The sequence below is a fragment of the Microbulbifer maximicatervae (SeqCode) genome (assembly GCF_052467225.1).
In genome coordinates, this window is the sequence record NZ_CP174303.1 from 1,979,836 (window position 1) to 2,095,178 (window position 115,343).

At 47.7% G+C, this 115,343-nt stretch carries 95 protein-coding genes (1 of these 95 running past the window's edge); 47 read left to right on the forward strand and 48 right to left on the reverse strand.

Annotation, left to right across the window (positions count from 1 at the left end; genetic code table 11):
* The first annotated feature begins 669 nt into the window (after positions 1-669).
* On the forward strand, positions 670-1,554 hold the full coding sequence (locus ACJJIZ_RS08640; protein ID WP_444915853.1) for a hypothetical protein: 885 nt from the start codon (positions 670-672) through the stop codon (positions 1,552-1,554).
* Between the two features lie 91 nt (positions 1,555-1,645).
* Here ACJJIZ_RS08640 and ACJJIZ_RS08645 read toward each other — a convergent pair whose 3' ends face one another.
* Complete coding sequence (locus tag ACJJIZ_RS08645) at positions 1,646-3,727, reverse strand: TonB-dependent receptor (protein WP_444915854.1); 2,082 nt, start codon at positions 3,725-3,727, stop codon at positions 1,646-1,648.
* Between the two features lie 437 nt (positions 3,728-4,164).
* Here ACJJIZ_RS08645 and ACJJIZ_RS08650 point away from each other — a divergent pair, with 437 nt between their 5' ends.
* The 8 genes from ACJJIZ_RS08650 to ACJJIZ_RS08685 all read left to right on the forward strand — a co-directional run bounded on the left by ACJJIZ_RS08650 (position 4,165) and on the right by ACJJIZ_RS08685 (position 14,358).
* Positions 4,165-4,536, forward strand: a complete 372-nt coding sequence (locus ACJJIZ_RS08650; RefSeq protein ID WP_444915855.1) for a hypothetical protein — start codon at positions 4,165-4,167, stop codon at positions 4,534-4,536.
* Between the two features lie 4 nt (positions 4,537-4,540).
* Positions 4,541-6,175, forward strand: coding sequence for a PepSY-associated TM helix domain-containing protein (locus tag ACJJIZ_RS08655; RefSeq protein ID WP_444915856.1), 1,635 nt, complete (start codon positions 4,541-4,543; stop codon positions 6,173-6,175).
* Between the two features lie 487 nt (positions 6,176-6,662).
* A complete protein-coding gene (locus ACJJIZ_RS08660) occupies positions 6,663-7,457 on the forward strand; it encodes a right-handed parallel beta-helix repeat-containing protein (RefSeq protein ID WP_444915857.1) in 795 nt (264 codons plus the stop codon).
* Between the two features lie 387 nt (positions 7,458-7,844).
* Positions 7,845-8,933: a hypothetical protein gene (locus ACJJIZ_RS08665; RefSeq protein ID WP_444915858.1), complete on the forward strand. Its 1,089-nt coding sequence runs from the start codon at positions 7,845-7,847 to the stop codon at positions 8,931-8,933.
* A 103-nt stretch (positions 8,934-9,036) separates the two neighbouring features.
* Positions 9,037-10,059: a hypothetical protein gene (locus ACJJIZ_RS08670; protein WP_444915859.1), complete on the forward strand. Its 1,023-nt coding sequence runs from the start codon at positions 9,037-9,039 to the stop codon at positions 10,057-10,059.
* A 111-nt stretch (positions 10,060-10,170) separates the two neighbouring features.
* The gene (locus ACJJIZ_RS08675) at positions 10,171-11,196 is read left to right on the forward strand and encodes a hypothetical protein (RefSeq protein ID WP_444915860.1); all 1,026 of its coding nucleotides are present in this window, start codon (positions 10,171-10,173) and stop codon (positions 11,194-11,196) included.
* A gap of 33 nt (positions 11,197-11,229) precedes the next feature.
* Positions 11,230-12,255: a hypothetical protein gene (locus tag ACJJIZ_RS08680; protein ID WP_444915861.1), complete on the forward strand. Its 1,026-nt coding sequence runs from the start codon at positions 11,230-11,232 to the stop codon at positions 12,253-12,255.
* A 585-nt stretch (positions 12,256-12,840) separates the two neighbouring features.
* Positions 12,841-14,358: an MFS transporter gene (locus ACJJIZ_RS08685; protein ID WP_444915862.1), complete on the forward strand. Its 1,518-nt coding sequence runs from the start codon at positions 12,841-12,843 to the stop codon at positions 14,356-14,358.
* A 462-nt stretch (positions 14,359-14,820) separates the two neighbouring features.
* Here the strand turns inward: ACJJIZ_RS08685 and ACJJIZ_RS08690 are convergent, their stop codons facing one another.
* From ACJJIZ_RS08690 to ACJJIZ_RS08715, 6 genes are all read right to left on the reverse strand, one after another.
* Positions 14,821-17,865 (reverse strand): thrombospondin type 3 repeat-containing protein, encoded by a 3,045-nt coding sequence (locus ACJJIZ_RS08690; protein ID WP_444915863.1) that lies wholly within the window; start codon positions 17,863-17,865, stop codon positions 14,821-14,823.
* A 706-nt stretch (positions 17,866-18,571) separates the two neighbouring features.
* Positions 18,572-19,522, reverse strand: coding sequence for an IS5 family transposase (locus ACJJIZ_RS08695; protein WP_444915864.1), 951 nt, complete (start codon positions 19,520-19,522; stop codon positions 18,572-18,574).
* A 55-nt stretch (positions 19,523-19,577) separates the two neighbouring features.
* Positions 19,578-20,036: a GNAT family N-acetyltransferase gene (locus ACJJIZ_RS08700; protein ID WP_444915865.1), complete on the reverse strand. Its 459-nt coding sequence runs from the start codon at positions 20,034-20,036 to the stop codon at positions 19,578-19,580.
* 224 nt (positions 20,037-20,260) lie between these two features.
* Positions 20,261-21,322 carry a HupE/UreJ family protein gene (locus tag ACJJIZ_RS08705; protein WP_444915866.1) on the reverse strand — a complete coding sequence of 354 codons (1,062 nt, stop codon included), beginning with the start codon at positions 21,320-21,322 and terminating at the stop codon, positions 20,261-20,263.
* A 265-nt stretch (positions 21,323-21,587) separates the two neighbouring features.
* Positions 21,588-22,226, reverse strand: a complete 639-nt coding sequence (locus ACJJIZ_RS08710) for a hypothetical protein (RefSeq protein ID WP_444915867.1) — start codon at positions 22,224-22,226, stop codon at positions 21,588-21,590.
* 105 nt (positions 22,227-22,331) lie between these two features.
* The gene (locus tag ACJJIZ_RS08715) at positions 22,332-24,248 is read right to left on the reverse strand and encodes a DUF3604 domain-containing protein (protein ID WP_444915868.1); all 1,917 of its coding nucleotides are present in this window, start codon (positions 24,246-24,248) and stop codon (positions 22,332-22,334) included.
* Positions 24,249-24,426: 178 nt separating this feature from the next.
* Here ACJJIZ_RS08715 and ACJJIZ_RS08720 point away from each other — a divergent pair, with 178 nt between their 5' ends.
* The gene (locus tag ACJJIZ_RS08720) at positions 24,427-25,470 is read left to right on the forward strand and encodes an AraC family transcriptional regulator (RefSeq protein ID WP_444915869.1); all 1,044 of its coding nucleotides are present in this window, start codon (positions 24,427-24,429) and stop codon (positions 25,468-25,470) included.
* A gap of 151 nt (positions 25,471-25,621) precedes the next feature.
* Here ACJJIZ_RS08720 and ACJJIZ_RS08725 read toward each other — a convergent pair whose 3' ends face one another.
* A complete protein-coding gene (locus ACJJIZ_RS08725; RefSeq protein WP_444906030.1) occupies positions 25,622-25,921 on the reverse strand; it encodes a hypothetical protein in 300 nt (99 codons plus the stop codon).
* Between the two features lie 241 nt (positions 25,922-26,162).
* On the reverse strand, positions 26,163-26,546 hold the full coding sequence (locus ACJJIZ_RS08730; protein WP_444915870.1) for a VOC family protein: 384 nt from the start codon (positions 26,544-26,546) through the stop codon (positions 26,163-26,165).
* Between the two features lie 992 nt (positions 26,547-27,538).
* Here ACJJIZ_RS08730 and csrA point away from each other — a divergent pair.
* Complete coding sequence (gene csrA, locus ACJJIZ_RS08735; protein ID WP_444915871.1) at positions 27,539-27,727, forward strand: carbon storage regulator CsrA; 189 nt, start codon at positions 27,539-27,541, stop codon at positions 27,725-27,727.
* Between the two features lie 979 nt (positions 27,728-28,706).
* Here csrA and ACJJIZ_RS08740 read toward each other — a convergent pair.
* From ACJJIZ_RS08740 to ACJJIZ_RS08840, 21 genes are all read right to left on the reverse strand, one after another.
* Positions 28,707-29,126, reverse strand: a complete 420-nt coding sequence (locus ACJJIZ_RS08740; protein ID WP_444915872.1) for a hypothetical protein — start codon at positions 29,124-29,126, stop codon at positions 28,707-28,709.
* Positions 29,127-29,201: 75 nt separating this feature from the next.
* Entirely contained in the window at positions 29,202-30,035 is an 834-nt protein-coding gene (gene lepB, locus ACJJIZ_RS08745) for a signal peptidase I (protein ID WP_444915873.1), read from the reverse strand.
* Positions 30,036-31,135: 1,100 nt separating this feature from the next.
* Entirely contained in the window at positions 31,136-31,906 is a 771-nt protein-coding gene (locus ACJJIZ_RS08750; RefSeq protein ID WP_444915874.1) for an alpha/beta hydrolase, read from the reverse strand.
* A complete protein-coding gene (locus tag ACJJIZ_RS08755) occupies positions 31,903-32,076 on the reverse strand; it encodes a hypothetical protein (RefSeq protein ID WP_444915875.1) in 174 nt (57 codons plus the stop codon). The genes ACJJIZ_RS08750 and ACJJIZ_RS08755 overlap by 4 nt, the downstream gene beginning before the upstream one ends.
* A gap of 639 nt (positions 32,077-32,715) precedes the next feature.
* A complete protein-coding gene (locus tag ACJJIZ_RS08760) occupies positions 32,716-33,021 on the reverse strand; it encodes a hypothetical protein (RefSeq protein WP_282931756.1) in 306 nt (101 codons plus the stop codon).
* Complete coding sequence (locus tag ACJJIZ_RS08765; RefSeq protein ID WP_282931757.1) at positions 33,018-33,482, reverse strand: hypothetical protein; 465 nt, start codon at positions 33,480-33,482, stop codon at positions 33,018-33,020. Before ACJJIZ_RS08765 ends, ACJJIZ_RS08760 begins: the two co-directional genes overlap by 4 nt.
* Positions 33,483-34,022: 540 nt before the next feature.
* Positions 34,023-34,268: a VF530 family protein gene (locus ACJJIZ_RS08770; RefSeq protein ID WP_444915876.1), complete on the reverse strand. Its 246-nt coding sequence runs from the start codon at positions 34,266-34,268 to the stop codon at positions 34,023-34,025.
* A gap of 127 nt (positions 34,269-34,395) precedes the next feature.
* A complete protein-coding gene (locus ACJJIZ_RS08775) occupies positions 34,396-34,722 on the reverse strand; it encodes a hypothetical protein (protein ID WP_444915877.1) in 327 nt (108 codons plus the stop codon).
* Positions 34,723-34,845: 123 nt separating this feature from the next.
* The gene (locus ACJJIZ_RS08780) at positions 34,846-35,181 is read right to left on the reverse strand and encodes a hypothetical protein (RefSeq protein ID WP_444915878.1); all 336 of its coding nucleotides are present in this window, start codon (positions 35,179-35,181) and stop codon (positions 34,846-34,848) included.
* A gap of 93 nt (positions 35,182-35,274) precedes the next feature.
* A complete protein-coding gene (locus ACJJIZ_RS08785) occupies positions 35,275-35,655 on the reverse strand; it encodes a hypothetical protein (protein ID WP_444915879.1) in 381 nt (126 codons plus the stop codon).
* 88 nt (positions 35,656-35,743) lie between these two features.
* Positions 35,744-36,175 carry an MAPEG family protein gene (locus ACJJIZ_RS08790; protein WP_444915880.1) on the reverse strand — a complete coding sequence of 144 codons (432 nt, stop codon included), beginning with the start codon at positions 36,173-36,175 and terminating at the stop codon, positions 35,744-35,746.
* Positions 36,176-36,292: 117 nt separating this feature from the next.
* Complete coding sequence (locus tag ACJJIZ_RS08795; RefSeq protein WP_444915881.1) at positions 36,293-36,706, reverse strand: hypothetical protein; 414 nt, start codon at positions 36,704-36,706, stop codon at positions 36,293-36,295.
* 99 nt (positions 36,707-36,805) lie between these two features.
* On the reverse strand, positions 36,806-37,177 hold the full coding sequence (locus ACJJIZ_RS08800) for a VOC family protein (protein WP_444915882.1): 372 nt from the start codon (positions 37,175-37,177) through the stop codon (positions 36,806-36,808).
* Between the two features lie 151 nt (positions 37,178-37,328).
* Positions 37,329-37,769 carry a hypothetical protein gene (locus ACJJIZ_RS08805; protein WP_444915883.1) on the reverse strand — a complete coding sequence of 147 codons (441 nt, stop codon included), beginning with the start codon at positions 37,767-37,769 and terminating at the stop codon, positions 37,329-37,331.
* Between the two features lie 388 nt (positions 37,770-38,157).
* Entirely contained in the window at positions 38,158-38,472 is a 315-nt protein-coding gene (locus ACJJIZ_RS08810; RefSeq protein ID WP_444915884.1) for a hypothetical protein, read from the reverse strand.
* Positions 38,473-38,573: 101 nt separating this feature from the next.
* A complete protein-coding gene (locus tag ACJJIZ_RS08815; RefSeq protein WP_444915885.1) occupies positions 38,574-38,873 on the reverse strand; it encodes a hypothetical protein in 300 nt (99 codons plus the stop codon).
* A 103-nt stretch (positions 38,874-38,976) separates the two neighbouring features.
* Positions 38,977-39,354 (reverse strand): hypothetical protein, encoded by a 378-nt coding sequence (locus tag ACJJIZ_RS08820; RefSeq protein ID WP_444915886.1) that lies wholly within the window; start codon positions 39,352-39,354, stop codon positions 38,977-38,979.
* Positions 39,355-39,883: 529 nt separating this feature from the next.
* Positions 39,884-40,438, reverse strand: a complete 555-nt coding sequence (locus ACJJIZ_RS08825; RefSeq protein ID WP_444915887.1) for a hypothetical protein — start codon at positions 40,436-40,438, stop codon at positions 39,884-39,886.
* 72 nt (positions 40,439-40,510) lie between these two features.
* Positions 40,511-41,299: a hypothetical protein gene (locus ACJJIZ_RS08830; RefSeq protein WP_444915888.1), complete on the reverse strand. Its 789-nt coding sequence runs from the start codon at positions 41,297-41,299 to the stop codon at positions 40,511-40,513.
* Positions 41,300-41,406: 107 nt separating this feature from the next.
* Complete coding sequence (locus tag ACJJIZ_RS08835) at positions 41,407-41,808, reverse strand: hypothetical protein (protein ID WP_444915889.1); 402 nt, start codon at positions 41,806-41,808, stop codon at positions 41,407-41,409.
* A gap of 16 nt (positions 41,809-41,824) precedes the next feature.
* A complete protein-coding gene (locus ACJJIZ_RS08840) occupies positions 41,825-42,439 on the reverse strand; it encodes a DUF6680 family protein (RefSeq protein WP_444915890.1) in 615 nt (204 codons plus the stop codon).
* Between the two features lie 1,000 nt (positions 42,440-43,439).
* Between ACJJIZ_RS08840 and ACJJIZ_RS08845 the strand changes: the two genes are divergently transcribed.
* The 7 genes from ACJJIZ_RS08845 to ACJJIZ_RS08875 all read left to right on the forward strand — a co-directional run bounded on the left by ACJJIZ_RS08845 (position 43,440) and on the right by ACJJIZ_RS08875 (position 52,711).
* Entirely contained in the window at positions 43,440-44,906 is a 1,467-nt protein-coding gene (locus ACJJIZ_RS08845; RefSeq protein ID WP_444915891.1) for an AlkA N-terminal domain-containing protein, read from the forward strand.
* Positions 44,903-45,424, forward strand: a complete 522-nt coding sequence (locus ACJJIZ_RS08850) for a methylated-DNA--[protein]-cysteine S-methyltransferase (RefSeq protein ID WP_444915892.1) — start codon at positions 44,903-44,905, stop codon at positions 45,422-45,424. The genes ACJJIZ_RS08845 and ACJJIZ_RS08850 overlap by 4 nt, the downstream gene beginning before the upstream one ends.
* A 98-nt stretch (positions 45,425-45,522) precedes the next feature.
* The gene (locus ACJJIZ_RS08855) at positions 45,523-46,059 is read left to right on the forward strand and encodes a gamma carbonic anhydrase family protein (protein ID WP_444915893.1); all 537 of its coding nucleotides are present in this window, start codon (positions 45,523-45,525) and stop codon (positions 46,057-46,059) included.
* Positions 46,049-46,267 carry a DUF1289 domain-containing protein gene (locus tag ACJJIZ_RS08860; protein ID WP_444915894.1) on the forward strand — a complete coding sequence of 73 codons (219 nt, stop codon included), beginning with the start codon at positions 46,049-46,051 and terminating at the stop codon, positions 46,265-46,267. Before ACJJIZ_RS08855 ends, ACJJIZ_RS08860 begins: the two co-directional genes overlap by 11 nt.
* Before the next feature lie 58 nt (positions 46,268-46,325).
* Positions 46,326-49,844, forward strand: a complete 3,519-nt coding sequence (gene dnaE, locus ACJJIZ_RS08865) for a DNA polymerase III subunit alpha (protein WP_444906003.1) — start codon at positions 46,326-46,328, stop codon at positions 49,842-49,844.
* Between the two features lie 93 nt (positions 49,845-49,937).
* Complete coding sequence (locus tag ACJJIZ_RS08870; RefSeq protein ID WP_282931792.1) at positions 49,938-50,894, forward strand: acetyl-CoA carboxylase carboxyltransferase subunit alpha; 957 nt, start codon at positions 49,938-49,940, stop codon at positions 50,892-50,894.
* Positions 50,895-51,448: 554 nt separating this feature from the next.
* The gene (locus ACJJIZ_RS08875) at positions 51,449-52,711 is read left to right on the forward strand and encodes a sugar MFS transporter (RefSeq protein ID WP_413664876.1); all 1,263 of its coding nucleotides are present in this window, start codon (positions 51,449-51,451) and stop codon (positions 52,709-52,711) included.
* Positions 52,712-52,852: 141 nt separating this feature from the next.
* Here the strand turns inward: ACJJIZ_RS08875 and ACJJIZ_RS08880 are convergent, their stop codons facing one another.
* Together ACJJIZ_RS08880 and ACJJIZ_RS08885 are read right to left on the reverse strand one after the other, a co-directional pair.
* On the reverse strand, positions 52,853-53,695 hold the full coding sequence (locus tag ACJJIZ_RS08880) for a LytR/AlgR family response regulator transcription factor (RefSeq protein ID WP_444898154.1): 843 nt from the start codon (positions 53,693-53,695) through the stop codon (positions 52,853-52,855).
* Positions 53,692-54,864, reverse strand: a complete 1,173-nt coding sequence (locus tag ACJJIZ_RS08885; protein WP_444915895.1) for a sensor histidine kinase — start codon at positions 54,862-54,864, stop codon at positions 53,692-53,694. Before ACJJIZ_RS08885 ends, ACJJIZ_RS08880 begins: the two co-directional genes overlap by 4 nt.
* Positions 54,865-55,388: 524 nt before the next feature.
* On the opposite strand from ACJJIZ_RS08885, the gene ACJJIZ_RS08890 reads away from it, so the two are divergent.
* The 15 genes from ACJJIZ_RS08890 (at position 55,389) to rpoS (ending at position 73,736) form a co-directional block, all read left to right on the forward strand.
* Positions 55,389-56,720, forward strand: coding sequence for a sugar MFS transporter (locus ACJJIZ_RS08890; RefSeq protein WP_413664879.1), 1,332 nt, complete (start codon positions 55,389-55,391; stop codon positions 56,718-56,720).
* 385 nt (positions 56,721-57,105) lie between these two features.
* Positions 57,106-59,697, forward strand: a complete 2,592-nt coding sequence (locus tag ACJJIZ_RS08895) for a glycoside hydrolase family 3 protein (protein WP_444915896.1) — start codon at positions 57,106-57,108, stop codon at positions 59,695-59,697.
* Positions 59,698-60,502: 805 nt separating this feature from the next.
* Positions 60,503-61,252 carry an alpha/beta fold hydrolase gene (locus ACJJIZ_RS08900; protein ID WP_444915897.1) on the forward strand — a complete coding sequence of 250 codons (750 nt, stop codon included), beginning with the start codon at positions 60,503-60,505 and terminating at the stop codon, positions 61,250-61,252.
* 661 nt (positions 61,253-61,913) lie between these two features.
* Complete coding sequence (gene tilS, locus ACJJIZ_RS08905) at positions 61,914-63,224, forward strand: tRNA lysidine(34) synthetase TilS (protein ID WP_444915898.1); 1,311 nt, start codon at positions 61,914-61,916, stop codon at positions 63,222-63,224.
* 125 nt (positions 63,225-63,349) lie between these two features.
* Positions 63,350-64,984, forward strand: coding sequence for a CTP synthase (pyrG, locus tag ACJJIZ_RS08910; protein WP_252085084.1), 1,635 nt, complete (start codon positions 63,350-63,352; stop codon positions 64,982-64,984).
* A 55-nt stretch (positions 64,985-65,039) separates the two neighbouring features.
* Positions 65,040-65,885, forward strand: a complete 846-nt coding sequence (gene kdsA / locus ACJJIZ_RS08915) for a 3-deoxy-8-phosphooctulonate synthase (RefSeq protein WP_444912445.1) — start codon at positions 65,040-65,042, stop codon at positions 65,883-65,885.
* A gap of 143 nt (positions 65,886-66,028) precedes the next feature.
* On the forward strand, positions 66,029-67,315 hold the full coding sequence (gene eno, locus ACJJIZ_RS08920; RefSeq protein ID WP_444915899.1) for a phosphopyruvate hydratase: 1,287 nt from the start codon (positions 66,029-66,031) through the stop codon (positions 67,313-67,315).
* A gap of 95 nt (positions 67,316-67,410) precedes the next feature.
* Positions 67,411-67,698 carry a septum formation initiator family protein gene (locus tag ACJJIZ_RS08925; protein WP_444915900.1) on the forward strand — a complete coding sequence of 96 codons (288 nt, stop codon included), beginning with the start codon at positions 67,411-67,413 and terminating at the stop codon, positions 67,696-67,698.
* On the forward strand, positions 67,695-68,414 hold the full coding sequence (ispD, locus tag ACJJIZ_RS08930) for a 2-C-methyl-D-erythritol 4-phosphate cytidylyltransferase (RefSeq protein WP_444915901.1): 720 nt from the start codon (positions 67,695-67,697) through the stop codon (positions 68,412-68,414). The genes ACJJIZ_RS08925 and ispD overlap by 4 nt, the downstream gene beginning before the upstream one ends.
* Positions 68,414-68,899, forward strand: coding sequence for a 2-C-methyl-D-erythritol 2,4-cyclodiphosphate synthase (ispF, locus tag ACJJIZ_RS08935; protein ID WP_444915902.1), 486 nt, complete (start codon positions 68,414-68,416; stop codon positions 68,897-68,899). The genes ispD and ispF overlap by 1 nt, the downstream gene beginning before the upstream one ends.
* Complete coding sequence (truD, locus tag ACJJIZ_RS08940; protein ID WP_444915903.1) at positions 68,892-69,854, forward strand: tRNA pseudouridine(13) synthase TruD; 963 nt, start codon at positions 68,892-68,894, stop codon at positions 69,852-69,854. The genes ispF and truD overlap by 8 nt, the downstream gene beginning before the upstream one ends.
* 49 nt (positions 69,855-69,903) lie before the next feature.
* Positions 69,904-70,575, forward strand: a complete 672-nt coding sequence (locus tag ACJJIZ_RS08945; RefSeq protein WP_444915904.1) for a protein-L-isoaspartate(D-aspartate) O-methyltransferase — start codon at positions 69,904-69,906, stop codon at positions 70,573-70,575.
* On the forward strand, positions 70,572-71,534 hold the full coding sequence (locus ACJJIZ_RS08950) for a DUF368 domain-containing protein (RefSeq protein ID WP_444915905.1): 963 nt from the start codon (positions 70,572-70,574) through the stop codon (positions 71,532-71,534). The genes ACJJIZ_RS08945 and ACJJIZ_RS08950 overlap by 4 nt, the downstream gene beginning before the upstream one ends.
* Before the next feature lie 194 nt (positions 71,535-71,728).
* Positions 71,729-72,490, forward strand: a complete 762-nt coding sequence (locus tag ACJJIZ_RS08955; protein WP_444915906.1) for a peptidoglycan DD-metalloendopeptidase family protein — start codon at positions 71,729-71,731, stop codon at positions 72,488-72,490.
* A gap of 199 nt (positions 72,491-72,689) precedes the next feature.
* Positions 72,690-73,736, forward strand: coding sequence for an RNA polymerase sigma factor RpoS (gene rpoS / locus ACJJIZ_RS08960; protein ID WP_444894557.1), 1,047 nt, complete (start codon positions 72,690-72,692; stop codon positions 73,734-73,736).
* Positions 73,737-73,828: 92 nt separating this feature from the next.
* Here rpoS and ACJJIZ_RS08965 read toward each other — a convergent pair whose 3' ends face one another.
* The 3 genes from ACJJIZ_RS08965 to ACJJIZ_RS08975 form a co-directional block, all read right to left on the reverse strand.
* A complete protein-coding gene (locus ACJJIZ_RS08965; protein ID WP_282931814.1) occupies positions 73,829-74,155 on the reverse strand; it encodes a YdbL family probable chaperone protein in 327 nt (108 codons plus the stop codon).
* A gap of 10 nt (positions 74,156-74,165) precedes the next feature.
* Positions 74,166-74,360, reverse strand: coding sequence for a YnbE family lipoprotein (locus ACJJIZ_RS08970; protein WP_282931815.1), 195 nt, complete (start codon positions 74,358-74,360; stop codon positions 74,166-74,168).
* Between the two features lie 181 nt (positions 74,361-74,541).
* On the reverse strand, positions 74,542-77,532 hold the full coding sequence (locus ACJJIZ_RS08975) for an intermembrane phospholipid transport protein YdbH family protein (protein ID WP_444915907.1): 2,991 nt from the start codon (positions 77,530-77,532) through the stop codon (positions 74,542-74,544).
* Positions 77,533-78,029: 497 nt separating this feature from the next.
* Here ACJJIZ_RS08975 and pepN point away from each other — a divergent pair, with 497 nt between their 5' ends.
* Positions 78,030-80,681 (forward strand): aminopeptidase N, encoded by a 2,652-nt coding sequence (gene pepN / locus ACJJIZ_RS08980; protein WP_444915908.1) that lies wholly within the window; start codon positions 78,030-78,032, stop codon positions 80,679-80,681.
* Between the two features lie 42 nt (positions 80,682-80,723).
* On the opposite strand, the gene ACJJIZ_RS08985 is transcribed toward pepN, so the two are convergent.
* Positions 80,724-81,272: a histidine phosphatase family protein gene (locus ACJJIZ_RS08985; protein WP_444915909.1), complete on the reverse strand. Its 549-nt coding sequence runs from the start codon at positions 81,270-81,272 to the stop codon at positions 80,724-80,726.
* A 10-nt stretch (positions 81,273-81,282) separates the two neighbouring features.
* A complete protein-coding gene (locus ACJJIZ_RS08990; protein WP_444915910.1) occupies positions 81,283-82,842 on the reverse strand; it encodes a carboxylesterase/lipase family protein in 1,560 nt (519 codons plus the stop codon).
* Positions 82,843-83,117: 275 nt separating this feature from the next.
* On the opposite strand from ACJJIZ_RS08990, the gene ACJJIZ_RS08995 reads away from it, so the two are divergent.
* From ACJJIZ_RS08995 to ACJJIZ_RS09015, 5 genes are all read left to right on the forward strand, one after another.
* On the forward strand, positions 83,118-86,777 hold the full coding sequence (locus ACJJIZ_RS08995; RefSeq protein WP_444915911.1) for a BapA/Bap/LapF family prefix-like domain-containing protein: 3,660 nt from the start codon (positions 83,118-83,120) through the stop codon (positions 86,775-86,777).
* A 146-nt stretch (positions 86,778-86,923) separates the two neighbouring features.
* The gene (locus tag ACJJIZ_RS09000) at positions 86,924-88,354 is read left to right on the forward strand and encodes a TolC family outer membrane protein (RefSeq protein WP_444915912.1); all 1,431 of its coding nucleotides are present in this window, start codon (positions 86,924-86,926) and stop codon (positions 88,352-88,354) included.
* Positions 88,351-90,555: a type I secretion system permease/ATPase gene (locus ACJJIZ_RS09005; RefSeq protein ID WP_444915913.1), complete on the forward strand. Its 2,205-nt coding sequence runs from the start codon at positions 88,351-88,353 to the stop codon at positions 90,553-90,555. Before ACJJIZ_RS09000 ends, ACJJIZ_RS09005 begins: the two co-directional genes overlap by 4 nt.
* 21 nt (positions 90,556-90,576) lie before the next feature.
* Positions 90,577-91,833, forward strand: a complete 1,257-nt coding sequence (locus ACJJIZ_RS09010; protein WP_444915914.1) for an HlyD family type I secretion periplasmic adaptor subunit — start codon at positions 90,577-90,579, stop codon at positions 91,831-91,833.
* Between the two features lie 12 nt (positions 91,834-91,845).
* Positions 91,846-92,757: a transglutaminase-like domain-containing protein gene (locus ACJJIZ_RS09015; protein ID WP_444915915.1), complete on the forward strand. Its 912-nt coding sequence runs from the start codon at positions 91,846-91,848 to the stop codon at positions 92,755-92,757.
* Positions 92,758-92,793: 36 nt separating this feature from the next.
* Here ACJJIZ_RS09015 and ACJJIZ_RS09020 read toward each other — a convergent pair whose 3' ends face one another.
* On the reverse strand, positions 92,794-97,563 hold the full coding sequence (locus tag ACJJIZ_RS09020) for a CapA family protein (RefSeq protein WP_444915916.1): 4,770 nt from the start codon (positions 97,561-97,563) through the stop codon (positions 92,794-92,796).
* 636 nt (positions 97,564-98,199) lie between these two features.
* Between ACJJIZ_RS09020 and ACJJIZ_RS09025 the strand changes: the two genes are divergently transcribed.
* Entirely contained in the window at positions 98,200-99,465 is a 1,266-nt protein-coding gene (locus tag ACJJIZ_RS09025) for an MFS transporter (RefSeq protein WP_444915917.1), read from the forward strand.
* 84 nt (positions 99,466-99,549) lie between these two features.
* Here the strand turns inward: ACJJIZ_RS09025 and ACJJIZ_RS09030 are convergent, their stop codons facing one another.
* Entirely contained in the window at positions 99,550-101,586 is a 2,037-nt protein-coding gene (locus tag ACJJIZ_RS09030; protein ID WP_413664906.1) for an oxidoreductase, read from the reverse strand.
* Positions 101,587-101,811: 225 nt separating this feature from the next.
* Positions 101,812-102,705 (reverse strand): LysR family transcriptional regulator, encoded by an 894-nt coding sequence (locus tag ACJJIZ_RS09035; RefSeq protein WP_444915918.1) that lies wholly within the window; start codon positions 102,703-102,705, stop codon positions 101,812-101,814.
* 108 nt (positions 102,706-102,813) lie between these two features.
* Between ACJJIZ_RS09035 and ACJJIZ_RS09040 the strand changes: the two genes are divergently transcribed.
* Genes ACJJIZ_RS09040 through ACJJIZ_RS09065 form a run of 6 tightly spaced genes read left to right on the forward strand, consistent with a single transcriptional unit; the run spans position 102,814 to position 107,868 of the window.
* On the forward strand, positions 102,814-103,488 hold the full coding sequence (locus ACJJIZ_RS09040) for a histidine phosphatase family protein (protein WP_444915919.1): 675 nt from the start codon (positions 102,814-102,816) through the stop codon (positions 103,486-103,488).
* A 14-nt stretch (positions 103,489-103,502) separates the two neighbouring features.
* On the forward strand, positions 103,503-104,735 hold the full coding sequence (locus ACJJIZ_RS09045) for an acyl-CoA dehydrogenase family protein (RefSeq protein ID WP_444915920.1): 1,233 nt from the start codon (positions 103,503-103,505) through the stop codon (positions 104,733-104,735).
* On the forward strand, positions 104,728-105,780 hold the full coding sequence (locus tag ACJJIZ_RS09050) for a phosphotransferase (RefSeq protein ID WP_444915921.1): 1,053 nt from the start codon (positions 104,728-104,730) through the stop codon (positions 105,778-105,780). The genes ACJJIZ_RS09045 and ACJJIZ_RS09050 overlap by 8 nt, the downstream gene beginning before the upstream one ends.
* A gap of 24 nt (positions 105,781-105,804) precedes the next feature.
* Positions 105,805-106,581: an SDR family oxidoreductase gene (locus tag ACJJIZ_RS09055; RefSeq protein WP_108732333.1), complete on the forward strand. Its 777-nt coding sequence runs from the start codon at positions 105,805-105,807 to the stop codon at positions 106,579-106,581.
* A gap of 2 nt (positions 106,582-106,583) precedes the next feature.
* A complete protein-coding gene (locus ACJJIZ_RS09060; RefSeq protein WP_413664910.1) occupies positions 106,584-107,360 on the forward strand; it encodes an SDR family NAD(P)-dependent oxidoreductase in 777 nt (258 codons plus the stop codon).
* Between the two features lie 49 nt (positions 107,361-107,409).
* Positions 107,410-107,868 (forward strand): MaoC family dehydratase, encoded by a 459-nt coding sequence (locus ACJJIZ_RS09065; protein WP_444915922.1) that lies wholly within the window; start codon positions 107,410-107,412, stop codon positions 107,866-107,868.
* A gap of 89 nt (positions 107,869-107,957) precedes the next feature.
* On the opposite strand, the gene ACJJIZ_RS09070 is transcribed toward ACJJIZ_RS09065, so the two are convergent.
* The 4 genes from ACJJIZ_RS09070 to dinB form a co-directional block, all read right to left on the reverse strand.
* The gene (locus ACJJIZ_RS09070; protein ID WP_444915923.1) at positions 107,958-108,485 is read right to left on the reverse strand and encodes a hypothetical protein; all 528 of its coding nucleotides are present in this window, start codon (positions 108,483-108,485) and stop codon (positions 107,958-107,960) included.
* 75 nt (positions 108,486-108,560) lie between these two features.
* Positions 108,561-109,025 (reverse strand): hypothetical protein, encoded by a 465-nt coding sequence (locus ACJJIZ_RS09075; RefSeq protein WP_413664913.1) that lies wholly within the window; start codon positions 109,023-109,025, stop codon positions 108,561-108,563.
* 13 nt (positions 109,026-109,038) lie between these two features.
* Positions 109,039-109,566, reverse strand: coding sequence for an RNA polymerase sigma factor (locus ACJJIZ_RS09080; RefSeq protein WP_444915924.1), 528 nt, complete (start codon positions 109,564-109,566; stop codon positions 109,039-109,041).
* A gap of 273 nt (positions 109,567-109,839) precedes the next feature.
* Positions 109,840-110,916 (reverse strand): DNA polymerase IV, encoded by a 1,077-nt coding sequence (dinB, locus tag ACJJIZ_RS09085; RefSeq protein ID WP_444915925.1) that lies wholly within the window; start codon positions 110,914-110,916, stop codon positions 109,840-109,842.
* An 82-nt stretch (positions 110,917-110,998) separates the two neighbouring features.
* Here dinB and ACJJIZ_RS09090 point away from each other — a divergent pair, with 82 nt between their 5' ends.
* Positions 110,999-111,541, forward strand: a complete 543-nt coding sequence (locus ACJJIZ_RS09090) for a carboxymuconolactone decarboxylase family protein (protein ID WP_444898118.1) — start codon at positions 110,999-111,001, stop codon at positions 111,539-111,541.
* Positions 111,542-111,566: 25 nt separating this feature from the next.
* Here the strand turns inward: ACJJIZ_RS09090 and ACJJIZ_RS09095 are convergent, their stop codons facing one another.
* The 4 genes from ACJJIZ_RS09095 to mutS all read right to left on the reverse strand — a co-directional run.
* Positions 111,567-111,725: a DUF1328 domain-containing protein gene (locus ACJJIZ_RS09095; protein WP_282931841.1), complete on the reverse strand. Its 159-nt coding sequence runs from the start codon at positions 111,723-111,725 to the stop codon at positions 111,567-111,569.
* A 45-nt stretch (positions 111,726-111,770) separates the two neighbouring features.
* Positions 111,771-112,466: a polysaccharide deacetylase family protein gene (locus ACJJIZ_RS09100; protein WP_444915926.1), complete on the reverse strand. Its 696-nt coding sequence runs from the start codon at positions 112,464-112,466 to the stop codon at positions 111,771-111,773.
* 63 nt (positions 112,467-112,529) lie between these two features.
* Entirely contained in the window at positions 112,530-112,853 is a 324-nt protein-coding gene (gene fdxA / locus ACJJIZ_RS09105; protein ID WP_108732342.1) for a ferredoxin FdxA, read from the reverse strand.
* Between the two features lie 139 nt (positions 112,854-112,992).
* Positions 112,993-115,343, reverse strand: the 3' portion of a protein-coding gene (mutS, locus tag ACJJIZ_RS09110) for a DNA mismatch repair protein MutS (RefSeq protein WP_444915927.1). Its footprint extends 301 nt past the window's final position; 2,351 of the gene's 2,652 nt are visible here — the last part of the coding sequence; the start codon falls outside the window, past its right edge — the gene reads right to left on this strand; the stop codon is at positions 112,993-112,995.

Here is a 115,343-nt window from a genome sequence, read left to right on the forward strand (position 1 = left end):
GGGTGTAAATATCTCGAATTTTGGTCTTTGTTTGGTTGATGACAATAGGAAGTTGTTCTCATATTTATGGAGAATAATTCCTATTGATTAACTATGTTGATGGGATATGTGCTGGAGGAGTTGGATTTTTATTATTTGGTGTTTTATAGATGAGTTTAAAGGTTGGCTTTTCGGTTCAAATATGCGTAGTGTTTCCATAATTGTTCTTTGGTGGCGTGTCAATTAGTGAGGGCGTGATTTTCTAGAGTGGTTTGTGGCCTGGTTGATATTAAGAGAGGGTGTGTTTGAGAGGTTTCGTTGTATGTGTGTAGTGATGGCGTTAAAAATAATGGATTCGCCTACAGTATGGCTGTTTTCCTAAATAGGGGGGGGAACTTTCTTCCTATATTTTCCGCACTATTCTCCTATTGCTGAAAGTGCCATCGGAGATAAGACTCAACACAGCATCAAGCATAGATTCCTGAAGGAAGCTGGGGATTGAGTCCTTGAGAAGCAAGAGTTTATAAGCATAAATGCTGAAGTTCCGGTATTTGTTTTAGCAAAATTAAGCGCAGCTGATCGTAAATTGCTTTCTCTTAATGTTGTTGCATATGGTGCTAATTAATTTTGTGTGTTGATGCAGTATAAGAATCTTAATTTAGCGACATTTCATATTCTAAGGAGATAAATATGAAAAGGTGTGCCCCGTTGGCGGCTGCGGTCCTGCTTGCTGTTGCAAGTCAGGGTGTTTTTGCTTCCAACAATGTTGCGGTTCAGAACCAAAATGGAGTAGGTAATAACGCGACAGCAGATCAAAGTGATCCAACCGTTACATTTAACTTTATCAGCCAAACCCAGACTGGAGACACTAATACAGCCACTGCCACTCAGGTAAACGGAAATACCGGAAGCACAGTTAATCAGATACAAACAGGGAATTTAAATACTTCCACTGTTGCTCAAAATTCATCTGATACTGTGGCTGCCGTTATTACTCAAAATGGGAATACTAATATTGGCGTAATTAATCAGGTGGCATCTACAACCAGTGTTGCAACTATAAATCAGTTCAATCTGGTTAACTTTGCCACTGTTACACAGTCGAGTAGTACTACTGATACAGCAGTTATTAATCAAGTGGGTGACAACAACACCGGTACGGTTGTTCAAACCAACAGCACGACGAACTCGGCGGTAACTGCCCAGCAAGGGAATTTGAATGTGGCTACCGTGTCGCAATTTGTATCCGACACTAACACTTCCACATTAAGTCAGTTGGGAAATAGTAATAATGCTACTGTGAATCAAACAGATAATAATAATACCAGTGCCATTAGTCAGCAAAATGAATTTAACACTATTATCCACGCTCAATCTGGCAGCTTTAATTTGGCAAGTACTACTCAGATTGGTTTGAACAATACGGGTTCTACGATCCAAAGCGGAACTTTTGGTGTTGCTACGGCATTACAGCAGGGTAACTTAAATATGTTTACCGTTAGCCAGGTTAACGATTTTCAAAATGCTAATGTTTCCCAGATTGGAAACAGCAATATGGTAATAATTGTGCAGTAGGGCGAGGCTTAGGACGATATCGGAATTCCGGTCCCTGTGTGAGATAAACTCAACTAGGGGCCGGATTTTTAGCTGTTGGTAAAGGAGCTAATTAGAAGTGGTAGGTAGCAGAAACACCAATATTGCGAGGCTCAACAATGGCTGCGTAGCCGTCTGGATAACGTGCACTGACAGGTTCAACGGTTAAGTAACCTTCTTCATCCAGGGCATTATTAATATAAGCTGAAACAGTCCAGTCCTGGCCTTCATAGTTCGCATTCAGTCGTGCCAAAACGTAATCCCCAGCAACTCTCTCATCGGTGTTGCTAAAGTCACCGTAGTACTCACCTACATAATTTGCGGAAATACCTACGTTGAACGCATCGGTAACCCAGAATTTCGTACCTAGATTTGCAGTGACGTTGGGCGCAGAGTTGAGCTCATTGCCATTCGCATCGGCGTAGTCAACACCGGCGTCAGTGATTTCGGTTTCCAACAAGCCCAGGCCGGCACGCAATTCCCATTGCGGGGTCAGCATAGCTACGGCTTCAAGTTCAAGACCATAAGTCTCAACTTCATCCATGTTGACGATAACACGGGAAGAGCTTAGAGCTTGGTAGCCGGAGTACTCATTAAAGAATAGGTTACCGCTCAGGTTGATAGTACCGTTTGCCAGGGAGCTGCGAACGGCCAGCTCGTAGGTATTAACGGTTTCTTCATCGTAGTAGTAATAATTATAGCTGGTGTTACCTTCTGTATCGCGAACCAAACTAAGGGCTCCGCCGGCTGAATTGTAACCTTTGCGAGCGCTGGCAGAGACGATGGTGTCCTCTGTTAGATCGTATTGCAGAGCAATTTTTGGGAGAATGATGGTTTCATCAGTATTAAGAGGGTCGCTGGTGGGTTCTCCGTAGGAAGTAAAATGAAAGTAACGGTCTTGCTCTTCTTTTTCCACACGCAAACCGCTAATTAGATTCAGTCGGTTTGTCAGTGCGTAAGTTACTTCACCATAAAGTGCAGTAGAGGTACTTTCGTCATCACCGAAATAGGTGGTCGAACCAGTGCTGTCAAAGTCTTGCTCTCTTTCGAAGTGTGCAAAGCCGATAAAGCCGTGCAGGGTGTCACTGGTGAGACCAAAGTTTAACTTTGCATCGATGGTGGTGTTCTGTTCGTCCATACGAACATACTGTTGACTGCTGGCTTCCTCTTCGTAGGAATCAAAGCCCCACTGGTAATCCATATAAGCTGCCAGCACTTCAATAGAGATATCATCGTTGATCTGGTAATCCACTTTAACGCTGGTAGTTGTGGATTCAGTGTCCATATCGCGATAGAAGTATGTTTCGTAGTCATCAACACCGGTTAGGGTGTAGTACATACGCCCGGTATTTCCCTCTTCACTGTTAGTGGACACAGTAAATAATGCCTCTAACTTTTCAGTGGGTGTCCACAGAAGCTTGCCTTTCAGTCGCTGGGTTTCCAGAGTGTTCAGGTCGAAGTTAGCGGGGTTGTTCTCATACTCTTGGGCATTACTGATAGTGTCGCCGGTGAGTTGCTGGGCCGTCAGGCGGAAGGCGAGGGTATCATCGACAATTGGACCGGAAATCATGCCAGAAGTATCGATATAGCCGTCCTGGTCGCGGTAACCTACGCGAGCTGCACCTTCCCAGTCGAAGCTGGGATCTTTGGTTTTGATAAATACAGAGCCGGCAATGCTATTACGGCCATTGCTGGTGGACTGGGGTCCACGAAATACTTCAATTTGTTCTACATCCCAAATACCGGAATCACCCGTGAGGTCTGCGACAAATGGCTCGGCGACACCATCAATTAACGTGGAGACACGGGCTTTGGCACCACCCGTAAAGGAGTTAAAGCCGGTGGCTGAACCATTACCGGACACACCGCGAATATCTGGAGTAGCGCCGGAAAGTACTACCACGTTAGAGATATTGGACACCGCATCGGTGATGCTCAGGTGTTGCATGCTATTTAAGGTTTCTTCGGTAATTACGGATACCGAAGACGTGGTTTCCTTGAGGGAGCGCTCTGTCTTCTCGCCAATAACAATGACATTTTCCACTGCCTGCGGCGCATACTCTTCTTTCCTTTCATCTGCGGCGATCGCAGTCGCACCAATCGAAGCAAGAATAGTGAGTGAAACGGCTTTGCTGAGCAGGTGGCGTTTATACATAGCGTAATCCCTAGCAAGGTAAAGAAGTCAGGACGACAAGGAAGATCGGCAGCGAATATAATGCTAATCATTCTTATTTGCAAATAGGGGATTGCCGGAATAAACTCTCACTATTATTTGGTCTGGCAACGGCTTAGTTGCACCGATTGATCAGTGCCTGGCAAACAATTTTCTACCACTTTAGTGGTAGTGCTTCTAACCCTTAAGTGAAACTAGAAATGTATTCCTCAGTTTTAACGGGACTCGGCCTATTGAGTTGTTTCCTTGCGTCTTCTGTCTTTTATTTAGGCTGTCCCAATCAGCAGTGGCGTGAGCAGAGACCAATCCAGTTTTACCCCGCTCTTCTCATCAGTTTTGCGCTCCTTTTCATTTCCTGGGCGCTTTTCCACCAAAATTTTTCGGCAATGTCAGCTTCCTTTACGCTTCTTAGTACTTTTATGTTAGCGCTGGGACTGCTGCCTTTTAGCGGAGTGCTGGATAAGCCAGGCAAAGTCTTGGCAAAGAAAAAGAAGAGAATTGAAAAAGGGTTAGAAGGCTATAAAACCCACTGGTGGGTAAAAAGCCTGTGTGCAGTTTTCTTGGGGTTACCCATTGCAGTTGCCGTTGCTGGGTTGATTGCTCTGTGGGGCCCTGGTGATGTAGTGGTCGATGATAAAAGCCAATTTGTGATGTGGCTGATCACTCCAGTCTGGCTCACTTTGGTGAGTCTGGTTTACCTGTTTATTAGTGTCAGGCGTATGTTGTCTCTCTACCTGGGGCTAAATTTGGTGCTGTTTACCCTGTTGTGGGTAGCGAGATTCGGAGTCTAAGAATATGCGCGTTGAATTGATTAAAACTTATAAAAGCGTGCATACCTGGACCGGTATTCTTGCGGGCTTGTTTCTGTATATCGCTTTTGTCGCTGGCGCCCTGACCATGTTTAAAGGGCCCCTCAATCAATGGGCTCTGCAGCCTGAGACCACCCTGCCAAGTATTTCTGTCGATCAGTATGACAGCCTTATTTCCGAAGTTCTGCAGGCACACCCGGAAGCGGCAAAACAGATGACCGTCCAATTGCCACTGGCGGGTCTGCAGGCGGCACCGGTGAGTTGGGAAATAGAGGATGAAGAAACCCATGACCATACTCTCTGGTATGCCAGCTTCGATGAAAAAAGGCAGCTGATCACTCAAAGTTTTACGGTTTCCGCCATTGGCGAATTTGTCGACCATTTACATCGCACCGCCGGTATTCCCGGTGGTGAGGGCCACGATGCTTTTGGTACTTATGTATTGGGTGTTGTGGCGGCTCTGTATTTTGTTGCGCTAATTTCGGGCCTGATTGTTTTCCTGCCCACTTGGTTCAAAGATTTATTGGTACTCCGAAAGGGTAAAAACCGGAAGCGCTACTGGCTGGATTTTCACAATGTACTGGGCATCACCTCGCTACCGTTTCACTTAATTATTGCTTTTACCGCTTTTGTATTTGCCTTCCATGATCCGCTTTATGGTGCCCTGCGCGTGGTGGTCTACGGTGATTCCCCTATGTTCACTCGCCCGGCGCCAGCGGAGGTGAAGAGCTTCTCTGAGTTGGTGCCGGTCACAGAGTTGGAAGCTGCGATTCAGGAGGGGGAGCCCAAATTCCAAATAGCGGAAATCCTCTATTTAAATCTGGACACCCGCGCTCCACGCATGCGTGTAGGTGGAATCATGCATGGCGAGGTGGTGCGAGGTGCTGAGTATGCTTATGTGCTAGGCAACCCTTACTTGAGCGAAGTTCCCTACAGCAGCATTCTGCCCAGCAATTTCAATGGTTATAGTGGCACGGTATTAAGCATTTTTTCCCTGCATTTTGGCAGTTTTGGTGGAAATGCCGTGCGCTGGGTGTACTTTATTCTAGGTATTATGGGCGCACTGATCTTCTTCACCGGCAATCTGCTGTGGATTGAAAGCCGGCGCAAAAAACGCAGGGGGCAGGGGGCGCTGCCGGTACAAACAACCTCATCAGTGGTAATGGCAAAGCTCACAGTGGGGGTTGGGCTGGGCACTATCTTGGGGGTCGCCGCTAGTATGCTGGCAGTTAAATGGCTGCCTCATGCGCAGGTGGATATTGAGTTTTGGCAGAAAGCTGCTTATTACACAGCGTTCTTATTTGCGCTGATCTGGGCATTTATACGTCGTCCCATGGCTGCTGCTCGACAGCTTCTTACCTTCTGTATTGCCACTATTTTCCTGATACCAATTAGCTCACTTATAAATGGCGAGTTGCTGGGAGCTGCGACTCTGGTATGGGCGGTTGACTTTGTTGCGCTACTGATAGGTACATCATTTGTTTTACTCTTGATTCATCTTCGCAAGCGGCGGGCAAAAATCGAAGCGGACAGTGTATGGTCTGAACTTGTGGAGAAACCCGCAGTAGAGAACAGTATTCAAAATCCTTTACCTGATACCCATCCACAGGCATCAGGATAATTAAAAGGGGCTCTATTCAGAGCCCCTTTTTTGATGATATATGGGTACTATTGGAATGATTATTTTACCTTGAGTTCGTGCCTGATGTCTCTATAGGTATTGCTAGACAGGCTGACTCCAATTCTTGTACTTATGCGTTTATAAATAAGTTGAATTGCCCACTCCTTTTTTATTAGATTTTGATCCTGAGTAGACAGAGAGCGTATAAAAGCTAATAGGCTTTGCATTGCTACTTGCTAAATAGAAGGCGCTAATTTAAATGAAGACATTACGTCGTTTGATGTGCTTGGGTTTTATTAGGTCCTAGGCCGAAAGTATTATTCAGTGTCAATTTGTTTTAATTTCAAAATTTAAGGTATGAGAAAATTTTCTTATCGTTAAGTTAATAACCGTAGCTAGACTAAAAAATGCTTCGCCTCCGTTAAAAGTAAAATCTTCGGATGCGAACTTTATTAATTGTTTTTTTACAGACTTAAAGGTATGGCATATGAAACTAATGGATGTGAAGCTTCTAGTGTCAGCAATATTGGCTCTTCCCTTTGTGTCAGTGGCAGCGGTGGAGTGTGGAGATACTATTACAAGCGCAGAGATTCTCACTGAAGATCTATTAAATTGTAGTGGTACGCCGGCGCTAACGATTGAGGGGCCAACTGGAAGTTTAGATATGAATGGATTCACCTTGGAGTGTGGCGGTGGATCCTCTAGAGGTATTGATGTCCTGGGCAACGCGGCTGTTCTTTCAAATGGAGTGGTGGATGGATGTGCAATAGGTATTTTTGTGGAAGGGGATGGCTTTCATAGTATTCAAACGATGACTGTGCAAGATGGTATCGACGTCGGTATTTGGTTAATAAGCGAAAATAATATTGTGAATGGTTCTACGGCTACTGGTTTCTTTAATCGAGGGATTGAAATTCAAGGTTCTAACAGTCAAGTAATTGGTAATTTTCTTATAGATAACCAAGGAGGAACCTCTAGCGGGATATTGATTAACGGTGATAACTCATTTGTTGCTCAAAATATTTGTGATAACAATAATGGCGAGGGAATAGTCATTGACCCTTCTTCTGGTGGCTTGGTTGTTCAAAACATAGTGACAAATAATGGACAAACTGGAATATCAATGGAGGGAGGGGGTCAAAGTGATTATTTGATTACCGGAAATATAGCAACGGGTAACCCTGATGGTGACTTGGTTGACTCAAATCCGGATGCCTGTATGTCTACCAATTTATGGTATGGAAATATTTTCGATACGGCTGATCCGAGTTGTTTAGATTAATAATAATCTATGGAGTAGTCGAAGTGTATGGCTGCTCCTTCATTTTTTAGTAAGAAATGCTCACTCTCTGGTTGCTCGCCTGTGTAAACAGGATACTTTCTTCCCACTAGCATACAACTAATCTCTCATAGAAAAATCTCTGTTTCTTATCAATACTGAATTCAGCATCGTTTTATCACTCAAGAAGTATCGCAATATTGATGTTTGTATGCGAAGTAGTATGAGTTTGACTTATGAAGCTAGTCATTCAACTGTCACCACCCGCCCCTAAGTGGCTCAAGCAATGCGCCACGACCTCAATATTTGTTTTGCTCAATGATGCTGCTTTCCTGAAAAAATTGTCGTAAAAGCTATTTAGCTGGACTTGTCATCGTTAAGGAGTATTAGATGAACATGTACAGACCTATCGCAGCAGCTGTTTTACTTTCTATGAGCGGTACTGCCGCTTTCGCTGGAGATAACACCTATGATGTTCTTCAGGTAGGGTCGGGTAATACCGCAAACTCAGAGCAAAGCGATCCTTCTGCTATTGGTAATACCGTTGTTCAAGTTCAGGTGGGTGATGACAACGAGGTGTATGCAACCCAGAATCTGTTTACGTCATTTAGTTTAATTCAGCAATCACAAGTAGGTGACAGTAACTATATCGAAGCAACCCAAGCGGGATCGGTCTTTTCAAGCATCCTGGTAGAGCAAATTGGAGATAATAACTCTGCGGCACCCGGGCAAGAGTTTGCAGAGTTAAGCACTATATTGATTGTGCAGATTGGAGATAACCATGAAGCTTCCTTCATGCAAACAAATACGCTGGGAGAATTTGTAAGTATTGTTCAGATTGGGGATGCAAACGCTGCTACTTTTTTGCAAAACGGCACAGCTGGGAATTCTATTTCCATGCATCAGGAAGGTAGTGACCAAAGCACAATCGTTGTACAAAATTCGAGTGTTGGAAACAGTGTTACTACCGAGCAGTATGGGAACTCCAACTCCTTAAACGTTAGTCATACTCTTGCTTTTGATTCCACTGCAATTGTGGTTCAAGATGGAGTTGGTAACAGCGCAGACACGCTGCAGCAATCAATTGGCCACTATAGCGAAATTCGTCAGGAGGGTGAGGGATTGGATGCTCGCCATGAGCAGTCGGGCCTCTATAACGATGCTTACTCCCAACAGTTTGGTGAGTCAAACAGTGTAGAGGTGTTCCAGGTAGGAGGATTTAGTACGGTTCAGACGGAACAGTATGGTAGCACTAATACTGCCGAAATCGCACAGGCTGGGACCTTTAATGAAGCCGATATTTTACAGCTTGGGGGGACAGGTAATTCTGTTGTTGTTGCACAGTTAGCTAGTTTTAACACCAGTTCCGCTTCTCAGTTAGGTAACTCCAACCAAATTACTTTTACCCAAACCACCGCTGGTAATACCGCCTCTGCTACTCAAGTGGGGGATGGAAATGTGGTTTTAGGATTACAGTAAATCTAAATCAAAGTAATGTAATTAGATCTTGCGCTTACTCTATTTTGCTCGATGGCGCGGATGGTTGTCTATTTCTAAATTATGTTACTCAAAGGAGTTTGTGATGAATACATTAAAACCTCTTTCAATAGGTTTTTTAATTGCAGTAGCAAGTGCGACTTCTATAGCAGCTGACAATTCTTACATAGTTTTTCAAGTAGGCTCTGGAAATACTGCAACAGGAGAACAAAGTGATCCCAGTGTTACTAATAGCCTTATTAGTCAGACACAGATCGGCGACAATAATCAGATCTTAGGTGAACAGCAGTTGTTTACCGAATTTAGTAGCATTATTGAGATCCAGGTTGGCGATAGTAACTTTATGGAGGTGTACCAAGTTGGAGCTGTGCTATCAGCTGTTATAGTTACGCAAATAGGTGATAATAATGATGGTTTAATTTCTCAATTCAATACATTGGGTAGTACCATTAATGTCAATGAAGTGGGTGATAGCAATAATGTCTCTATGCTGCAGAGAAATAGTGCTAATAATTCAATTAGCGCAACTCAAATAGGCAGCTCTAATAACGGTTCAGCTACTCAAGAAAACAGTCTGGGGGATTCAGCCTTTAGTCTACAGGTTGGGTCGGCGCTGAATTTCGCAATTGATCAGATTGGTGGTGCGGGAAATCAAGCTGTCATTTTTCAGTCAGGTAATGCCTTAGATGGTGGGATTTCACAAATCTCTGCTTTTGATTCCTATTCATTTATTTATCAGAACAACAATAATAATATATTTGAAAATAGGCAGGAGAATGTGGGGAATACCAGTATTGGTATTCAGGATGGAACAAGTTTAGAGGGGGTTCAAGAACAGATAGGTAACTTTAGTAGCGGATTTATTCAGCAATTCGGTGGGCTAAATTTTGCTGAGTTAGCTCAGAGTGGAGATTTTAGTTCTTCAGAGATCCTGCAGTTTAGCGGTCTGTTGAATACTGCACTCGTTGTACAACTAGAGGCTTTTAACACTGCCATTGCGGCGCAAACAGGAGATACCAATCAGACGACACTAAGTCAAACGACAGTAGGAAATTTTGCCACCTCTGCTCAGTTTGGTGACAACAATACGGTCCTGGGGCTTCAGTAATACTTGGGAGTCTTTTGGTTGTTCTTCTGCTAAACAATCTCCCAGAGAAATTCTGGGAGATTGATGGCCTCTGTTTTGTGTGCTGGATTAATCATCTTAAAGGAGTATTAGATGACTAAGTACAGACCTCTCGGTGTGGGTGTCACTTTACTACTCGTTGGAAGCGTAGCTATTGCGACTGATAATACCTACGAACTTATTCAAATCGGTAATGGTAATACCGCATCGGCTGATCAGAGTGATTCCGCAGTAGTTGGTAGTACCATTATTCAAGTACAAATTGGTAATAACAATGATGCTATGGCAACACAAGAGGGAGTAACGGTCTCTAGCTCGATTGTTCAGTATCAGACAGGCGATACAAACGAAACAGATGCTGCGCAAGAAGGAACTGTTTTTACTAGCTCTATAATTAATCAAGTTGGAGTTAACAACTTTGGATCTTCGCTTCAGTTTAATGCAGAGGGGACGTCAAGTTCAATTTTGCAGGTTGGATCTGGCAACCTGGCGATGGTAGATCACCGTAATAGTGTTAATGATTATGCGAGAGTGGATCAGGTGGGCATCAATAATGATGGCTCTACGTCGCAGAGAGATGGCTTCGGCAATACTGGTGTTATGATCCAGGTTGGGGAAAATCTAACTTACCTGATCAATCAATTTATGGGGTCAGAGAATACCGCCGTAGGTTTTCAGTTAGGTAATCTTCTTAACTTAGCTATCGAGCAAAACTCAGCCTCAGCTTCAAATTCTATTGTGATGCAAGTAGGTGGAAACAACAATTTTGCTCAATCCTCACAAGAGAATGTGGGGCATGACAGTTTTATACTCCAGAACGGCACTAGTCTTGAGGCTGTGCATGATCAGGTTGGTGATTTTAATACTGCATATACAGAGCAGTTTGGTGGAATTAATACTGCCGAAACCGCGCAGAGCGCAGGATTTAATACAGCTGAGACACTTCAATTTAGCGGCTTGCTAAATGAGTCCTTAATTGTACAGTTGGATGTGCTTAATTCAGCCGTCGCCATCCAAACGGGAGCTAGTAATTCTACACGTCTTAGCCAGACTACTGCTGGAAATTTTTCTACTTCTATGCAGTTCGGTGATAACAACACGGTATTAGGACTTCAGTAATTAATATTGTCAGATGAAAGGGAGTATTCGGCAATGAAGTATAGTTCTCTCGTGATAGGCGCTCTACTTTCTATTTCCTGTACCGTGGGAATTGCGGATGATAATACCTATCAGCTCATCCAAATTGGGGAGGGTAATACTGCAGAAGCTGATCAAAGTGATCCCGGCGTAAATGGAAGCACTATTATTCAGCTGCAAATTGGTACCAATAATGAAGTCTCGGCGACTCAGGCTTCGTTTACCGAATTTAGCACTATTATCCAGCGGCAGGTCGGTAGTAATTTGTCCGCTAGTTCAGAGCAACTAGGGACAACAGTTTCTTCAACCTCTATACAGTATCAGTTTGGCTCTGGGAATACAGCTTCTACACTTCAGGTTAGTGCCCAAGATGACTCTGCTTTTATTTTACAGGGCGGAGGAGTGCTACTCGATGCGACGATTATTCAGACCAGTAGTGCTGACAGTTTGGCTGTTATTAACCAGTTAGGTGCTGGTAGTAGTGCTTCAGTTAATCAGAGCGATAGTCTTGGAAATAAGGGAATTATTTTTCAGGTAGGTGAAAATTTAGGGTTCGATATAGGTCAAAGCTCTGCGATAAATAATATTGGTGCTGGGGTTCAGGTTGGGAATTCTATGGATTTGGAGATTACGCAAGATTCTGCTGTGGCCTCTAATTCTTTTGCGCTTCAGGTTGGAAATAATAACTTTGTAGAATCCACTCAAGAAAACTTAGGGCATGATAGTTATATTTTTCAGGATGGTACCAGCCTTGAAGTGATCCATGAGCAGATTGGCGCTTTTAATACGGCTCTAACTGAACAGCGCGGCGGGCTTAATACTGCGGAAACTGTGCAAAGCAATGAGTTTAATTTTGGAGAAACATTACAGTTAAGTGGTCTGCTTAATGATTCCTTGATAGTACAGCTACAGAGTTTTAATACCGCAGTGGCTATACAGGATGGCGATACCAATCAGTTGCGATTGAGTCAGACAACCGTTAATAACCTGGCCACTGCGGCTCAATTTGGGGATAATAATACAATACTTGGTTTGCAGTAGGTTTTACACTCCATCTAGGTGGAGCGGTAACCATTATTCCTTTGTATAAATTTTTAGTAGTGATTCCAATAAATCAAATCAGCCAATCAATGTGTCAATGACTGCCGAGGGGTATTCAATGGCGCATTGGCTGGTTGAGATTTTTGAAGAACTCTGAACCTCAGAGTTCTCCAATCTAACATTAGTGATAAAAGAAGTTTTGTGTGTCGAGAAGGTTTTAAAGCGTTAAAAAACCTATTTGATAATGAGTAGTTTCAAGAATAAACCGCAGGTGAATTGCCTGGTCAGTGCAAACCTGGTTACGTTCTGTGGGTAAGTGCGATCATTGTGGAGCTAATTCGTACTGTCGGTGATTATCTAAGGCACTTCACTGTTCACTAAAGTCCTTGCAGCCTTTAAGGGCTGAAAATAGTAGCTGTCTTATGGTATGTCTTTACCTACAAAAGCATCACCGACCGCCTTAGTCTAATGTAGTAACAGACCATGCTTTCGAATCTTTCTTAATTTTGATATTTCGATCACTTAGTTGTCACCACTTTATGCTAGTGTTCGCCATAATTCACTGGGGTATTTAAAGACGTAGTTATGGAGAGAAATGAGCCCGATGGCACTCCAAATCCGTCATTGACTGACAATGCCCGGTTCAGCGAACACCATTCGGCTGACTATTACATTGACGAAACTCCCGTTTGGTGTGATGGAACCTCGATTCCGCAGAATATTTTTACGCCAATGCAGTGGCGAATTTGGTGGCTTGCGACAGCTGGTAAATTTTTCGAGGGAATGATCGTCTTCATGACTGGGGTATCCCACACTTTAATTGCTAAAGAATTTGGTTTGACCGCCTTTAGTATGGGCTTTGTGACATCGGCGACATTGTTTGGAATTCTGGTTGGAGCGATAACCCTGGGAGGGCTCAGCGATCATTATGGCCGGCGGAAAATGTTCATCGCTGAGATGATCATGTTTATCTTTTTCCTGGTGATATTGACCTTCGCAGATTCTTATCTCGTGATTGTTATTTCATTATTTGGTCTGGGATTGGCGCTTGGATGTGATTATCCCACAGCTCACATGATGATCTCTGAAAGTATGCCATCGGGGATGCGGGGCAGGCTAGTTCTCGGAGCCTTTAGTTTTCAGGCTGTTGGAATTTTGGTGGGTACAGGTCTCGCATTTTTGGTCCTCTCTTGGTATCCCTCCCTGGAAGCTTGGCGGTATATGTATGCTGCGGCGATTGTTCCAGCGATTTTGATCACGATTGGTCGTTTCTATATTCCAGAGAGTGCGATGTGGCTTCTGGCTAAAGGTCGCATGCCTGAGGCGGAGAAGTCTATCAGCCAACTGTTGAAAAGAGATCCGCCATACCCGTCCAGATTCTTGTTGAAGAATGTTGCCACAGCGGAGACGAATGAGAAAAAGATAGGTGAACTATCGAGTGTTAAGTATTTACTTCAGGATAAGAATTCTCGAAAAGCAATCAAGCTCTCTTCTATTCCCTGGTTTTTGCAGGATTTGGGAACCTATGGCGTTGGTATCTTCACGCCAGTAATTTTAGCAAATGTGTTTGGATATGCGTCACCCCATGCACGCTCCATTTCGGAATTAATCCATAACAAAGTCGAGGCGGCGAAAGGGGCAGCATTAATCGATGTAATGCTGGTAGTTGGCGTTATTCTAGCAATTATATTTGTGGATAGGGTGGGGCGTATCCGATTGCAAGTTCTTGGCTTCCTTGGTTGTGCACTCGGCCTTCTTATTGCCGCCTATGGAGAGTCTTTAAACACTAGCCAGCAGTTACCATTCATTTTCGGGGGGCTTATGTTGTTCAACTTGATGAATAATCTGGGGCCAAATTCTCAGACTTATCTAATCGCTGGGGAGGTATTCCCGACCCGCTATCGTGGTGCTGGTGCGGGATTGGCCGCATCTATCTCAAAGTTCGGGGGTGTTGCAATCGCATTTTTTTTTCCAATTTTACTTAGCGACATTGGCGCAAGTATGTTGCTTAGTGCACTAGCGGTGACTTCCTTGATTGGCGCAATGATAACCTGGAAGTACCGGATAGAAATGACGGGGAAGTCACTTGATGACGTTGGCTAATCATTAAAAAAACCGTGGAGTTTCTCGTCAAGTACTTCACATCCGAATGTACAGATACATCTGCATGTTATTGATAATGGCAAGCCCATATTTTTTCTAAAGTCTAATTGCAGCTGGAATGGTTTCTGAGAGGCGTTCGAGTGACTATAAGTTTAATTGTCAACTATGGCTAAAATATAAGCCGGCCAATATATAGTTAACTTACTGGTCAGTAACTATAAGGCGCTCCGCTGTCAATTTGACCAGACCTATCTTGAATGTTTAAAAAAGTTTTATTTTTAGGATTTTTGATTTTGTAATTTTTGGTGTATGGGGAATAGGTGGGGGGTAAATAAGTTCTTTAGCTTGCGTTCTTTATTGTTTTAAAGATTGGAATTGGTTTTCTTTATGTGCTTTATTCCTTTCAATTTAATTGTAAATAAAAAGCCCCGGCGTACCGGGGCTTTTTATTTCTTCTTTTAGTTATGGTTGGCCCACAGCTTTTGAGCAGGCCAGGTAAACATCCAGTTGGTTGTTTATAAAGCTCAAGCCGCTCAAAGATAGCCTGACCTGATCAAAGTCACTATTGGTGGTGACTAATAGCAGGCGGTGATTGCGTGCACCATTGACTTTAAATGGGGCCAGACGATATCCGCTGGTGGACTCTCCAGTAGCTACTCCATCCAAGTATGTACTGATTGTGATGGTGTTGAGGTAGATGATATCCAGCAGTGGTGTGGTGTGCTCTACCAGGAAACCGACCACATGGCGTCCCTCTTTAACCGAGTGGTGGTTGATTTGAATATGGGTAGAGCCGCCCGCACCGCTGACAACTTCCATTCTGGCTGCATCAGATAGGACGCCGTTAAATACCCTTTCTACTGCAGTAATAGAACATCCATCACAGGGCTGTTCAATTCCGTAAGTCAGGTCTGCATCTACACCGTTAACGATCTCCAAGTCTTCAAACGCTGCACAGGACAGGCCTGATTCGAGGTCGCAGGCGTCGCCGATACCATCGTTATCAGAGTCCTCCTGGTTGGGATTGGGAGTCTGGGGACAGTTATCGAGATCGTTTTCTACCTCGTCCCCATCCAGGTCTGCATCGCAAACATCTCCCACTCCATCACCATCAGTATCGGTTTGGTTTGGATTTGGAATCGCCGGGCAGTTATCGACAGTATCATCAAGACCGTCATCGTCGCGGTCGTTATCGCAGACGTCTCCGGCACCGTCGTTATCGCCGTCTTCTTGCCCTGGATTCGGAATCATTGGGCAGTTGTCGACGTCATCATTAACGCCGTCACCATCCAGGTCTTCGTCACAGGCATCCCCAATACCGTCACCGTCAGTATCAGTTTGGTCGTTTGGCGTTAGTGGACAGTTGTCATCGGTGTTGTCTATGCCATCGCCATCGGCATCACTATCGCACTCATCGCCGACACCGTCGCCATCCGTGTCCGTTTGATTCGGATTGGGAATGGCTGGGCAATTGTCTTCACCATCGTCGTGGCCATCATTGTCGGTATCACTGTCATCGTCACAAACATCACCGATGCCGTCACCGTCCTGATCGGCTTGATCATCATTTGGAATAGCCGGGCAGTTGTCGGAAGTGTCCGGGACTGTGTCACCATCCCGGTCGCTGTCACAGACATCACCAACACCATCCTGATCGATATCCGACTGATCGCTGTTGGCAGTATCCGGGCAGTTATCGTTAGCGTTATCTACGCCGTCGTTATCGTTGTCGCCGTCGCAGGCATCGCCGATTCCGTCGTTGTCACTGTCTTCCTGTAGTGTATTGCTGACATAGGGGCAGTTATCGTCGTCATTGAAGATACCATCGCCATCGAGGTCTGGATCGCAGGCATCACCGACTGAATCCCCGTCGGTATCTGTTTGATCACTATTGGATGCCGTGGGGCAGTTATCGGCTGTGTCATCGACGCCGTCGTTGTCGTCGTCGCTATCACAGATATCGCCGCTGCCATCCCCGTCAGTATCGAGTTGGTCTGAGTTGGGTATTGATGGGCAATTGTCGGCATCGTTATCGGTGCCGTCTCCATCCAGGTCTTCGTCGCAGGCATCCCCGACACCATCTCCATCCTGATCGATTTGATCGGTGTTGGGGACGAGTACACAGTTGTCGACGCTGTCAGGTACCTGATCGCCGTCGACATCGGTGTTGTCATCGCAGGCATCTCCGTAACCGTCACCATCTGTATCTGTTTGATCTGCGTTGGGTACCAGCGGGCAGTTGTCATTTTCATTTTCAACGCCGTCATCATCGCGATCGCTGTCGCAGGCATCGCCAGTGCCGTCGCCGTCGGTATCGGTTTGATCATCGTTGGCAACGGCCGGACAGTTGTCATTACTATCGTCTATACCATCGCCGTCATCGTCGCTGTCACAGCTATCGCCTTGCCCATCACCATCGATATCGCTTTGGTCTGAATTGGCGGTAGCAGGGCAGTTGTCATCGTCGTTATCAATACCGTCACCATCCTGGTCGCTATCACAGGCATCACCGACACCGTCTTCGTCGATATCACTTTGGTCGGTATTGCTATGGCTGGGGCAGTTGTCGTCCTCATCATCGACAGAGTCATTGTCGTCGTCGCTGTCACAGGCGTCGCCAATGCCATCTCCGTCGTTATCGTCTTGGCTCGGATTGTGGGTCGATGGGCAGTTGTCATCTTCGTTATCGATGCCGTCACTGTCCGCATCGTCATCACAGGCATCACCTATTCCATCGCCATCCTGGTCGGTTTGTGAGGAGTTGGCTGCGGTTGGGCAGTTGTCGTCTTGATCGTCTACGCCATCACCGTCGTCATCGCTGTCACAGGCATCGCCAATGCCGTCTCCGTCAAGGTCGGCTTGGTCTGGGTTGGATACGGCTGGGCAGTTATCCTGGCCATCGTCGTGGCCGTCATTATCAGTATCGCTATCTTCGTCACAGGCGTCGCCGATACCGTCATTGTCCTGATCAGATTGGTCTGGGTTGGCTACGTCCGGACAGTTATCCAAGCTGTCGGTGTAATTGTCCCCGTCGCGGTCGTTGTCGCACACATCCCCGACGCCGTCGCCATCGATATCACCCTGCTCACTATTTGAATCAGCAGGGCAGTTGTCAGAATCGTTGGGGACGTTGTCGCCATCCAGGTCGCTGTCACAGGCATTGCCTATGCCGTCGCTATCACTGTCGGCTTGGTCCGAATTCGGGGTTTGTGGGCAGTTGTCTGAAGTGTCTGGGTGGGAGTCGCCATCGTCATCAGTATCACAGGCATCACCGCTGCCGTCGCTATCTAAATCATCCTGGTCTGAATTACTAACACTCGGACAATTGTCATTATCATCATCGATACCGTCACCATCTGAGTCTGTGACGCCAGGGGGCGGGAGCAAGTCATCTGCGGCATCGCCCCGGCCTCCATCAGAACCGCAGGCACTTAAAAGCACCAATGAAAATAGTATCGCAATAAGCGAAGGTAGACGCATGGTCATAATCTCCCGAACAAAATCCATTTTTGTTATCTGTCGGACAAGCGCAGTAGGCCTATAAAAAATACGCCTGCAATAAATCATTTATGCTGACGCACATGGACTCCGGCTAATTTTTAGATAGATGTCATTATTTTGGTTGTGCATATTTCTAATACTAAAGTTATGGCGCACAACCGTTTATGAGTGTGGTAACTATGCGTTCTTTCTCACTAAAAGTGTGATGAATGGCGAAATTTTGGCGGGATAATTTATGGGTGATAAAGCGTGTAATTAGTGAAGACAAATTTACGCCATAAAATATAATGGAATAGATAATTTGACAGCTTGATTTGCTGTTGCTCTTGACTCTTTCTAAAGTGGAATCTGATTCTGGGTCTGATTAAGCCGCTACTAAGATGGGGAATTACCCCGCCATTTCAAGTTGATTATAAATCTTGCAGGCAGGTATTTAGATCGAAGTATATTGGCTAAGGCTTCTTTAATAACACTCTTTGAAATCGCCTGGTGTAAATCAGGTGAGCCAAGGGCATCGACATCACCTGGGTTTATAGGCTGTGAACTTTCTATTTAAGATTTAAGGACCCTCTGATCAACGAGGCATTTTTCCAGAATTAAGCTGAGCTGCTTGAAAAATTCACTTTATTACGCACAAATGTGTAATTTTCGCGTAATAGTCCCCTAATTTTCATCTGAAACCCTCAATAGGCGGGTTTCAGGCGAACCACCCCTAGGCAGCCAAGTATTTTCTCCCTATTAATAAGTTGGTAAAGCCTGCCAGTAAGCACAGCCTCTCAGTATTCTTTAGCAGTCCCCGATAGCGGACCTTGTCATAACCAAATACCCGTTTGATGTAGCGGAAGGGGTGCTCGACCTTCGCTCTTATCTGCGCCTTGATCTTTTCCGCTTTACGAAGTGCATCACGCCCTGGAAGAGTTTTTAGCTTGCTCGGCTTCATTGCTATATACCAATCCGCCTTCCGCTCTTTCAACTCTTCACGTTTCTCCGCACCAATGTACCCAGAGTCTCCCCAGACTCTTTTCTCCTCCCCGTGGAGAACTCGCTCTGTAGTTGTGACATCATGCGAATTCGCTGCTGTTGTATCTATGCTATGTATTACTCCGAGCACATCATCAACCCCGATATGCATTTTCATCCCAAAATGCCACTGATTGCCTTTCTTTGTTTGATGCATTTCCGGATCACGTTCTTTCTTTTCATTCTTAGTTGAAGTTGGCGCAGAGATAATAGTGGCATCTACAATCGTGCCTTCACGCAGCACCATGCCATTCTCAGCAAGATGTTTGTTGATTTCATCAAAAAGAGCTGCACCTAGCTGATTGAGCTCCAGTAAGTGGCGAAAGTTAAGAATCGTTGTTTCATCGGGAATTGGGTTACTCAAAGTCAATCCAGCAAAACTACGCATGGATTCAATTTCATACAGTGCATCTTCCATAGCGGGATCACTGAGATTGTAAAATAGTTGCATGCAATGAATACGAAGCATGACACTCAATGGATATGGCTGTCGGCCAAGTTTGCCTTGTGGGTAACAAGGAGTGATCTGAGCTTCTAGTCGCTGCCATGGGATGAGGGTTTCCATTTGAGAAAGAAACTTCTCTCGGCGAGTTATACGGCGCTTTAGCTTATATTCTGCTTCGGCAAAGGTGACTTGGTGCATGATTCATCGTAGTCTTGATGGGTAGGTGAATATTACCAAATTGACTCAGAATTATTCAGAGGTTCCTTAACTTCATTTCCATAAGTGATGGTTGGAAGCCAACTTTTTCATAGGCTTTTATCGCTGAGCTATTTTGAGAGTAAACATCAAGGTAGAAATCTTGAACTCCATTCTGTTTACCCCATGCAATTAATTTTTCTACTAGCTTTGAGTTAATGCCCTTTCCTCGGTGCGCTGGTGATACATACATAAATCCCAGATAAGCATGCCGCTCATGATCAAGAGATATTTTTGAGCTTCGAATCTGGGCATATCCCGTTCCAATAACCTCACCTTCGATTTCAACTACCAGAAGATATGAGTCATCAGATAGTATCAACTTTTCCATATCATAATAGAATGCTGATTCAGCTTTAATGGATGAATTGTATGGCCTTTCGGCTTCGATAAGACACTGTTCCAGCTTAAGTAAATCAGGAAGGTCTTCTATAAGTGCTTTTCTAAAATTCAACATCTTAATTTTCAGTGGTGGTAGGTTTGGTAGTGAAAACTGCTCCAACTCTACAAAGGCCTGTATCTGACTTTGGTGCGGGCTAACAAAGCTAGACAAATTTCTATTGAGTGGCGGTCAATTCATACTTGTATCTGGCCTCTACTGCAGGCCGTGATCTGTGTGATTGCGTGAGGATAGCAGATTGTAAGTCTTGAAGCAGCTTTTCTGATTCAAGCTTTGTTTGTTTAGGAAATTAGCCCAACGGTCCTTTCAATTGCCCAATACCCACTGACTACTCCAACTGGATAAATAGCGTATTTTGATTGTGTTAGAAAGTGTTGATACAAAATTGAGATCTTCCGGTTCGAGAATATCCACTGAACTGTAGATGATAAGAAAATCAAAACCAAGACAAATAATATCTGCCCCAGTTCTACACCTATATTAAAGCTAAATAATGCGGTGATTTTACTGCTGTGAGGAAGGCCTAATTCCGCTAGCGCACTGGCAAAACCAAATCCGTGAAGTAATCCAAAGCCACTGGCAACAATCGCAGGGTAGCGTCGGGTTAAACTCGTTTTACTCTGTCCATTATGCGCGTATACAATTTCTGCGGCTAACAGCATAATACTCAATGGGATCAACACTTCAACAACATCTACTCTTATGGTGAATAAGTTTAAACTTGCGAGCCCCAGGGTGAGGGAGTGGCCTAACGTAAATCCGCTAATCGCTATTAAAGTGCTTCTAAAGTTTCTGGCGATAAAGACTAAACATAATACGAACAGTAAGTGATCATAGCCCTCTAATATATGTAAGAAACCTGCTTCAATATATTGTTTGACACAATCCCAAATAGTTAGTCTGGAAGGTAAGTTAATCTCTAAGACCTTGGGGCCATTAAAGAGATTAATAGTGTCACCGTCTGATTTTTCAAAATGAATTAAGCTTGATAAGGCTGGATTGGCAATGGGGTATGTGATTTTTATTGTTAGGGGGTTATATGGTCTTGTAAAATTGTTTGGGTGGGGGTTCCTGCATAGGTAACTCTTCACGTTGGGTCCGGCAGGCCCTGTTATTTCTGGTTGTATTTGGCAGAATTCGCCCTTTAAGTGTATCTCAGGTTCAGTGCCTGGCTGCATGATAGGCGGGATTTTCCATCGAAGGACATATCTGCTTTCCGTGACTTCTTTTAACTCAATGTATATCGGTCTTCCGTCATGAGCGAAACTAAAATTGCTAGTTGTTGTAAGTAACAATAAGAATAGAATGGCTTTGATGATCTTGTAGGGATTTTTAGTTGACATAGGTGATATCCACAGGTACATATGGTATCGAGGCATCCCTCTCTATTCTGTAGCCTGCCAACAGCTCTTGTATCCTAAGTTGTCTGTTTTCCTCCATTTTATTTCGTCGATAATCTTCAAGGACTAAGGGGGAGGCTTCTCTAAAGCTGGGTAGACGGCTTGTTTTGTTTTCACTAACCAAAATTAGATGTAGACCATACGGAGATTCAAATGGACCGGACCAGGTATTCAATGGTAGTTGAAAGATACTTTCTGCCAAATTATCTCAGAAATGGCTGGCTACTAGATGGAGAGTACGATCTACATAATTCCGATGAAAGATAAATCTGTCTCCGTAGAGGGCGGATTCCTCGAATGGAACAGACTGCTTTATTAAGTGGTTCAAGCTCTGCTTAACAGTCTTCTCTAATTTTTCTTTAGAGTGACGTCTAAAATCAAAGAAAACATGAGTGAAGGTAATAGATGCTTCAATTCGATATTTTTCGCGATGAAGCTGGAAGTAGTTTTCCAGGTCTTCTTCACTAATATCAGTGTTACTGGAAAAGCCACCATTTACATAGTCCAGCTTTTGAATAAGGCGTCGTCGTATAATCTGATCATGCTTCTGCAGGCCTAGATTAAGGGCTTCACGGTAAAGTACTTCTTCTTTAATGTAATCATTAATCAGGTTGGACTTCTCTGGCTGAGTCAAGCCCTCCCAATAACGCCGTGCAAAACTCTGGTTAAATGTTTTTTTCTGGAATTGGAGGTGCTCAATTAGTATGTCCTCGCTGATAAGCAAGGTATCTTCATAGTTGGTTCCATTCTCCTCTATTAACAACTCTGCGACAACGAATAGCACTAAAGCGATAATAGAAAAGTGTACCAAAGGCTCCCTTTTCAGAATCTCTAATTTCCGCTGCATGAAGCTTCCTCCATTGAAACCTACAGAGAGTATTGATATCAGTATGCAAGCTACTTTTATAGATATGCTATTTGCTTGCTGTAGCGTCGAGGTATCCTATCGGTATCAGGGGGTATACCAAATTGGGGATGTATAAGCGCGCTCCTGGATAACAGCGGGTCCTTCAGCGGGTATCTGAATATTTCCGTTGTTAATTTCTTTTACGGCCACTGCATCGTAAAGTGAATGGCGAGGAGTAGGGATTTGTAATACCCGAACATAGTAAAATGCTCTTTCGTTCACATTAAAGCTTGGATCCTGCCACAAGGTCGATAACTCAATAGAACCAATATTGTTAGTGTATTGCCCCGTTTCTCGACTCACGGTATCACCCACTGGCTTCAATTGACCTTGGTTATCAAGAGTGCGGTCCCCAGACCAAGCAACATTAATTACTTTCTCATGACTTTTTCCCGCTGCGTCCAACCAAGATTTAACCACCTGAATTCGATCCAGGTTCGCCCCTTTAGGATCTTTTGTCGCGCGTATAAGTAGCTGAATTGGTTGGTCAGTTCCTTGTGGTTTGACTAAATCACCCCCCATAGGTACTCCATGGGAATAACCTAGTTCAGCAATATTTTCAGCATCTATAGCGTGCTTAGGAAAATTCCAGCCTGCAAAGACGCGCACCTGAATTCGAGGGCCTGTAGTGGCGTATACCTCACGACGTTTAAATGCAGCGAAAAGGCTTTCTCTGGTATTTTCTTCTGCCCAAGCGGCGGCGAGTCCAGAAGCGGACATGTTCCAACCTGTAGCCTTGGTTCCGCCAATGACAGTGTTAGTTCGCTTGCTGCTTGGTACTGAGTCGTGGGCAAACTTGCCCCAAAAGTTGTTCTCCTCCGCAGTTGACATACCCGTATGTGAATCTGTCGACCCTATGAACCCCAGCTTATAAGGGTTTACACCAATTTTTTTCTGTATTTCCAGCCCAGAGCGCAAGGCGGATCGGACGAAGTCACCTCTAGCGACACGGTACGACTCCGGGTCAGCTTGTAGGTAGAATGGATAATTCTCAAAGTCTGCGAAAGGATCGTCCGGGGAAAGCGTTGAATGGGTTTCTGAGTCTCCCTTAATTTGTGTTATTTCAACCAGGGGCTCCCAGCGCATGCGTGTACGTGCATACTGGGTATCAATTGGCTCACCACGCAGAGTGGTTTCTGCAAACATATAGCCTTTGGATACATTGGAGTTGTGGGGAATCGCAATGAATTCACTGCCAGTTCGTTTAGATGTCTCATCTAACCAGTACCACAAATCTTCTGGGTACTGGCTCTGATCAGCCCCAAAAGGAAGGTACTGCTTAGCTTTATCCGCCCCATCAGGGGAGACTACCACCCGGTGTAAGTTGGCCCCGGTTGGTGTTGAGCTCCATTCCCAGCCAATAAAACTGGTAAAAGTGCCCGGGTTATTATGGCGCTCTGCGGCATCGACTATTGCGCTCCATGCGCTTGTCCGGGTCTTATCCAGATCTCCAAGAACGGGCTCAGGGGGCGTGTTAGCTGGGTCCTGGACAGGGTCAGCGGGAGCTACTGTGTCGAGAGCCTTAGCGGGCAGTAACTCATTGAAAATATCCATACCTTCATTCATAGATACTTTATATCGGATATGCTGCTTGGCAAACCAGCGCATCATCGACTGGTATAAGGACATATCGCTGTCTAGCTCATCTGTCTTATTCACCACTGCCCTCATAACACCCAGCCCTTCAGCGTGATCTGAAACCACGAGAAAATCCAACGGGGTGTCTATACGTACTTTTGCATGAGTGTAGGGGTGAATAACCGGTTGTCCCTTGGCCCACCGATAAGCGGTGTCCGGAGTTGCCGAATAATTTTGGCTTAAAAAGGCATCGAATGAGTAGGAGGTATGAAGGTGCATATCTCCCCAGAAAACCTGAGTGGGCTCACTAGCTGCAACACCAAGGTGAGTGATGGATAATGTAAGCCCTACCAGACGTGCTATTCTTTTTATGGGATTTTTCATATTTCCAATTGCCAGCGTCGGCTGGCTATCTTTTAGGTGACTAGATCCTCTTAACATATCAGGATCGTTAGGATAATCTTGGTAAATAAGGAAGTGATTGATTAGATGCTAATCATTTGGCTTTTAGGTTTCTTTGCAAATAAAGCCAATCTCTTGACCAATTAGGACACACTTGTAGATGGCTGAGTATGGACACACGACCATTGCAACTTGGGTATTACCTATTATTGAGGCCCTAAAACCATTCTGTTCCACCCAAGAAATTTTGCAGCGTGCAGAAATTGACCCTAAATGCATAGTGGATGCAAACCAGAGAATTCCTTTAGAGAATATGAAAAAACTATGGGGGCTCGCTGAATCCATATCAGGTGATGATTGTATCGGCCTGCAAGTCACTAAGTATGTTAATCATACAAATCTTCACGCTCTAAGCTATGCCCACTTGGCCAGTAGCTCCATCAGGGAGAGCTTACTGAGGTCTGCTCGATTCTCAGAAGTGGTTACCACCGCTATGCGAATCAATGTTCATGATGAACAGAAACAAGTAGTAGTCTCCTGGGAAAAAGTTGATAATTTTTCATATGATCCAAGTATTCATGCTATAGATGCCTTTATGGCTTTGCTAATAAAGTCCATCAGAAAGATATGCCCCGATGTGTATCATCATTTGATTTCTATTAATCTGGAGAGGTCCAGACCTGCCACCCTTGAGCGGCATCAATTGATGTATAAGTGCCCAATTAACTTTTCGGCAGACATTTGTGAGATTAGATTTAAACAAGAGTTTGTTGATCGAAAGCTCTCTTCGGGAAACGATGAGCTGGTCAGGGTCAACGAGCAAGCCCTGATTGGTTACTTGGAGCGTTTGCAGAAGAATGACATAGTTAGCATGACCAGTAGAGTGCTTATTGATCTGATGTCTTCAGGTAATTTTTCACAAGAGGTCGTGGCCAAGGAGCTTGGGATTAGTTGCCGTGGTTTGCATAGAAAACTAAAAGAAAGAGGCTCCAGTTATCAGACTGTGCTAGATGAAATACGCCAGCATCAGGCTGTGCAGTATCTTAAGCAAAGTGATACCCCGATCACGTCAATAGCCTACAAATTAGGATTCGGTGATACCAGTAGTTTTTCCAGAAGCTTTAAAAAATGGACTGGGCAATCTCCGCGAGAGTTTCGGGGTAAGCATAGTAGAGATACCTCAACAGAAATCTGTATAGATTAAGAGCGATTTAATATCACAACATGTGAGAATGCCCGGCAGCGCCGACTCATATTGTCGAGTTCCTCATCATCAAATTGAAACCTCTCTATAATTGTTGCGACCCACCAGTTATAGGGGCTCTTATTTCTGTCAGGAATTCTCTCGCTACCCATTAATTCCCCCCGCTTGCGGTCAAGTAAAATAGGAATAAAGCTGCAGCGAAATATAGGGGGACACGAATAATGCCTGCAATTCTATTTGGGCCCCACTCATCTTTGGCTATGGCTGTCTTGAACTCATTTAGAGTGAAATAACAAAATGCGCAGCCAAGTAAAAAGGAGCCTGCCCGAGTATTGAAAATGGACAGATTTAGCATCTCAGGATTCAAAAACCGGATGGCCAGCAAACCAAGCATTGCCAGTAGGGTGGTGAGGATAATAAATTCATTAATTCCAAATGCCTTCTTGCTCATAAAATACGATATTCCAATTAGTGCGGGCTAACAACTAAGGCAACTTGCCAGTGATGGGCTCTTTTTTTGGGGGGGTGCTGGTTTGTTGAGCAGGTGCATGTCCTTGCAACGTTGTTTTCACCCGAATTTGATGTTGAAGCCCCGCCGCGAAGGGATAGGTAGGGCCCACCTTTGGAACCCTCAGTTCGTCTGTTTTCTGATCAAAAGATATGCACATAAAGACTACTTGATTTGCACATCGTTACCCAACTGTATGTTCAAATTCCATATAATACTTGAATTCAAGTGTATTACCACTGGGATCTTTTATAAGAAACTTACCTGACTCATCCTCACCGCCTTCGTTTTTTATAAGGCTATTTGCTACAAACTCTACATCATTTGATTTACAAACTTCTAATACGGACAGCCACTCCTCTTTACTTAGAATTGGCCCAAAATGGTCAATTTTGTAGGACGGTATTTTGTCGGAAGCTTGATGAATAGTAATTTGATGGCCATAAAATAAAATGTCGAACCAGGTTGGGTTGTCACGACCTATAGCGCAACCCAAAATGTCCAAATAAAAGCGCTTCGCTTCCTCTTTATCGGGAACCACGAAAGAGAGATGGAATGGATTTAGCATAAGTTTCACCTTGTTGTTCGTAAGCTTGGGTAAGTCTTAGGTATGGCGTCTCTATAACCATACTTAAATGGGATAGCGTATTGGCATCTACGTAAAATTGATAGTGTACGGAGGTCATGTTGGCAATTTAGGCATGATTAGCAGGTTCGATACACGTATATTACGATTGGGCTTCACTTTCTGATATACACTACGAACATTTAGAATTTATAGTTTCACTCTATGAGTGAAGTGAATTCTTAGGGGTTGTCGCATCAAAAAGTCCAATCTCTAAAGGGTTATAAAATAATGCCATTACTATTCCTAATAGGATGGTTACCTAAAATACTCTGCAATATATTAAAAATATCTAAGCAATTTTGGCTGTAAGCAGAAGGGGGCTTGTGGTAAGTAGCAGTATTGAAGATCTATTCTCCTGAGTTCTTTCGAGTGAGCTTAATAAAAGCACCAGGATAAATGGTTTGTTTTGTGAATAACTCAGATTATTCAAAGCATAAAGTTAAAAAATATAGGCACAAAAATAATCTTATTGGATTTTATTAAGTTTGTTTTAGTGTCAAAGCTGCGTAAAATCAATGGATACTTATTGGTATTTTGGTCCGCCTTTTAAAATGCCAACTACCAAAGAAGTTTAACCAAGTCAATAACTTCCTAAAAATCAGCCCCTCAAAGGAGGGCGGTATTGTGACGTAAAAGCAAGTAAAAGGCGCTGACCCGAGGTGGTGCAACACCAGGGGCCAGCTAACCAAATTGATACACACACTATCAAAATGGCTATATGGATCATACGCTAGAAACACGCTCGTCTTCAATAAACTGGAGTATATTGAGCAGTTTGGAGAGGTTCTCCAAGCTCTGGGAGCGTAGTGCCCGCCTTTTCTTCTTCTATGCCTACCGTTCTCGTGCACCCCCTCATATTTCCTCAAAAAGTTACTTACAAAGCCTTCCATTAGGGGTGGTCTACAAATGGTTTGAGTCTTAGAGGAAACAAAATGTTGATCTTAAAGCGCCGGACGGGTCAAAACTTAAGGATTGGAGCAAATGTCTCAATTACCGTACTGGAAGTTAAAGGTAATCAAGTGAAGATAGGCATACTTGCTCCCAAATCCCTGCCTGTTCACCGTGAAGAAATATATATACGTGTACAAAAGGAGCGGGCACTTGGAAGAGGAGATCGTTGATAGCCCCGCTGTTGCTACGGATGTCCCAAAGCATCCGTGTCAAAACCATGGTGAGGTAGCGGTTTTGATATTGGGTGCCTTTGCTAGCGACCCCCTACTTGCTGGATGTAATCAATGAGTAAATGTTGAATTCACCTACCAATATGTCATGTCATAGATGTCCAATTTATGGGCGCCCAAGATCGTTCCAACTCAAATTAAGAGCTGCTCGACAGTATTGTTGAGTAGAGATTCATTATTGAGAGGGAGCTGCCCATGTCTGACCCGCACGATAGGTGGTGTGGGGGATGGTAGCTAGAAACTACCGGACACCCGAGTTATGTTTTTTAGCTCTTTCATAAAGACTGAAGACTATTAGATAACCTAGAGCCTGGATTACCCATACTTCAAAACCTAGAATAGTGTTGCCTATATCCAATAGCTCTTGAATGCCAAGATATATTGATACTGGCCACCAACACACAATCGCTATGGCAAATTCGATTTTATAGTACCATTTCAAATATTCATCACCATCACTTGCCATCCCAGCGTGCAGGAAAAATAGATACCCGACTATAGATACGATGATTATGAATATACTTCGCTTAACCCATTTCATTTGAGTGCCTAGGTAAACATACGCTTTGATTTTATCTGCACGTTAGCGCGTCTTGTTGAGCTATACTTTTCATGGTTAAATCGAACAAGACAAACTTGTTAAGGAGCCTCTGAATAACTCCGTAATACCTCTGCGGGTCTTGAAGTCTGCAGATGTTAGGCGCAGCTCGCCGCGAATGGCCGTAGCCCTTTGCAAGAGCTGCAACGCAGCAGATGCGGCCTTCAAGGCCCGCCCTTCGGGGCTTGCAGAGCGATTCACACTCCGCGTTGTGACTTCTTGAAAGGTCTAGACATTCCTGCGAAGCCGCGCCTTGATTGTGAACCGCTCTGCATGCCAGAGGCATCACGGAGTTATTCAGAGGCTCCTTAAGTATCTCGATTAGTGTTTGTAATTTGACCATTTGATAGTTGTATTTCTAATAACATTACATGATTTTAGTTTTACCTTTTTAAATTCAAGTTTAGTATTAATCTTGTCCTTAGCGCTTAGAGTAATCATAATTCTGTTATTAGACCATATCATGCCAGTATTCTGAAAAAGATAAGCCTTATCATCTAAGGCTATTAATTCTGCGGTAACACATCCTTCAGGGTACTTTCTATCAGCTATTTCACGTGCCTCAAGGATAGCAGAAGCATTGATCTCACTAGATGTATCAATTTTTAGATTTGCCCCCATAGTAACCACATTTAAATTTTGGGCTGGGATAAGTACTACTGGATTGTCATTAACTGTAATTGGATTTTGATTTAGTTGTATTGTTGCACCAAAAAATATTATTTTTAGAAAGGTTGACACGGATTTATCCTGTATACACAACGCTAAAATAACCGACGACTCTAAGCCGTCGCGCTTGATTGTTTTATTAGGCCTTTACTTGAAGATATGCACGACCTCTCCAATTATGCGATCGCCGGTAACATAGCCCCAAAACCTGCTATCTGCTGAGTTGTCTCGGTTGTCACCCATAAAGAAATAGCTTTCCTCAGGTACTACAATTTCCTCCATATCACTAGCTGGACGCATTTTCATTCGTTGAATCAAATACGTGATACCATTCAATTGCTGCTCATAGACTGCTAGATGATCTGTTTCGTATAGAAGATTTGTGATTAATAAAGAGCCATTAATAGTAATGTCATTGCCTTTGATAGCAATCCTATCACCAGGTAAAGCGATCAATCTCTTGATAAAAGGAGTGTCCTTATGAGGTGGATAGAATGCATATAATTTCCCTCTCTGCATTAGATCTCTTGAAGTTATATTCCCGCTGGTTAAAGAAGCACCATACGTTCCATATGTGCGATAGCCTAACTTCTGAACAATGATGTAGTTTCCGTTATCTATTGTTGGTTGCATTGATGCGGAAGGAAAAAGAAAAGGCTCGTATAGGAAAGACCTAAATAGAAAGACTGTTGTAAAAAACGTAATATAGATGGTAGGGATGCCCCACCACTTGGAGTACCAACCCCGCTCACTAGAACTCTCAAATTTCTTTACAACAAAATACGCATGTATTGGGCAGATTAATGAAAAAATGGCCGCAAATAGAGTTTGATACTTCCAATCAAGTATAGAAACAATACAAGAAAGAAGGACATAGAGCCAAAACAGTTTTGGCCTATTTAAGTATAGAAATGTGAACGCTTGTAGGACTACACCTAACAGTACTGCAATCCATGCCTTCGGTTTCCAATTGATATTCAAACTTTCTCCTTAGTTCCGTAGGTCTAATGCCACCAGCGGTGGTTTTTGTTCCCATGTCTTAGCTTGTTAACAGCTGATGCGACGGATATCGCCATCAGCTGCGAATGATTCAAATAGCGAATCTAGTGGCTCATATATGTGCCACCGATCCACTGACCAAATCTGGAGACGGATTCCTAGCCAGTTCTTCCATCATTTTTGCAGCATATATTTCGCCTAGTAAATGAATACTAACAGTGCCTAGAACGATATATATCGAAACACAGATGCGGCTGTCTCTTTTACTCATGTTGCCTCGGGTTATAGGGAACGTCTAGAGCCCTGCGTCAAAACCAAAGTTAAGTGGCGTTTTTGATCTCGGGTGCCTTTACTTGGTACGCCCAGCATGAGCGTGAACTAATGAGGTGGAAACCTCCTGTATAAGGATCACCGTTTAATGGGTTCCATTAAATGCTAACTATTAGCGAATGGCAACTGCAGGACGTGAGGTTTTGTGGGAGGAAGTTGCCAGCAAATCTACGAGCTGACGAACGGAAACATCCTAAAAGGCTGAGCCTGTAGGTTGGGGGGATAAAAGACACCGAAGCCGGATGATCTAGCGGGCAAAGTCAATGATACAGTTGAGTATATAAAGTTTACGTTCTTATCTGGGGAAATCTGTTTAGCTTGCTGCTGTGAAACTGTCAGTGTGGCCGCTGACTCATAAGTAGGCCCAACCCGCTAGCCGCCATTGCGGGGTTAAAAAAAGGTGGTGGAACACGGCAGCGTCTCGGTCAGAAATGAATAGAGTGATTAAATAGAAGTCAGCTAACGGCATAGTAGCCAAGTGCCAAGATTTACACCTTGAACAGAGTGAAGGCCTGAACCTAAACTCCACGAATTAAAAGACCGGATTTGCCTACCGATATGTTTCCAGTCAGATAAAGTTGAGGATGGGCACTGTTATGGCACTCAACTTAGATGAGTATCTGCTCGACGCTATCGTTGGGTAGAGATTCAGCGGATAGGGAACCGGCCATTGCGGACCGGCACGATGGGTAGCGTGGGGCAGATAGCTAGAAACTACCGGCTACCCGATTTAACTGCATGCCACAAAATATTTAAATATTATTTGTATCGTTTACGGTTTCTTCAAGCATCTCTGAAAATTCTTTGGGCTTGGCCCGATAAATCACATGATCACCATTAAATGTACGAATTGTCCATTTCCGCTCTACTGCCCGATGCCAAGAGGGATCTTTAGCTCTATCGGCTTTCGACACCCCCTCAGGAATAAAAGCTACATAAGTGACATTGAGTTTTTTGGCCAGAGGATTCTTATACGATACAGGTTCCGTAAGTGTTTTTAATGGCTGCGTAACATCTCGTGGAAATTCGGAATTAATATCAATCCATGAGAAGTGAACTTGACCATTTACCACTTTATGTTCCGCAGGTATTGGCTGCCCCTCCATCATTGACATGCCATCCTCAGGTACTTTCGCGTCTAAAAATGTAACATGATGAATTCGCTCTGGAATACGATCGATAACTCCGGTGATTACCATGCCACCATAGCTATGGCCTACAAGTACCACATTTTTCAATTTTTCAAAAATAATCAGGTTAACGATATCGTTGATATGTGTAGTTAAGTTAATATCAGGAGAGGAAAGATGATGCCTCTCACCTAACCCCGTCAGTGTTGGCCTGTAGACGGTATGACCTTTAGCGCTAAGATGTTTACCAACCTCTTTCCAGTCCCATCCACCGCCTGTAGCACCATGTACCAAAACAAAGGTGTGATAATCTTTTTTTGTATCAACTTCTTCAGCAACAGTTTCAAATGTCGCAAATATTAAGAATATTACTAATGAGAATATAGTTTTCAATGAAATCCCTCTTTTTGTATTCTTGATTTTCCACTTGCAAGTAAAATTGCTAATAAAGCAGTTAACGCCTCAAGGTGCAGCGCGAAGCGTCCGACAGCCTTGACTTGGTACGCCCGCCCAGGATGGGCGTGAACAAATGGGGTGAAAGCCCCTAATACGAAGATCACCATTTAATGGGCTCCATTAAATGCTAACTACTAGCGAATGGCAACTGCAACACCGTGAGGTTTTGTCGGGAGAAAGCCGCTAGCAAGACTACGGGCTGAAGAATATAAGTATCCTATAAGGCTTAGTCTGGAGGGGAGGTGGCCAAGGACACCGAAGCATTGTGATCTAATGTGTAGAGTAAATGATGCAGTTGTTTAGTGAAGTTCACGTTCTTACCTGGAGAGGTCTGTTAAGCCTGCTGCTGTGAAGCTGTCAGTGTGGCCGCTGGTTCAAAAGTAGACCCAACCCGCTAGCCACCATCGAGGGTATAGAACAAAAAGCAGTGAAACACAGCAGCTCCTCAATCAGCATTGACCACGATGATTAAATAGAAGTTAGCTGACGGCATAGTAGCTAAGTGCCAAGATTAATACCTTGGACAGAGTTAAGGCCTGAACCCAAACTCTACGAGTTGAAAGAGTGGGCTAGCCTTCAAGTCGGATAAAGTTGAGGTAGGGAGCTGCCATGATACTTAGCTCAAATGAAGAGCTGCTCGACACTATCGTTGGATAGAGATTCATTACGGATAGGGAACCACTCATTGCGGACCCGCATGATGGGTGGTGTGGGAACCGGTAGCAAAAAGCTACCGGTTATCCGATTTAAGATTGGTCCGTAGCTCTTTCCCATTCATCTGCATAGCCACTTGAGCGTAGATATGAACGTAGGGAGTTCATTATGTATTCGTTCCAAGCCTCAAGATCTTTGTGGCCACAAACTAATCTTTCTTCCTCTATATCCTCTACAGATAAGTCAACCATAGACCAGAAGAATTTTGCTAAATGAAACGCCTCGTCTCTATCAGAAACCATACCTTTAGAAATTATAAGGCTTGTTTTTTGATCGTCGAGGACGTTTGCGTAGTGAAGAATAATATCTTTTTCTTCTTCGAACCTATATTTGATCATAGAGCGTCTTGTGCCTCCCTAATAACCGACATTCTGTCAGCAAGCCAAATGAGCTTTTGATGTAATTGGGCTGTGGTCATTTTTCGAGTGACCGTCAAGAAATAATGCTGTTTATCCCTCTCGTCAGCGATAAATTCAAGTCCTTCTGGTAAATCACATTTTTCTATTACCCAAAATACATCGACTGGGCTACCTTTGGCATGTTTCTTTTTTAGTTTGTACTGATCCTTTAAGTGCTGCCAATGAGCCGAAAACGATAGCCCCATTTGAGAATGCGGTATAACCCATTGCTTACACTGTGAAAAAAGGTAATCTTTCTCTCGAATATTGTTGTATGTTTTACCTTGTTTATCATCCATATACAGAGTCGGATGCTCACCTCTTTGTGTTGGTCGTGCAAAAAAAGCATCATAACTTTTAATGTACTCTCGAATATCTTGAATTATCCGAAACTGTTCCATATTCACATTCCATGTCTAAAATCTTAACGTTACCAGCACACGCAGTGTGCGATCGTACCTGTGTTTGGTACGCTCAGCATAGGTGTGGACTAATCGGGTAATAGCCTCCCTGTATGAGGGTCACCATTATATGGGTTTCATTAAATGCTAACTACTAGCGAATGGCAACTGCAACACCGTGAGGTCTTGTGGGGAGGGAGCCGCTAGCAAAACTACGAGCTGACAAACAGAAACATCATATAAGGCTTAGCCTGGAGGGGAGGCGGCCAAGGACACCGAAGCCGCGTGATCTAACGGGTAGGGTAAATAATGCAGTTGTGTAGTGAAGTTTACGTTCTTATCTGGAGAGATCAGTTTAGCCTGCTGCTATGAGGCTGTCAGCGTGGACACTGATTAATAAATAGGCCCAACCCGCTAGTGACCATTGCGAACTGGCACGATATGTGGTGTGGGGGCCGGTAGCTAAAACTACCGGCTACCCGATTTATGTACCTGTCCCTGCCTAATCACAGCGACATCTATGTGGTTACCAAATAGTGCTTATTTACGATTAGCCCACGGAGAGTTATTTTCAAAAGTTGAGATGTACAGATCCTCGGCTTTATCTCGCGCCCACTGGGTTTTGCGTAAAAACTTGAGCGAAGACTTAATTGATGGGTCGCTCTTAAAGCAATTGATATTGATCCTATCTGCCAAACCATCCCAGCCATAATGTTCCTGCAAACGTGTAACAACTTTCTCAAGAGTAATACCGTGTAGCGGATTATTTGGTTGATCTTTACTCATTTTTCAATTAATACTCTATGTTTGATGGCGCATAATGCCGTGAACATGGGCTGATGAAGTTGGCACCTAATCACAAATAAAATTAGGTGACAGGCTTGCAAGTCCTTTCCCTAAACTTATTATGTGTTTAAAGCCCTTTAATAATTATAATTGATATGCTAATAAATGTGGATATAAGTAATATAGTGATACATTGTTTGAATCTTTGATTACTTCGTTTTATTAAATTTTGAGTAAAGGTGGTATCTGTTTCGATAGCATCTTTTAATAGAATATTTGAGCCAGATTGCAATAGTTCACCTATCTTTTCAGCTTCCTCTGGGCTCATTTCAGCCTTCGATGATATTTCAGATATCCTCTGGTGAATCGATGAAAGCTCATTGTATTCAGCCTTGTTGATTTTGCCTGACCGAAAAAACTCTTCCTGCTTTTCTCTCAGTGTAGTTACATCCACGTTTCTTCCTTACGCATAACACCTTGTACAGGTGCCGCAGGATGGAGCTGCTTTGTGCTAGCGTAGCGTACAGCACAAAGCGAACGGAGTATAGGTGGTGGGATTCAGCAACTTGTTAAAAGCTTACTGGGACCAGTAACCCAATATATGGTATTTGCCGGACTCTTCAGGTTTTAAACGAATGCCGAGAGCTCTAAAGCCAGGGCAGATAATAAGAGCATGATTGCTAGCGCTACCATCACCTATTGGTTGTTTGGCATCGCCTTCTAGAATGTTGAGGGTGCATGACGAAGCAATACTTCGCCGCTTATTGAATTCTGACTGTGTGCTGTTTCCGACGTGAACGAAGCTATCTGTATTCCCTGATTCTAATAGAGATCTGACTGCTATTGAAACTGCCTGATATGATAAGGCACTAGAAGATAGAGCAGTCAAAATTAATGCTGCGATTATTTTCATAACTTTTAACGCCTTATACACAGGCGAGTGGAACGAGGTGTAGCGAGTCCAGCCCGCATCCTTTGTGGGCGATTGTGCCACAATTTGTAAGTACTACTTAACAGCATTGATCTGAACTACCGTGACATTAGCAATGCGACCACCGCGCCACCAAGTACCTTTTGTGCCAACCTTAAGCCTGTTATGGTGATACTCACTACGCTCTTCACTTAATATCCACATATTGGAAAAGCCTTCATTAGGAATATTACCCGGAGTAGTATCTCTTATGACTCTGCTATCTTCATCAAGAATCTCTGGCCAGATCATGTGTATACCTTCAACTTGCGGATCATCCCCGTCATAAAGAAAATCGATTCTCATTCCTTGTCCCGGCTTGGCATTTTTATTCTCTTCAGATAGGTCTATCTTGTACTTGACTACAAAATCCGGCTTTCTTCCGGATCTTTCTTCATAAGGTATATGTGCTTTCATATGCGGTGCTAACACGAAGTTGTGGGGCGCCGTAGGCGTCCCGGGCAGCTTGCTGCCGAACGCCGAAGTTTTGTTACGCCCACTGGTTTTATTGTATGAATGTGGTTTGCACAGCGCTCACTGTTAAGGCCAATAATGGAATGTTTGATAGAGCAAATATTAAAAACCTGATTTCAATTTTGTTAAAAGTTACTTGCACAATGCTATGAATTACTCGAATACCGACATATGTCCATGCCAGAATAAAATTTATGCCATCTCCTGCGCCAAGGACTGCAAGTGATATTGCCAAAGCATAGAAAATAGTTGGTTGCTCCATGAGATGATTATAATTATCAGCTTTCCAACGAACATGGGGAGGCAGGGTTGACATTTGCTCTCCGCGAGGTGCATTCGGATCAAGCTTTAATTTAGCTTTCTTTACAGCAGGTAATCGTGTTGCATACATCCACAGCCACATAACCATAGACCAAGCTATCAAGGCAATTACAGGCTGAATTATTTGGGCACTTTCAATCATTCGTTGATTCCTTTTTATTATTTACTGATGTTAGAGAGCTGAACATAGCATAATGACCACAACAGGAGCAGCTGGAGCGTTGATCGTCCCGTGTAAGGCTGCAGGCCCAATGCCAAGCTAAGCAGCGCCGCTTACGGCTTCCTTGCTTGAGCGCCTGGTTAGCCTTTTAAGGTGGTAATTAGCACCATAGTAGAAAAGTGGTGGTGCTAGAAAACCAGATAGTAAAATATACCAAAACGGTACTTCACGAGCGGGAAAGAAAGCTAATACCAATATTATTGAAGAGACGATAATCGGATTAAGTAATTTGCCTTTTCGGGATATTTTGGAGATTATAAAGCCTGACCAGATATAGCTAAAGGTACATGTAAAAACCAAAATGACAAGCTCTTCGGTAGTGTATGGAGCATTGTATGGTTGATAGCCAAACAGCATAATTTTAATAAATGTCGAGATTACGATGATAACGAAAACACCGAGTAGCCCAAGAAATCCACCGACGAAAATTCCTTTTAAATCTATATTTTTCATAAAACTCCTACAGGAGGCTAGCAACCATATAAAAGGCAGAGCGTCAACGACATCAGGCGAAACGTGGTGGAGCGACTTTTAATGTGCTTTGTATGTGTTTTACTCATTAATTACACAAAACCCATTACCAAAAGGATCTGAGCAATATGCAATAGTACCCCAGTCACCTCTTTCTCCGCCTTCATGCTTTCCGCCTAGTTTAACAATTCGCTTAACTATTTCATCTACGTTTTCAGCTAGAAAGTCAATATGAACGGGGGTCCAATGACGAGAATAATTTCGCTCAACTGTCTCGGTGGGGGCTGCTACTGATCGAGCTTCTTTCTCTTGTAGATAAATATCACAGTTCTCTACTGAAATTACTGACATTCCACCTTGATCCCTTAGCTTTTTACAACCAAGAGCTTTAATATAAAAATACTCAGCTTGTTTAATATTGGAAACATCAATACTTATAGAGAGCTTTATCAAAATATATCCTCTTTTATTGATTTGTGATAAATGACGGCTACAACAGGGACGACCATTGCTGAATATGTTTGTGCAAAAATGGAAGCGCATCGACCCGCACATAACTGCTTGTGCTTGCTAGGCTGATGCACTCTAAACGGATCAGAAAAAGTTACGCCTCTACTTTAAATAAAATTGGAATTCTATGCAGCCCTTCACTTGGATTTGGCAGCCATGTAGATAGGTAAAAATTTGAATGCTTTGCCAAGCATTCTGCATAAGCGCGTAATTCTTCAGGATTAATGTCCTCTGGTTTAGCATCAATCAATGTGCCATTCTTCGCAATAGTGAGAACCATTACAAAGCTGCCTTCAATATCTCGCTCTCCTAAATACTCCACATGAGGCGTGCAAATACCGATCGAAGTAGCTGTAGCAGTGGGAATCTCTGCTAAGAGGATAGCCATTAACATTACTCTAAATATATTGCGAATCATCAAATAAGTCCAATGCTTTGCTAGTGAACAGCCGGAGTAACGCGAAGGCTGTCTTGTGGAGGCCGCGCTTTTCGCGGTCGCAACGAAATTGAGAAACTTGTTATCATCTTTTACCACGTAACTTTGCCCTTAACGCTCGTACACCTACAGGCTTTAAAGTACAGTACTTTGCAAACAGTAACTCGCTCAGAAACGGGACTAAGATAAGTACTATACCGAACACAACCCAACTCTTACTGGCCAAACCCAATATAATAGCCAGCACTGGAATAATGGCGCCTATAAGTGCGAGTACCCACTTTGACAACGAAGTATACTCGTACTGAAAGAAGCACTTTTCACAGTGCATGCGGTTTGAAAAAGGCAGCATTCTGACTTTTACCACTTGCTTTCCACATTGTGGGCACTTTCTTATCATGGCTTACAACGCCAAGCTTCGTGGCTGCTGTGAAGCGGACGCGTATCAGCGGTCCCAGCCACGGTAGTGGCGAACAAGAGTGCTTTGCTATACATTTTCCGGCCAATCAGAAAAAAATCCCCATTCAATATCTGCTGCATTTAGGCAAAAACTCCAATTACCTCTCGGCAGCCTTTTAGAATCAAAGCCAATAATAGGTAATGGATATTCAAGCAAGTCTTCTTCATTAGTTAAATCCTGCTCATATCGTTCTTGAACATTAGCAAATTTAAAGGATTTTCTTTCTTTATGATTATATGCAGGAGAAATAGTGATAATCCAGGTTTTGCTGTTTTTTTCTAACGACAAAAGATCATGAGCTACATCACCACCTAATACAATTTGTTCTATTTCTGATAGCACTAATATTGCCTCTATGCATATTGCTGAGGTTTGGGCCTCAGTGTAGGAGTGAAGCTCCGGAATTGAGGTCCCAGCCACAATGGGGCGACGACACCGAGTTGTTATGCTTTTTCAACCCGAAGGTACTCACCAAAAAATGGTCCACTTCTATTTATTTGCCTGAAAATATTGTTTCCCACCACACCCGACAAGGAATCAAGTAACTCTTCTATTGGGCCACTTGTGTTATAGGGAAGTAACTCTCTTTCTTTTGCGCACGATATAGCCAAATAGCACACATTTCCACTTATCGATTTAATATCTGTTGGAGCAATTTTTTCATATTCTCTTCTTTCGTTTACCTCCCAAAGAGTAAAGCCTTTAAGATAAGGCAAGATCTTTACAACAGTTTCATCCCACATATTTCATCTTCCTTTGTTATGACGCCGCAATAACGGGCTGGCCCAAGTGCAGTTTGCGGAGGTCCGGCCGCTTGCGTAGCAAGTGGCATAGTTAATTGCCTTGTTATGAATTTTGAAAAATCCCCAATTTTTGATTAACCAACCAGCCACAAATGCATGATGGAATAATTAACATAAACAACAAAAACAAACCAGTTTTAGGATCAGATGGAAAACCCTTTATAACTAATGAAACAAGCAGCAAAGCAACACCGCTTAGCACACCAGATGTGTAGCCCGGCAGGTTGTGACGTTTGATTAACAACGTAAACGCCAAATTAAATGCCCAAGTGATTAAAGCAGGCAACAATCCCATGACATAACCAAGCCCTAATATTTTCAATGGAGAGGCTCCACTATTTAACACCATCTCTGGAAGGAGGAAGGTAACGTTGCCAGCAGTGGCAGCCGAAGCGGAGCGTAGGCTGTCCAGCCCAGCCAACGGCTGGGCGATCTTGCCTGGCCTGGTTATAGCTGGCGAGTACTAAACGACCTACATACTCTCTGCGAGCCACCTTTGGCTGGCCACTCCCCGATTAATCTACAGGGAAAGTATCATACTTTCCCAATCGAATAACCTTGCTTAATGGCACTCTACGAAAGTGCAGCGAATTTGCAGTATAAAGCTCAAGCATTGTACAGAGATCATAATCACACCGGCTCAATTTCAAAAATCAGCTACTTCTCATCATCCCGCTTTCGTTTCTCGACCAGCATTTCTTGCTGCTTTTGAAGCGCGACAATTTCTTTTTTCTTTACACTGACTGAAAAGTACGCAACAGAGATAATTGATAAAGCTCCAAGTGCAATCCTATAGATTCTTCTGGAGTTATTAATTTCTAGAACAAGCCATAAAAAAGTACTGAGAAATGGAATTACTAAAAAAACAATAGATATCAAAATCACCAAATTGAGCACCACCTAAAATACAATATAACGCCCGGCCCCGTAGGGGCGACAACAGCCGTTTGTTAGGGCGATTCATTGCACTGCACCAAGAAACTAGGGTTTATACCTGGAAAAACTTGAGCTCTACCATCGACCCAATAAGGCTTACTGTGTACATAGCTAAATGAAGGTAGCTCGACCTCGATGTCACTGCCATTAATTAAGGTTTTTCCTCGAACTACCCAATACCTTCCGTCCGTACCCCAACCATGATGTACGAGCTTGTATATATAAATTTTTGACCCTGCTTCTAATGGAAATAGCATCGAGCGCTGCTTTTCAAAAATTAGCCGATCAAATAGTTGCCTATCAATAAAAGCTTGATCTTTTCGATAATCAGCCCAGCTGGTAGGAAAACCGCCCACTCCTTGTGCTTGGATACTATTACATAGCTCGCTATTGTTATTGAATCCTGTGAGGTCAGCGCAACGTCCTTCGAAAACGAAAGCGGGTTGCTTTAACTCATAACATTGACCCACTATGTGTGTATATTCAGCATCTTTACTGAAATCAGCAGATGGTATGGTGCATCCAGAGAACAAGAGAATACTGAAGAAGATGTATATGGCTCGATGCATTATCTGTCCATAGCCCTAACCCCAAGCTAAGCGGCGTGCGTTAGCACGTCCTTGCTTGAGCGCCTTGTTAACTTATATCTTAGTGCTGCCGTCAATTATTGGAATTATCGGCTCAGGCCTTGTAAATTTTTCGGTAAGTAAGTTGGCTGAATTTATCGAATTAATGCCTTCGGCCCAGAGGAAAAGCTCAGCACCAAGAATCGTAGGCACCAGCATAATACCCCCTTCTTCTGGGCAATTCTTATATACTGATTGCATATGCTCTTTAGAACCAAATTGGTAATGACCATCAATTAAGCCATTCGTGACCAATCCCGCAACAGCGTGTGTTAGTACGACCTCCGGGGATTCTGTAGCGAGAAATTCCATTGCATGAGTATAAACACTGAAAGGAATAAAAATTTTATTATTCAAGCGTTCACTTTGGGTTCCTATGCGTGACCCTGCTTCCCCATGCTCTTTAAGAAGAGAATAAAATAGATAGTGAAGACGCAATTGGTAAACAGACATGGATTTAATGATTTCCATGTGTGCTACGCCCCTATCATCACGACTACCTTCTACCTTTGAAGATGCTAATACTCCACCATAATACTCCGCCGCCAACTCATCTTCGCAAAACCTACCTTCATCCAAAACACTTTTAAGAACGCGAGGGCTTACACCCCCTTCATTATCTAAGCGATCACCAAGTTTATTTTTAGCTTTTACAAAAATTTGATCAATGTTGATGTTACATTTTTTAACAAAGCCCTGAACTTCGCCACCAACATAGTCTGCAGTAGGACCTAGCACTTTCACCAGAATATCCTTCGAACCTATAACAGCTAAACCAGCTCCTATTGTTGTTATTGGATCCACGACTTCTCCTAGAAGTTAACGCCTTGCTAAGGGGCAGCCGAAACGTAGTATAGGCTGTCCCGCGGAGGCCGCGCTTTTTTGCGGCCGGAGTGTACTTGAGCAACTTGTTATATTTGGCCAATTAAATCACCATAACCCCAGATAACAGTACCCAAAATTGCATAGATAGCTCCGATGTAGCCCGCTATCTGATCCATTGCCAATTGATACTCGCGCTCTAAATCTTCATCCGATTTCTGGACTTTAGCCATGGCTTGGCCATTTTCATCGGTATACGTTTCTTGTACTTTTCCAATGGTAAACACAGCCTGGGGGGCGCCACCAACACCTTTAGCCCCTAAGCGGAAAATACTCCGGTACGTTAAAAGTGCACCGCATAGAACCAATAAAGATCCAGAACGCTGAAACCATATATAGATATCACTCCCATTGTCGGCATACAGAGATATTCCGGTAACAATAATCCCAAGCAGTGTGAGAAAGGGAACGTTTCTGAGGAGTCTATTCATAAGAAAATATAACGCCTCAATCAGCCGACGCGTCAGCGGTCGGCTGGATTGAGGCGTTATGTGTTTCTGACTGTTCAGCGGGATCAATTGGATGGTAGGGAGGTAAATAGGTCACAGCCATAGGAATAGAGCGCTTACCATCCAGAAGATCTACCAAACCTTCCCGTATCCGAGTTTTTTCTCGTTCTATTCGGCCATGCGCAATTGGGCTGTAGCAGTCTCTTTTAAGTTGAACTTCATCGAAGTCATAACCCAGCGACTGTGACATTGCATAAAGTAGGCTTGTAAATAGCTCGTAGCCTTTCTCAGTCCACACATCACGTCGTTCATCAGGAATGCTATTATTCAAGTGATCGTTATATACTTTCCAAGCATTTGTAACTTTTTTATCAGCCTCGGATTGCCAGCGCTTTCCAAATAGTGATCTGCCGTAGAACTCCAAATCAATCATATTCAGTGCTGAAACGTGAGACCCAGAAAGTCTCGTTGCTCTTGTCTCCATAAGAGTATGGAACAATCTAAGTTTTCGTTCTTTTCTCTCTTTGATGCTTTCAATGAGCTTTTGAGCCTGTACAGCTAAGATTGGGCCAGCTATAACCGCACTGATAGTAATCCAATCTTTAATATCCATATTTAATTCCATAAATTACCTCTCAGTGGTGACTTACACATAACAGCTATATAGTGATCACTATTATCCTGATTACTATCTTGGAATCAATCTTACGCCTTGGCTAAAAAATGTTATTCAAATCAAAAGATTGCTTGCTTTTATGTCAGTCGTACCAAATATAAAAATGATCACTTTGACTACTATCCCCAAAAAAGACTACCTTTGTAACTCTTTGTATTTCATAAAATTTTTGCCTGATAAAGCTGTTCTTCAAAAATAACAGTCCAGATGATCAAAAATACCTCTGTATACCCATTAATTGTTAGCGATCGTTAGTGCAGATAGGGCTGGAATTGAGCAACAGCTATGGCCTGGGTATTTCAAATCTATAGTGCTGCTGATTAATTTCATGATACTTCTGGCTAACCGGGCGTTTCACAATCAAGACGCGGCTTTACGGGAATGTCTAGACCTTTACAAAGTCGTGGTGCAAGTTGCTAATAACTCTCTAAGCGTCGAAGGCTGTGTCTTGAAGGCCGTAGCTGCTGCATTACGGCGCTTGCAAAGGATTAGGTCCATTTGCGGCGAGTTGCGCTCACTATTTGTAGCCTTCATGGTCCGCAAAGATTGAGTGGCTCCATTGTAATTGCCCTGTGTGTCGGTTGTTATGGGAGTCTAAGGATTGCCTTGAGCATTTACGTTTCAGGGTTTGTATCTATTAACGTTCCAGATGGGTAGTAGGGCTATTCCAGGGCTGTTTAATCTACTTACGAATACCTCCTTGGAGTGGTTAAAAGCCTCGGTTTTATCAGTTTATTTAAAGAACAAACTTTAGGAGTGACTTATCGGCCGAGAGACTTTTTGCATAAGGTATCCAAGAGTATCTAATTGGCTTTCCCCCCTTTCAGGTCGCGGCTGCCTGACTTATAAGTCTATCGAGTAAAATGGCCAGTTCCGTTTTTGACTAGTTCCGATACCGTCCAATCCATACACTGGTAGTCAGAAACGAGAGAGACTTATGAAGATTGATGCAGCAGTTTGCTCCAGTGCGCGATTGGCCCGAGACCGGCGCTTTGATGGGCGGTTCTATACCGCAGTGAAAACAACCGGCATTTTCTGCCGCCCGATCTGTCCCGCTCGGCCTCCGCTGGAGCGCAATGTTACTTATTTTGAGACTGCGGCGGAGGCGGCCAATGCGGGCTTTAGGCCCTGCCTGCGCTGTCGACCCGATTCTGCGCCGGGCAGTCCAGCTTGGGGATTGGTATCGACCACCGTGCAGCGCGCTTTAAAACTGATGCGCAGTGAGCGCGAGCCTCAATCTGTGGAGCGACTGGCAGAGCGGCTCGGGGTCAGCAGCCGCTATTTACGCCGTCTGTTCTCTGAGCACCTGGGGGTAAGCCCCTTAGCGGTCTGGCAAACCGAGAGGGCACTGTTTGCTTTTCGTTTACTGCGGGATACGGACCTGCCTATTGCTGAAATCGCTTACGAGTCCGGTTTTAACAGTTTGAGACGCTTTAACGGTGTATTTAAACAGATCTATCAACGCACTCCATCCGAGGTGCGCAGGGAGGGGCATGCAGAGCGCGCTGAGAAGGCGAGTGCCACACGGGTGCGGTTGTACCTGGATTACCGCCCGCCATTAGATTGGCAACAACTCCTGGCTTTTTTGGGAGCCCGCGCTTTGGCCGGGGTAGAGCAGGTGGAGGGGGAGGTCTATTCACGCAGTTTCGAACTGGATGCCTGTCGCGGCGTGATGGAGGTTTCCCACGATCCGGAACGAAATCGCCTGGTGGTGGAAGTTTTTGGTCAGGAAGGTGGAGCAGGGTTATATCTACTGAACCAGCGCCTGCGCCGGCTGTTTGATCTGGATGCGGATATTGAAGAGATCCAGACGGTATTAAATGAAGATCCACTGCTGGCGGATCAGTTGGCGAAGAGTCCGGGCCTGCGCTTGCCTGGTGCCTGGGACCCATTCGAATATGCACTGCGGGCGATTCTCGGTCAGCAGATCAGTGTCGCGGCGGCGACCACTATTGCCGGACGTATCGTCGCCCGCTACGGGGAGTCTTTTGTGGATGATGCTGGCAGAGAGCGGTTTTTATTCCCAACGGCGGAGCGTCTCGCTGAGGCGGACTTTGCCGATCTGGGCTTGACCCGGGCTCGGGTGAAAACCCTACAGGAGTTTGTCGCTGCAACTTTGGATGGCCGTGTGAGTTTTGCCGATCAGTCCCTGGAGGATTGGTGCAATCAAGCCACGGCACTGCCGGGTATTGGCGATTGGACGGCGCATTATATTGCTATGCGTGGCCTGTCGATGCCGGATGCTTTCCCCGCGTCGGATTTGGGTATTCTGCAAGCCTTGGGCAGTGATGGTGAAAAGGCAAAACCCAAGCAGGCCCTGGAGCGGGCAGAGCAGTGGCGGCCCTGGCGGGCATATGGAGCCATTTTGTTGTGGCAGTCCCTGAAATCTGGAGAGAAAAAATGATTGTCTATGAGAGTTACACCACGGAATTGGGTGATGTTGCCATCGCGGCCTGCGAGCAGGCGGGAGAGGAGCTCTCCCGAGGGATAGTTGCACTCCAGTTTTATGACGATGAGCGACCATTGCGTTTGGGGGCCGGTTGGCAGCGGGGCGCCTCGGAGCTGACAGATTTGGCCGCTCAGCAGTTGCGGGAGTATATCGCCGGCCAGCGCAAAAGCTTTGATCTGCCTCTGGCGCCAAAGGGCACTGAGTTTCAGCGCCGGGTTTGGGATGCCCTGTTGCAAATTCCTTTTGGCGAAACCCGCAGTTACAGCCAGCAAGCCCAGTGGCTGGGCCAGCCACGGGCTATTCGCGCAGTGGCGCGGGCCAATGGTGCGAACCCGATTGCCATCGTTATTCCCTGCCACCGTGTAATCGGAGCCAATGGCAGCCTTACCGGCTACGCCGGCGGCCTGTCTTTGAAAGCGCGCTTGCTCACGCTTGAGGGTGCCAACTTTGTCCAGCAGGGCGAGCTGCTCTAACGGGTAATATTGGGAAAAGCGCAATCATCTCTCCCTAGCCACGGCCTCTTTGGCGCGAGATAATAAGCGGTTCATAATCATATCGAGCCGGAGGCCAAATGCTGTACAGATTGGGGGATAAGCAGCCACAACTGGAAGGTGAGGGCCACTATATTGCGCCCGGTGCCCATGTGATTGGAGATGTGCGTATGCTTGCGCACAGCTCCGTATGGTTTAACGCGGTGGTGCGCGGCGACTGTGCGCCGATCACTATCGGTGAATACAGTAACGTACAGGATGGCTCGGTACTGCATGCCGATGTGGGTGTGCCATTAACCATCGGCACCGGTGTCACCGTAGGCCATAAAGTGATGCTGCACGGCTGTGACATTGGTGATTACAGTCTGATTGGTATCAATGCCGTGATCTTAAACCGGGCCAAAATCGGCAAGTGCTGTATCATTGGCGCCAATGCGCTGGTGACCGAGGGCACAGAAATCCCCGATTACTCTATGGTGCTGGGCTCTCCCGGCAAGGTAGTAAAACCTCTCGATCCTGCCACCTACGAGCTGCTCAAAGCCAGCAGCGATCACTATGCGGCCAACGGCAAACATTTCGCCAGTGAACTGGTCCCGCTTGAGGCTAATGATGTCTGAACAACCGGTAAAAACCGTGGAGCCGAAAGAGCGCCCGGTGAAATCCCCCTGTATCTCCGTATGTGCCCTGAATGAGCAGGACCTGTGCGAGGGCTGTTTTCGCAGTGGTAACGAAATCAGCCGCTGGGGCTCCATGAACAATGATGAGCGCCGTGCAGTGTTAAAGCTCTGCACTGAGCGCGCGCGGCAAATGGGCCGAATCTGGTAAACAATCGATAGCGCTTTGTCGGGGCCGGGCCTCGCAGGGCCCGGAACTAAATGCGACTATGACCCAACCCTTTGTCCACCTAAGAATTCACTCAGAATTTTCCCTGATCGATGGCCTGGTAAGAATCAAGCCGGCCATCGCCCGCGCCCAGGAGCTGGAAATGCCAGCCCTGGCGATTACCGACCAGTGCAACCTCTACGGGCAGATTAAATTCTACCGGGCCTGTTTGGGCTCCGGTATCAAGCCGATTACCGCAGCGGATTTTTGGCTCAGCGAGGGCGGCGAAGGCAAGCCTACGCTGATCACGCTCTATGCGATGAACGCCGATGGCTACCGCAATATTACCGAGCTGATTTCCCGCGCCTGGATGGAAGGCCAGTACCACGGTAACGCCTATATCAAGCGCGAATGGGTTAAGGAGTACAGCGAAGGGGTGCTGATGCTGTCCGGTGCCAAGTACGGCGATGTGGGCCGTGCCCTGGTAGCGGGGCGCCGCGCCCAAGCAGAGGAGCTGGCACGGGAGTGGGCGGAGTTATTCCCCGGCCGCTACTACCTGGAGTTACAGCGCACCGGTCGCGCCGGCGATGAGGACTACCTGCACTCGGCGGTGAAGTTGGCCCAGAACCTGAACTTGCCAGTGGTAGCCACTAACGATGTGCGCTTTATGGACGAGAGCGAGTTCGAGGCCCACGAGGTGCGCGTTTGTATCCACGAAGGCCGCGCTCTCGATGACCCCCGCCGCGAACGCCGCTATTCCGCGCAGCAGTATTTCCGCACACCGGAAGAAATGTGGGAGCTGTTTGGCGATATCCCCGAAGCCCTGGAAAACACCGTGGAGATTGCCAAGCGCTGCTCCGCACCGATCCAGCTGGGCAAGTACTTCCTGCCAGAATATCCGATTCCCGAGGGCATGACCGAAGACCAGTTCTTCGAAAAGGTCTCCTATGAAGGTATGGAGCGGCGCCTCGCCACCATCCTCGACAAGTCCGCTGCGGACTATGCCGAGCGCCGCCAGATCTACGAAGACCGCCTGCGCTTTGAGCTGGATATCATTATCCAGATGGGATTCCCCGGTTACTTCCTGATCGTAATGGACTTTATCCAGTGGGCCAAAGACCACGATATCCCGGTGGGCCCGGGGCGGGGTTCCGGTGCCGGTTCCCTGGTGGCCTACTCGCTGGACATTACCGATCTGGACCCGCTGCAATACGATCTGCTGTTCGAACGATTCCTGAACCCGGAGCGGGTGTCGATGCCCGACTTCGATATCGACTTCTGTATGGAGAAGCGCGACCGGGTAATTGGCTACGTTGCGGATAACTATGGCCGCCAGGCGGTGAGCCAGATTATTACCTTCGGAACCATGGCCGCGAAGGCGGTGGTGCGGGACGTGGCGCGGGTGCAGGGCAAGTCCTACGGCCTCGCCGACAAGCTGTCCAAAATGATTCCCCCCGATGTGGGCATGACCCTGCAAAAGGCCTTCGACCAGGAAGAGATCCTGCGGGAATTCCTCGACCACGATGATGAGGGCCAGGAAATCTGGGAAATGGCCCTGCAGCTCGAAGGGGTCTCCCGTAACGTGGGCAAGCACGCCGGTGGTGTGGTTATCGCCCCCACCAAGCTTACCGACTTTGCGCCGCTTTACTGTGACGAGACTGGCGCGGGTCTGGTAACCCAGTTCGATAAAAACGATGTGGAAGATGCGGGCCTGGTGAAGTTCGACTTCCTCGGCCTGCGGACGCTGACCATCATCGACTGGGCCAAGCGCATGGTGGACGAGACCCGCGCGCGTGAGGGTGAGGAGCCCCTGGATATTGCCGCGCTGCCGCTGGACGATGAAGAAACCTTCAAAATGCTCAAACGGGCAGAGACCACGGCGGTATTCCAGCTGGAATCCCGGGGTATGAAGGACCTGATCAAGCGCCTGCAGCCGGACAACCTGGAAGATATGATCGCCCTGGTGGCCCTGTTCCGTCCGGGTCCGCTGCAATCAGGCATGGTTGATGACTTTATTAACCGTAAGCACGGTCGCGCCCAGGTGGCCTACCCGGATGCCAAATACCAGCATGAAAAACTGCAACCGATCCTGGAGCCCACTTACGGGGTTATTGTCTACCAGGAACAGGTTATGCAGATCGCCCAGGAGTTGGCGGGCTATACCCTCGGTGGCGCCGACCTGTTGCGCCGGGCGATGGGTAAAAAGAAACCGGAGGAAATGGCCAAACAGAGGGCCACTTTTGAAAACGGGGCAAAAGAGCAAGGAATTGACCCCGAACTTGCGATTAAGATCTTCGACCTGGTAGAGAAGTTCGCAGGCTATGGTTTTAACAAATCGCACTCTGCGGCTTACGCACTGGTGTCATACCAGACCGCTTGGCTGAAAGCGCACTATCCCGCCCAGTTTATGGCGGCGACCATGTCTTCGGATATGGATAAGACCGATAAGGTGGTGACCTTTATCGAAGAGTGCCGAGCCATGGAGCTGGTGCTGGTGCCGCCGGATGTGAATCTGGGCAGCTTCCAGTTCTCGGTGGATATCGACAATCGCATTATCTACGGTCTCGGTGCGATTAAGGGCCTGGGTGAAGGTCCGATCGAAAATATTATTGCGGCGCGGGAAGAGGGGGGTCCCTTTACCGACCTGTTCGACTTCTGCTCGCGGGTTGATCCGCGCAAGGTGAACAAGCGCGCGCTGGAGGCACTGGTGCGCTCTGGGGCACTGGACAGCATAGGCCCGGATACCAATGGTGCCGACGGTTTGGATTACTCCCGTGCAGTGCTGTTTAACGCGCTGGATGAAGCGGTAAAAGCGGCGGAACAGCAAAAGGCCAATGCCAATGCGGGCATGATGGACCTGTTTGGCGAAGTGGTGCCCCAGGCATCCGAAGGCGATGTGTACGAGGATTTCCGCCGCACACGCTGCTGGAGTATCCGCGAGCGCCTGGAAGGCGAAAAGAATACCCTGGGTCTGTATCTCACCGGGCACCCGATTGACGAGTATGCCGGTGAGTTACAACACTTGGTGAAGGCGCGAATCGCCGATTTGAAACCCGGCCGGGAATCGCAAAAAGTTGCGGGTCTGGTTGTGGCGATGCGGGTAATGAAAACAAAACGCGGTGATTCCATGGCTATTGTTACCCTGGATGACCGCAGTGGCCGTATTGAGGCGGCCATGTTCAGCGAGGCCTTTGGCGAACATAGAGACAAGTTGGCCAAGGATGCTCTGCTGGTATTGGATGGACCGGTTGCCACTGACGATTACAGCGGCGGCCTGAAGATGACAGTAAACAGCGTTTCCACGCTCGATGAGTTGCGCCAGAGCCGGGTGACCGGGGTGCGCTTGCGAGTGGATAGCGGCAGTGTGGCACCGGGGCTGGCCAAGCGGCTGGCCGCTTGCCTGCAACCCTATACCGGTGGTCAGTGCGGGGTCAGCCTTGAGGTTTCCCGCCACGATGCCCGGGGTTTGTACCGACTGCCGCCGCAGTGGAACGTAGAACCAAACGACCAGATGGTCCAGTCCCTCAGGGAACTGTTGGGACGTGAGCAGGTGGCGCTTCAATACGCACAACGGCGTTAAAATCTACCGGGCTCGACTGGCTGGTTCTGTACAGTTAAGCTATGCCGCTGTGATAGCCCGGTGGTAACAAAAAGAGTTAAAGGCGCAGATTTCATGAATTTTAATTTTCTCGAGTTTGAGCAGCCAATTGCAGAGCTGGAAGGCAAGATAAAAGAGCTGCAGCTTGTGGGTGATGACAACGAGCTGAATATCGCCGATGAAGTTACCCGGTTGCGGGAGAAGAGTAGAACTTTGACCGAGTCCATCTACTCCGACCTGAGCCCATGGCAGGTCGTACAGGTAGCCCGCCATCCGCAACGTCCCTATTCAAAAGACTATATCGAGCGTTTGTTTACCGATTGGGATGAGCTGCACGGCGACCGCCACTTTGGTGATGACAAGGCGATTATCGCCGGTATCGCGCGCTTAAATGGCAAGCCGGTAGCGGTGATTGGTGAAGAGAAAGGCCGCTCTGTAAACGAGAAGGTTGCGCGCAACTTTGGTATGCCGAAGCCGGAGGGTTACCGCAAAGCCCTGCGTGTTATGGAAATGGCCGAGCGCTTTAAAATGCCGGTTCTGACCCTGATCGACACCCCGGGAGCCTATCCGGGTATCGACAGTGAAGAGCGCGGTATCAGTGAAGCCATCGCCCAGAATCTGGCAGTGATGTCCCGCCTGCGCACGCCGATTATTTGTACCGTGATTGGTGAAGGTTCCTCCGGTGGTGCACTGGCGATCGGTGTGGGTGACCAGCTGAACATGCTGCAGTACTCCACCTACTTTGTGATTTCTCCTGAGGGTTGCGCCAACATTATCTGGAAAACTGTTGAGAAAGCGCCTTTGGCCGCTGAGGCGATGGGGGTGACCTCCAGCGTGTTGGAAGAGTTGGGTATTGTGGATGAAACCATCCCCGAACCTCTCGGTGGCGCTCACCGCGACCCGGATGCAATGGCCAATAATCTCAAAGACCGTCTCAGCGAGCAGCTGGACCAGCTGAGCAGCATCCCCATTGATGAGCTGCTGGAGAAGCGCTATCAGCGCCTGATGAGCTACGGCAATATCGTTTCCTAAGCTGCTTTTTTGCTTTAGGGAGTTGTTCGGAGGCTCCCTAGATCCTTCCCCTGCCGCGCCAAGTGTATAAACTTATTGCCCTTGTGCGCGGTTGGTGCTTACTTCCTGGCCCCTTCTTTCCCTACTCATAGATACTTGCGCTTGTGTGCCATTTCCCGCGCGATTGAGTTTTACTTTTCGCTGCTTCTCTGCCTGAAAATCCCATTGTTTACAGGGCCGCCTTGCGGCCAGGCTTGTCAATGTAGCTAGGTTATTGGACTCCCGGGAAGTCTTAGAGGGAAATAAAGTGCTCAAACAGGTTGATCTACTCTTTCGAGCGAGGCCGTTGAGAAAGCGGTTCAGCTGGCCCGATAGCAGACAGTTTGGAGCTTGACGGCCGCTGTATGTCCACGCTGCCTCCATTTTGAACCCCCTTATCGAAAAGCCCTCTGAGGCGGCGCTACCTCCATGATAGAAAGTACCAACAATAAAGATTGGTGCAATAGGCACAGGTTTGCCCGGATAAAAATATCGACCGGAGAGGCCTGTGAGCTGAAGTCTCAGGATTAATAATTATGGCAATAATGCAGAGTAATACAGCAACGGATGCTGCGCAGATACCGACGGGTGACCAGTCGGGGCACAGGTTTGCCCTGGTGGCGCTGACCTCACTATTTTTTATGTGGGGCTTTATCACCTGCCTGAATGATATTTTGATTCCCTACTTGAAAGGAATTTTCGAGCTGAACTATGCCCAGGCAATGCTGGTGCAGTTCTGCTTTTTTGGTGCTTATTTCCTCGTTTCCCTGCCTGCCGGTGCCCTGGTCAGTAAAATTGGTTATCAGAAAGGGATTGTGACCGGCTTAAGTATTTCGGTGGTTGGCTGTTTGCTGTTTATCCCCGCTGAAAGAATGGAAGTCTATGCACTGTTCCTCGGTGCACTGTTTATTCTGGCTTCCGGTATTACTATTTTACAGGTTTCCGCCAACCCTTATGTGACAGCACTGGGCGATGAGCGCACGGCGCCCAGCCGCCTGACTCTGACCCAAGGCTTTAACTCCCTGGGCACCACTATCGCCCCCCAATTTGGTGCATTGCTGATTTTACCCGCTGCCGGTGTTGCAGCGGGTGCTGCCAGCGCTGCTGTTATTGAAGTTCCCTACCTGATCCTGGCGTCCGCGCTGGCGATCCTGGCTATCGTCTTTGCATTTTTGAATTTGCCGGCGATTGTCAGTAGTGCAACTTCTGAGTCTGTTTCCAATACTGAAGCCGCTTCCGCCTGGAGCTACCGTCACTTGGTGTTGGGCGCGATCGCTATTTTTGTCTACGTGGGTGCTGAAGTCTCTATCGGCAGCTTCCTGGTGAACTTTATCGCTGAGGATTCCATCGCCGGTTTGGAAGAATCTGAAGCCGCCTTCTATATCTCCCTGTATTGGGGTGGCGCTATGGTTGGTCGCTTTGCCGGCGCTTTAATTATGCGCTTTATCTCTGCTGGCAAAGTGCTCGCAATATGCTCTATCGGCTCCTGTGTACTGCTGTTGATTACTGTTACGGGTAGCGGCTATCTGGCGATGTGGGCGGTACTGGCTGTGGGTCTGTGCAACTCTATTATGTTCCCGACTATCTTTAGTTTGGCGCTGGCCAAGCTGGGCCCATCGACCAGTCAGGGCTCCGGAATCTTATGCCTGGCCATTGTAGGCGGTGCTATTGTGCCGTTGTTACAGGGGCTTCTGGCTGACCAAATTGGTATCCAATTGGCGTTCGTTCTGCCGATCTTCTGTTACCTCTATATTCTCTACTACGGTCTCTCAGGACACCGTACAGATAAACGCGCTTAAGTTTTCTTTTCTTCTCTTCTGAGCTCGTTTGCCGGCATTTTTATGCCGGCTTTTTTGTGTCCGGAATAAATGGCCAATTTGAAATGTATTGGATTGTGGGGGGGTACCGGCGATCCCTGCCAGTTTTAGAGAGGTTGGGGGTTAGGAAGCTTGGGGGGCAGTTAGATCAGACTGTTTGTTGGAATCGAGAAACTCTTTAATCGGTAAGCGATAGTTGCGACTTACTTTCAGCTTTGCACCGCTGCTCAGGGTGAGAAAGTACTCGCCTTTGGTTAAAACCTTGATATGTACAATAAAGTTCAGGTTAACCAGTGTGGATCTGTGAATGCGTTTAAAAGTGTCCGGGCAGAGTTGTTTTTGCAGGTCTTTAATAGTGCTGCGCATTACATGGGTTTCCCCTTTGGCATGCACACACATATAGTCCCCAGCCGCATCGATCCACTCGATATCCGGTTGGCTAACCATAGTAATACTGCCCCGGTCTTTAATGGCAATACGCTGGGTTGCAGCCGCAGCAGTACTCTCACCACTTGAGGGCTTGCTGGGACTGCTTTCGAAGGATCGCATCAGGCGGTTTTTCTCTTCCTGATGGCCATCCTCCCCTTTGGATATCATCTGTGCCTGGCGCTGTCGGGCCCGGTCGAGGGCGGTTTCCAGTCGGCGCGGGTCCAGTGGTTTGAGCACATAATCGACCGCGTGGACTTCAAAGGCCTTAAGGGCGTATTGGTCGTAGGCTGTGGCAAAGATGACCAGAGGCATGGTGTCAGCCTGAAGGTTGCGCACCACATCAAAACCGTTCATTCCTGGCATCTGCACATCGAGAATGAGTAGGTCCGGGTTGTGCTCTGAAACTGCTTGGACAGCTTCCCGGCCATTGCGACAACAGGCGAGAATATCCAGGTCCTTGCGTTCTTCGAGCATACTTTTCAGTAGTCTTAAAGCCAGGGGCTCGTCGTCCACCAGTACAACGCTGAGCTTGCTCATTGAACTTCTCCCTGTGTCAGGTGGGTTGATGGGTTGGAAATTTCCAGTGGAATATTGATGAGTACTTGCATGCCGCCATCAGAATTATTGTTTTGTTCTATTTTGAAATCTTGAGGGTAGAGCGTGGATAATCGTTCGCGCACGTTTTTAAGCCCCACTCCTGTTGAGGAGGATTCCGGGTCACATTCGCTGGCAAAGTGATCTGGGCAACCGGTGTCGTAGACTTCCAGCACCAGGCGATCATCGGTGTTGTGCGCGTGGATACCGATAGTGCCCCCCATTTCATTGGGGGCTATGGCATATTTTACCGAGTTTTCCACCAGTGGTTGCAGCAACATGCTGGGCACTTGTGCGCGGCGCACGGTTTCATCGATCGACAGGTCTACGGACAACCTGTCGGCAAAGCGGGTTTTTTCAATCTCCAAATAAAGCAATACCGCCTCGATCTCTCGTTCAAGTTCAACTTTCTGCATCGGATCTTCTTTTAGGGAGAGCCTTAAAAAATCACTGAGACGCACAACCATTTCCCGCGCTTCATCAGCTTGCTGGAATCGAATTAGGGCGTTAATGGAGTTGAGCGTATTGAAGAGAAAGTGGGGGTTGAGCTGGTAGCGCAACATTTTTAGTTGCGCCTCATTGGCGATGGCCTCTGCCTGAAGTCTGCGGAGCTGCTCCCGCTCATGTACTGCTGCGACCTCCAGCATTTTTTTGTGCTCTTCATTGAGTAGGAAGTGATATTTTACCCCGCAGTACAGGGCGCTCCAGAATAGAAACACAAATAAAGAAGCGTAATACCAGCCGCCGAACTCAGACCAAATCGAGTGCTCACCGCTGAGGCGTATGTAGGCCTCCATGCGAACCAAGGTCCATATTCCAGAAATAACTGCCACCGCCAAAAGGTAGATTACGGTGCGGAAAGCGAGTTCTGATTCCCAGGCAACATCAAAAATTGGTTTTAGAAACAGGGATAATAAAAATGCAATAGCGCACTGGAATACTGTATTGACCGGCTCGAAGTGGGGCCACTCAGTCGGGGAGTGCCACAGAGTCAGGGAGAGAAAAGTGACCAGCAGTATGCCAACCCAGCTGACCAGCTGCAGTTTCCAGAACCAGCGGGTCGACTGAATTTCAGTGTTCGGTCTCGTTTCCAGACGGGTCGAGTACTGCATGATTTCCCGCATATTTAGTATTGTGAAAAGGACGGGATAGACGCTCATCGTCGCGTTCATTATTATCCGCAGAATATTACCTTGCAGAAACGTGACCCGCCAGAGGGGATAGCGCCACGCTTCCGGCTTGTCCCCGAGAAAGTCCTTTTTATCTGATTTTGGGGTGAATAGTCGAGTAATTTTCGGCAATCTCGATTCAGAAGACAACTCCTCTCTATTTTTAAATGCGAGTTAATCAGCCCGGACTTCTTTGAGGCTAAAGTTCAGTGGTACTTCTGTTTATCCAGCTCGACACTATTAGATTGTCTATCTGGTCAAAAACGGTAATTTGAAATTTGGTTGAGTAGATAGGTAGTTGCCAATAATTGTGGTAAAAATGTGCAGGGCCTTTAACGGCTTGAATGAATCCACAGTCGCAGAGGTGGTACTAACTTTTGCGCAAAATAATGTGGTGGCGGAAAAAATTCCGGGTGAATGGACCAACCGCTAGAAAGAAATAGTTTAGATTTGGGGATCGGTTTCCGATGAGCCAGATGTTGCCCGAATCGGGGTTCTCCTCGAGCGAGATGGCTAAATATGACACTGATGCCCGTGCCGGAGTAGCGGCCGGCGTTGCCCCGCGCTATATCAATTTAATTGCACTTACGTCCCTATTTCTGATTTGGGGATTTATTACCGGCCTGAACGATGTGCTGGTGCCGCACTTAAAAAATGTTTTTGAGTTGAGTTACACCAAAGCTGTCTTGGTGCAGTTTTACTTTTTTGCCGCCTATTTCCTGGTATCCGTGCCGGCAGGCATGTTGTTGAGGCGGGTTGGTTATCAGCTTGGGCTGGTGCTCGGGCTTTTGGTGGCTTGTGCGGGCTGCCTGGTCTTTATTCCCGCTGCCCGCCTGCAAATCTACGAAGTGTTTTTGCTGGGGCTGTTTGTTCTGGCTTCCGGGATTACCCTGCTGCAGGTTTCCGCAAACCCCTATGTTATCGCGCTGGGCAGTGCTCGCACGGCGCCCAGTCGACTGAATCTTACCCAGGCTTTTAACTCCCTGGGAACCACCTTGGCACCGGTGATTGGCGGCGCAGTTTTCTTTGCGGGACTTACTATTACCGCTGACCCGGATACAGCGGCGAGTATTATTGAGTTCAGGGCTCGCGAAGCGGCTTTGGTGGAGACCCCTTATTTCTGGTTAGCGGTTCTACTACTGGTGATGGTCGCTTTCTTTTCCTGGATTAGGTTGCCGGCCATTCCCGAGCACCAACAGGGTGGAGGAGCGGATGGTCACGATGTGTTTTCTCTGTGGCGTTTCCCCCGCTTGACCCTGGGGGCTGTAGGTATTTTTGCCTATGTGGGTGCGGAGGTGGCTATTGGCAGTTTTCTGGTGAGTTTCTTTGGTGAACCATCAGTGGCAAAGATGGCTCCTTTTGAAGCGTCAAAGTATGTCTCTTATTACTGGGGCGGAGCGATGATTGGGCGCTTTGCCGGGGCCTTTTTGCTGCGCTTTGTCTCTGCTGGAAAAACCCTGGCGGTTTGTGGCCTGGGTTCGGTGGTACTAATAGCAATCGCAATGATGACGTCAGGCCCGATCGCGGTCTGGTCCATAGTTGCAGTGGGCCTGTGCAACTCGATTATGTTCCCGACTATATTCAGCCTGGCTTTGCGCGGGCTGGGCAAACATACCAGCCAGGGTAGCGGTATCTTATGCATGGCTATTGTAGGCGGTGCAATTATTCCTCTTTTCCAGGGAATGCTGGCTGATAGCGCCGGTATCCAGTATTCATTTTTGGTGCCTCTGGTGTGTTACTGCTACATCGTTTATTACGGGGCTTTTTCACGAACCCTGCGCGGTAGCGCGGTGGAGTAGAACCTTCATTTATCCTTTCCGCCTTGTCTGCAATTTGGACCAGCCCATCGGATTTCTATTGGCCTGTAGAGACAAGTACTGCAATTTGTTGTCATTGCGAACTGTGCCCACTGGATAGCCATGACTCAGTTTTATGGCCGATCGGTGAATATGGCATTAGCAGAACTTGATTCCGACGAGAGCTGGGTTTGGAGTTATCTCTAATATTTCAGCTCGGTGGAGGCAGACCGTGCACAACTGCCTGGGCAGGTGATGTGCGGCATAATAAATATGGCGATAGTAGGTCGCGCTGTGCGTAAGGCTTTGGAGATATTTCCTCTGAAGTTTGTCTGAGCGCAACTCGTAGAGCCAGTTAACAAGCGTGGAATAATTTTGGGAGTTATTCGTGAATTTTAGTAAGCGATTTTCGCTGGGCTTTTTGCTCTGTGCTTCTGTGCTCGCCGGGTGTCATTCCGAGAGCCAACAAACTGAGCCAAAAGCTGATAAAGCGCAGGCCGATACTGGCACCAGTGCCGCCGAGGGCATCGACAACTGGCCTGAACTCAAGCCAGCCTTACCGCGCGATGAAAAGCTGGAAGCCCAAATCACTGAAATCATGTCCCGCATGTCTCTGGAAGAGAAAGTGGGTCAGATGATCCAGGCGGAAATCCGCAGCGTTACTCCTGAAGATGTGAAGACCTATCACCTGGGTTCCGTATTGAATGGTGGTGGCGCCTTCCCGAACAACGATAAGTTTGCCACGCCGCAAGACTGGTTGGCCCTTTCTGACGCCTTCTTTAAGGCTTCTATGGACACTTCCGATGGCGGTGTTGCGATTCCCCTGATCTGGGGTTCCGATGCGGTTCACGGCCACAACAATGTGATCGGTGCGACCCTGTTCCCGCATAATATTGGTCTGGGTGCCGCCCAAGACCCGGAGCTGATTGAGCGTATTGGTAGCGCCACCGCCCGCGAAGTGGCAGTGACCGGTATCGATTGGACTTTCGCTCCCACCGTCGCGGTAGTGCGCGATGACCGCTGGGGCAGAACTTACGAGAGCTATTCCGAAGATCCCAAGATTGTTGCGGATTATGCCGAGGCAATGGTGAAGGGGCTCCAGGGCGAAAAATCCAGCGCTGAGTTCCTGCGCGGCGAAAATCTGGTAGCCACTGCCAAGCACTTTGTCGGTGACGGTGGTACGAATCGAGGAATTGACCGAGGTGATAATGCGGTTCCGGAAAAAGAACTGGCAGAGGTCCATGCGGCGGGTTACCTGACATCTCTGCCGGCAGGCGTACAGACCGTTATGGCTTCATTCAATAGCTGGAACGGTGAAAAACTCCACGGCCACAAATACCTTCTGACCACCGTTCTGAAAGAGCGCCTCGGTTTTGATGGCTTTGTTGTGGGCGACTGGAATGGCCACGGTTTCGTGCCCGGTTGCACTGTAGAGAGCTGTGCAGCGGCGATTAATGCCGGCCTCGATATGTTTATGGTGCCGGCGGACTGGAAAGCCCTGTACAACAACACCCTGGCCCAGGCCAAAAGCGGTGAAATCGGTGCGGAGCGTATCGATGATGCCGTTCGCCGCATCCTGCGAGTGAAGATCCGTGCAGGTCTGTTTGACCGCAATATGCCGCTGGCAGGCAAAGACGGCATCCTGGGCAACCCGGAGCACCGCGCAATCGCTCGTGAAGCGGTACGCAAATCCCTGGTGTTGCTGAAAAACAATGACAAGCTGCTGCCATTGGCTGCGGACCAGAATATTCTGGTTGCCGGCGATGGTGCGGATAACTTGTCCAAGCAGAGTGGTGGCTGGACGATTTCCTGGCAGGGTACCGGCAATACGCGCGCTGATTTCCCCGGTGCCACTTCAATCTTTGAAGGCATTTCATCGGCGGTTAAAGCCGCTGGCGGTGAAGCGGTATTGAGTGCTGATGGCAGCTTCTCAGATGCCACTTTTGCCAATGGTAAGGCACCCAAGGTTGCTGTTGTTGTATTTGGCGAAGAGCCCTATGCAGAGTGGCACGGCGATATTACCAACCTGGAATACCAGCGCGGTAACAAGAAGGATTTGGCGCTGCTGAAAAAACTACGCGAGCAGGGTGTTCAGGTAGTCAGTGTGTTCCTTTCAGGCCGTCCTCTCTGGATTAACAGTGAATTGAATGCATCCGATGCCTTTGTTGCCGCCTGGCTGCCTGGCTCTGAAGGTGCTGGTGTTGCGGATGTGCTGATTAAAGGCGCCAATGGGGAAGCCCGTTACGACTTTACCGGCAAGCTGCCATTCAGCTGGCCAATGCACAGCTATCAGAATGTCCTGAATCCATACCACGAGAATTACGAGCCATTGTTTGAGTTGGGCTATGGCCTGGCTGCTGAACAGGAATCCCTGGTGAGTAACGAATTGCCGGAGACCAGTGAATCCAGTGCCGGTGGCGGTTTGGAAGAAGCCTGGCTGTTGGTATCCCGCCCGCAAGCTCCCTGGGTGTTGAATATTGCTGAAGCTGGGGCAGAGGTTGTACCTGTACACGGTAACTTCGCGGTTAGTGGAGACGATAAAAATATTACTGTCAGCTCCATCGATATGTCTTCCCAGGAAGATGCTCGACTGATTACCTGGAAAGGCCTGCGTCCTGGCGCAGTTCAGTTGTCTGCTGAATATATGCAGGACCTGAATGTCTACCTGGAAGAGAAATCTGCGCTGACACTGAATATCCGTGTCGATCAGCCAATTGAAAAGCCGGTGGTGGCTACCATGAACTGTGGTGATGGCTGTTCTGCCAAGGTACCGTTGGAGTCTGCGCTGAAATCCATGGAACAGAAAAGCTGGACCCGGGTTTCTGTAGATCTGCAGTGTTTTGTAAAAGCCGGTGCGGATTTCGGCAAGGTCTTTAGTGCCTTTGGTCTGGAGAGTGAAGCTCCGATGGCTATTGCGGTTGCCAACGTTAAGTTGACCCCGGAAGCTGGAGTATCTGCTGATATTCGTTGTGACGGTTAAGTTACAACACACTTAAAGGGCTAATTACCCTCAGTTCTAACCGGAGCCTGTTTTTTGGTTCCGGTTAGCGGCTGAAACAATTTGTTCTCACAGGAACGGTGCCAGTGTGATGTTCTATCCCGTTGGCACTTCTTTGCCCGCCAATCTCTTCTTTCCAGACATTACTATTTCTTTTATCCCATAGATTTACTACTGGGGTGGAAGGAAAGAATACACTTCACTCGAGACACGCTGTGAATACATCCCTGTAAGCTCCTAATCGGCATCCATGCCTCATAGGGTCCCGAGCGCAGTGTATTATTTCCTTCTTTAGTATATTGGATAGTGTTATCCCTCGATAAATCTACCTCTCCTGATTTTTGTTATTTCACGCCTTCATAGTATTACTTGTCACAAAATTATTGCCGCTGTTGGTGCTGCATTGAGTTGTCAGGCACTGCAAACGTGCAGGCGAATAAATAATTCAATAAATTTTATTTTCTAATCTTATTTAAATTTTGGAGTGGGGTAGGCTTTGCGCAGGTTCCATTTTCTCGGGAACAGAAAGGTAATTGATTTGAAATGAAGCTGCCATTCCACTCTGGTTAGTATGACTTCGCTCTCAAAATTAGGGCTCTTGGATAGTTGGCATTCTTATTGCTGGTTATTTTTCGAGTGTTTACTTTTCAGACCTGGCCTTCCATTGAATTATGGCGGTTATGGTGGGTTGGTTCCCTGTTTGATTTTGTGCATTTTGAGGTCCTCGGTCATGGTGGTGCCGGGGATGGTGCGGATAAATTAACTTGAAATGGAATTGGAGGAACTAATGGCACCTTGTCATATCGTTTTTTTACCAGGACTTTTCGCGCGTGGATGGATCTGGAACCAAGTTGCAGATGCTTGCCGGCAGCAGGGGCATAAAATAACTGTTTTCGAGCCATCTATCCCTGAGGTTTTTATGGGTAAGTTGGATTCGGCGCACGAAATGATTAGAGAGTGTCTCCAGTTAAATGGAGATATGGATAATAATATTTTGGTCGGCAACTCGATGAGTGGGCTTATTACGTTAGATTTTGCCGCAAAATATCCTGAACTGGTAGCTGGGGTGGTTATCAGTGGAGCCCCGGGGCTTGAGGAGTTGGAGGCAGGAGTTTCCCTTTCTGATTTACGCGGGTCGGTACCTGGAGCAGCAAATATACTTTGTGAGCGGGTCTTCCGAGATATTAACCGCCTGCCGAAACCGGACTACGAAAAGGGCGTCGCCGATATCAATACTATTTTCTCCACTAACGAAACGTTTAAATCAGTGGTTAAATGGCTGAATATAAGTAGGAAGTATGATGTTTATGGCAGTCTGAAGAAAGTGAGATGCCCGATCAAGTTAATATGGGGAGACTTCGATCAAATAACACCGGCTGAATCCTGGCGGTCGCTGGCCTCCCAGAATGATAATTTGGATTATTGTGAAGTGTATGATTGTGGGCACAGTCCTATGCTGGAAAAGCCTGAAGAATTTTATCAGCTTCTTTCTGGGTATCTCTCAAGTCTAATAAGTCCTCTAGCTAAAACGGCTTGACTGCGTTTTTTGCATAGCTATAGCGGTAAAAGTATCTGCTATAGCTGTGTGACCGTAGTGTTTTTTTAGGTGTTTGGCTGTCGATTGCCGAATATTTTGTGTTGGGTTTTTAAGTTAGAAGTTGAATAAAAAGATTGATTTACATGATCCCAGAATTTTTATTAAAGGTGAGATAAAAAGCAGACGGTATTCATTGATTGCTCTGAGATTAGAGTGAATGGTTAAATTTTATGGGTTTATATATTAACGGTATGAAAATCGTGATGGTTAGCTATAAGCCGATTGATAAAAAATAACCTTCTCCTTTCGGCACAGTTTTGAGATGAATTTGACGGAAGTATGGTAAGTATCGCCTTCATTACAAAGGTATAAATTAGGGTGAGTGCCTTAAATCCTGAAGTGAATTCTCCAAGATTAATTTCATCTAACTTTCTAGGTTTATATATGCAACTAGCTAATCGTCTTAGTAGGGACATTTGAGGTGTTAGATAATTGCTCCAAAAGTGTAAGGTAAAGCCTTTGTGTGAAATTTAACCTTTAGTGACTGCCTTTTTAATTTTGCGGTATTGGCGCGACTGAAGTTGTGGGGCTTTGCTTCACTATCCGCATTCTGGACTATTAGCGGTATACTGTTTGGAGCTTAGACTTTGTTTAACTCCCAGTGAAAAATGTAAATCCCAGCGAAAAACTCCCATCTCTGATAAAGAATATACTGCAGTCCCACCCTGCCAGCGGCCAGTTGTGGGTGGGGTTTTCTGGTGGTCTGGATTCCACTGTTCTCCTGCACCTTCTGGTAACTTGCCAAATTCCCGTGCGTGCGCTTCATATTCACCATGGCCTGAATGCAAATGCGGACATTTGGCTGGCTCACTGTAAGGAGTTTGCTGAAAATCTGGCGGTACCCTTCACAGCCATTCAGGTTACTGTTGATTACAAAGATGGCGGATTGGAGCAGGGGGCTCGCCGGGCGAGATATGCGGCCTTCAATCAGGTGATGTCCGAAGGTGATCAAATTTTGCTCGGTCACCACGCAGACGACCAAGCTGAGACTTTCCTGCTGCGCTTAATGCGGGGCGCGGGCGTGTTGGGATTGGCCGGCATGTCCGAGAGTCGAACTGTCGGAGGTAATAAGTACTTACTACGCCCTCTACTCGGAGCGGGGCGAAAAGAGCTAGAGCAGTGGGCTGAGGTTCACGGATTGAGCTGGATTGAAGATGACAGCAATGCGGATGAGGCCCTGGAGCGCAATTTTTTGCGGCATCGAGTTGTGCCATTGCTCAACCAGCGTTGGGGAGTGAGTCGCCAGATCGCTCGGGCAGCGGAGAACCTGAGGGAGTCTGCGGACTTGCTGTCTGAGTTGGCACTTGCTGACTTGGAGGAGGCTGATTTAAAGGTGGAGCGATTTGGCGAAAGTCTGGCCCTGCCTCGCTTCTTCAGCCTTAGCGAGGGGCGCCGTAAAAACCTTATGCGGCATTGGGTATTGCGCCAAGGAGGGCAGCCGCCAGAGTCGGCCCTATTAAATCAGGCGCTTTTCCAGGTGACTCATGCGGCAGGGGATGCACAGCTTGAAGTTAATTTGGGCGGTTGTGTGGTGCGGCGTTTTCGAAATCGCCTTTACCTGACCCCTGAACTGGCGCCAATTGCCAATAGCTCCGATAAAAGTTGGCTCTGGGATGGCTGCTCTAATCTGGCTCTGCCTGCGGGTGGCATTCTTCGGCCCTCGTCGGATTGGCCAGTGGACGATTATAGAGTGTGTTATCGCAGAGGAGGGGAGCGTGCGCACCCGGTAAATCGCTCCAGGTCACAAACGCTTAAGAAGCTCTTGCAGGAGTGGGCCCTAGAGCCCTGGCTCAGGGATCGTGTCCCATTGGTATTTTTGGGGGATGATCTGGTGGCTGTCGCGGGGCTCTTTTCATGCAAAGCAGGCTGCGCCATCCCGGATGACCCACCCGGCTGGCGGTTTTTCGATTGAGTGTTAAGGGGGTTTCTGCTACCCTGGCGCCCCGTCTAAAAGGCACCGGGAGAAGCTGGATTATCCGCCCGGGCCAGCCCTGTAAGCTCGACATTCATCGAGCGCTCAACTGACCAAGGTTTTGCATGACGCGCTATATTTTTGTAACTGGTGGCGTGGTTTCCTCGTTGGGGAAAGGTATCGCCTCCGCCTCTTTGGCCGCCATTCTCGAGGCCCGCGGCCTCAAGGTTACCATCCTCAAACTGGACCCCTACATCAACGTAGACCCGGGTACCATGAGTCCCTTCCAGCACGGCGAGGTGTATGTCACCGAGGATGGTGCCGAGACTGACCTGGACCTGGGTCACTACGAACGTTTTATCCGTACCCGGATGTCCAAGCGTAACAACTTCACCACCGGCCGCGTGTATGAGACCGTACTGCGCAAAGAGCGCCGTGGTGACTACTTGGGTGGCACCGTACAGGTGATCCCCCATATTACCGACGAGATCAAGCGCCGCGTTGTAGAAGGTGGCCGCGATGTCGATGTCGCTATTGTTGAAATCGGTGGCACCGTAGGTGATATCGAATCCCAACCGTTCCTGGAATCTGTGCGTCAGCTGCGTGTGGAAATGGGCACCAATCGCGCCCTGTTGATCCACCTGAGCTATGTGCCTTTCCTTGCCACTGCTGGTGAAACCAAGACCAAGCCGACTCAGCACTCTGTTAAAGAGTTGCGTTCTATCGGCTTGCAGCCGGATATTCTGCTGTGCCGTTCCGAGCGCGAGATCGATGAGGACTCCCGCCGCAAGATCGCACTGTTCACCAATGTGGAAGAGCGCGCTGTTGTACCGCTGCCCGATGCCAAGACCATCTACGGCGTACCGCGTCTTCTGCACAGTTACGGCCTCGACGATATCGTTGTGGAAAAACTGCAGCTGGAATGCCAGGCACCAGACCTTTCCGAGTGGGACGAAGTGGTCGATGGCAAGCTGAACCCGCAGCACGAAGTGAAAATTGCCATGGTTGGCAAATACATGGAGTTGCTGGATGCCTATAAGTCCCTGATCGAGTCCCTGACCCACGCGGGTATCAAGCATCGCTGCAAAGTGGATATCGACTTTATCAACGCTGAAGACGTTGAGGGTGAGAACGGCATTGACCTGATCAAGGATGCCGATGCAATCCTGGTTCCCGGTGGATTTGGTGAGCGCGGTTTAGAGGGCAAGCTTGAATCTGTTCGCTACGCTCGTGAAAACAATATTCCTTACCTGGGCATCTGCCTCGGTTTACAGTCTGTGGTTATCGAGTTCGCGCGCAATGTGCTCGGCCTCGAGGGTGCCAACAGTACTGAATTCAATACTAAAACCCCGCACCCGGTTATCGGCCTGATCACAGAGTGGATCGATAGCGAAGGAAATATCGAGAAGCGCGACGAGCAGTCCGACCTGGGTGGCACCATGCGCTTGGGCGGTCAGGAGTGTCGCTTGGCTAAAGACACCAAGGCTCGCGATATCTACGGCGCTGACGTTATTGTAGAGCGCCACCGCCACCGCTACGAAGTGAATAACAACTACGTTGATCGCCTGCAGCAAGCCGGTTTGAAAATTGGCGGCTGGTCTGCAGACGATACCCTGGTAGAAATGGTTGAATTGCCAAACCATCCCTGGTTCGTTGCTTGCCAGTTCCACCCGGAATTTACTTCAACCCCGCGCGACGGCCATCCGCTGTTCGAAAGCTTTGTTGCCGCCGCAATGAAGCAGCGTGAAAACCAGGGTTAATCAGTAATCCGCCCCCGGGCTCTGTGACTGGGGGTGAGATGACAGGGAGCTGACAGTGAAAACAATTGAAGTCGGAAATATTCAGGTCGCCAACGATAAGCCCTTTGCGCTGTTTGGCGGTATGAATGTACTGGAATCCCGCGACCTGGCGATGCAGGTGGCTGAGCACTATGTAAAAGTCACTGAAAAACTGGGTATTCCCTATGTTTTTAAAGCGTCTTTTGACAAGGCCAATCGCTCTTCCATCAATTCCTATCGCGGACCGGGAATGGAAGAAGGCCTGAAGATTTTTCAGGAAATCAAAGACACCTTTAAGGTTCCCTTGATTACCGATGTCCACGAAGTACACCAGGCTGCTCCGGTTGCCGAAGTCGTGGATATTATCCAGCTGCCGGCCTTCCTAGCCCGCCAGACTGATCTGGTCGCCGCTATGGCAGCGACTGGTGCAGTGATTAACGTCAAAAAGCCCCAGTTTATGAGCCCGCCGCAAGTTAAAAATGTGGTGGAGAAATTTGCTGAGTGCGGCAACGAAAATATTCTTTTGTGTGAGCGCGGTGCCTGCTTTGGCTACGACAATCTGGTTGTCGATATGCTGGGCTTTAGCACCATGATCAATGCCTCCGGTGGTGCACCGCTGATTTTTGACGTCACCCACTCACTGCAAATGCGCGATCCTTCCGGTGCAGCTTCTGGTGGTCGCCGTGCACAGGTCACTGAGCTGGGCCGCGCAGGTCTGGCTATCGGTATTGCCGGCCTGTTCCTGGAAGCACACCCGAGTCCAGACAAAGCATTGTGTGATGGCCCCAGTGCATTGCCACTGGAAAAGCTGGAGCCATTCCTGGCGCAGATGAAAGCGGTAGATGACCTGATCAAGGGTTTCGAGCCGCTGGATACGAAATAAAAAAGAGATATTTTTGCGCGCCCTGATGGGGCGCGCGGCACTTTCCCCTCTGCTATTTGGCCTGAGCGCTGTAGCAAAAAGTGCGTAAAGTCTGATTTACGAAAACCTATTTTCAGTAAGTACCAATACGGAGCCCATTGTAAATGAGCAAGATTGTCGCTGTTAAAGCCTTTGAAGTAATGGATTCTCGCGGTAACCCTACCGTTGAAGCCGATGTAATCCTGGAGGATGGTTCTATTGGCTCCGCCTGCGCCCCCTCCGGTGCCTCCACTGGCTCCCGTGAAGCGCTGGAACTTCGCGATGGTGATAAAAGCCGTTACTTGGGTAAGGGTGTCCTGAAAGCGGTTGAAAATATCAACACTACTATCGCCGACCTGCTCAAGGGTATGGATGCTACAGATCAGCGCGCCCTGGACAAGGCGATGATCGATGCCGACGGCACTGAAAATAAGGCGAACTTCGGCGCCAACGCTATTTTGGCGGTTTCCCTGGCTGCCGCTAAAGCAGCTGCCGCTTCCAAAAAAATCCCTTTGTATCAGCACATTGCTGAGGTAAACGGCACTCCGGGCGAGTACTCCATGCCGGTACCGATGATGAATATCCTTAATGGCGGCGAACACGCTGACAACAATGTGGATATCCAGGAATTTATGGTTCAGCCGGTTAAGGCTGAATCTTTTGCTGAAGCTCTGCGCCAAGGTGCTGAGATCTTCCACTCCCTGAAAAAAGTACTGTCCAGCAACAGCCTGAACACTGCAGTTGGCGATGAAGGTGGCTTTGCTCCGAACCTGCCTTCCAACGAAGCAGCGCTGAAAGTGATTGCTGAAGCGGTAGAGGAGGCCGGTTACACCCTGGGTGATGACATTACCCTGGCTCTGGACTGCGCTTCTTCCGAGTTCTACAAAGATGGCAAGTACGATCTGGCTGGCGAAGGCAAGCAGTTCGATAGCGAAGGTTTTGCCAGCTACCTGGCCGATCTGTCCGCCAACTATCCGATCCTGTCTATCGAAGACGGTATGGACGAGAGTGATTGGGACGGTTGGAAAGTACTCACCGACAAAATTGGTGAAAAAGTACAGCTGGTAGGCGACGACTTGTTCGTAACCAACACCAAGATCCTGAAAGAAGGTATCGAGAAAGGTGTCGGTAACTCTATCTTGATCAAGTTCAACCAGATCGGCTCCCTGTCCGAGACTCTGGATGCGATCAAAATGGCTAAAGATGCGGGCTACACCGCTGTGATCTCTCACCGCTCCGGTGAGACCGAAGATACTACTATTGCGGATCTGGCGGTTGCGACTGCTGCTGGTCAAATCAAGACCGGTTCCCTTTGCCGTTCAGACCGCGTAGCCAAGTACAACCGTCTGCTGCGCATCGAAGCTGAGCTGAATGGCTCCGCTCCTTATCGCGGCCGCGCTGAATTCAAGTAATCCATTATTTGAATTAGCGTGCAAGTACTACAAAGAGGGGCCAGCCCCTCTTTGTAGTACTATAAATACGAACAAGCGAAATATCGTAATCTCGTATGAAATGGCTGCTGGCAATACTCACCATTATGCTCCTCGCCACCCAGTACCGACTTTGGGTTGGTGAAGGTAGTCTCGCCGAAGTTACCCGTCTCAAGCGTCAATTAGCCCAACAGCAAGAAAAAAATATCGCGCTGGCGCGGGAAAACCGTCAACTGTTCAGGGAAGTCCGCAGTTTGAAAGTTGGCACTGATGGTGTGGAAGCGAAAGCCCGTTATGACCTGGGACTGATCAAGGAAGGGGAAACACTGTTTATCTTCCTCGATAAGGAAGAGGCTGAAAATTGATTAAGGATTATTGGGTCATTGTACCCGCTGCCGGCGTTGGCAAACGCATGGGGGCTGATCGCCCGAAACAGTACCTGCCATTGCTCGGGCGACCACTGTTATCCCTGACTTTAAAAAATATTCTTGGGTGGCCAGGATTGGCCGGCGTTGTAGTATCGCTATCGGAGCAGGATACCTACTTCCCTCACCTGAAAGAAGCAAACCACCCCTTGGTACACACCGTCATTGGTGGAGCTGAGAGAGCAGACTCTGTTCAGTCCGCCCTGGATTTCCTGGCGGAGCGAGAAAGCGGCGATACTCCGGTTTTAGTCCACGATGCTGCACGACCCTGTGTGTCTGAGCGCGATATTTGCGCTTTACTCAGTGACGAAGTCTTACCGATGGCACTTTTGGCGCGCCCCGCGAGTGACACATTAAAGCGCAGTCATGTGACTGGCGGTGTAGCCTGTGTGGAAGAAACGGTTGAGCGCGAAAGTATTTGGCTGGCGCAAACCCCGCAACGGGCCCCTCTCAGTACTCTGCACTCTTGCCTTGGTAAAGCCCTGGAACAAGGGGTTGCTGTAACCGATGAAGCCAGTGCACTGGAATTTTTTGGCCATTCACCGCAATTGGTTGCGGGTGAAAGTGACAATATTAAAGTGACGCACCCCGCCGATATCATAATTGCAGAAACTATTTTACGTCTGCGCTACTCCCCGACCGAGGATAAGCGATAGTGAGTTTTCGAATAGGCCAGGGCTTTGATGTGCACGCATTTGGCCCTGGTGATCATGTAGTGCTCGGAGGAGTACAAATCCCCTATGGGTATGGTTTGGTAGCTCATTCTGATGGGGATGTTTTACTGCACGCCCTATCGGATGCCTTACTGGGTGCTCTGGCCCTGGGAGATATCGGTAAACACTTTCCCGATAACGATGAACAATTTGCCGGAGCGGATAGTAGAAACCTGCTTCGACATGTTGTTGGATTAATCGATAGTAAAGGGTATCGCCTGGTTAATGTGGATATGACGTTGATTGCCCAGGCCCCCAAAATGGCTCCGCATATCGATGGAATGCGAGTCAATATTGCCGCTGACTGTGGTGTTGATTGCGATGCGGTCAGTGTCAAAGCAACCACTACAGAAAAGCTTGGATTTACTGGTCGCGGTGAGGGTATCGCCGCGCAAGCTACTGTTTTATTAGAGCGCAAAGATGTCTGAAGTTTGGAACCTGGATTGGCCCCGAGCGCTTGGGGGTGCGGTAATTTCTGGCGATTTTCGCACAGAACCAGAAGATTTTATTGTCGATGAACTGGCTATGCCGCCGGCTGATAAAGATGGCGAGCATGTTTACTTGCAGGTTAAAAAGCGCGGGGCAAATACCGCCTGGGTTGCCAAGGAATTGGCGAAGTTAGCTGGGGTGCAAAGCCGGGATGTCAGCTTTTATGGCTTGAAAGACCGACATGCTGTTACCACTCAATGGTTCAGTGTATGGCTCGGACAAAAGCCAGAAGCAGACTGGTCGCAAATAAACAGCGATGAGATTTCATTGCTCCAGGCCTTCCGGGGACCATGCAAGTTGCGTCGTGGCGAGCATATGGGGAATCGCTTCAAGATTCGGCTGCGCAATGTAGAAGGTGACCGGGACAAAGCAGAAGAAGTACTTCAGCTGATTCCCAAAGGGGTGCCCAATTACTTCGGTGAACAGCGCTTTGGGATTGATGGCAATAACCTTAGCCTGGCAAAAAACTTAGCTGAAGAGGATGGTCGCTGCAGCAAAAGCGAAAAGGCCTTCGCCATGTCTGCTGCACGTAGCTGGTTGTTCAATCAGGTTTTGGCTGAACGAATCAACACCGGAACCTGGCAGAGCCCTCTCGTTGGAGAACCTGAAGATTATCCAACTGGGCCTCTTTGGGGGCGTGGCAGAAATCTGTCAACAGATGCCCTGGGGCAGTTGGAAGAGCAAGTGTTGTCTCCGTGGCAGCCTTGGTGCAACTGGCTGGAGCACTGCGGTCTTAGCCAGGAGCGCCGGGCCATGATTTTATCCCCGGAGGCATTTCGCTATGAGTGGGAAGGTGATCATTTAATCGTCGAATTTGCCTTGCCACCGGGTACTTTTGCTACGGCTTTGCTACGGGAGATAGCTCAGCTGGTCAATGTTAAACAGTGCACATAAAATTTTAGGTGACTGGCACTGTTGCACAAATCATGGACAAGAAAAGAATATGGATCGCTTGAGACAAGAAGGTCTGGGGATGACTTCCCAGCGAACCCGTAATCGCTTGATCCAGCGATTGCGGGAAGAGGGGATATCCAACGAGGAGGTACTGGATGTAATGGCATCTACACCTCGACATCTCTTTTTGGATGAGGCCCTGGCTATTCGGGCTTATGAAGATACTGCTTTGCCCATAGGGTATGGCCAAACTATTTCCCAGCCATACATTGTCGCCCGTATGACTGAACTCTTACTGAGTAGAGCCAAGTCTCTACACCGAGTTCTGGAAGTGGGTACGGGTTCAGGCTACCAAACGGCCATTCTCGCTCGCTTGGTTGAACAACTTTATTCCGTTGAGCGTGTCGAACCTCTATTGGAAACTGCTCGCCATCGGTTGGGAGAGCTGGGTTACAGCAATGTAGAGTACAAGCTCAGCAATGGGGGCTTTGGTTGGAAAGAAGAGGGTCCTTACGATGCGATCCTGGCTGCAGCAGCACCTGCAATAATTCCCGATGAGCTGCGAGAACAGCTGGCTCCCAATGGGGTTTTGGTAATTCCGGTGGGGGCTGAGCAGCAATACCTGACGATGGTGACTCGTCGTGAGGATAGTAATAAGTTTGATGTGGAAAAGTTGGAAGCGGTACGTTTCGTGCCTTTACTCGGTGGTGTGGTTCGATGAGATTTGCTGAGGTTCTAAAAAGTCGCTACCCCGGAGTGCTTCTGCGGGGAATGGCAATGGGGGCTGCCGATGTGGTGCCCGGTGTTTCCGGGGGAACTATTGCCTTTATTACCGGCATCTACCAGGAGCTTTTGGACTCCCTCAGTCGAATAGGCCCGCATTGTATTACAGTGTGGCGGAAGGAGGGGTTTCTATCCGCTTGTCGCTATATTAATGGGAGCTTTCTGCTCTCTCTTTTCCTTGGGGTATTGTTGAGCGTTTTTAGCTTGGCCCACCTGATTAGTGGCTTACTGCAAAATTATCCAATTGTTGTGTGGTCTTTCTTTTTCGGTTTGGTTCTCGCCTCAATTGTTCCCATTGTGAGAAATATCCCCCGGTGGTCGCCATCTGTTTTGGTTTTTCTCGCACTGGGTATTGCGCTTGCAGTAACAGTGAGCGAGATGCGGCCTTCGGAGATACCGGCAACTCCACTTACACTGTTTTTATCAGGTGCTTTGGCAATATGTGCGATGGCACTGCCGGGAGTTTCCGGCGCTTTCCTGCTGTTATTAATCGGGATATACCCCAAGGTTTTAGCTGCAGTTCATGAACTCCAAATTTCAAACCTATTGTGCTTTGCGGCAGGGGCGGCAATAGGGCTGATGCTCTTCAGTCGGTTGTTGTCTTGGCTGATGCACAAATATGTAGCCAGGACATTGGCATTTCTTGCCGGGGTTTTGTTGGGTAGTTTGAAGATTATTTGGCCCTGGAAACTGCCAATGTCCGGGGAAATCGAAGCATCAAGCAAATTGGCCCCTTTGCTATCCAACACTTCTCCGCTAACTTATGTCGAGCAAACCGGCGACAGTGCTCATTTGGGGGGCGCAGTTGTTGCGGCTCTAGTGGCGGCGCTCTTAGTTCTCGCTGTAGACTTCTTTGGCAAGGTGCACAGAGAGAAGTCTTGCGCCACTCCGCAATAAGATCTGGAAAATCTCGGTATGGCAGCGTTTTATCAAACTTTTCCAGAGATTTTTGGAGCTTTTCTTTAGACACTTTTTCCATAAATGCCGTGGTCTGATGTAAAAAGAGAATAATGGAATGTCATCTTTTGCAACCTCTTGAGCGCCGATGTTGGCGGAACAAACTCCCTAAAATCGGTCATTGTTTGTGGGGGGTGTTTAAAATATTAGGCTTGCTGGTTCTGCTGCAGGCCGTTTCCTCCTGTTCCAGCCACAAGGCTCCCTCAAGCTCCCTACGCCAGCCCCCGAGTATCAAAATTACCCACCACACGGTTGGTAAAGGGGATACCCTTTATTCGATAGCCTGGCGTTACGGCAAGGATTTTCGCCAATTGGCGGCGATAAATGGTATCCGCTCCCCTTATCAAATATATCCTGGGCAGAGAATCAGGCTGACGGGCTCAGTGCCAACCAAGAGCACTGCCAGCACGCAAAAGAAGCAAAAAGTGCCAGTCGCAAAAGCTAAACCGAAAACAACACAAACGACCACTGCTAAAAAATCTTTAACACCAAGCCCAAAGCGCCAATCAACAGCATCTCGCCGGAGCGGATCGGTCAACTGGCGCTGGCCCGCCAAGGGGAAAGTGATTAGTCACTTCCGCTCTGGGGACCCATTGCGTAAGGGAGTTGATATCGCGGGTGAAAAGGGTGAGTCTGTACTGGCAGCGGCTGATGGCACCGTGATCTACGCAGGAAGCGCCTTGAGAGGTTATGGAAAGCTGCTGATCGTCAAGCACAACGAGGTTTACCTCAGTGCCTATGCACACAATCACCGGTTGCTCGTAAAGGAGGGCAGCAGGGTAAAGGCGGGGCAAAGGATAGCGGAACTGGGTTCGAGTGGTACCGACCGCAACAAGCTCCACTTTGAGATTCGCAAAAACGGTCAGCCAGTAGACCCTCTTGCCTACTTACCGTAAGTTCACGGCCGCAGTAAAGCTCTGCAAATAAAAATGGACTTTTAACTAGTACCACTTGAGGTAGTCACTGTAATCGTGGCCATCCCAGGGTCAGCCGATTCAGTGGCTGTCGCCACATACCTGCGGCATTGATAGTTGTGTTATCAATGTCCGAGTGTGTTGTGCGGCTGAAATTGGCAAAGTACAAGGAGCAGGGGAAATGGAAGCACAACGGCAAGACCAGTCTGTGACTGGCCAGGCAGAAGACTTTCCTCCTGAGTTAGACGTTGAAAATGATGAGCAGAAATTAGGTTCAACTGAAGCAGGTGTTAGTCGCACGCGGAAATCTGCGGCTAAAAAGAGTTCCGCACCCTCCCAGGCAGAGAAAAGTAGAGTTTGTAGATTGGATGGCGATGGCCATTTGCAGAAAAATCTCGACGCTACTCAACTCTATCTCAATGAAATTGGATTCTCCCCCCTATTGACCGCAGAAGAAGAGGTGTATTACGCGCGCAAGGCTTTGCGTGGAGATGCTGCGGCAAGAAAACGAATGATCGAGAGCAATCTTCGCCTTGTTGTAAAGATTGCTCGCCGCTACGTTAGCCGAGGCTTGGCACTGCTGGACCTTATTGAGGAAGGTAATCTGGGCCTGATTCGAGCAGTTGAGAAGTTTGATCCAGAGAGAGGTTTTCGCTTTTCCACTTACGCCACCTGGTGGATACGTCAGACGATAGAACGGGCCATAATGAATCAGACCCGGACCATACGCCTGCCCATCCATGTCGTGAAAGAGTTAAACGTGTACTTGCGTGCATCTCGAGAGTTGGCGCAAAAGCTGGATCACGAGCCATCTGCAGAAGAAATTGCCACCCTCCTTGAGAAGCCAGTCGAAGATGTCGAGCGTATGCTGGGGCTCAATGAGCGGGTTACTTCTGTAGATACTCCCATTGGGCCCTCTTCTGAGAAGACCTTGGTAGATACCATCCCCGATCAGCAGGAATCTGACCCAGCAGAGCTTTTACAGGACAGGGACCTTTTTGACAGCATCAACCGCTGGTTGGGAGAGTTACCTGACAAACAGTGTGAAGTGGTCTCTAGGCGGTTTGGTTTGCGCGGTTTTGAAGCGAGCACCCTGGAAGAAGTAGGGCGTGAAATCGGTCTCACCAGGGAGCGGGTCAGGCAGATACAGGTGGATGCACTGAAACGTTTAAGAGAGGTTATGGAGAAGCAGGGGCTCGACGGGCATTCACTATTTGGCAATTTGTAGCCTCTACTCCTTGATAATACCCCACTGCCAGTTTCTGGCTGTGGGGTTTTTTATCATCTCTTCTTACTGAGCTGAAGTCTTCGGGCTATGAGTTACTTCCTTACCCAGCGTCCCAGGTTGTCCTGGTAGTATTCTCCGGGTGACAAGCGGGCTTCCAACTTTTCAGCGGCGCGTGTTGCCACTTGGGCTATATCAATTTTATTGCGTTCAGCGATTCGAGCGTAAGCAGCTTTTCGCTTGGCATTCACTTCTTTGACCAGTTTTTCCAGTTCTGGTGAGCTGGCATCTACGATAGCGATGTATCCGCTATTGGCTTCACCAACCAGGCCCTTACTTTTGGCTTCATTTAGGGAAATTGCCATTGCAGGCAGGGCGATTAATAAGCTCAGTGCCAAAAAGGCTTTCATTAATGTCTTCATATTTGCCTCCTTAGAAAATCCCTTCCTTGTCTTCAAACAGGTTGTCCAGGTCTTTGTCGACCTTGACCCGAATTTCATGCTCAATTTTCACATTCAGGTTTACTGTAATTGGCTCACTGGGAGCCTTTACCGCTACAGTGGGTGTACACCCTGTAGCAACCATAGCGTATAGCAGCCCCATAGGAATCAGTCGGCTGGCTTTCATCTGACACTCCTCACAGTACCTCTTTGGTACCCTTTTACTTTTTGTACCTAGCCCGTGTTACCTGCCTGGTTCAGCAGGTGAGTTGGATGCCGGCAGACCCAAGTATTTTATTGAGTCAACCTTAACCGGTAATGAACCAAGCAGGCTTGTACATACCAATAAAGGCTACTTCACTCCTGACCTATTGGTCCAGCTGCTTTTCCAGGGTTTCAGTCAAATCACGACTGGCTTGCAATGAGCGCAGCATGTCTGGGATATTGTTTTCAAGGTTCAGGTTGATCACCAGGTCTCGATCAGAATCGATAGCCTCACTTCGACCAACCAGCTTTAGCTGTAGTTGGAGATCTCCGCTGGCTGGATAGTCTATGCTGCCTTCTAGTGTTTGAAACTCATAATCTTCCAATGCATTGGCTATCAACTTGAGTTGGGGGTTGCTTGCCAGCATCTGCGGAGAGAAGGCTCCGTAGTAGCGCAAGCGTCCGCCTGGAGCTTCACCCTGAAGGTGGCCGGCTTCCACAGTGATACCCTCAGGCCCCGTTACAATGGGGATTTCCAAATTAATTAGCCCGCTGGCCTCAAAGTTCTCTGAGTCCGTCTCCTGAGCTAAAGCCCCTAGAGAAATACCTTGTGCATGTACAATGCTTTTTCGAGTCTCTTCAGCGAGATTCCAAATAAGGGCTGATGAAGTAACCTTGCCTTGCAAAAAATCAGCAGAAAAATTATGCAATGTAATATCTTTCTGTTTATCCAGTTGCAGTGATAACTGGACATTTTTCACTGGTAAACCCACGTTAATAGATTCTATCGATAGTGGGTATGGTGTAGGTGTGATCCAGTGCCCATCTTCGTTTTCTACTTTTAGATCTCCACTGATTCCGGTGGCAAAACTATCTTTATAGGTTGCTGCAATATCGTCCAATGAAACATGGATACTGTCTTTGGACTGGGAGGGCAAAGACACAGAACCACCGGCAGAAAGTCTGCCCGAGACGATATTGAGGGGAAGCCCCTGGATCGTATCGTTTAGAGAGCGATCCGTACTAAAGGTAACTTCAGGAACGGAAAATTCAACTCCACCTGAGGATTTTGATAAGTCGTAAGAGCCGCTTAAATCAATTTTAATTGCACCTGCTTTAATTTGACTATGACTTGTTAGCTTATTGTGTTGCAGGGATAGCTTGCCTTTGGCTGAAGGGTTAACCTTGTACTTTTCCGATGTCTCAATCTCTAAATTGATACTATTAAATTCACTGTCCAGCGCTGCAGCACCATTTTTGATGGTGACAATACTATCAAGAAAATTGAGGTCTCCAGAAAGGGAAAATTGCTCGGTGTTGATAATTCCAAACTGACTGCTTATTTCTGGGAGAGTGCAGATTGTAGGTTCTGTTACTTCGCAGTGTACTCTTGGTATATCTAAGTTTACTCTGTCAGCCGCAAATGTTTTGGTTGCTATTTTTTCTCCAGATACTTTAATGCTCTCTAGAGTAAAGTTTTGACCTTTAAGATTGCTTTCAATCTTTGCCTTGGCCGTTGAGCTCAGATTGGTAACTGCTAATTCTCTGGGTCGCTCATGAAGTTGGGGTACCTTTGTCTTCAGCTCAAAGTTACAGGCGCTGATATCAGAGAAGTGACATTGTATGTCGCTAGCGGTTAACTGTACTGTCGAGTCCCCATTGGAGCCTTGGATTGTTGCAGTTAGAGATCCTTGTTCGACCTTAATATGTCTTTTGTTGGGATTGGTCAGATCACCTGTAATGGAGATAAGATCTTTAATGCTTGCCTGAATCTTGCTCTGATGTAATCCGGTAGTAATTAAAGGCGAGTTTTTTCCTGATGTGGGAGCTGAAATATCCAATTGAATAGTTTGGTTTGGTATCAATTCTAATTGAAAGCTATTTACTTCTGGAGAGTTAATGTTGTTAAGCGAACTTAGTTGAAGTTTACCCTTAAATGCCACATCTCCATTAACACTATCTATAGGTAGTGCTGGCAAGTGTCTGAGATATAGGGGGGAATTAACTATAGTATTTGCACTTGTTAGATGAAAAGTACCTTCGATATCTAATTCGGGAGATGTCGCCGATGTGCTCGAGCTAAAGTCCGCACTTAATAGCGGGGTATTGGTGTTTTTATCAGTACCTAAAGCTATATCAAGCTCGCCACTCCCCTTGATATGTCGAGGTTTAAATGGAAATAGTGATTCAAGTGTTATTTTTATTGGATTACTTATAGATAATTGGGCTTCTATATTGGAGTTTAGTTGAGCGTATGGGATTGTGGCCTTTAGATCATTGCCATTAAGTTGAATGTCAATTTCTCGGTAGCTTGAAATGGATAGCAGATTGTCTGGCAAGCTAATTGCGGTGGTAGCTATAATTTTGCCTGATACTGTCGACTTAGTTGTGGAGCTAGCTTTAGGTTCAAATATCTCTATCAGTGGGGCTATAGATTCCAGCTCTGATACAAGTTCACTGTTTAAAATCCATGTGTCAGTTTCTAGTTTAGCAATAGTTATATCAGCTTCAGACAGAATCTTTGAGTTGTTAGTTAGTATTCTGGGTTTTAGTTTGATTTCTGACAAACCTAAAAAAGCCTCAAAATATAAATTAAGCTCGCCAAACTGGGGGTGTTTAAGGGGAGTTTCGGCATGAATTTTTGTGCTGTCGCGAGCTATATTTAGTGGGCCGCCAATCAATTGGCCATCGAGTACTATTTGCTTAACGGATATCTTGCCTGGCAAAAAGCGGGTTAGACTTTGGCTTAGGGCACTTAACGATAATGTATTACTTGTCTTGACATTATTTTCCGGGAGCTGCTCGTCGATATGGGCTTTGGTAACGATATCTTCAGCTTCCATGCTCCTGGTTAGCTTTTCTATTGATAGTTCAATTTTTTGAGTGTTATCTCGGTCATAAATAATATGGAAAGGATAGACAATTTTTACTCCCTCAAGGAGGATAATGCTATTTACACTGGACTTTAGGCGAACTTCCTGGATCGAAACTTCTTTAAAACCCAGTCGTAGTCCTGTCAGCTCCTGAATAACTACCTCTCCTGAGAAAATATTGATTAGCTGAGAGGCAACGATATCCTTTTTCCACCAGCTAGCTGCTATGAGGGCAGCTAAAAAACAAGATAGAGTTATGATGGAGATACGGAGTTTACGCACACTGAACCTCGGAATTCCCGCAAGAGATTAGCTCAAACTTAAATCTATTATTCGTTACGAAAGGGCGAAGTAGGAGTACTTTATTTCCTTACTTCTACCTTATGACGAGTTTACCAGATTGGATAATTATACTGGCTGCAATTTCTCACCATGTTGGTCAGTATCTACTGTGCTGTGGGGTAGGGCAGACAGTAAGTGCTCTATATGGGTATATAATCGACCACTATTATATAGCTTTAATCTATTTAAGGTGGCGCACTGATAGTTTTTGCCTTCTCCGTCGCTGTTACCACTGTGCTTGTGGAGGCAGACGTGCCAAGAGTGCCGGGTGGGCAAGGCTGCAAGGGCAAGTATTAATCTAACTTATCTATGCGTGGCACCAATCGCGCTGGGAAGCTATAGTCCGGTTTTTAACTTGGGTGATAAATAGTATTAGCCCGGGTAACGATATTGTTGGTCCAATTAATCGAATTCATACTGCCCCGGAAGGGCATAGAATGACTGAAGGTGTTTCAATAATGAAAGATAGCCAGCCAAAGACCATTTACCTGAAAGACTATCAAGTACCAGATTACCTGGTGGATGCTACTGATTTACATTTTGAGCTGGAACCCAAGGCAACTTTGGTCAAATCTCGTTTGAATATTCGCAGAAATCCGCAAGCGGGTGCAGGGCTGCCGCCTTTAGTGCTGGATGGTGTCGAGCTGGAATTACTTTCGGTTTCTTTGGATGGAGTTTTGTTGTCTACATCTGATTATCAGGTTCTACCTGAGGGCCTGTCTATCCCTGTAGAGAAACCGGAATTTCTGCTGGAAATCCGCAATCGGATAAATCCGGAGGAAAACACATCTCTAGAGGGATTATATCTCTCTAATGGTATGTATTGCACTCAATGTGAAGCTGAAGGATTTAGAAAAATTACTTTCTATCCTGACCGGCCGGATGTTATGTCCAAATTTACCACCACCATCGTCGCGCCGATGGACCACCCAGTACTACTTTCAAATGGCAATGAAGTTGAAAGGGGTAGATATGAAGATGGTCGTCAGTTTGTAACTTGGGAAGATCCATTCGCCAAGCCGGCTTACTTATTTGCGTTGGTAGGCGGGGACTTGGAGCATGTGGAAGATAGCTTCACAACAGCCTCTGGTAGAAAGGTTAAGTTACAGATCTTTACGGAAGCGAAAAATATTGGGAAATGTGATCATGCTATGCGCTCACTTAAAAATGCGATGCGTTGGGATGAGGAAACTTACGGAAAGGAATATGACCTAGACATCTTTATGATTGTTGCTGTTGATCATTTCAATATGGGGGCTATGGAAAACAAAGGATTGAATATTTTCAATTCGGCCTGTGTGCTCGCTAGCCCAGAAACAGCAACGGATTCAGCTTTTCAGCGGATTGAGTCTATTGTAGGACATGAGTATTTTCACAACTGGTCCGGCAATCGGGTTACTTGCCGGGATTGGTTTCAGTTGAGTCTGAAGGAAGGTTTTACCGTATTTCGTGATGCGGAGTTCTCCGCTGATCTTAATTCCCGAGCGGTTAAGCGTATTGAAGATGTATCCCTTTTGCGTACTACCCAGTTTGCTGAAGATGCCGGCCCTATGGCTCATCCTATCAGGCCAGATTCTTATATAGAAATTTCAAACTTTTACACTCTGACAATTTATGAAAAGGGTGCGGAAGTTGTACGGATGATTCATACACTCTTAGGTGCAGAAGGGTTCCGCAAAGGAAGTGACTTGTACTTTCAGCAGCACGATGGTTGCGCGGTAACCTGTGAAGATTTCGTCAAGGCGATGGAAGATGCTAACAAGGTTGAACTGAAGCAATTCCGCAACTGGTACAGCCAAGCAGGCACGCCGATACTTGATGTGACAGATAGCTTTAATGAAACTGATGGCACTTATAGTCTAACTATTCGCCAGTCTTGCCCTTCATCGCCAGGTCAGGAAGAGAAGTTACCTTTCCACTTACCAATAAGAATTGGATTGCTGGGGGCTGATGGCGCAGAGCTTGTACTCAATGAGCAGGGTGATACTGAAACTGTTTTACAGTTAACAGAAGATGAGCAATCTTTTGAGTTTTCCGGACTTGCGGAGAAGCCTTTACCCTCATTGCTGCGAGGCTTCTCCGCTCCAGTAAAAATAAGGTACAATTATAGCAATGAGCAGCTTCAATTTTTAATGAGCAAGGATAAGGACACGTTTAACCGCTGGGATGCAAGTCAGCGCCTAGCATTAAATGCTTTGTGTGAGCTTCAGGTGGCTTTTCGTAAAGGTGAGGAACTACAGGTACAACCAAGTTTAATCAGTGCTTATAAAGAGGTTTTACAGGATGTTGATCTCGATCTAGCGCTGGTCGCAGAGATCTTGCAATTGCCCAGTGAGCAGTTTATCGCTGAAGAGTCATCATCTATTGATGCGGAAGCAATAATTGTTGCGAGGGAATTTGTAAAGAAGGTAATTGCAGGTGAATTATTTGATGAATTTCGCAAACGCTATCTAGAATTGAATACCACAAAGCCCTATAGCCCGAATGCGTTAGATATTGCGCAAAGACGACTTAAAAATACCTGTTTATCCTATATCTGCATAACAGAAACTGAGGAGGCGTTAGATATAGCCCAGGTTCAGTTTGAGAGCGCTAGTAATATGACAGATAGTGCGGCGGCTCTCGCTGTTATTATTAATCATGCACCGGAAGACCGAGCCAGGGGGTTGATTGAACAATTTTATGAGCGCTGGAAAACCGATACTCAAGTAGTAGAACTATGGCTGGGTCAGCAGAGTTGTAGTCCCAAGCGCGGTACATTGGAAAATATTCGTGCACTTATGAATCACCCTGCTTTTGAAATGAAAAACCCCAATAAAGTAAGGTCTGTAATAGGTGGTTTTGCTAATCGTAATTTTAAGCAATTCCATAAGAGCGATGGTAGCGGGTTTGAGTTTGTTGCCGATCAGGTTCTGGCCTTGGACAAGCTAAATCCACAAATTTCAGCAAGGCTGGTTATACCGATCACACGTTGGAAAAAATACTCTGGTAGCCTGGGTGAGAAGATGAAAGTTGCCCTGCAAAGGGTTGCTGATTCGGGAGACCTATCTAAGGATTTGTTTGAGGTAGTCAGCAAAAGCTTGATTTAAAATAAATGCCCGCTTGGGGTATGCTGCACATACCCCATTTTCTTATAGAATTTTGTTTTCTTTTTCTTCGCCTAGCTGGACTAAATGTAGCTTGTTTCCATCATTTTTTAGCTCAGTGATTGAAGTGTAATCGGGCCTAAACTGTTGTACTTTTTGGTGGTTCCGGATATGTGCAACAACTGAATTGATGACCATAAAATGGCAGAAGATAAAGGTGTCCTCTGAAAGATTTTCCAAATACCTGATTATTCCATCACGCCAATCTTTTTGTTCTCTGTCGCAGGGGTCCCACTCTCCAGTAAGTAATGTTCGTAACCAGGTTAGGCGTTGAGCTTTGGGTATTTCCTCTGGTGTAGGTATTTCCGTCACTGCATTTTCAATTACAACCTCTATATCCCAAACTTCGGCCAAGGGCTTTGCTGTTTGCTGTGCACGGAGTTTGGGGCTGCTTATTAATTGAACTTTCTCGAGTGTGGAAAGTTTTAGGGCTAGCTCTTCTGCCTGCTTGTAACCTTCGTTTGTGAGTATTGGATCGGGGATGTGCTCCCCTTTCGCTGCTTCTCCATGCCTGATTAAAAAAATTCTTGCCATCTATGCCAACCTAAAGATAACCATTCAACCTATCGTCGGGTATATGTTGCCATAAACTGAGAAGCTCTGGTGAGTTAAACGCCCTGGCTGAGGGATGATTGCCAAATCGCTTACTGTGTTTTCCTGAAAACTCTAGCCAATCATTGCCGGGTTTCCCTGTTTCAGCAAAATTCAGCCAAGCTTGTTGCATTGAGGCACTTAATAAATGGGGGTTTTCTTCAGCACCATATAGTGTTTTCAAGGACTGATCGCTATGGGTTCCAAATACATAGCCAAGCTCAACGGCGTGACAGGCCCCTAGTAAAGGCTGTGCAGCGAGAGGTTGTGCAAAGTGATAGTGATAGTTTTCCCCCTGATGACTTTGTAGGTGTCTCAGCCCAGGCAAGGTGAATACCATATCAGTGAGCAAAAGGTTCCAGGCTCGACTCCACTCTGGCCAGGGATTGTCTGTCATTTTTTTTGCTAGTTGATAGTAATGTCTGAGTAGGGGCTTTAACTCGGACTCTGGGATAAGCCATTCGAGATGAGTGCATATTTGCCGGTAGTTCATGTTAAAGCTTTCAGGGTTTATCGCGCTGAAGAGATTCCATTCCTCCAAATTGTTCCCTAACAAAAGGGATGTTTGGTGTGTCGGGGAGAGCTTTTTTTCAGGGGAAAAAAGTTCCCTGTCTGCGACAGGTTTAAATGGCAGTTGCCCCCATTTTGCTGTCATAGAAGTGTCAGAGAGTATTGCTTTTTGGGTTTTCAGAAGAAGTTTGGTCGGACAATTTTTTAGTGAGATGCCACCAGAGATTTTCTCAAATTGTTGAATGAAAGTCTTACCAACATGGTTAGCGCTTTGCTGGGAGTGAGAGGCTCTTGGGTGCCCACTTTGGACAATTGCACGCCGTATAAGGCCTTTACATTGTGGAGTTTCAAGTAAGGAGGCAATACTCATTGCCCCGGCTGATTCGCCAAAAAGAGTGATATTGTTTGGATCTCCGCCAAATGCTGAGATATTTTTCCGAACCCATTGTAGGGCGGCTATTTGATCTAAAAGCCCTTCATTGCCGGTTGATGGTATATCACTAATATCCTTTAGGCGCAGAAATCCCAGGGCGCCTAAACGGTAGTTTATAGTGACAACAATTGTCCGACCGCTAGCTGCCAAGTATTTACCATTGTAAATTTCTTGGCATCCTGATCCCATGTAAAAAGAGCCGCCATGAACCCAAAACATTACTGGCAGCTTTTTTCCTTGCGACATTGCGGGAGAGAATACATTCAAATAGAGGCATTCCTCCCTTTCAGGAAGATTCCCGTTTTGATCTCGAACTTCCATTAGGGCGGATGAGTTTTGCGCTGCTGGTGAACCAAAGCTATGCGCTTGGAAAGGATTTTTCCAGCGGTCTAACTCTTGCGGTGGTAGCCAACGTAAATTCCCTACAGGAGGGAGAGCGTAGGGAATACCCAAGAATTTATATACGCCAGTTTCCTCATCTGTGGTTCCGATGATTGGCCCGGCAGGCGTATCAACAACGGGGGTAGGTTTTTTGTTTAAGTGCCTGCCAATTTCCGGGTCTGTAGTCATTTGTAACTTCCTAATCTTGCTGAAGTTAGCACGAAAACTGTTTTTCTCCTGCCGCTGCCTAACTCCTCCTTGAAAACGTTTTGAATTACGTCCATACAAAAGTAGTGCGCGTAAAAACGTACTGGCGTAATTGTTTTTTTATGGAGGGAAATTAGTAAGGCTATGTATTAGTGAATCTAGTCACGGATGGGCTCAAAGTGGGGTATTTTCCGTCTTTAAGCTCAGGCCATGAACTGTGTATTTAGGAAGTTGCACCGTTTGAAGTTGGTGAGAGCATGATTGCGAAAATCTTTGACAAATCCACGGGCTCAATCGACGAGCGATCACTGGAGGGGCTATCTTTGACCTCTCCTGGTCTTGTCGAAATGCCCGCAGATCCTGAGGATATTGCGTCTTTTTCCAAGGACGGAGTAGACCTTGTTATTGTTTTAAAGTCCGGTCAAATCATCATTATTTCAGGGTTTTACCTGTTAGATGAAGAAGGTGACCATAGTGAGCTAGTGCTAACAGGGGCTGAAGAGCCTCTTATGTTAGCTTCTAATGGAGACTTAATCTCCGCCTTTGCTGCGGCTGGTGGTGCATCTTATCCCGCACCAGCGCCGGCCAATCCCGGTTTTTCTTGGTGGATTCCAGCATTAATTGCCCTTGGAGTTGTTGTTATAGCTGTCGCGGCTAGTGATGACGATGACAATAACGGCGATCGTTTTTTTATTCCTGATTCTGATGCCGACGCTGACTCAGATGCTGATGCCGACGCGGATGCGGATGCCGACGCCGACGCGGATGCTGATGCCGACGCGGATGCTGATGCCGACGCCGACGCCGACGCCGACGCCGACGCCGACGCCGACGCTGACGCCGATGCGGATGCCGATGCCGATGCTGATGCCGATGCCGATGCCGATGCGGATGCCGACGCAGATGCGGATGCCGATGCCGATGCCGACGCTGACGCTGATGCTGATGCTGATGCTGATGCTGATGCCGATGCCGATGCCGATGCCGACGCGGATGCCGACGCTGACGCTGATGCTGATGCTGATGCCGATGCCGATGCCGATGCCGATGCTGATGCTGATGCTGATGCGGATGCCGACGCCGACGCCGATGCTGATGCTGATGCGGATGCCGACGCCGATGCCGATGCGGATGCCGATGCCGATGCCGACGCGGATGCCGACGCTGACGCTGATGCTGATGCCGATGCGGATGCCGACGCCGATGCCGATGCAGATGCAGATGCAGATGCAGATGCCGATGCCGACGCCGACGCCGATGCCGATGCGGATGCCGATGCCGACGCGGATGCTGATGCTGATGCTGATGCCGATGCGGATGCCGACGCCGATGCCGATGCCGATGCAGATGCAGATGCTGATGCCGATGCCGATGCCGATGCCGATGCCGATGCCGATGCCGATGCCGATGCCGATGCCGACGCGGATGCCGACGCAGATGCCGATGCCGACGCAGATGCCGACGCTGATGCGGATGCCGATGCCGATGCCGATGCCGATGCGGATGCCGATGCGGATGCTGACGCTGACGCCGACGCCGACGCCGACGCCGACGCCGACGCCGACGCCGACGCCGACGCCGACGCCGACGCCGACGCCGACGCTGACGCGGATGCCGACGCTGACGCCGATGCCGATGCCGATGCCGATGCTGATGCTGATGCTGATGCTGATGCTGATGCCGACGCAGATGCGGATGCGGATGCGGATGCGGATGCTGATGCCGACGCGGATGCCGATGCAGATGCGGATGCAGATGCGGATGCCGACGCTGATGCCGATGCCGATGCCGATGCCGATGCCGATGCCGACGCTGATGCGGATGCGGATGCGGATGCGGATGCGGATGCGGATGCGGATGCGGATGCGGATGCCGACGCAGATGCGGATGCCGACGCAGATGCTGATGCCGATGCTGATGCTGATGCTGATGCTGATGCTGATGCTGATGCTGATGCTGATGCTGATGCTGATGCTGATGCTGATGCTGATGCTGATGCTGATGCCGATGCCGATGCCGATGCCGATGCCGATGCCGATGCCGATGCAGATGCCGACGCTGATGCGGATGCGGATGCTGATGCCGACGCGGATGCCGATGCGGATGCGGATGCGGATGCCGATGCCGATGCCGACGCTGATGCCGATGCCGATGCCGATGCCGATGCCGATGCCGATGCGGATGCGGATGCCGACGCAGATGCTGATGCCGACGCAGATGCTGATGCCGACGCAGATGCTGATGCCGACGCAGATGCTGATGCCGATGCCGATGCCGATGCCGATGCCGACGCGGATGCGGATGCGGATGCGGATGCCGACGCCGACGCGGATGCTGACGCTGATGCCGACGCCGATGCGGATGCCGATGCTGACGCGGATGCTGATGCCGACGCCGATGCCGATGCCGATGCCGACGCGGATGCCGACGCTGATGCAGATGTCGATATCGACATAAATATTGATATTGATATTGACATCAATATTGATATTGACGTTGACATTATCATCATCAATATCGGATCAAATTCTCAAGAGCCTGGTGAGCTTCAAGACAGCGATGTAGAAGCTCTCGATAGCGGTGCCGGAACGCCGTCTGATGCGTTGTTCGCTTGGGTGCCCGATGGGGATGCCGACGCGGATGCCGACGCGGATGCCGACGCGGATGCCGACGCGGATGCCGATGCCGATGCCGATGCCGATGCTGATGCCGATGCTGATGCCGATGCCGATGCCGATGCCGATGCTGATGCCGACGCGGATGCCGATGCGGATGCGGATGCGGATGCGGATGCGGATGCGGATGCTGACGCGGATGCCGACGCCGATGCTGATGCCGATGCCGATGCCGATGCCGATGCCGATGCCGATGCCGATGCCGATGCCGATGCCGATGCCGATGCCGATGCTGATGCCGATGCTGATGCCGATGCCGATGCCGATGCCGATGCCGATGCTGATGCCGACGCGGATGCCGATGCGGATGCGGATGCGGATGCGGATGCTGACGCGGATGCCGACGCCGATGCTGATGCCGATGCCGATGCCGATGCCGATGCCGATGCCGATGCCGATGCCGATGCCGATGCTGACGCTGATGCTGATGCTGATGCTGATGCTGATGCTGATGCTGATGCGGATGCTGACGCGGATGCGGATGCGGATGCGGATGCGGATGCCGACGCTGATGCGGATGCCGATGCCGATGCCGATGCCGATGCCGATGCCGATGCCGATATCGACATAAATATTGATATTGATATCGACATCAATATTGATATTGACGTTGATATTATCATCATCAATATCGGATCGGATTCGCAAGAGCCTGGTGAACTTCAAGACAGCGATGTAGAAGCTCTCGATAGCGAAGCTGGAACGTCGTCCGATGCGTTGTTCGCTTGGGTGCCCGATGGAGATGCAGACGCTGACACTGATGCAGACGCGGATGCAGACGCGGATGCAGACGCGGATGCAGACGCTGATGCAGATGCAGATGCAGATGCAGATGCTGATGCAGATGCTGATGCAGACGCTGATGCCGATGTAGACATCGATATAAATATCGACATAGATATCAACCTTGATATCGACATTGATATTGATATCACCATCATCAATATCGGTTCTGATTCAACCGTTGGATCTGATGGGTTCCTCGATATCGACGTTACTGCAGATGCGGGCGAAGGTATGCTGGGTGCCGGTTCTAACCTGTCAATCGATGAGCTACTTGAGTCAACGAGTGAAGATGCTCAGGTATTTGAGTCGAGTGGAAATGAGGAGGGTGTGAGCCCGACCTTAGATTCCAGTGGCATGGTTGGTGGCACTGATGCCCTGACAGCGACAGATAATGCAGCGGCGTTTGAAGATCCTGTTGGAGATATGTGGCAACAAAATGGCTTGAGTGACACCTAGATCAGATAGCCTTTAATTAACTTATTTACCGGGCCGCAAGGCCCGGTTTTTTTTGGCTAGACTTTCGTAGCCACTCTACGAAACCGTTGATGTCTAGCGGTGAGTGCGTGTTTTATCTCTCCAATAATCAGTGAAAAGTGAACATAGTGGAAGTGTTTAAACGACTATGGAAAATGTCAATGCTATTTGCTCTGGCATTTTGGGCTCTCCTTGCTGAAGCTGACCTCTTTGGTTCGTCTCCCACAGCTGAAGTAATTAGTCCAAGTAAAATGGATGTCGAAGTGAATGATTCACTTAGGCAGTTATCGTTTAGTGAGTATGAAAGGGGAATTAAACGAAATGAACTTAATATCCTTGAAGTCGTGCATCAAGCGGTGGGTTGGCACCCCCTAATTGCAGAAGCAATAGGTAGTCTTTACCAGCAGAGGCAGGGCGTCCGTTCCGCAAGGTCAGGATATTTCCCGCAGTTGAGTGCTGGTGTTGTGGCTGGACATGATTCTGAATATAAGCGTGAAGGTGATGGTCACGCATTTCAGATGAATGTTTCACAGATGGTTTACGACTTTGGCAAAGTATCCAGTAGCGTTTCTGTTGCCCAAGCAGGGGTGCAAAGATCGCAAGCTGAAGTTCTCCAATCTATTGATGAAGTTGCAAGGAGAACTGCAAAAGCTGCAATTGAAGTTCAACGTTACCAGTCACTTCTAATTACTTCTGATGCACAAGTTCAAGGTGTATCTGCTATTGCCAGACTTGTGCAAATTCGAAAAGAACGAGGGGTGAGTTCTCGCTCAGATGTTTTACAAGCTCAGTCTAGAGTAGATGCTGCGCAGGCCTCCAAGCAACAGGTTGAAGCCCTGTTGCGTCGATGGCGTAGCACGCTACAAAAATTAACAGGTTTTCAGTCCCCTTTTCGGGTTGCTATGTATGTTCCGGAAGATGTCGCCCAAGCTTGTGACGTTGAATCGTTTAATCTGTCCTCTGTTCCAGAGGTTCTAGTTGCCGAAGCAGATAGAGCTGAGGCAGAAGCGAAACTAAAGTTGGCAAAAGCAAACACTTGGCCGACATTCACTTTGGACGGTAATGTAAATCAATATTTGGATCAAAACTATGTAGATGCCAACGCCCTCAATGAAAATGAAAAAGCCATCTTCCTAAATGTTTCCATGCCTATATACCAAGGCGGAAAAATAGCTGCTGGTCGAGAAGGCGCTAATTATGCTTTACAGTCAGCGGATGCTGCTCGGGATTCAGCTCAGCTGTCAGCAACCCAAAAGTATCGGGAGGCACAAGAGGAGGCAGAAGGGTTAATGCGAAGTTTGGGGGCGCTTAGTGCCAGGGAAAGTGCAATTGCAGAAACAAGGGATCTCTATAAGCAGCAATACTCCACCTTGGGAACAAGAACTTTAATTGATTTGCTCAATTCAGAGCAGGAATTACACCTTGCCCGCCTGGAAAAAAATAATACGATTTTTGATTTGCATTTATTAAAAATTGACTGCTTACATAGTCGTGGCGGTATGCGTGAAGCCTTCAAGCTAGAAGGTATTCAAATTCAGGGCGTGGAGGTGTTGCCTTGAATAATAACCAAATTGAAAGTACTAATGATGGTGAAGGTTCATCTTTAGATACCTCTAATATGGCATCTGACTTTGATCCATGGTGTGAGGCAATTATTGCCATTGCACGATATTATCGTATCGACTGTTCGGCCGAGAGAGTGCGAATAGCGGGAAATTGGGGGGGCTGTGATTCGGTAGAAGGTGTTATTCGTCAGATGTCGCGGCAAGCAGGCCTAACGGTTAAATTTTGCCCATTCACAGAGTCTGCGATTAATTCTTGGAGATTGCCTGTTGTAGCACAAACGATAGATGGACAGTTGATTGTCATCGATTCTGTATCCAAGCAAGAGCAACTGAGTGTTACCTACTGTGGCGATAAAGGCCTAAAAACGAGTGTGCCTCTGTGTGAGTTGAAGAGTCAAATTTTAAGTTTGGCAATATTCCGGCCTAGGCGTACAGCGACTGATTCTAGAATTGATGAGTATATTAAGCCCCACGATAAACATTGGTTTCGACGTATTATATTACGGGACTTAAAACCCTACTTTCATGTGATGATTGCTACTACAATCGCTAATTCATTGGCGTTAGCAGGCATCATTTTTTCCAAGCAAGTCTATGATCGAGTAATCCCCGCCGAGTCATTGCCAACACTTTATGTCCTTTTTAGTGGTGTTGTGGTTGCCATTGTTTTTGACTTCATTATGAGAACCATGCGGGTCAGGGTAACGGATCTGTTGGGAAAACGTGCGGATATTCGTATGTCAGATTTAGTTTTTGGCCATGCTATTCGGGTCAAAGATCAGGCAAGGCCAAAGTCTACAGGGACCTTTATTTCACAAATTAGAGATCTTGAAAGAATAAGAGAGTTGTTTACATCCTCGACAATACTGGCACTCGCGGACCTTCCATTTTTTATACTTTTTCTGTTTGTTATGTGGTGGATTGCAGGAAGCCTGGCATTAATTCCTTTGGTAGCAGTCTTCCTACTGATAATTCCTGGTTTGCTACTTCAGCCAAAATTGGCAACTCTCTCCAAAGAATCAATCAGAGAGGGTGCTCTGCGCAATGCCATGCTAATTGAGACAGTGCAGGGACTTGAAGATATAAAAGCCATGCAGGCAGAGCAGAGATTTCAAGGGCAGTGGAATCACTTCAATGCCATTACCGCCGAATCCAGTCTTAAATTGCGGTATTTGGTAGGGCTGTTACTGAGTTGGACTCACAATGTTCAATCATCGGTTTTTGCTGTTGTTGTTCTTTTTGGGGCGCCGATGGTAATGGAAGGGGGTATGACGACCGGTGCTTTGGTAGCGGCCTCGATTCTGGGCTCCAGAATGATGGCGCCAATGGCAAACATCACCCAAGTTCTTAGTCGGTGGCAGCAGGCTAGGTTTGCGATGCAGGGTATTGATCAAATTATGCAGCTGCCGGTTGATAATCCTGAAAATGAAAAAAAAGTACAAAAATCAGTTATCCAGGGCAATTATCACTTTCAGCAAACGGTATATAACTACGGAGATAGTGCTGCTGAACCGGCACTGATTATTTCCGACCTAAAAATACATCAAGGTGAGCGAATTGCGATCCTGGGCAGAAATGGGTCAGGGAAGTCAACCTTTTTACATGCTTTATCGGGATACATTGAGCCTGCCAGGGGGCAGTTGCGGCTTGATGATGTGAGCCTTGCCCACATAGATCCTGCTGATGTCAGGCGTGATGTTTCCCTGCTTAGTCAGAAAACAGGCCTTTTCCATGGCACTATTTATGAAAACCTGGTGCTAGGCGCCCCGTATGCCAGTGATGAGGAAATTATGTGGGCGCTTGATATGACAGGCGCCAAGGCTTTTGTTAACAAGCTTCCAAAAGGGTTGGGGTGCTTGATCCAGGAAGGAGGGTTTGGACTCTCTGGAGGACAAAAGCAATCTCTACTTCTAGCCCGCCTGCTTCTACGCCAACCAAATGTTCTTTTGTTAGATGAGCCAACGTCAGCCCTGGATGAAGCTACTGAGAAGCGGTTTATTCATGCTCTTTCACAGTGGAGTGCTGAGCGGACAGTTGTAGTCGCTACTCATAGAACAAGTATTCTAAATTTTGTGGATCGCGTAATAGTTTTAGATAGCGGCAGAGTTGCTTTAGATGAGCCCAAAGATAAGGCGATTTCCATATTGTCACGACAAAAAGGCAAAGATACCCAACAGGGTGAGAAGGTTTCATAGACAAATTTTGGCGAGGTAGCCATGTCAAACGCAGATGGTCACGATTTGCTATTACACCCTCGGCGAGAACCAAAACGCGTTGCCCTACTAGATATAGACTCACAAAATGACGAAAAGCAGTATGGCGATGATGTTGATGATGCATCTCTGGTTCGTTCTGGAAGAATTGTTTGGGTGTTTTTCCTACTTCTCGCAGCGTCAGTGACTTGGTCATATCTCGCTAAAGTCGATGAAGTGTCATCGGGTAGTGGAAAAGTAGTGCCAACTTCACGTTCACAAATTATTCAGTCTTTGGAGGGGGGCATACTTGCTGATTTAAAAGTATCTGAGGGAGATATTGTCGAGAAAGGAGAGGTGTTAGCACAACTGGATCCGACAAAGCTTCGCTCAAATGTAGATGAAATTTCAGCAAGATATAGAGCTGCTCTTGCAAGCGTTTCCCGCCTAAATGCCGAAGTAAATGGAATACCAATAAAATTCCCGGAAGAACTTTCAGAGTTCACCGAACTTATTGCTACAGAAAAGAAGTTATTTGATATAAGACAGCGAGGTCTGGCGGAATCCCTTCGTGGTTCAAAAGAAACATTAGAGTTGGTTAACAAGGAGCTAACTATCACAACTTCTTTACTTGATTCCGGGGCGGCTAGTAGTGTCGATGTGTTGCGTCTGCAACGGCAGAAGTCAGAACTGGAAACCAAAATTCTGGAAATCAAGTCCGATTATATGGTCAGGGCTCGAGAAGAGCTTGCCAATGTTAGAGCAGAAGTTGAGTCACTTTCTTCCGTAAAAGAGGGGCGGTCTGACTCCTTGACCCGGTTGACTCATCGATCTCCTGTGAGGGGTATCGTTAAGGCTATTGAAGTTACGACAATAGGCGGAGTTGTGCCACCCAATGGAAAATTAATGGAGATAGTTCCTCTGGACGATCAGCTCTTAATTGAGGCAAAAATATCACCTAGAGATGTGGCATTTATCCGTCCTGGACAGGCTGCCAAGGTAAAAATAACAGCTTATGAGTATGCAGTATATGGAGGCTTAGATGGTGAGGTTACGACTATATCTCCAGATACAATACAAGATGAATTTACACCAGGGGAGTATTATTATCGGGTTTTTATCCTAACTGAAAAAGATTCCTTGATAAATAAAGTTGGAAAGAAATTCCCAATTGTGCCAGGGATGATTGCTACGGTGGATATCAAAACAGGATCAAAAACCATCTTTGATTATCTGTTAAAGCCGATTAACAGAGCAAGTGAAGCTTTACGAGAGAGATAGCGGTGGGAATTGATGCTTGGTAGCAAAATCGCGTTTTCGGTGTTTTGTATTTTTCTCGGCCTTTTTGGTTTTTGGTGCGGTGCAGCAGCTGATAGCAAGAAGGTTACCTTGTCCGCAGAAGTTACTATAGAAAATCACTCTGAACGTGATGTCATAGGGTATATTCACAGATTGTCGATGCCAGTTGAAACCGGATTGCAGCAGTCATTAAAAGAGATAAGATACGATTATCCTGAAAATTTTGTTATCAAGGATCATAAGAAGGGAGATTCCAAGTATATAGAGGTAAGACTAGACATACCTGCAGGAAAGGTCGTCAAGCGAAAATTTCATTTTGACCTTTTGTTGAGTTCTTATGATTATGCCAAAATTTCTCGAGGTCGTGAGCCTTATCCGGCTAAAAAATATCTTCAGCCAGCAAAATATATTGAATCAGATGCTTTGGCAATAAAAAAATTGTCCTTGGAAATTCAGAATACGTTTTCTGATGAAGAGGGGCGATTGCGAGCTGCATTTCTCTTACCTCAAGCTGTTATCGAATATAAAATCCAACCGACAAAAGGCGCACTAGCGGCACTCGAGTCAAGAAAGGGCGATTGTACAGAGTATGCAGCTCTCTTTGTTGCTTTGGCCCGTTCAATGGGCTATCCAGCAAGGGTCACGTCTGAGTTTCTTTTTACCAAAAGAAAGCAATTTAAACAACCCAATCATCATGCTGCTGAGGTCTATATGAATGGACGCTGGATGCCGGTAGATCCTAATTTGGCTCAGGAGTCTCGATTTGGATATGGATTTGGTCGAGGACAGCTCAGTAAAATTACCCTTACCCGCGATTTTACTTGGGTGTGGTCCAATTTGTGGCCTAAAGAATTTAGGGGAAATGTAGACCAAACAAAGGTCGCTATTGAGTGGAGCTTACAATAGCGACTACTTGTTCTGATATATTTTGTAGACTGAATTTTATTCTGTTTTCAAGGTCTGCCCTGTTTTTTGGAATTTATCTAGCAGTGCAGGAATAGAGCCAAAATCTGAATCCCGCCTTGAGCCTTTTAAAAGGATAAGGTCTGAATCCTGACAAAAGTCTGTTAGATAACTTACCAAGGCGGGAGCTTCGGAAAAGTGAGGGCCCAATAATTCATCAGGTAGCACCTTGCGAAGATACTCCATCTCCTCGCCATGGGTTATTACCCAATTTACCTGGCTTTGAATAAGAGGTTCAGCAAGGCTCTCATGAAGTTCCTTGGCTTTTTCGCCTAGATGCACGATTCGGCCTAGAACGGCAATCTTTCTTCCTTTATCTTGAGTTTCAGTTTGTGCAAATACGGAAAAAGCATTAAGCATTGAGCTAACAGTAGCATTCCAACTATCATCGATCAGACTAATGGATTTTCCATGTACTTTTATGCGGGTGCGCTGTAGGTGGCTGTCATCTAACTGTAGTTCTTGTAGTTTTAATGCCGCTGCATCGATATCTCTGCCCAAGGCATAGACTGCGCAAATGGAGGCTACAGCATTGTGTAGCATACCGATACTTGGAGCAGGAACGCGAAGTTCCAATTCCCTCTTAGGGAATTTCAGTTGGACCCAGCTACCAGATTCATCGGTACGTACTCCCAGAATACGAACTTCAGCATTAGGACTTTCCCCAAAGATGATGATTCGCTTTGCATGTTTCTTGGCTTTCTTCAATACATAGTCAAAGCACTTTAGATGCTCTCCAGCAATAGCGATAGCGGAGCCAGTAAGACCATCATAAATTCGTGACTTCCAACGAGCAGTATCTTCGACACATTTTACGTGGTGACTAGTTTGAGACATTCCAATTTCGGTTATTAAGGCAATAGTGGGTTTTACTTGATGTGTAATAGGGCCACGTTTCATCCATAGGGCACTTTGAGCAACTTCTATAACTGCGACTTCATGATCTTGATTCAGGCTAGCCATCATCGACGGCGCACCTACGCGAGAGTTATAGTTCCCCATACTGGAAAGTATTTTTTCTCTTGTTCCCAGCATTTGGGTAATCATCTTGAGTGTTGTTGACTTCCCCGCAGTGCCAGTAATCGCTATTACATCACCAGTAAATCGCTCCCTTGCCGCTAAACCTAATTCGACAATAACTTTGATTGGGTCTTTTACCTGGAGTACAGGGAGATCTTTTGGAAGTCCAGCAACGGGTTTGGATACAATTACTCCGGCAATTTGATCGGCAAAAGAAGGGAGTTTCTGGTGGAAATCCCAAAATTTGGTTGGCTTTTTTGAGCTTTGTTCATGGTAAGCTCGATCAAGGTTAGTGTGTGCAACGAATAGAATAGGGTCAAGAGACTCCTCTATAAAGCTACTCCCTGAGATTACGCTTCGTACAAACCATCCCTTTGGGGGAGGGACCAACCATCTGCCACCTGCAATTGCATTAATTTGTTCTTCGTTCCAAGTTTGACCTGGATGATGTTGATAAACAACCGGTGGGAACTCGGTCATATAACTTGGGACTCTGGGACGAGTGGAGGGCTTCTTCCCCAGTAGATTCAGTTGGGTAATCATTCCCCCTACGAGTATGGGTTTAATCTGGGTGGTGTTTGAAATTAGGCCTACGGCTAAATGTAAATGTACAGGTTGAAGTTCATTCTTTGCTGGTGCTCTTATTCCATACAGGTCTCGGTAGATTACCCCCGGCTGCCATTTTGTGGTGGGTACCTGCCAATCACAGGGATCATGGTCCATCGATTTTCCCCAATAAGGCATAGATGTTTCCTTAATGGGGATAGCTCGAAAGTCCAGGCGAAAATCTTCCTGTACTTTCTCGTCAGTAGTCCAGAAGGATTCTACCCACAGCATCTGGCGAGTTTTTATTTCACGGGGATAAAACCTGACACCTAATAATTTAAGTGGTCCGCATTCAAGCGGAGGGATCTGCGCATCCAGGGGTACTTGATCTACTGTCCAGTTTGGACTCAATGGACGCTGCTGCTTAATCGGGTCCCGTTTGTAATGGGTTTTAAAGAGATGTGGTAATTTACGGTATTGTCTATCCGGAGGCGAAAGCAAAATGGTTCCGCTACCATCTGAATTCGGTACTAGGTTTGTTCCCAGAGCTGAACAGAATTTGGAAAATCGTTGGGTAAGCTCTTTTGCGCTATCTCCACTCAACTGCTTGCTAAAGCCAAATCCGACACCTACAGGTACAAAGACAACCTTTTCTACTCCTTTTTCACTTAAGTAAAGCCGAAAGACTCCACTATCTGCCAAGCTTCGCCGAACTGCATCAAATAATAGATCCCCGGCGTCATGGATGATTGGCCGATTCTTATAGACTTCAATACCTTGTAGGTTATGCGCACTGGTACCCAGAATACCATCTGCCCCTGCATCGATAATGGCATGACCAATAGCGATTTCGTCTTCGCTGGGTTCGGGTTCTCTGTTGCCTCCCCAGTGAACAGCGACAAGTACTATATGAGCTTTCTCTCGCGCGGCCTCAATTCGAGGCTTCAAATTGTCGAACCAGAGACTGGGCATGGTTAGTGGCAAGTGTGCACATCCGGGAGTATTTGGACCTGCTGCAAATCGGGGTTGTGTAGCATCAAGAGAAAAAATGGCTACATTAAGTCGACCTGCCGGGCGATATACTGGGGCCAGAGCTTCTTCGATATTGATGCCTGAGCCTGTGTGCCCGATACCGGTTTCGTTGAGCCAATACTGCTGTTCCATTAACGCAGCAGTGCCATAGTCTCCACTGTGATTATTTGCAGTGACAACAACATCAATACCGGCTTCCATTAATACCGAAAGCATTTCGGGCCGGGCTCGGTAATAGTATGGGGACGATTCGCCTTTACTGATCCCTTGCTCACCCTCAGTTCCGACGACACACTCTAAGTTAACGACGCTTATATCTGCGTTTTTTAGGGCAATGACTGTGCCGAGTACTTTTTCGGTGCCAAATTGGGCCGTACGGTAATGCTGCCTCCGGGCTAAGTTAACATCTCCTCCCCAAGCGAGCACTGGTAGTGACTTGTGGGAGCCGGCAGTTGGCTCGACGGTCATTTCTTGGTATGCCTCCTCAATATCCTCGGGTGCACTTTGGGGCGTAAGCAGGTACTTTCGATAGGCGACAAAACCAGATAGGTAGTGCTCGACATCATCGATACGGATTCTGAAGGCATGGTGCCGGATAAAGAAGCTTCCCAATATACGTTTGGGATTCTTGAAATACATAGCGAATTCAGGCCAAAAATACCCATTTAGAAGGTACATCGCACGCTTATGTAGTGCCCTGTAAAAGTGTTTAAGGTCTACCTGGTCAAGTAAATATTGGAACTCGGGCTCTTTGCCCAAGCGAGTTACCATCTTTTCAGCTGCCATCATCAATTCAAGCAGAGTAGGGAATGTGGTTATCCTATTCTCCACAAAATCCAAATAGCTGGCGAAGTTTCGAATACCGAACTGGTAGTACTTCTCTTCGGGGCGATAAAGGGTTAACTCATTAACGCAGTAGCTTAACCAGTGATCGTGAGCACGCCAGTGATTGGCTTGAATGAAATAATCAAATGCCTTTTCAACCAAATTTAGCCAGCGTGAATCTTTAGTAAAGCCATAGAGCCGCATCAAACCAAAGGCAGCTTCACCGTCGTAATAGATGACCCTATGTTTATCTTTAACTTGAAGATCTGGATATTCAAGAACATGGGAGAACTGCCCGGTGATTGAGTCCTGCATATACTCTATCCCAAGTGCTAATTGCTCCATCAGTTTGGAATACTTGTCGGTTTTCGTTGCCTCAGAGTACTTTACCAGGGCTAACAGTGATACTGCGTTGCCCCCTAGTTTTATTTCATTATTTGCCTCTACCAAAAAAGCTCCCTCAGCACCTGAGGGGAGGGTGGCGGTCTGAATTAGCTCTGTTGTAAGGTGTTCCAGTGATCGATGTATGGAGGTCATTAGAGCTTTGTCGCCAGTAACCTCCCAGGCTTCAATCATCGAATAAGTACTACTGGCATGTCGTAAGTTGTTATAGGTGTCGATCTTCCGGTCGAAACAGGCGTGCCAACCATAGTGGAAGGAGCCATTCTTTTTGACTTGAGAGCTTAAGTAGTTACTGCTGTTTCTAATCAATTCAGAGACAGTATTAGTATCTAATTTTTCTATGACACGTCGGCCGGCATCTAAACCGGGTCCGTAGAGGCAAACGGGCTGACGCTTGGATTCACAGAAAACTCCCTGAGTTGAAAGCAGAAGCACAGTCTTTTCTTCTGAAAAATCCAGCTCGGTATTTATACCGAATCTTTGCTTAGCGTAGGCAAGAAAATTGTTCTCATTAATAATGACATGATCAATCTGATTTCCGCCATAGAGCATGGCATTAGCATTTAGCTCTTGCTCCAGGAATGCTATTTCGCAGTCCATATCAAGTGCGAGGCCATAGCGGAAATACGACCTCTTGGTGTCTTTAAGGATTTCTTCCAAGCCTGCAAATGTCATTGTGCTTTTTTGGGTGACCCAATCGACACGTAACCAACAGGGTTCCATCTTGTGCGACTTTGCTGCCCTTTGGATTGTCTTTGCTAAGGCTTGCCAGGCTTCCGAAATATCTGCCGCCGTTTTATGTTTTACGATGGCACGCTTCTTTACATCGCTAATTGAAAAAAACAACGTATAAGGAGGGCGTTGGCTCCTCAATGCCTGCTCAACCTGAGCACGCACTTGAACGAGCATGTTGGATAGGGACATGTCGCGACTTATCTCTCTATTAAAAAAGCGTGGCAGTATTTTTTCTGCTGGTCGGCTCGGGTGCTTTTCCTGAACGAGTATAGACGCGGGGGAAGATTCTGCTTTTAGTGGTTTGTACTGGGGTGGTGTGTGGCAAATATTTTTTTGTTTTATCTGTCAATTTGGGTTTTCAAAACAAATCTTGTCAGATAGTATTGGGTAACCGTATTCAGAATGATTGTTGTGCAACTCGCTCAGATTATTCTCTATTAACCTGTAATTAACAGTGTGGGTTAATACCAAGGTTTAGCCGTAGGGCAGGAGCATTTTCTGCCAAGAAGGAAACCCGGGATCTTATCATCTCGGGTTTTTTTGTCGGTAAATATAGGTTGTTTGTCTCAAATTCATCTTGCTTACTGAAACTCTTCTTTGTCTGCCTCTTAATTTTCTGAGGTAGGCTGCTTGCCCTCCCCAGAAAGATGGGCACCTTGGCCGAATAGTGAAAGAACCTTCCGGGTTTGTATTTGTACCAATGTCTTGCGGGCACTCGCCGAGTGGCCTTAGCGCCATTCTTTTATCTGGAACCAGCCAACTTAAACCATACAGGACAGGTGCCTCTATCGAATTGTTGGCAGTGAATCTATTGGAGTAGTAACCATGAATGGGAAGTGGTGGAGAAGCTTGAGGAGCTTCCCTCCGTTAGTTTGGATTATTTTAATTGGCAGTTTTTTTAGCCGAGGAACTTATTTTATGGTCTGGCCTTTCCTGGCCATCCTTCTATTTGAAAAGTTTCACCTCGGCGCGGCTGAAATTGGTTTGATCTTGAGTGCATCTGCAGTTGGTGCTGCTGTATTGGGCTTCTTTACCGGTGCGCTATCGGATCGCTATGGGCGTCGCAATATGCTATTGCTTGGCTGTATTGTGAGTATTTTTTCCTTTGCCTTGTTGGCTGTGACGCAAACCTTGGCAGGATTTATCTGTGCGATGACCCTGTGTGCTATCGGTCGCGCGGTGTGGGAACCGCCGGCGAGTGCGCTGATAGGCGATTTAATTGACGATCAAGCCAGCCGTGAATTGGCGCTGCAATTCCGCTACTTCCTGATTAATGTGGGGGCCGCGCTGGGGCCCATTGTGGGTGTCTGGGCCGGTTTGAGTGCGCAGCAATCCACTTTTGGGCTCACCTCTCTCAGCTACCTACTCTTAGCCCTGGCCTTTGTTTGGGGTTTTGCTAGAACCGAGAGCGGGCGTTTAGCGAGTAAGCAAAGGGATGCGGGCGTATCTCTGGGAAATACGCTTTCGGTATTGCGCCGTGATCAGGTATTTCTGGTGGTGATTATTGCGAATATTTTAACACTGTTTATCTATGCGCATATGGATTCAAGCTTGGTGCAATACCTCACCCGCGCTGAAGCGCCGGGATTGGTAGAGCTGATATCCAGCATGATCTTTGTTAATGCGTCGACGATAGTATTACTGCAGTTTCCCATTATGAAGTTAATGGGGCCGCTGGCCATTAACACCCGTATTGTGATTGGGTTGGGTATTTTGTCGATCTCCCAGATTTGGTATGCCCTAAATCCGGTAGATTGGTTTTGGGGTTGGCTCGGAGCGACTTTTATTTTGAGCCTGGCTGAGGCAATTTTGTTTCCAACCATGAGCATTCAAATTGACCGGCTGGCACCATCCCATTTACGCGGTACCTATTTTGGGGCCTCTTCCTTTTATGCCATTGGCTGGTCGATGGCGCCATTAATTGGTGGAGTGATTATTCAATGGTGGAGTGGCCCGGCCTTATACGGCTTGTTAGTGGCGTTATGTGGAGTCGTGTTTGTGCTCTATCGCCTTACCGAGTATCTGTCTCGCCCTGAGTGGCCTGAGCCTGAGGGAACGGTAGTCGCGGATCGAGTCGCCAATGTGTCCTAGAACGGGATACAGAATTTAAGGGCAAAAAAATACCCCCGCCAATTCTCATTGGCGGGGGTATTTTATTTTGTGGTCGCCGGGAGATTAGATCTCGGCAGCGAGACGTGAGCCCTGGTCGATAGCGCGCTTGGCATCGAGTTCTGCGGCTTCATCAGCGCCACCAATCAGGTGGGTGGTTACGCCGCGCTCTTGCAGAGCTTCGTATAGCTTGCGTGCGGGCTCCTGACCGGCGCAGACAATAATATTGTCGACTTCCAGTACCTTTTCCTCTTCGCCAACGCGGATATGCAGGCCTTTATCGTCAATTTTGTCATAAAGGGCACCGGCAATCATCTCTACCTTGCGATGCTGCAAGCTGCCGCGGTGAATCCAGCCGGTGGTTTTACCCAGGCCCGCGCCCACTTTGGTGGTTTTGCGTTGCAATAGGTATACCTGGCGCGGAGAGCTTACTGCTTCGCGAGGCTTCAGGCCGGAGCGATTCTCCAGGGCAATATCGACACCCCATTCGTTGAAGAACTCTTCCTTATCGCTGGCGACCACTTCATCTTCTGTGGAGTGGGGGCCATCGTGGGTCAGGTACTCCGCTACATCAAAGCCAATACCGCCGGCACCGATAATGGCAACCTTCTCGCCAACCGGCTTCTTGTGCTTCAGTACATCCAGGTAACCCAGGACTTTATCGCTCTCAATGCCGGGGATCGGTGGAGTGCGCGGCTCGATACCGGTAGCAATAATCACTTCATCAAAAGATTGCAGATCTTCCGCTGTGGCAATGGTATTAAGTTTTACTTCAACACCGGTGACTTCCAGGCGGCGCTTAAAGTAGCGCAGGGTTTCCTGGAATTCTGCCTTGCCGGGGATCTGCTTGGCGATATTGAACTGGCCACCAATCTTATCGCTGCCTTCGAACAGGGTTACTTCGTGTCCACGCTCTGCGGCAACGGTAGATGCGGCCATGCCCGCAGGGCCGGCGCCGATTACAGCTACCTTTTTCACGTTGTCGGTAGGCAGGTAGTTCAATTCGGTTTCGTGACAAGCGCGGGGGTTTACCAGGCAGGAGGTCAGTTTCAGCTGGAAAGTGTGGTCCAGACACGCTTGGTTACAGCCAATGCAAGTGTTGATCTCGTCGGCGCGGCCTTCGGCGGCTTTGTTGACAAACTCAGAGTCTGCCAGGAAGGGGCGTGCCATGGAGATCATGTCAGCCTGGCCGGAGGACAGAACTTCTTCGGCGACTTCCGGCACATTGATACGGTTGCTGGCAACTACCGGTATAGACAGGTGCTTTTTCACCTTGGCAGTAATGTCGGTAAATGCCGCGCGGGGAACACTGGTGGCAATAGTGGGAACGCGCGCTTCGTGCCAGCCGATACCGGTATTGATAATTGTGGCGCCAGCTTTTTCGATAGCCTGGCCCAGAGCCACTACTTCATCGAAGTCACTGCCATCTTCCACCAGGTCCAACATGGACAGGCGGTAAATAATAATAAAGTTCTCGCCGACGGCTTCCCGTACGCGGCGCACAACTTCGATCGGCAGGCGGATACGGTTTTCGAAGGAGCCGCCCCATTCATCGGTACGCTTGTTGGTGCGTTTCACGATGAACTGGTTAATAAAGTAACCCTCGGAGCCCATGATCTCCACACCATCGTAGCCGGCTTCGCGAGCCAGGGTGGCGCAGCGTACATAGTCATCGATCTGGCCTTCGATTTCCTCGCTGGTCAATTCGCGCGGGGTGAAGGGGTTGATCGGCGCCTGGATGGGAGAGGGTGCAATCAGGTTTTCGTTGTAGGCGTAACGGCCGGTGTGCAAGATCTGCATACAGATCTTGCCGCCCTCAGCGTGAACAGCATCGGTGACTTCGCGGTGCTGCTGGGCTTCTTCCGAAGTGGTCATCTTCGAAGCGCCCTGGAATACGCCACTCTCTTCGTTCGGGGCAATACCACCGGTTACAATCAGGCCAACGCCACCGCGGGCACGTTCGGCAAAAAAGGCCGCCAAACGGGTGAAGCCATTGGGGTGTTCTTCCAGGTTGGTGTGCATGGAGCCCATCAGCACCCGGTTTTTCAGGGTGGTGAAGCCCAGGTCCAGGGGGGCAAGCATATTAGGGTAGGCTTGGGACATGGCAAATTTCTCTTCTTGTAACCTTTAGGGTTCATTTATGTATATGCAAAAAGGTGCATATCGTTGCCCAGCAGGATAACAAGACGGCCCACTGTGAAACAGTGACTTAACCGGTCGAATTCAGTGATCAATTACGGGTCCCGTCTAACCTTGATGCGTCCCATTCTCATCTATAAATAAAGTGTTTTTTAAGGGTTCCCTGTCTCGACGTATACAGAGGCTCATTTACTCCTCTACCAAGCTTACCAACTTGTTTCGCAGCCATTGATTGGCGGGATCGTCGTGTTGATTTTTATGCCACAGCAGGTGCCAGTCCATTTGCGGTATTTGAAACGGAAGCTCAAACAATCGGGCTGAGTACTGTCGCGCCAGGCTGGCGGGGACTGTCAGTGCCAGGTCGGTTCTCAATACCACTAACGGTGCGACCCGGTAGTGCTGGACCCTCAATTTCACATTGCGACGGCGCCCTAACTTGTTCAGGGCAATATCTTCCAGGCCAGGACCACTGCGACGGCTGGAGACATGGATATGTTCCAGCTTCAGGTACTGTTCCAGGGTAAGGCTGGCGGAATCCGCCAAGGGGTGATCCTGGCGCAACATACACAGGTAGCGATCGTTCATCAGTCGCTGTTGTTTTATGTGTGGGGAAGTGGGTACGGGAACATCCAGGGCAAAGTCCAGGGTGTTGGCGGCCAGTTCCTTGACCAGCTGCTCCCTTGGGACCTGGAAAGACTCGACAGTAATACCTGGGGCCTCCTGCTCCAGCACCTCCAGCAGCCTAGGTAAAAGGAAAGTCTCCGCCATATCGTTCATGGAGAGCCGCAAGGTTTTTCTGGCTTCCTGTGGCACAAAATGACGCTGCTCGCTAAGGCTTGCCCCCAGTAGAGAAAGAGCTTCCTGGACCTTCGGCATAATACTTTCTGTCAGTGGCGTCGGTGCCATACCGGTGGGACTGCGAGTGAATAGTGGGTCGTCTAAGGTACGGCGAAGTCGTGCCAGAGCATTACTGACAGCCGGCTGGGTGATGTGTAGTTGCTCAGCGGCACGAGTCAGATTTCGGGTTGTGTATATCGCCTCCAGCACGGGAAAGAGGTTCATGTCGATTCGCTGTAATTGCATTGCTGCCACCGTCATCACTCTCATGAATGATTCAATATTCGCATAATAAACTTTGATGATTCAAATGCTGGGGATAGGGTTGGGGAGGTCAAAAGGGGAGGGAAATAGATGGCTGAATTTATTCTGGTACGTCACGGACAGGCTTCATTTGGGGCTGATGACTATGACAATCTCTCCGATACTGGCTGGCAACAGTCGCGCTGGCTGGGTGAATACTGGCGGGATAAGGGTATTCGTTTCGACCGGTTGCTGTGTGGCAACCTAACCCGGCACCGGCAAACTTTGGACGGAATTTGCGAGGGGCTGGAACTCCCCGGTGAAAATACCCGCAGTGTACTCCCCCAACTTAATGAATTTGATTTTCTAGCGGTTGCCAAGCATTACAGCGAGCTATACCCGGATCGGGCACCGGGAGCAGGTGCCAGTCGCGCCGATTTTTATCGATTCTTGAAGCAGGGGATGCTGGCTTGGGCCGCCGGTGACATCAGTCCACCGGAAACCTGGTCGCATTTTGAAGCCAGAATCGCAGATGCGCTTAAAAACATTTGCGATAGCCCCAAAGGCAGCCGAACCCTGGTTGTTAGTTCGGGTGGTGCCATTGCCATGATGTTGACGCAAATATTGGGCGGCTCAATTTCCACCGTCGCCAATCTCAATATGCAAATCCAAAACACAGCCGTTAGCCGTTTATTTTTCAGTGCAGAAAATATCAGTCTGCACAGTTTCAATCATGTGCCGCACCTGGATCGGGATGGGCGTCACGAACATATCACTTACAGTTGATTGGGCAGGTAGCGATGGAATTTGAATACTCAGACAAGGTAAAGGGACTGCTGGAACGCCTGCAAAATTTCATGCAGCAATATATTTATCCCGCCGAAGCGATATTTATGCAGCAGTTGCAGGAGGATCGCTGGGGAGAGCCGGCGATTTTGGCAGAATTAAAGATTAAAGCCCGGGAAGCGGAACTCTGGAATTTGTTCTTGCCGGATTCCCGTTACGGTGCCGGGCTCAATAACCTGGAGTATGCGCCCCTGGCTGAGGAAATGGGGAAAGTACTTTTTGCATCGGAGGTATTTAACTGTAATGCCCCGGATACCGGCAATATGGAAGTTTTGGCTCAATATGGTTCTGAGGCCCAGCGGGAACAATGGTTAACCCCGCTTTTGGATGGAAAAATTCGCTCTGCCTTTGCTATGACTGAACCCCGGGTTGCCTCCTCCGATGCCACTAATATCGAAACGTCGATTATCCGCGATGGCGATAGCTACGTTATTAACGGCCACAAGTTTTATATCAGTGGCCTGATGAATAAACGCTGTAAAGTGATGATTGTGATGGGTAAGACCGACCCGGAAAATCCCAATCGTCACCAGCAGCAATCGCAAATCCTGGTACCCACCGATACGCCTGGAGTCAAAATAGTTCGCCCGATGACGGTATTCGGTTATGACGATGCACCGGAAGGGCATGCGGAAGTGATTTTTGAAAATGTCCGGGTGCCCGCAAGCCATTTAATTCTTGGAGAGGGGCGCGGTTTTGAAATTGCACAGGGACGCTTGGGGCCGGGCAGGATACATCACTGTATGCGGTTAATTGGCCAGGCTCAAAGAGCGCTGGAGATGATGTCGGCACGCGCGGAGGAGCGCATAGTTTTTGGTCGCCCGATGAGCAAGCAGGGATCGGTGCGTGAAGATATTGCCAAATCCGCCTGCGAAATTGAGCAGGCACGCCTGCTGACTCTGAAGGCCGCTGCGCAAATGGATCGTTTGGGTAATAAGGCGGCCAAAGATTTAATCGCGATGATAAAAATTGTCGCGCCACAGATGGCTTGTAAGGTGATAGATCGCGCCATACAGATTCACGGCGCCGCGGGATTGGGGCAGGATTACAGTCTCGCCCATCACTATGCCTATGCTCGGACCATCCGTCTGGCGGATGGTCCCGATCAAGTTCATATGATGCAGTTGGGCAGAAACCTGGCAGCTCACTATGCCGCCGCAGAAAATCATGGAGGACTCAGTGACTGAGACGGTAAAGAATTTGCGCAGCTCTGTGGAAGAGCTGCCTGTTGAGCGACTGCAAGAATATTTGTCCAGCAAAGTCGACGGTTTCAATGGGCCTGTAACGGTCACCAAATTTCCCGGTGGCCAGTCTAACCCCACGTTCAAGTTGCAGACCCCGGCGCGATCTTATGTTTTGCGGCGCCAACCTCCGGGCAAGTTATTGAAATCTGCCCATGCCGTAGATCGGGAGTACCGGGTAATGTCGGCACTCGCCGATACTAAGGTACCGGTGCCCAAGGTATTGCACCTCTGTGAGGACCGGGACCTAATCGGTTCTATGTTTTATTTAATGGAATATTGTGAGGGCCGGATATTCTGGAATGCGGCACTGCCGGAAGTTGACGCCGAGCAGCGCAGTGCTATGTACGATGAAATGAATCGTGTACTGGCGGCCATGCACAGTTTGGATATTAATGCCGTCGGTCTTTCGGATTACGGCCGACCAGGTAATTACTTCCAGCGGCAGTTGGACCGCTGGAGCACTCAATATCGAGCCTCTGAGCTGGAGCCCATTGCCGCAATGGATGAGTTGATGGCCTGGTTGGGTGACGTTTTACCGGATGATGATGGGCGTATCGCATTGGTGCACGGTGATTACCGGCTCGATAATATGATTTTCCATCCTCAGGAGCCCAAGGTCATAGCGCTTTTGGATTGGGAACTTTCCACACTGGGACATCCCTATGCCGACCTCGCTTACCAGTGTATGCAAATGCGAATGCCCGCTGGCAAAGACAAAATGTCCGGCCTATTAGGCTTGGATATAAAGGCCTTGGGCATCCCCTCCGAAAAAGAGTATGTGGCCAAATACTGTCAGCGAATGGGTATTGATGGGATTGATAATTGGCCGTTTTATCTGGCATTTAGCTTCTTTCGCCTGGCAGCGATTGTTCAGGGGGTGGTGAAGCGTGCAAAAGACGGCAATGCCTCCAATAAAAATGCGGCAAAACTGGGAGCCCTGGTAGAACCCCTCGCACAAGCTGCATTGGATATCGCTGCTAACGGTTAACTTCTGAAATTATAAGGATAAGAAATGGCAAAGAATATTTTTGATCTCACGGGAAAAATTGCCCTGGTGACGGGTGCCAGTCGAGGTATTGGTGAGGCCATCGCAAAACTTTTGGCTGAGCAGGGTGCCCATGTTTTGGTTTCCAGCAGAAAAATTGAAGGGTGTCAGGCCGTAGCCGATGCAATTGTAGATGCCGGTGGCTGTGCCGATGCGATCCCCTGCCATATTGGCAATATGGATAATATCCAACAGGTTATCGGCGATATTCGCGAGCGATTTGGTCGCTTGGATATTTTGGTCAACAATGCGGCAACCAACCCTTATTTTGGTCATATTCTGGATACTGATCTAGCGGCCTTCGAAAAGACGGTAGAGGTCAATATACGCGGTTATTTCTTTATGTCGGTAGAAGCCGGCAAATTGATGCGAGAGCAGGGTGGTGGCGTTATTGTAAACACCGCCTCAGTGAATGCCTTGCAGCCGGGTGTTGGGCAGGGTATTTACTCAATTACCAAGGCGGCGGTGGTCAATATGACCAAAGCGTTTGCCAAGGAGTGTGCGCAATTTAATATCCGGGTGAATGCTTTACTACCAGGGCTTACAAAAACCAAATTCGCCGGGGCATTGTTTTCCCACGAGGATATTTATAAAACTGCGGTTGGCCATATTCCCATGCACCGCCATGCGGAGCCGGAAGAGATGGCGGGTACAGTTTTGTACTTGGTCTCCGATGCTTCCAGTTATACGACTGGAGAATGTGTCGTTGTGGATGGTGGTTTGACTTCTTGTGGGGGGATTTAACCATGCATGATCCAATTCTCGATTTTAGCGATAAAGTCGCACTGATTACCGGCGCTGCCAGTGGATTTGGAAAATTATTGGCCGAGGAACTTGGTTCTCGGGGCGCTCGTTTGGTATTGGGAGATATCAATGAAGAGGCCTTGATGCAGTTGGCGGACAAACTGGGAAGCCAAAATATTGCTGTGCGCGCCCAGCGCTGTGATGTTTCCCAAGAGTCTGATTGCGCTGCTCTGGCGCAACTGGCTCAGTCAGAGTTTGGACAGCTGGATATCGCTGTTAACAATGCTGGAATCGCGCCTCCGATGATGTCTCTTAAGCAGACAGATGAGGCCATGATGGATCTTCAGTACAACGTTAACCTTAAGGGGGTTTTCCTGGGGCTTAAACACCAGTTGCCCCTATTGAAGATGACCAGCGGAGCTGTACTGAATGTTTCCTCTATGGCAGGGCTGGGCGGTGCTCCCAAGATAGCCTCCTACGCAGCGGCAAAACATGGTGTGATCGGCCTGACCAAAACGGCAGCGATGGAAAACGCCAAGTACGGTATCCGTGTAAACGCGATTTGCCCCTTCTATTGTCTGACCCCGATGGTTACCGATATTGCAACTGAAGATGCCAGCCCTGAACAAGTTCAAGCGTTTCTCGCTGAGGGTTGCCCGATGAAACGCCTGGGTAAGCCGGAAGAAGTCGTAGCAGCCATGTTGATGCTGGTTTCCCCAAAAATGACTTACATTACCGGGCAGGCATTGGCGGTAGATGGCGGCCTCTCGGCTTATTGAGGTTGGGAGTCGCTGAGAAAGCGAATAGAGAATCGAAAAGGAGCCTTCGATGCCTGTAGAAATTTCACCTGATAGCCTCGGCTATTACGTTGGTTTTGAAACAGAGCCCACAGACTGGTTTGAAATTGACCAGCAGAGAGTTGATAGCTTTGCTGAGTGCACCTTGGATCGACAGTTTATTCATGTAGACCCAGAGGCCGCCGCCAAAACGCCTTTTGGGGGAACGGTTGCCCATGGTTTTCTCTCACTGTCACTGCTGCCTTATTTTGTAGGGGCTCTACAGATAACGGTTGCCGGTGCTTATATGGGGGTGAATTATGGTTTGGATAAAGTTCGCTTTATCAACCCGGTAAAGACCGGTAGCCGGGTGCGCGTCTTTGGGAAAATACTGGATATTACGGAGAAAAAAGAGTCTCAGTATCAAATCAAGCTGATGGTAACTATGGAAATAGAGGGCGAGGCGAAGCCAGCTTTAGTTGCAGAGTGGATTTTTCTGCAGATTACCTAGTGGGGTCAGTATAAGGCCGGACCACCATTTTTCTAAGTCGTGGTGGAAAGTGGTGGTTTCGATCTGTTTGAGAGTTGTTTAAGGCGAGTTTACATAAATGTTTCTTCTTGTTTAAGGGTGTTGAGACCCATGCGAACAATATTCAAGTGAGAAGCGGGAATACCTTTTTTGTAGTACTCACCAGTAAAGTCAAATTGTTGGACTTCGATAAATGGTGAGAATAGGGTGCATCCCCAATAGGGGTTGATACCCCACCAGCCATATTTCCCAGCGGTTCTGGGGTTTCTTTGAAAGAAGTTGTAAGCCCTTTTGATATTGTCATATTTGAGTTTGAATTTTCTTTTGTCATTGATGCTGTGGGCGTCAAATATCACCAGGCATTGTATAGAGATGCCTTGCCTGCCAAGTGCATTGGCGATTTTTATCGCAGCATTTCCCCCTCTGCTGTAGCCAAACAATATCGCTGCTTTTTTGCGCGAAACCCCATTTTTAAGGTAACGGTAAATAGTGAGCTTTCGTGTGTGGGAGAATATCCGCCCATGAAGTTGGTTGATTACTGACTTTAGTACTGGATTTTCTCCGGCAGAAGGACCACCGGCACCGTAGATGCCTACCACAGTGTAGTGGCTAAGTTGAGACTGTATAGGAAGTGAGAATTCGAACTGGCCGCTTGAACTTGATATCAGTTGTTTCTAGCTCCTTGAAGCCGTGCTCGATAAAATTCGGCAGTGACGCTTAGCACTTTTACGTAATTCATCGGGCAGGGATTCTTCACTTCCATCCTGCTGTTCAGTCCGCCAAAAGTGGCACAAGGCAACATACTCGCCACTATTTACCTGATTGCGTAGTACGAGCCAGGGATCTGGCGCTGGGGTAACTGCCATCACAGTTTCTTTCCAATCCCTTAACGCCGGCTCGTACAAATGCTGCTCGGTGGAATTTGCCTTGTGAGTGAAGGCACCTAGGTGTTGGGCTGGATGAAGAAGCAATAGCAAGGCGGTTACCAAGCTACAACTTACTGTTGCACGAGAGAGTAGATGATTGACGTTTACTTTCGGCTTATAGGTTTGGGCTGTTTTATATAGATCGTCATCCAGCTGCTGCGGGGAAGTCAACGTCTCGGCTTCTTTAAAATATTGATTTTCCCAATTGCTCATAGCATTAACTCGATTACTCTTCGATAACTTCTACTTGCCAAGGTCTTCTCTCCGAACCGTATATCGCTTCGTCCAGTGCGGTTCGGGCGCGATGATATAGGGTGCGGCATTTATTGAGAGAGAGCTGCTCGATATCGGCCACGGTTGCCAGTGGCAGCTTGCATTCCATATGCAGTAATAAAACATTGCGCAATTGAGAAGGTAAATTTTGAATCGCTGCGAGAATTCTATTCTGCTGGGGAGACTCTTGCGCGGATTTCTTCGAACTGGAAAATTCCTCAAGCTTGAGCAATTTATTGACTTGGATGTAAAGCCAACTTTTAAGCAGGCGCCCGTGCAGTTCTGGTGGATTTTCCAAAAGACCACGCCAGAGTTTTTGCAAGAGTAAAGTGGTTGAAGATGGCGCCATTTGCATACAGTAGCGATACAGGGAATCTTTATGGCGGCCGTAGAGTTGACGGAACACAGCAGGTTTGCGCGACTCCTTGTAGTATTGGAATAGCGCCTCGTCAGATAGCTGGCGTAACTCTTTGAGAGACAATGTCTTGAGCCTCCGTACGCAAATTATCCCGCCTCGAACCACTGGCCGAGTATTGGTTTATGCGGCGTCAATAAAGAAGATTGTAGTATGGTTCTGCGTCGCAATTATTCTCTGGCCAGTACTTATAATTTCAGCCGATGTCACGGTACGACAGATACGAATCTTCGGGCTTGCGAAGTATAGTTGCCCCTGGTTTGAGAGGTGGTTGCTCGGGTAAGGGCCAACGCCAGATTTATCAATAAGTGATTATGCGCCTAATTAAGCCATCAAACGTCAAAAAGAGGCTTGCTCCGGCAAGGGTAGTGGCAATTGAACAGGGCCTTGCCCCGCCCGGAGGTCTGTGAGTCGCAAGCCTACCCCAAGAAGGCGGATGGGAGCAGGGCGTTTTTCTCGACACTCCTGCAGTAGCTGGCGGAATTCAGAAATGCGCCCGGCACGGCTGCTGCGCTCGTGGGTGCTGGTAGTAAAATCCGCGTACTTTACTTTTACGGTGGCACCATTTACTTCGTAACGATCGCCGAGTTTTTCCAGCCGCTCCAGCAGACGCATATACAGCTCTGTCAGCTGTTCCAGCCATTCGTCAAAACTGGATAAGTCTTCGCGAAAGGTGCGCTCGACACTAACACTCTTGCGGGAGCCATCGCCGCTTACCGGGCGATCGTCAACACCACGGCAAAGGTCGTAAAGGCGGCGGCCAAATTTGCCAAACTTCTTACTCAGTTCAACTTGCGAAAAATTGCGTAAATCCGCGCAAGTGCGAATGCCTTGTCGATGCATTTTCTCTGCGGTTACCCGTCCCACGCCGTGAATTTTGTTGATAGGCAGGCGCAAAACAAATTGATCGACCTCGCTCGGCGTAATGACTGTCAATCCGTCGGGTTTCTGCCAATCACTGGCAATTTTGGCCAGGAATTTATTCGGAGCCACCCCGGCAGAAATTGTGATGCCCAGGGTATCGCGCACCCGTTGCCGGATTTCCTCAGCGATTAGGGTAGCGCTGCCGTGGCAGCGGCCACTGTCGGTGACATCCAGGAAGGCTTCGTCCAGGGATAGGGGCTCAATATCATCGCAGTAGTCGAGAAATATCTCCCGTATCTGCCCGCTGACCTCTCGGTACTTAGCCATGTTGCCGGGTACTACAATCAAATCAGGGCACAGTTTCTTGGCCTGGGCGGTAGGCATTGCGGAGCGAACCCCATAGCTGCGGGCTTCATAGTTGCAGGTAGAGATCACTCCGCGGCGGTCGCTACTGCCTCCAACGGCCAAGGGGCGTCCACGAAGATTGGGATCGTCACGCATTTCGACCGAAGCGTAGAAGCAGTCACAATCACAGTGGATAATCTTTCTCATGCTGTGATTATATACAGTGTTATGTCGTGCCAGAAAGTAATTTATGCCACTTGGACACCCGGCGATGACAGGTAGGTGAATAATGAGCAGTATTCCGTTGGTCGAGCACCCAACTTCCGATGATGTAGCCAGGGTTTTTGCTGAGATTGATGACGAGCTGGGGGGAATCCCCAGTCTGTTCCGTGTCTACGCCCAACACCCGGGATTGCTTGAGGCAAACTGGTACAAGTTTAAGACGGTGATGATTCACGGCTGTTTGTCGGCGCAGCTGAAAGAAGCCATTGGCCTGGCAGTCTCAGCCGATAACCACTGTGACTATGGCATTTACCATCACAGTATGTCTCTGCAAATGCTTGGGGTGGAAACGGATGAAGTGATGCGGATTCGCACTGACCCCAAGCATGTGCACTTTTCTGAAAAAGAGCACGCCCTGTTTGACTTGGCGCGCAATGCCAACAGCGCCCCTGATGACCATCGCGAGCACCTGATCGCCGCTGCGCGAAAGCTTGGTGCCGGTGATGATGAGATTCTTGAGGCGTTGGGGGTAATGGAGATGGTACTGGGGGCCAATCACATTGCTGAAGTACTCAGCCTGGCGCCGACCCGAGTGCCTCACAAGAAGTAATAACAGGCGCCCTTGGGCGGCTGTTCTACTTGGGTCTGCCGAAAATCAGTGCCAGCACAAACATCACAAGGAAAATAAAGAAGAGAATCTTGGCTATTTCAGTTGCGGTCGAAGCGATGCCACTAAAGCCAAAGAAGGCGGCGATCAGCGCAATAACCAGGAAGGTGACAGCCCAGCGCAACATAAGAGGCTCCCAATAGAGTGGAGGGAGCCTTGGGCTCCCGTTCCGCTAATTGATAGAGTCCCGCTCCACAGGTTCCAAATGGTCGCCTGCTTTCATCAGGGTTAGTTGCTCCAGTGTGGCAAACTGGAAGCCCTTTTGCCTGAGTTGCGCAGTAATGAGGGGCAGGGCCTCCATTACCTGATGGTGCTGACCATACATGGGATGCAGCAGAACCACACTTCCGTCTTTTGCCTTTTGGGATATATAGTCAGCTGCGACTTGAGCGCCGCCTGCTTGCAGTTGCTCAGTAGGATCGATATCCCAGTGAGCAATCTTGAACTGGTGATCGCTTAAAAGCGTGCCCAGCTCGTCAGACATCTTTCCGTGAGGAGGGAGAAACATGGGCTTGTTGGTATAGCCATTACTTTGTAGTAGCCGACAGGTTTTTTTAATCTCTTCCTTGGCACTACTCAAAGGCATCAGGGAAAGGTTTGTGTGTGAGTAACCATGGTTACCTAACTGATGTCCAGCCTGAATGATTGCCTGGGTCTGCTCCGGGTACCTTTCCATTTCCTGCCCTGTAGGGAAAAAAGTGGCGGTCACTTCCAAAGATTCGAGCCGCTTTAACAGTGTCTCGGTTTTGTCGGGGGAGGGCCCCTCATCAAAAATAAGCGCTACCCATTTATCCTTGCCGGTAATTGCCTGGGCACAGGTTGAAAATACAAAAAGCCAAATGCAAATAGCATTAATTATTATTTTCATTTTTTGGGGTTTCCACAGATAGAAAAAAAGCCGTCAATGACGGCTTTTTTTCTTTGAACTTGTTTAGCGCTCCAGCTGGTCCAGCTTGCCCTTCTTGCCGTCCCACTCCTCGGCATCCGGTAATGGGTCTTTCTTCTCAGTAATATTGGGCCATACCTCGGCGAGTTCTGCGTTCAACTCGATAAATTCCTGCTGATCGTCCGGAACCTCATCCTCAGAGAAAATCGCGTTGGCGGGGCACTCCGGCTCACACAGGGCGCAGTCGATACACTCGTCTGGGTGAATTACCAGGAAGTTGGGGCCTTCGTAAAAACAGTCTACCGGGCAAACCTCTACACAGTCGGTGTATTTACACTTAATGCAGTTTTCCCCAATTACGAATGTCATGTTTGTCCCTCGATAGTGCCACTGAATTCTTTGTGCAGCGGATTTTATCAATTACTGGCGCGAATTGTAGTGGCTTTTCAGTCGATTTAGTTCACTGTTTATAACAGGATGAATTAGGCGACCAGGGCCGCCCGGTCTTTTACTTCAGTAACTTGCGTAAAGAATAGAGCGCTTCCAGTGCCTGGCGTGGCGTCAAATCGTCCGGATCAAGCTCCTCAAGGGCATCTACGGCCGGGTGGCTTGAGCTGCCAAACAGATCTACCTGCTGGGGGGAGCCAGGGGCTGCAGCCACTGGTACAGAGGCTTCTTCCGGCTCCTGATTGAGGGCCGGTGCAGACGCAGCAATAGGAGCGGGCACATCAACCGACTGGGCGCCGGCTTCCAATGCCGCCAAGCGCGCGCGGGCCTCGGTCAATACATCACTGGGGATACCGGCCAGTTTGGCCACCTGCAACCCGTAGCTCTTAGAGGCGGGCCCTTCCTGGATACGGTGCAGGAAGACAATTCCCTCGCCGTGCTCGGTGGCATCCAAGTGGATGTTGGCGGCCTCAGAGCATTGGCTGGGCAGGTCAGTCAGTTCAAAGTAATGGGTGGCGAACAGCGTAAAGGCGCGCACTTCCCCTGCCAGGTAGTGGGCACAGGCCCAGGCCAAGGACAGGCCGTCGTAAGTGCTGGTACCACGGCCAATCTCATCCATCAGTACCAAGCTGTGCTCGGTGGCATTGCGCAGGATATTGGCGGTCTCGGTCATTTCCACCATAAAGGTGGAGCGGCCACCGGCCAGGTCATCGGCACTGCCGATGCGAGTGAAGATACGATCCAGCAGGCCGATCTGGGCACTGTCGGCGGGCACGTAACTGCCGCAGTGGGCCAACAGGGCAATCAATGCTGTCTGGCGCATATAGGTAGATTTACCGCCCATGTTCGGGCCGGTAATTACCAGCATGCGGCGGTCATTGTGCAAATCAATATCGTTGGCCACAAAAGGCTCGTCCAATACCTGCTCCACCACCGGGTGGCGCCCGCCGGTAATATGCAGACCAGGCTCAGTGCCCAGTTCGGGACGGCACAGGCGCAAATCGTCAGCGCGCTCGGCCAAGCAGGCCAGCACGTCTAATTCGGAGATACCTGCTGCGGCGGCTTGGAGCTCTGCCAGGGACTCATTCAACTGATTGATCAGCTCTTCGTACAGCGCCTTTTCACGAGCTAGCGCGCGGCTCTTGGCGGAGAGTGCCTTGTCTTCAAACTCCTTCAGTTCGGGCGTGATAAAGCGCTCGGCATTCTTTAGGGTCTGGCGGCGAATATATTCAGCTGGCGCCTTATCGCTTTGCCCGCGACTGATTTCAATAAAGTAGCCGTGCACCCGGTTGTAACCCACCTTAAGGGTGGGAATACCGGTGCGCTCTTTTTCCCGCTGCTCCAGTTGCACCAGGTAATCGCCGGCGTTTTCACTGATAGCGCGCAGCTCGTCCAGTTCTTCGTCGTAGCCGGTAGCAATAACGCCACCGTCGCGAATTACTACCGGAGGGTTTTCAATAATGGCATCTTGCAGCAGCTCTACGGTTTCTGGCCACTCGCCGATCTGGCTGCACAATTCACTCAATAAAGTTGCGTCAGATTCCGCCAACTGTTGCTGAATTTCCGGCAATTGAGCCAGGGACTGGCCCAGGCGAGCCAAATCCCGAGGGCGTGCAGAGCGCAGTGCCAAACGGCCCAGGATTCGCTCCATATCGCCCACAGGTTTGAGGGCATCACGCAGAGGCTCAAAGCCATAATCGGCAATTAATGCTGCGATGGCATCCTGGCGGTTGCGCAAGGTAGTCAACTGGCGCAAGGGGTTGTTAAACCAGCGGCGCAGCAAGCGGCTACCCATAGCGGTTTTACAGCTATCGAAGACCGACAATAGGGTATTGTCATCGCCACCGTTCAGGTTCAGATCAATCTCCAGATTGCGGCGGCTGGCACCATCCAAGGCGACTGTCTCTTCACCACTTTCCGTCAGCAGGCCGCGAATATGGGGCAGCTCGGTACGCTGGGTGTCCCGTGCGTATTGCAGCAAACAGCCGGCAGCGATCACAGCACCGTGCATATGGCTGCACCCAAAGGCTTCGAGGTTCATGGTGCCGAATTGTTGGTTGAGCAGACGCAAAGCGCTCTCCAGCTCGAACTCCCAAGGTGCACGGCGGCGCACGCCCGCGCGGCGCTCGATTTCAACCGGCAGGCTAAGGTCTTCCGGCGCAAGCAGTTCAGCGGGATTGTGGCGCTGCACCTGCTCGGCCAGGGCTTCCAGAGTATCTGTTTCCTGAACCACAAAACGACCGGTTGCCAAGTCCAGCAGTGCCAGGCCAAATACATCGCCCAAGTGTGAAATAGCAGCCAGGAGGTTATCGCGGCGATCGTTGAGAAGTGCCTCGTCGGTAACCGTACCAGGGGTAACAATACGCACTACCTGGCGTTCAACCGGCCCCTTGCTGGTGGCGGGATCACCGA

Bases quoted from the DNA above. Each gene is read 5' to 3' on its own strand.
- ACJJIZ_RS08680 (WP_444915861.1), top strand. From the start codon at position 11,230: ATGAAGTATAGTTCTCTCGTGATAGGCGCTCTACTTTCTATTTCCTGT.
- ACJJIZ_RS08645 (WP_444915854.1), bottom strand. From the start codon at position 3,727: ATGTATAAACGCCACCTGCTCAGCAAAGCCGTTTCACTCACTATTCTT.
- ACJJIZ_RS08900 (WP_444915897.1), top strand. From the start codon at position 60,503: ATGGCACCTTGTCATATCGTTTTTTTACCAGGACTTTTCGCGCGTGGA.
- ACJJIZ_RS08860 (WP_444915894.1), top strand. From the start codon at position 46,049: ATGATGTCTGAACAACCGGTAAAAACCGTGGAGCCGAAAGAGCGCCCG.
- ACJJIZ_RS08770 (WP_444915876.1), bottom strand. From the start codon at position 34,268: ATGAGTAAAGATCAACCAAATAATCCGCTACACGGTATTACTCTTGAG.
- dnaE (WP_444906003.1), top strand. From the start codon at position 46,326: ATGACCCAACCCTTTGTCCACCTAAGAATTCACTCAGAATTTTCCCTG.
- ACJJIZ_RS08795 (WP_444915881.1), bottom strand. From the start codon at position 36,706: ATGAAAAATATAGATTTAAAAGGAATTTTCGTCGGTGGATTTCTTGGG.
- ACJJIZ_RS08715 (WP_444915868.1), bottom strand. From the start codon at position 24,248: ATGAAAAATCCCATAAAAAGAATAGCACGTCTGGTAGGGCTTACATTA.
- ACJJIZ_RS08650 (WP_444915855.1), top strand. From the start codon at position 4,165: ATGTTAGCGCTGGGACTGCTGCCTTTTAGCGGAGTGCTGGATAAGCCA.
- ACJJIZ_RS08710 (WP_444915867.1), bottom strand. From the start codon at position 22,226: ATGCAGCGGAAATTAGAGATTCTGAAAAGGGAGCCTTTGGTACACTTT.
- ACJJIZ_RS08880 (WP_444898154.1), bottom strand. From the start codon at position 53,695: ATGAGCAAGCTCAGCGTTGTACTGGTGGACGACGAGCCCCTGGCTTTA.
- ACJJIZ_RS08825 (WP_444915887.1), bottom strand. From the start codon at position 40,438: ATGCATCGAGCCATATACATCTTCTTCAGTATTCTCTTGTTCTCTGGA.
- ACJJIZ_RS08815 (WP_444915885.1), bottom strand. From the start codon at position 38,873: ATGTGGGATGAAACTGTTGTAAAGATCTTGCCTTATCTTAAAGGCTTT.
- ACJJIZ_RS08670 (WP_444915859.1), top strand. From the start codon at position 9,037: ATGAATACATTAAAACCTCTTTCAATAGGTTTTTTAATTGCAGTAGCA.
- ACJJIZ_RS09090 (WP_444898118.1), top strand. From the start codon at position 110,999: ATGAGCAGTATTCCGTTGGTCGAGCACCCAACTTCCGATGATGTAGCC.
- ACJJIZ_RS08760 (WP_282931756.1), bottom strand. From the start codon at position 33,021: ATGATCAAATATAGGTTCGAAGAAGAAAAAGATATTATTCTTCACTAC.
- ACJJIZ_RS08870 (WP_282931792.1), top strand. From the start codon at position 49,938: ATGAATTTTAATTTTCTCGAGTTTGAGCAGCCAATTGCAGAGCTGGAA.
- ACJJIZ_RS08855 (WP_444915893.1), top strand. From the start codon at position 45,523: ATGCTGTACAGATTGGGGGATAAGCAGCCACAACTGGAAGGTGAGGGC.
- ACJJIZ_RS09015 (WP_444915915.1), top strand. From the start codon at position 91,846: ATGCTTGGTAGCAAAATCGCGTTTTCGGTGTTTTGTATTTTTCTCGGC.
- ACJJIZ_RS08720 (WP_444915869.1), top strand. From the start codon at position 24,427: ATGGCTGAGTATGGACACACGACCATTGCAACTTGGGTATTACCTATT.
- dinB (WP_444915925.1), bottom strand. From the start codon at position 110,916: ATGAGAAAGATTATCCACTGTGATTGTGACTGCTTCTACGCTTCGGTC.
- eno (WP_444915899.1), top strand. From the start codon at position 66,029: ATGAGCAAGATTGTCGCTGTTAAAGCCTTTGAAGTAATGGATTCTCGC.
- ACJJIZ_RS08965 (WP_282931814.1), bottom strand. From the start codon at position 74,155: ATGAAGACATTAATGAAAGCCTTTTTGGCACTGAGCTTATTAATCGCC.
- ACJJIZ_RS08925 (WP_444915900.1), top strand. From the start codon at position 67,411: ATGAAATGGCTGCTGGCAATACTCACCATTATGCTCCTCGCCACCCAG.
- ACJJIZ_RS08700 (WP_444915865.1), bottom strand. From the start codon at position 20,036: ATGTTGAATTTTAGAAAAGCACTTATAGAAGACCTTCCTGATTTACTT.
- ACJJIZ_RS09075 (WP_413664913.1), bottom strand. From the start codon at position 109,025: ATGAGCAATTGGGAAAATCAATATTTTAAAGAAGCCGAGACGTTGACT.
- ACJJIZ_RS08995 (WP_444915911.1), top strand. From the start codon at position 83,118: ATGATTGCGAAAATCTTTGACAAATCCACGGGCTCAATCGACGAGCGA.
- ACJJIZ_RS08725 (WP_444906030.1), bottom strand. From the start codon at position 25,921: ATGAGCAAGAAGGCATTTGGAATTAATGAATTTATTATCCTCACCACC.
- rpoS (WP_444894557.1), top strand. From the start codon at position 72,690: ATGGAAGCACAACGGCAAGACCAGTCTGTGACTGGCCAGGCAGAAGAC.
- ACJJIZ_RS08945 (WP_444915904.1), top strand. From the start codon at position 69,904: ATGGATCGCTTGAGACAAGAAGGTCTGGGGATGACTTCCCAGCGAACC.
- ACJJIZ_RS08660 (WP_444915857.1), top strand. From the start codon at position 6,663: ATGAAACTAATGGATGTGAAGCTTCTAGTGTCAGCAATATTGGCTCTT.
- ACJJIZ_RS08990 (WP_444915910.1), bottom strand. From the start codon at position 82,842: ATGACTACAGACCCGGAAATTGGCAGGCACTTAAACAAAAAACCTACC.
- ACJJIZ_RS08970 (WP_282931815.1), bottom strand. From the start codon at position 74,360: ATGAAAGCCAGCCGACTGATTCCTATGGGGCTGCTATACGCTATGGTT.
- ACJJIZ_RS09030 (WP_413664906.1), bottom strand. From the start codon at position 101,586: ATGTCCCAAGCCTACCCTAATATGCTTGCCCCCCTGGACCTGGGCTTC.
- ACJJIZ_RS08875 (WP_413664876.1), top strand. From the start codon at position 51,449: ATGGCAATAATGCAGAGTAATACAGCAACGGATGCTGCGCAGATACCG.
- ACJJIZ_RS09020 (WP_444915916.1), bottom strand. From the start codon at position 97,563: ATGTCCCTATCCAACATGCTCGTTCAAGTGCGTGCTCAGGTTGAGCAG.
- ACJJIZ_RS08695 (WP_444915864.1), bottom strand. From the start codon at position 19,522: ATGCACCAAGTCACCTTTGCCGAAGCAGAATATAAGCTAAAGCGCCGT.
- ACJJIZ_RS09035 (WP_444915918.1), bottom strand. From the start codon at position 102,705: ATGCAATTACAGCGAATCGACATGAACCTCTTTCCCGTGCTGGAGGCG.
- ACJJIZ_RS08685 (WP_444915862.1), top strand. From the start codon at position 12,841: ATGGAGAGAAATGAGCCCGATGGCACTCCAAATCCGTCATTGACTGAC.
- ACJJIZ_RS08890 (WP_413664879.1), top strand. From the start codon at position 55,389: ATGAGCCAGATGTTGCCCGAATCGGGGTTCTCCTCGAGCGAGATGGCT.
- ACJJIZ_RS08785 (WP_444915879.1), bottom strand. From the start codon at position 35,655: ATGAAAGCACATATACCTTATGAAGAAAGATCCGGAAGAAAGCCGGAT.
- ACJJIZ_RS08730 (WP_444915870.1), bottom strand. From the start codon at position 26,546: ATGCTAAATCCATTCCATCTCTCTTTCGTGGTTCCCGATAAAGAGGAA.
- ACJJIZ_RS09060 (WP_413664910.1), top strand. From the start codon at position 106,584: ATGCATGATCCAATTCTCGATTTTAGCGATAAAGTCGCACTGATTACC.
- ACJJIZ_RS08840 (WP_444915890.1), bottom strand. From the start codon at position 42,439: ATGGATATTAAAGATTGGATTACTATCAGTGCGGTTATAGCTGGCCCA.
- ACJJIZ_RS08845 (WP_444915891.1), top strand. From the start codon at position 43,440: ATGAAGATTGATGCAGCAGTTTGCTCCAGTGCGCGATTGGCCCGAGAC.
- ACJJIZ_RS09065 (WP_444915922.1), top strand. From the start codon at position 107,410: ATGCCTGTAGAAATTTCACCTGATAGCCTCGGCTATTACGTTGGTTTT.
- ACJJIZ_RS08835 (WP_444915889.1), bottom strand. From the start codon at position 41,808: ATGAATAGACTCCTCAGAAACGTTCCCTTTCTCACACTGCTTGGGATT.
- ACJJIZ_RS08655 (WP_444915856.1), top strand. From the start codon at position 4,541: ATGCGCGTTGAATTGATTAAAACTTATAAAAGCGTGCATACCTGGACC.
- ACJJIZ_RS09025 (WP_444915917.1), top strand. From the start codon at position 98,200: ATGAATGGGAAGTGGTGGAGAAGCTTGAGGAGCTTCCCTCCGTTAGTT.
- ACJJIZ_RS09055 (WP_108732333.1), top strand. From the start codon at position 105,805: ATGGCAAAGAATATTTTTGATCTCACGGGAAAAATTGCCCTGGTGACG.
- ACJJIZ_RS09100 (WP_444915926.1), bottom strand. From the start codon at position 112,466: ATGAAAATAATAATTAATGCTATTTGCATTTGGCTTTTTGTATTTTCA.
- pepN (WP_444915908.1), top strand. From the start codon at position 78,030: ATGACTGAAGGTGTTTCAATAATGAAAGATAGCCAGCCAAAGACCATT.
- truD (WP_444915903.1), top strand. From the start codon at position 68,892: ATGTCTGAAGTTTGGAACCTGGATTGGCCCCGAGCGCTTGGGGGTGCG.
- ACJJIZ_RS08850 (WP_444915892.1), top strand. From the start codon at position 44,903: ATGATTGTCTATGAGAGTTACACCACGGAATTGGGTGATGTTGCCATC.
- ACJJIZ_RS09040 (WP_444915919.1), top strand. From the start codon at position 102,814: ATGGCTGAATTTATTCTGGTACGTCACGGACAGGCTTCATTTGGGGCT.
- ACJJIZ_RS08705 (WP_444915866.1), bottom strand. From the start codon at position 21,322: ATGTCAACTAAAAATCCCTACAAGATCATCAAAGCCATTCTATTCTTA.
- ACJJIZ_RS09045 (WP_444915920.1), top strand. From the start codon at position 103,503: ATGGAATTTGAATACTCAGACAAGGTAAAGGGACTGCTGGAACGCCTG.
- ACJJIZ_RS08665 (WP_444915858.1), top strand. From the start codon at position 7,845: ATGAACATGTACAGACCTATCGCAGCAGCTGTTTTACTTTCTATGAGC.
- ACJJIZ_RS08640 (WP_444915853.1), top strand. From the start codon at position 670: ATGAAAAGGTGTGCCCCGTTGGCGGCTGCGGTCCTGCTTGCTGTTGCA.
- ACJJIZ_RS09095 (WP_282931841.1), bottom strand. From the start codon at position 111,725: ATGTTGCGCTGGGCTGTCACCTTCCTGGTTATTGCGCTGATCGCCGCC.
- csrA (WP_444915871.1), top strand. From the start codon at position 27,539: ATGTTGATCTTAAAGCGCCGGACGGGTCAAAACTTAAGGATTGGAGCA.
- ACJJIZ_RS08790 (WP_444915880.1), bottom strand. From the start codon at position 36,175: ATGATTGAAAGTGCCCAAATAATTCAGCCTGTAATTGCCTTGATAGCT.
- ACJJIZ_RS08985 (WP_444915909.1), bottom strand. From the start codon at position 81,272: ATGGCAAGAATTTTTTTAATCAGGCATGGAGAAGCAGCGAAAGGGGAG.
- ACJJIZ_RS08950 (WP_444915905.1), top strand. From the start codon at position 70,572: ATGAGATTTGCTGAGGTTCTAAAAAGTCGCTACCCCGGAGTGCTTCTG.
- fdxA (WP_108732342.1), bottom strand. From the start codon at position 112,853: ATGACATTCGTAATTGGGGAAAACTGCATTAAGTGTAAATACACCGAC.
- ACJJIZ_RS08780 (WP_444915878.1), bottom strand. From the start codon at position 35,181: ATGAAAATAATCGCAGCATTAATTTTGACTGCTCTATCTTCTAGTGCC.
- ACJJIZ_RS08765 (WP_282931757.1), bottom strand. From the start codon at position 33,482: ATGGAACAGTTTCGGATAATTCAAGATATTCGAGAGTACATTAAAAGT.
- ACJJIZ_RS08690 (WP_444915863.1), bottom strand. From the start codon at position 17,865: ATGGATTTTGTTCGGGAGATTATGACCATGCGTCTACCTTCGCTTATT.
- ACJJIZ_RS08675 (WP_444915860.1), top strand. From the start codon at position 10,171: ATGACTAAGTACAGACCTCTCGGTGTGGGTGTCACTTTACTACTCGTT.
- pyrG (WP_252085084.1), top strand. From the start codon at position 63,350: ATGACGCGCTATATTTTTGTAACTGGTGGCGTGGTTTCCTCGTTGGGG.
- ACJJIZ_RS08755 (WP_444915875.1), bottom strand. From the start codon at position 32,076: ATGGTGATCTTCGTATTAGGGGCTTTCACCCCATTTGTTCACGCCCAT.
- ACJJIZ_RS08885 (WP_444915895.1), bottom strand. From the start codon at position 54,864: ATGCAGTACTCGACCCGTCTGGAAACGAGACCGAACACTGAAATTCAG.
- ACJJIZ_RS09010 (WP_444915914.1), top strand. From the start codon at position 90,577: ATGTCAAACGCAGATGGTCACGATTTGCTATTACACCCTCGGCGAGAA.